The organism is Streptomyces sp. BK208, from assembly GCF_004364245.1.
In the GTDB taxonomy this organism is placed as follows: domain Bacteria; phylum Actinomycetota; class Actinomycetes; order Streptomycetales; family Streptomycetaceae; genus Streptomyces.
Genome location: NZ_SOAV01000005.1, coordinates 284,310 through 397,681 on the forward strand (window position 1 = coordinate 284,310; position 113,372 = coordinate 397,681).

General features: G+C 71.3%; 103 protein-coding genes, 2 pseudogenes and 1 riboswitch (2 of these 106 cut by a window edge). Of the genes and pseudogenes, 48 read left to right on the forward strand and 57 right to left on the reverse strand.

All coding sequences use genetic code 11. From position 1 onward, the window contains the following. From EV562_RS14905 to EV562_RS14920, 4 genes are all read left to right on the forward strand, one after another. A protein-coding gene (locus tag EV562_RS14905; RefSeq protein ID WP_133887276.1) for a hypothetical protein crosses the window boundary here: on the forward strand, positions 1-408 show its 3' end. It extends 573 nt beyond the left edge of the window; 408 of the gene's 981 nt are visible here — the last part of the coding sequence; the start codon falls outside the window, past its left edge; the stop codon is at positions 406-408. A gap of 194 nt (positions 409-602) precedes the next feature. Continuing rightward, on the forward strand, positions 603-1,253 hold the full coding sequence (def, locus tag EV562_RS14910) for a peptide deformylase (RefSeq protein WP_133887277.1): 651 nt from the start codon (positions 603-605) through the stop codon (positions 1,251-1,253). Positions 1,254-1,549: 296 nt separating this feature from the next. Beyond that, positions 1,550-2,635, forward strand: a complete 1,086-nt coding sequence (cyc1, locus tag EV562_RS14915; protein ID WP_133887278.1) for an epi-isozizaene synthase — start codon at positions 1,550-1,552, stop codon at positions 2,633-2,635. Further along, positions 2,632-4,008: a cytochrome P450 gene (locus tag EV562_RS14920; protein ID WP_133887279.1), complete on the forward strand. Its 1,377-nt coding sequence runs from the start codon at positions 2,632-2,634 to the stop codon at positions 4,006-4,008. Before cyc1 ends, EV562_RS14920 begins: the two co-directional genes overlap by 4 nt. Positions 4,009-4,023: 15 nt before the next feature. On the opposite strand, the gene EV562_RS14925 is transcribed toward EV562_RS14920, so the two are convergent. Further along, on the reverse strand, positions 4,024-4,992 hold the full coding sequence (locus EV562_RS14925) for a helix-turn-helix domain-containing protein (protein WP_133887280.1): 969 nt from the start codon (positions 4,990-4,992) through the stop codon (positions 4,024-4,026). A 92-nt stretch (positions 4,993-5,084) separates the two neighbouring features. On the opposite strand from EV562_RS14925, the gene EV562_RS14930 reads away from it, so the two are divergent. Continuing rightward, positions 5,085-5,366 (forward strand): hypothetical protein, encoded by a 282-nt coding sequence (locus tag EV562_RS14930; protein ID WP_133887281.1) that lies wholly within the window; start codon positions 5,085-5,087, stop codon positions 5,364-5,366. Here EV562_RS14930 and EV562_RS14935 read toward each other — a convergent pair. The 6 genes from EV562_RS14935 to EV562_RS14960 form a co-directional block, all read right to left on the reverse strand. Continuing rightward, a complete protein-coding gene (locus tag EV562_RS14935) occupies positions 5,279-6,328 on the reverse strand; it encodes a ribonucleotide-diphosphate reductase subunit beta (RefSeq protein ID WP_133887282.1) in 1,050 nt (349 codons plus the stop codon). The genes EV562_RS14930 and EV562_RS14935 overlap by 88 nt on opposite strands. Beyond that, positions 6,328-8,703, reverse strand: coding sequence for a ribonucleoside-diphosphate reductase subunit alpha (locus tag EV562_RS14940; RefSeq protein ID WP_133887283.1), 2,376 nt, complete (start codon positions 8,701-8,703; stop codon positions 6,328-6,330). Before EV562_RS14940 ends, EV562_RS14935 begins: the two co-directional genes overlap by 1 nt. Before the next feature lie 121 nt (positions 8,704-8,824). After that, positions 8,825-8,986, reverse strand: a riboswitch (cobalamin riboswitch). Positions 8,987-9,047: 61 nt separating this feature from the next. After that, positions 9,048-9,554, reverse strand: coding sequence for a GNAT family N-acetyltransferase (locus EV562_RS14945; protein WP_133887284.1), 507 nt, complete (start codon positions 9,552-9,554; stop codon positions 9,048-9,050). Positions 9,555-9,637: 83 nt separating this feature from the next. Next, positions 9,638-11,248 carry a sodium:solute symporter family protein gene (locus EV562_RS14950; protein WP_133887285.1) on the reverse strand — a complete coding sequence of 537 codons (1,611 nt, stop codon included), beginning with the start codon at positions 11,246-11,248 and terminating at the stop codon, positions 9,638-9,640. Next, entirely contained in the window at positions 11,245-11,532 is a 288-nt protein-coding gene (locus tag EV562_RS14955; RefSeq protein WP_166661796.1) for a DUF3311 domain-containing protein, read from the reverse strand. The genes EV562_RS14950 and EV562_RS14955 overlap by 4 nt, the downstream gene beginning before the upstream one ends. Before the next feature lie 145 nt (positions 11,533-11,677). After that, positions 11,678-12,442: a GntR family transcriptional regulator gene (locus tag EV562_RS14960; protein WP_003973740.1), complete on the reverse strand. Its 765-nt coding sequence runs from the start codon at positions 12,440-12,442 to the stop codon at positions 11,678-11,680. 453 nt (positions 12,443-12,895) lie between these two features. Here EV562_RS14960 and dasA point away from each other — a divergent pair, with 453 nt between their 5' ends. The 4 genes from dasA (at position 12,896) to EV562_RS14980 (ending at position 17,574) form a co-directional block, all read left to right on the forward strand. Continuing rightward, complete coding sequence (gene dasA, locus EV562_RS14965) at positions 12,896-14,173, forward strand: N,N'-diacetylchitobiose ABC transporter substrate-binding protein DasA (protein WP_133887287.1); 1,278 nt, start codon at positions 12,896-12,898, stop codon at positions 14,171-14,173. An 88-nt stretch (positions 14,174-14,261) separates the two neighbouring features. Further along, complete coding sequence (locus EV562_RS14970) at positions 14,262-15,248, forward strand: sugar ABC transporter permease (protein ID WP_133887288.1); 987 nt, start codon at positions 14,262-14,264, stop codon at positions 15,246-15,248. Beyond that, positions 15,245-16,075, forward strand: a complete 831-nt coding sequence (locus EV562_RS14975) for a carbohydrate ABC transporter permease (protein WP_133887289.1) — start codon at positions 15,245-15,247, stop codon at positions 16,073-16,075. Before EV562_RS14970 ends, EV562_RS14975 begins: the two co-directional genes overlap by 4 nt. Positions 16,076-16,083: 8 nt before the next feature. Next, complete coding sequence (locus tag EV562_RS14980) at positions 16,084-17,574, forward strand: glycoside hydrolase family 3 protein (RefSeq protein ID WP_133887290.1); 1,491 nt, start codon at positions 16,084-16,086, stop codon at positions 17,572-17,574. Positions 17,575-17,761: 187 nt separating this feature from the next. On the opposite strand, the gene nagB is transcribed toward EV562_RS14980, so the two are convergent. Both nagB and EV562_RS14990 read right to left on the reverse strand, forming a co-directional pair. Then, entirely contained in the window at positions 17,762-18,547 is a 786-nt protein-coding gene (gene nagB, locus EV562_RS14985; protein WP_133887291.1) for a glucosamine-6-phosphate deaminase, read from the reverse strand. A 271-nt stretch (positions 18,548-18,818) separates the two neighbouring features. Continuing rightward, a complete protein-coding gene (locus EV562_RS14990; protein WP_133887292.1) occupies positions 18,819-19,571 on the reverse strand; it encodes an SDR family oxidoreductase in 753 nt (250 codons plus the stop codon). A gap of 95 nt (positions 19,572-19,666) precedes the next feature. On the opposite strand from EV562_RS14990, the gene EV562_RS14995 reads away from it, so the two are divergent. Together EV562_RS14995 and EV562_RS15000 are read left to right on the forward strand one after the other, a co-directional pair. Further along, entirely contained in the window at positions 19,667-20,356 is a 690-nt protein-coding gene (locus tag EV562_RS14995; RefSeq protein ID WP_133887293.1) for a TetR/AcrR family transcriptional regulator, read from the forward strand. 436 nt (positions 20,357-20,792) lie between these two features. Further along, the gene (locus EV562_RS15000; protein WP_208298361.1) at positions 20,793-22,259 is read left to right on the forward strand and encodes a PAS domain-containing sensor histidine kinase; all 1,467 of its coding nucleotides are present in this window, start codon (positions 20,793-20,795) and stop codon (positions 22,257-22,259) included. 207 nt (positions 22,260-22,466) lie between these two features. Here the strand turns inward: EV562_RS15000 and EV562_RS15005 are convergent, their stop codons facing one another. Both EV562_RS15005 and EV562_RS15010 read right to left on the reverse strand, forming a co-directional pair. Then, positions 22,467-22,724, reverse strand: coding sequence for a WhiB family transcriptional regulator (locus EV562_RS15005; RefSeq protein ID WP_003973730.1), 258 nt, complete (start codon positions 22,722-22,724; stop codon positions 22,467-22,469). Positions 22,725-23,043: 319 nt separating this feature from the next. Next, a complete protein-coding gene (locus tag EV562_RS15010) occupies positions 23,044-24,012 on the reverse strand; it encodes a diacylglycerol kinase family protein (RefSeq protein WP_133887295.1) in 969 nt (322 codons plus the stop codon). A gap of 133 nt (positions 24,013-24,145) precedes the next feature. On the opposite strand from EV562_RS15010, the gene EV562_RS15015 reads away from it, so the two are divergent. Beyond that, a complete protein-coding gene (locus EV562_RS15015; RefSeq protein WP_133887296.1) occupies positions 24,146-24,604 on the forward strand; it encodes a hypothetical protein in 459 nt (152 codons plus the stop codon). Between the two features lie 121 nt (positions 24,605-24,725). Here the strand turns inward: EV562_RS15015 and EV562_RS15020 are convergent, their stop codons facing one another. The 3 genes from EV562_RS15020 to EV562_RS15030 form a co-directional block, all read right to left on the reverse strand. Further along, the gene (locus tag EV562_RS15020; protein ID WP_166661797.1) at positions 24,726-25,790 is read right to left on the reverse strand and encodes an RNA polymerase sigma factor SigF; all 1,065 of its coding nucleotides are present in this window, start codon (positions 25,788-25,790) and stop codon (positions 24,726-24,728) included. Between the two features lie 17 nt (positions 25,791-25,807). Beyond that, positions 25,808-26,221: an anti-sigma regulatory factor gene (locus EV562_RS15025; RefSeq protein WP_003973726.1), complete on the reverse strand. Its 414-nt coding sequence runs from the start codon at positions 26,219-26,221 to the stop codon at positions 25,808-25,810. Positions 26,222-26,471: 250 nt separating this feature from the next. After that, positions 26,472-26,732 (reverse strand): UBP-type zinc finger domain-containing protein, encoded by a 261-nt coding sequence (locus EV562_RS15030; protein WP_104633712.1) that lies wholly within the window; start codon positions 26,730-26,732, stop codon positions 26,472-26,474. A 61-nt stretch (positions 26,733-26,793) separates the two neighbouring features. On the opposite strand from EV562_RS15030, the gene EV562_RS15035 reads away from it, so the two are divergent. Further along, a complete protein-coding gene (locus tag EV562_RS15035) occupies positions 26,794-28,386 on the forward strand; it encodes a Na+/H+ antiporter (protein WP_133887298.1) in 1,593 nt (530 codons plus the stop codon). Between the two features lie 28 nt (positions 28,387-28,414). On the opposite strand, the gene EV562_RS15040 is transcribed toward EV562_RS15035, so the two are convergent. Together EV562_RS15040 and EV562_RS15045 are read right to left on the reverse strand one after the other, a co-directional pair. Then, complete coding sequence (locus EV562_RS15040; protein ID WP_133887299.1) at positions 28,415-29,323, reverse strand: pyridoxal-phosphate dependent enzyme; 909 nt, start codon at positions 29,321-29,323, stop codon at positions 28,415-28,417. A 94-nt stretch (positions 29,324-29,417) separates the two neighbouring features. Next, entirely contained in the window at positions 29,418-29,996 is a 579-nt protein-coding gene (locus tag EV562_RS15045) for an N-acetylmuramoyl-L-alanine amidase (RefSeq protein ID WP_133887473.1), read from the reverse strand. Between the two features lie 340 nt (positions 29,997-30,336). Between EV562_RS15045 and EV562_RS15050 the strand changes: the two genes are divergently transcribed. The 5 genes from EV562_RS15050 (at position 30,337) to EV562_RS15070 (ending at position 34,790) form a co-directional block, all read left to right on the forward strand. Next, complete coding sequence (locus tag EV562_RS15050) at positions 30,337-31,743, forward strand: family 2B encapsulin nanocompartment shell protein (RefSeq protein WP_133887300.1); 1,407 nt, start codon at positions 30,337-30,339, stop codon at positions 31,741-31,743. 85 nt (positions 31,744-31,828) lie between these two features. Next, entirely contained in the window at positions 31,829-32,986 is a 1,158-nt protein-coding gene (locus EV562_RS15055; protein ID WP_133887301.1) for a family 2 encapsulin nanocompartment cargo protein polyprenyl transferase, read from the forward strand. 253 nt (positions 32,987-33,239) lie between these two features. Further along, positions 33,240-33,866 carry a GNAT family N-acetyltransferase gene (locus EV562_RS15060; protein ID WP_133887302.1) on the forward strand — a complete coding sequence of 209 codons (627 nt, stop codon included), beginning with the start codon at positions 33,240-33,242 and terminating at the stop codon, positions 33,864-33,866. Positions 33,867-33,963: 97 nt separating this feature from the next. Next, entirely contained in the window at positions 33,964-34,548 is a 585-nt protein-coding gene (locus tag EV562_RS15065; protein ID WP_133887303.1) for a dihydrofolate reductase family protein, read from the forward strand. Between the two features lie 26 nt (positions 34,549-34,574). Continuing rightward, positions 34,575-34,790 carry a hypothetical protein gene (locus EV562_RS15070; protein WP_133887304.1) on the forward strand — a complete coding sequence of 72 codons (216 nt, stop codon included), beginning with the start codon at positions 34,575-34,577 and terminating at the stop codon, positions 34,788-34,790. A gap of 111 nt (positions 34,791-34,901) precedes the next feature. Here EV562_RS15070 and sodN read toward each other — a convergent pair whose 3' ends face one another. Continuing rightward, a complete protein-coding gene (sodN, locus tag EV562_RS15075; protein ID WP_003973716.1) occupies positions 34,902-35,297 on the reverse strand; it encodes a superoxide dismutase, Ni in 396 nt (131 codons plus the stop codon). Positions 35,298-35,442: 145 nt separating this feature from the next. On the opposite strand from sodN, the gene sodX reads away from it, so the two are divergent. Then, the gene (gene sodX, locus EV562_RS15080) at positions 35,443-35,877 is read left to right on the forward strand and encodes a nickel-type superoxide dismutase maturation protease (protein WP_166661798.1); all 435 of its coding nucleotides are present in this window, start codon (positions 35,443-35,445) and stop codon (positions 35,875-35,877) included. Here the strand turns inward: sodX and EV562_RS15085 are convergent. Further along, complete coding sequence (locus EV562_RS15085) at positions 35,781-36,410, reverse strand: CGNR zinc finger domain-containing protein (protein ID WP_133887306.1); 630 nt, start codon at positions 36,408-36,410, stop codon at positions 35,781-35,783. The genes sodX and EV562_RS15085 overlap by 97 nt on opposite strands. A gap of 99 nt (positions 36,411-36,509) precedes the next feature. Here EV562_RS15085 and EV562_RS15090 point away from each other — a divergent pair, with 99 nt between their 5' ends. After that, a complete protein-coding gene (locus EV562_RS15090; RefSeq protein ID WP_133887307.1) occupies positions 36,510-37,316 on the forward strand; it encodes a class I SAM-dependent methyltransferase in 807 nt (268 codons plus the stop codon). A gap of 80 nt (positions 37,317-37,396) precedes the next feature. Here the strand turns inward: EV562_RS15090 and EV562_RS15095 are convergent, their stop codons facing one another. The 3 genes from EV562_RS15095 to EV562_RS15105 are packed head-to-tail and all read right to left on the reverse strand — an operon-like array spanning position 37,397 to position 40,108. After that, positions 37,397-38,173, reverse strand: coding sequence for an amino acid ABC transporter ATP-binding protein (locus EV562_RS15095; RefSeq protein ID WP_133887308.1), 777 nt, complete (start codon positions 38,171-38,173; stop codon positions 37,397-37,399). Further along, positions 38,170-39,108, reverse strand: a complete 939-nt coding sequence (locus tag EV562_RS15100; protein WP_133887309.1) for an amino acid ABC transporter permease — start codon at positions 39,106-39,108, stop codon at positions 38,170-38,172. The genes EV562_RS15095 and EV562_RS15100 overlap by 4 nt, the downstream gene beginning before the upstream one ends. A gap of 37 nt (positions 39,109-39,145) precedes the next feature. Then, positions 39,146-40,108, reverse strand: coding sequence for an ABC transporter substrate-binding protein (locus EV562_RS15105; RefSeq protein ID WP_133887310.1), 963 nt, complete (start codon positions 40,106-40,108; stop codon positions 39,146-39,148). Between the two features lie 620 nt (positions 40,109-40,728). On the opposite strand from EV562_RS15105, the gene EV562_RS15110 reads away from it, so the two are divergent. From EV562_RS15110 to EV562_RS15125, 4 genes are all read left to right on the forward strand, one after another. Next, complete coding sequence (locus EV562_RS15110; protein WP_133887311.1) at positions 40,729-41,958, forward strand: NADP-dependent malic enzyme; 1,230 nt, start codon at positions 40,729-40,731, stop codon at positions 41,956-41,958. A gap of 296 nt (positions 41,959-42,254) precedes the next feature. Next, positions 42,255-43,223 carry a zinc-binding dehydrogenase gene (locus EV562_RS15115; protein ID WP_133887312.1) on the forward strand — a complete coding sequence of 323 codons (969 nt, stop codon included), beginning with the start codon at positions 42,255-42,257 and terminating at the stop codon, positions 43,221-43,223. Positions 43,224-43,372: 149 nt separating this feature from the next. Continuing rightward, entirely contained in the window at positions 43,373-43,582 is a 210-nt protein-coding gene (locus EV562_RS15120) for a helix-turn-helix domain-containing protein (RefSeq protein WP_133887313.1), read from the forward strand. Then, positions 43,582-44,151, forward strand: a complete 570-nt coding sequence (locus tag EV562_RS15125; protein WP_133887314.1) for a Clp protease N-terminal domain-containing protein — start codon at positions 43,582-43,584, stop codon at positions 44,149-44,151. The genes EV562_RS15120 and EV562_RS15125 overlap by 1 nt, the downstream gene beginning before the upstream one ends. A 95-nt stretch (positions 44,152-44,246) precedes the next feature. Here EV562_RS15125 and EV562_RS15130 read toward each other — a convergent pair whose 3' ends face one another. From EV562_RS15130 to EV562_RS15145, 3 genes are all read right to left on the reverse strand, one after another. Beyond that, the gene (locus EV562_RS15130) at positions 44,247-45,332 is read right to left on the reverse strand and encodes a PadR family transcriptional regulator (protein ID WP_133887315.1); all 1,086 of its coding nucleotides are present in this window, start codon (positions 45,330-45,332) and stop codon (positions 44,247-44,249) included. Between the two features lies 1 nt (position 45,333). Further along, the gene (locus EV562_RS15135; protein WP_166661799.1) at positions 45,334-46,281 is read right to left on the reverse strand and encodes a DUF4097 family beta strand repeat-containing protein; all 948 of its coding nucleotides are present in this window, start codon (positions 46,279-46,281) and stop codon (positions 45,334-45,336) included. A gap of 834 nt (positions 46,282-47,115) precedes the next feature. Next, positions 47,116-47,298 (reverse strand): DUF6104 family protein, encoded by a 183-nt coding sequence (locus tag EV562_RS15145; protein ID WP_003961784.1) that lies wholly within the window; start codon positions 47,296-47,298, stop codon positions 47,116-47,118. Between the two features lie 188 nt (positions 47,299-47,486). Here EV562_RS15145 and EV562_RS15150 point away from each other — a divergent pair, with 188 nt between their 5' ends. The 7 genes from EV562_RS15150 (at position 47,487) to fxsT (ending at position 58,801) form a co-directional block, all read left to right on the forward strand. Next, positions 47,487-47,843 carry a CU044_2847 family protein gene (locus EV562_RS15150; protein WP_133887317.1) on the forward strand — a complete coding sequence of 119 codons (357 nt, stop codon included), beginning with the start codon at positions 47,487-47,489 and terminating at the stop codon, positions 47,841-47,843. 5 nt (positions 47,844-47,848) lie between these two features. Next, a complete protein-coding gene (locus tag EV562_RS15155) occupies positions 47,849-49,807 on the forward strand; it encodes a trypsin-like peptidase domain-containing protein (protein ID WP_133887318.1) in 1,959 nt (652 codons plus the stop codon). 178 nt (positions 49,808-49,985) lie between these two features. After that, a complete protein-coding gene (locus tag EV562_RS15160; RefSeq protein ID WP_133887319.1) occupies positions 49,986-50,984 on the forward strand; it encodes a MoxR family ATPase in 999 nt (332 codons plus the stop codon). Positions 50,985-50,987: 3 nt separating this feature from the next. Beyond that, the gene (locus EV562_RS15165; protein WP_133887320.1) at positions 50,988-54,371 is read left to right on the forward strand and encodes a tetratricopeptide repeat protein; all 3,384 of its coding nucleotides are present in this window, start codon (positions 50,988-50,990) and stop codon (positions 54,369-54,371) included. Continuing rightward, positions 54,368-54,520 (forward strand): hypothetical protein, encoded by a 153-nt coding sequence (locus EV562_RS35095; RefSeq protein ID WP_166661800.1) that lies wholly within the window; start codon positions 54,368-54,370, stop codon positions 54,518-54,520. The genes EV562_RS15165 and EV562_RS35095 overlap by 4 nt, the downstream gene beginning before the upstream one ends. Before the next feature lie 68 nt (positions 54,521-54,588). Beyond that, positions 54,589-55,737, forward strand: a complete 1,149-nt coding sequence (locus EV562_RS15170; RefSeq protein WP_133887321.1) for an FxsB family cyclophane-forming radical SAM/SPASM peptide maturase — start codon at positions 54,589-54,591, stop codon at positions 55,735-55,737. 61 nt (positions 55,738-55,798) lie between these two features. Further along, positions 55,799-58,801 carry an FxSxx-COOH system tetratricopeptide repeat protein gene (gene fxsT / locus EV562_RS15175; RefSeq protein WP_133887322.1) on the forward strand — a complete coding sequence of 1,001 codons (3,003 nt, stop codon included), beginning with the start codon at positions 55,799-55,801 and terminating at the stop codon, positions 58,799-58,801. Between the two features lie 82 nt (positions 58,802-58,883). Here fxsT and EV562_RS15180 read toward each other — a convergent pair whose 3' ends face one another. From EV562_RS15180 to EV562_RS15195, 4 genes are all read right to left on the reverse strand, one after another. Next, a complete protein-coding gene (locus EV562_RS15180; protein WP_133887323.1) occupies positions 58,884-62,714 on the reverse strand; it encodes a multifunctional oxoglutarate decarboxylase/oxoglutarate dehydrogenase thiamine pyrophosphate-binding subunit/dihydrolipoyllysine-residue succinyltransferase subunit in 3,831 nt (1,276 codons plus the stop codon). A 280-nt stretch (positions 62,715-62,994) separates the two neighbouring features. After that, positions 62,995-64,119, reverse strand: a complete 1,125-nt coding sequence (locus EV562_RS15185; protein ID WP_133887324.1) for an ATP-binding protein — start codon at positions 64,117-64,119, stop codon at positions 62,995-62,997. Continuing rightward, positions 64,116-64,850: a response regulator transcription factor gene (locus tag EV562_RS15190; protein ID WP_003973686.1), complete on the reverse strand. Its 735-nt coding sequence runs from the start codon at positions 64,848-64,850 to the stop codon at positions 64,116-64,118. The genes EV562_RS15185 and EV562_RS15190 overlap by 4 nt, the downstream gene beginning before the upstream one ends. A 112-nt stretch (positions 64,851-64,962) precedes the next feature. Then, positions 64,963-65,661, reverse strand: a complete 699-nt coding sequence (locus EV562_RS15195) for a spermidine synthase (protein WP_133887325.1) — start codon at positions 65,659-65,661, stop codon at positions 64,963-64,965. Positions 65,662-65,835: 174 nt separating this feature from the next. Between EV562_RS15195 and lon the strand changes: the two genes are divergently transcribed. Next, entirely contained in the window at positions 65,836-68,280 is a 2,445-nt protein-coding gene (gene lon / locus EV562_RS15200; RefSeq protein ID WP_133887326.1) for an endopeptidase La, read from the forward strand. Positions 68,281-68,555: 275 nt separating this feature from the next. On the opposite strand, the gene EV562_RS15205 is transcribed toward lon, so the two are convergent. Continuing rightward, positions 68,556-69,383, reverse strand: a complete 828-nt coding sequence (locus tag EV562_RS15205) for a lysozyme (RefSeq protein ID WP_133887327.1) — start codon at positions 69,381-69,383, stop codon at positions 68,556-68,558. A gap of 239 nt (positions 69,384-69,622) precedes the next feature. Here EV562_RS15205 and EV562_RS15210 point away from each other — a divergent pair, with 239 nt between their 5' ends. Continuing rightward, positions 69,623-70,117, forward strand: coding sequence for a MarR family transcriptional regulator (locus EV562_RS15210; protein WP_133887328.1), 495 nt, complete (start codon positions 69,623-69,625; stop codon positions 70,115-70,117). A 30-nt stretch (positions 70,118-70,147) separates the two neighbouring features. Here EV562_RS15210 and EV562_RS15215 read toward each other — a convergent pair whose 3' ends face one another. Beyond that, positions 70,148-70,939: a protein phosphatase 2C domain-containing protein gene (locus tag EV562_RS15215; RefSeq protein ID WP_133887329.1), complete on the reverse strand. Its 792-nt coding sequence runs from the start codon at positions 70,937-70,939 to the stop codon at positions 70,148-70,150. 443 nt (positions 70,940-71,382) lie between these two features. Between EV562_RS15215 and EV562_RS15220 the strand changes: the two genes are divergently transcribed. The 5 genes from EV562_RS15220 to EV562_RS15240 are packed head-to-tail and all read left to right on the forward strand — an operon-like array spanning position 71,383 to position 77,455. Further along, positions 71,383-74,562 carry a nitrate- and nitrite sensing domain-containing protein gene (locus EV562_RS15220; protein WP_133887330.1) on the forward strand — a complete coding sequence of 1,060 codons (3,180 nt, stop codon included), beginning with the start codon at positions 71,383-71,385 and terminating at the stop codon, positions 74,560-74,562. Continuing rightward, positions 74,559-75,089 (forward strand): roadblock/LC7 domain-containing protein, encoded by a 531-nt coding sequence (locus EV562_RS15225; RefSeq protein ID WP_166661801.1) that lies wholly within the window; start codon positions 74,559-74,561, stop codon positions 75,087-75,089. The genes EV562_RS15220 and EV562_RS15225 overlap by 4 nt, the downstream gene beginning before the upstream one ends. After that, complete coding sequence (locus EV562_RS15230) at positions 75,086-75,538, forward strand: DUF742 domain-containing protein (protein ID WP_133887331.1); 453 nt, start codon at positions 75,086-75,088, stop codon at positions 75,536-75,538. Before EV562_RS15225 ends, EV562_RS15230 begins: the two co-directional genes overlap by 4 nt. Further along, positions 75,519-76,160, forward strand: coding sequence for an ATP/GTP-binding protein (locus EV562_RS15235; protein WP_133887332.1), 642 nt, complete (start codon positions 75,519-75,521; stop codon positions 76,158-76,160). Before EV562_RS15230 ends, EV562_RS15235 begins: the two co-directional genes overlap by 20 nt. A gap of 32 nt (positions 76,161-76,192) precedes the next feature. Then, positions 76,193-77,455 (forward strand): styrene monooxygenase/indole monooxygenase family protein, encoded by a 1,263-nt coding sequence (locus EV562_RS15240; protein ID WP_133887333.1) that lies wholly within the window; start codon positions 76,193-76,195, stop codon positions 77,453-77,455. Here the strand turns inward: EV562_RS15240 and EV562_RS15245 are convergent. The 4 genes from EV562_RS15245 to EV562_RS15260 all read right to left on the reverse strand — a co-directional run bounded on the left by EV562_RS15245 (position 77,419) and on the right by EV562_RS15260 (position 80,744). Beyond that, positions 77,419-78,597 (reverse strand): C40 family peptidase, encoded by a 1,179-nt coding sequence (locus tag EV562_RS15245; RefSeq protein ID WP_133887334.1) that lies wholly within the window; start codon positions 78,595-78,597, stop codon positions 77,419-77,421. The genes EV562_RS15240 and EV562_RS15245 overlap by 37 nt on opposite strands. Before the next feature lie 103 nt (positions 78,598-78,700). Then, positions 78,701-79,024 carry a hypothetical protein gene (locus EV562_RS15250; protein ID WP_133887335.1) on the reverse strand — a complete coding sequence of 108 codons (324 nt, stop codon included), beginning with the start codon at positions 79,022-79,024 and terminating at the stop codon, positions 78,701-78,703. Between the two features lie 65 nt (positions 79,025-79,089). Then, entirely contained in the window at positions 79,090-79,743 is a 654-nt protein-coding gene (locus EV562_RS15255) for a TetR/AcrR family transcriptional regulator (RefSeq protein ID WP_133887336.1), read from the reverse strand. A gap of 62 nt (positions 79,744-79,805) precedes the next feature. Continuing rightward, positions 79,806-80,744 carry a diiron oxygenase gene (locus EV562_RS15260; RefSeq protein WP_133887337.1) on the reverse strand — a complete coding sequence of 313 codons (939 nt, stop codon included), beginning with the start codon at positions 80,742-80,744 and terminating at the stop codon, positions 79,806-79,808. Between the two features lie 224 nt (positions 80,745-80,968). On the opposite strand from EV562_RS15260, the pseudogene EV562_RS15265 reads away from it, so the two are divergent. Further along, positions 80,969-81,419 (forward strand): annotated as a pseudogene (locus tag EV562_RS15265) (Uma2 family endonuclease). Positions 81,420-81,428: 9 nt separating this feature from the next. On the opposite strand, the gene EV562_RS15270 reads toward EV562_RS15265, so the two are convergent. The 5 genes from EV562_RS15270 to EV562_RS15290 form a co-directional block, all read right to left on the reverse strand. Continuing rightward, positions 81,429-82,886, reverse strand: a complete 1,458-nt coding sequence (locus EV562_RS15270; protein ID WP_133887338.1) for a penicillin-binding transpeptidase domain-containing protein — start codon at positions 82,884-82,886, stop codon at positions 81,429-81,431. Then, the gene (locus EV562_RS15275) at positions 82,883-84,244 is read right to left on the reverse strand and encodes an FtsW/RodA/SpoVE family cell cycle protein (protein WP_166661802.1); all 1,362 of its coding nucleotides are present in this window, start codon (positions 84,242-84,244) and stop codon (positions 82,883-82,885) included. Before EV562_RS15275 ends, EV562_RS15270 begins: the two co-directional genes overlap by 4 nt. A 43-nt stretch (positions 84,245-84,287) precedes the next feature. Next, entirely contained in the window at positions 84,288-84,728 is a 441-nt protein-coding gene (locus EV562_RS15280) for an SH3 domain-containing protein (protein ID WP_133887339.1), read from the reverse strand. Between the two features lie 136 nt (positions 84,729-84,864). Next, positions 84,865-86,109, reverse strand: coding sequence for an ATP-binding protein (locus EV562_RS15285; RefSeq protein WP_133887340.1), 1,245 nt, complete (start codon positions 86,107-86,109; stop codon positions 84,865-84,867). Continuing rightward, on the reverse strand, positions 86,106-86,912 hold the full coding sequence (locus EV562_RS15290) for a hypothetical protein (RefSeq protein ID WP_133887341.1): 807 nt from the start codon (positions 86,910-86,912) through the stop codon (positions 86,106-86,108). Before EV562_RS15290 ends, EV562_RS15285 begins: the two co-directional genes overlap by 4 nt. A gap of 447 nt (positions 86,913-87,359) precedes the next feature. Between EV562_RS15290 and EV562_RS15295 the strand changes: the two genes are divergently transcribed. Continuing rightward, the gene (locus tag EV562_RS15295; RefSeq protein WP_133887342.1) at positions 87,360-88,163 is read left to right on the forward strand and encodes a nuclease-related domain-containing protein; all 804 of its coding nucleotides are present in this window, start codon (positions 87,360-87,362) and stop codon (positions 88,161-88,163) included. Positions 88,164-88,230: 67 nt separating this feature from the next. Here the strand turns inward: EV562_RS15295 and ligD are convergent, their stop codons facing one another. After that, positions 88,231-89,112 (reverse strand): non-homologous end-joining DNA ligase, encoded by an 882-nt coding sequence (ligD, locus tag EV562_RS15300; RefSeq protein ID WP_133887343.1) that lies wholly within the window; start codon positions 89,110-89,112, stop codon positions 88,231-88,233. 55 nt (positions 89,113-89,167) lie between these two features. Between ligD and EV562_RS15305 the strand changes: the two genes are divergently transcribed. Further along, entirely contained in the window at positions 89,168-90,247 is a 1,080-nt protein-coding gene (locus tag EV562_RS15305; RefSeq protein ID WP_166661803.1) for a Ku protein, read from the forward strand. Positions 90,248-90,318: 71 nt separating this feature from the next. Here EV562_RS15305 and EV562_RS15310 read toward each other — a convergent pair whose 3' ends face one another. The 11 genes from EV562_RS15310 to EV562_RS15360 form a co-directional block, all read right to left on the reverse strand. Then, the gene (locus tag EV562_RS15310; RefSeq protein WP_133887345.1) at positions 90,319-91,014 is read right to left on the reverse strand and encodes a hypothetical protein; all 696 of its coding nucleotides are present in this window, start codon (positions 91,012-91,014) and stop codon (positions 90,319-90,321) included. Positions 91,015-91,274: 260 nt separating this feature from the next. Next, positions 91,275-92,021 carry a DUF4142 domain-containing protein gene (locus EV562_RS15315; protein ID WP_133887346.1) on the reverse strand — a complete coding sequence of 249 codons (747 nt, stop codon included), beginning with the start codon at positions 92,019-92,021 and terminating at the stop codon, positions 91,275-91,277. Positions 92,022-92,165: 144 nt separating this feature from the next. Then, a complete protein-coding gene (locus tag EV562_RS15320) occupies positions 92,166-92,600 on the reverse strand; it encodes a PPOX class F420-dependent oxidoreductase (RefSeq protein ID WP_133887347.1) in 435 nt (144 codons plus the stop codon). Between the two features lie 92 nt (positions 92,601-92,692). Then, positions 92,693-93,592 (reverse strand): DUF3152 domain-containing protein, encoded by a 900-nt coding sequence (locus tag EV562_RS15325; protein ID WP_133887348.1) that lies wholly within the window; start codon positions 93,590-93,592, stop codon positions 92,693-92,695. Positions 93,593-93,827: 235 nt separating this feature from the next. After that, complete coding sequence (locus EV562_RS15330; protein WP_011030169.1) at positions 93,828-94,163, reverse strand: TcmI family type II polyketide cyclase; 336 nt, start codon at positions 94,161-94,163, stop codon at positions 93,828-93,830. Between the two features lie 45 nt (positions 94,164-94,208). Next, complete coding sequence (locus tag EV562_RS15335) at positions 94,209-94,688, reverse strand: SRPBCC family protein (protein ID WP_133887349.1); 480 nt, start codon at positions 94,686-94,688, stop codon at positions 94,209-94,211. Positions 94,689-94,690: 2 nt separating this feature from the next. Then, on the reverse strand, positions 94,691-94,960 hold the full coding sequence (locus tag EV562_RS15340) for an acyl carrier protein (RefSeq protein WP_133887350.1): 270 nt from the start codon (positions 94,958-94,960) through the stop codon (positions 94,691-94,693). Between the two features lie 118 nt (positions 94,961-95,078). Continuing rightward, complete coding sequence (locus EV562_RS15345; protein WP_133887351.1) at positions 95,079-96,353, reverse strand: ketosynthase chain-length factor; 1,275 nt, start codon at positions 96,351-96,353, stop codon at positions 95,079-95,081. Further along, positions 96,350-97,621 (reverse strand): beta-ketoacyl-[acyl-carrier-protein] synthase family protein, encoded by a 1,272-nt coding sequence (locus EV562_RS15350; protein WP_133887352.1) that lies wholly within the window; start codon positions 97,619-97,621, stop codon positions 96,350-96,352. Before EV562_RS15350 ends, EV562_RS15345 begins: the two co-directional genes overlap by 4 nt. Further along, positions 97,618-98,097 carry a cupin domain-containing protein gene (locus EV562_RS15355; protein WP_133887353.1) on the reverse strand — a complete coding sequence of 160 codons (480 nt, stop codon included), beginning with the start codon at positions 98,095-98,097 and terminating at the stop codon, positions 97,618-97,620. Before EV562_RS15355 ends, EV562_RS15350 begins: the two co-directional genes overlap by 4 nt. A 121-nt stretch (positions 98,098-98,218) precedes the next feature. Next, a complete protein-coding gene (locus tag EV562_RS15360) occupies positions 98,219-99,421 on the reverse strand; it encodes a SchA/CurD-like domain-containing protein (RefSeq protein ID WP_133887354.1) in 1,203 nt (400 codons plus the stop codon). 261 nt (positions 99,422-99,682) lie between these two features. Between EV562_RS15360 and EV562_RS15365 the strand changes: the two genes are divergently transcribed. Beyond that, the gene (locus EV562_RS15365; protein ID WP_133887355.1) at positions 99,683-101,698 is read left to right on the forward strand and encodes an FAD-dependent monooxygenase; all 2,016 of its coding nucleotides are present in this window, start codon (positions 99,683-99,685) and stop codon (positions 101,696-101,698) included. Positions 101,699-101,878: 180 nt separating this feature from the next. Here EV562_RS15365 and EV562_RS15370 read toward each other — a convergent pair whose 3' ends face one another. Beyond that, positions 101,879-102,568: a hypothetical protein gene (locus EV562_RS15370; protein ID WP_133887356.1), complete on the reverse strand. Its 690-nt coding sequence runs from the start codon at positions 102,566-102,568 to the stop codon at positions 101,879-101,881. A 47-nt stretch (positions 102,569-102,615) separates the two neighbouring features. Continuing rightward, positions 102,616-102,765 carry a hypothetical protein gene (locus EV562_RS36005; protein WP_208298355.1) on the reverse strand — a complete coding sequence of 50 codons (150 nt, stop codon included), beginning with the start codon at positions 102,763-102,765 and terminating at the stop codon, positions 102,616-102,618. A 451-nt stretch (positions 102,766-103,216) separates the two neighbouring features. Here EV562_RS36005 and EV562_RS35585 point away from each other — a divergent pair. Next, positions 103,217-103,599, forward strand: a pseudogene (locus EV562_RS35585) (DUF6083 domain-containing protein). A gap of 130 nt (positions 103,600-103,729) precedes the next feature. Here the strand turns inward: EV562_RS35585 and EV562_RS15385 are convergent. Next, positions 103,730-104,761, reverse strand: coding sequence for a pentapeptide repeat-containing protein (locus EV562_RS15385; RefSeq protein ID WP_133887357.1), 1,032 nt, complete (start codon positions 104,759-104,761; stop codon positions 103,730-103,732). Between the two features lie 622 nt (positions 104,762-105,383). Continuing rightward, on the reverse strand, positions 105,384-106,097 hold the full coding sequence (locus EV562_RS15390; protein WP_133887358.1) for a hypothetical protein: 714 nt from the start codon (positions 106,095-106,097) through the stop codon (positions 105,384-105,386). A gap of 457 nt (positions 106,098-106,554) precedes the next feature. On the opposite strand from EV562_RS15390, the gene EV562_RS15395 reads away from it, so the two are divergent. The 3 genes from EV562_RS15395 (at position 106,555) to EV562_RS15405 (ending at position 111,168) form a co-directional block, all read left to right on the forward strand. Further along, positions 106,555-107,607 (forward strand): ATP-binding protein, encoded by a 1,053-nt coding sequence (locus tag EV562_RS15395; RefSeq protein WP_133887359.1) that lies wholly within the window; start codon positions 106,555-106,557, stop codon positions 107,605-107,607. Then, entirely contained in the window at positions 107,604-110,072 is a 2,469-nt protein-coding gene (locus tag EV562_RS15400; RefSeq protein ID WP_133887360.1) for a S8 family peptidase, read from the forward strand. The genes EV562_RS15395 and EV562_RS15400 overlap by 4 nt, the downstream gene beginning before the upstream one ends. A 535-nt stretch (positions 110,073-110,607) precedes the next feature. Beyond that, positions 110,608-111,168: an HDIG domain-containing metalloprotein gene (locus EV562_RS15405; protein ID WP_166661804.1), complete on the forward strand. Its 561-nt coding sequence runs from the start codon at positions 110,608-110,610 to the stop codon at positions 111,166-111,168. On the opposite strand, the gene EV562_RS15410 is transcribed toward EV562_RS15405, so the two are convergent. Beyond that, positions 111,156-111,626, reverse strand: coding sequence for an NUDIX domain-containing protein (locus EV562_RS15410; RefSeq protein WP_133887361.1), 471 nt, complete (start codon positions 111,624-111,626; stop codon positions 111,156-111,158). The two genes, EV562_RS15405 and EV562_RS15410, sit on opposite strands and share 13 nt — an antisense overlap. A 47-nt stretch (positions 111,627-111,673) precedes the next feature. After that, a complete protein-coding gene (locus tag EV562_RS15415) occupies positions 111,674-112,405 on the reverse strand; it encodes an XRE family transcriptional regulator (protein WP_133887362.1) in 732 nt (243 codons plus the stop codon). A gap of 156 nt (positions 112,406-112,561) precedes the next feature. Here EV562_RS15415 and EV562_RS15420 point away from each other — a divergent pair, with 156 nt between their 5' ends. Beyond that, entirely contained in the window at positions 112,562-112,918 is a 357-nt protein-coding gene (locus EV562_RS15420) for a hypothetical protein (RefSeq protein WP_133887363.1), read from the forward strand. Positions 112,919-112,921: 3 nt separating this feature from the next. Continuing rightward, on the forward strand, positions 112,922-113,372 hold the 5' end (the start) of the coding sequence (locus EV562_RS15425) for an FtsK/SpoIIIE domain-containing protein (RefSeq protein ID WP_133887364.1). The gene runs 905 nt beyond the window's last position; only the first 451 of its 1,356 coding nucleotides appear in the window; it begins with the start codon at positions 112,922-112,924; its stop codon lies beyond the right edge, outside the window.

The window sequence follows — 113,372 nt, forward strand, 5'->3', positions numbered from 1 at the left end:
TACCCGGTCTTCGACGAGATCGAGCTGTGGGCGCCGTCACCCGTTCCCACCTGGGTGGTCCTCCTGGAGGCCGCCACCGAGGCCGACCGGGACGCCCTGGAGCAGCTGGCCGCCGACGCCGGGTTCGCCGCCGAGGACTGGTCGTCCTCGGTCCGGCTGCTGTGCCGGACGTGCTCGGAGTCCCGGATGCTGTCCGACGAGGGCGAGGGCGAGCACCTCGATCCGCACGACCACAGCGAACCCGGGCACCCGGGGCCTCTGGGGCACCGCACCGACGGTCAGCAGTGGGTGCCGGAGCGGGAGTGCGGGGTGGCCGCGCCGGCCGGGCTGGTGAAGGGGCTGCTGGACGGGTGGGTGGCCGACAGCCCGGACTCCCGTGACTGGCGGGATCTCGAAGAGGTCTGCTGAGGCCGTTCTGCCGAGGCCGGTCCCCTGCCCCCTTCGCGCCGTCGCCGCGTCGCCCCGTCGTCCGCCGTCGTGGCCGGTCGCGCCCGGGCGGTCCCTCGCATACCGGCACAGACCCGGGCCACCGCGGGGGCCCGCTCCCCGTACCCTGTACCAGGCATCAACCCCTGTTTCATCCAGGAAGGCATACGTCGGTCATGGCCCAGCAGGACACCGATCAGCAGCACCCGGGCGTGCTCCCCGTGGACGACGAGGGGTTCGTCGTCGACACCGAGGACTGCGAGGAGCGCGAGGCCGACTGGCGCGGGCGCGGCACCTCACGTCCGATCACGGTGGTCGGCAACCCGGTGCTGCACAAGGAGTGCGAGGACGTCACCGACTTCGGCGAGGAGTTCCAGCAGCTGGTGGCCGACATGTTCGCCAGCCAGCGCACCGCCGAGGGCGTGGGACTGGCCGCCAACCAGATCGGCGTCGCCAAGAAGGTCTTCGTCTACGACTGCCCCGACGACGAGGGCGTCCGCCACGTCGGCGTGGTCTGCAACCCCCGGCTCGTCGAACTGCCCGCCGACCGGCGCCGCCTGGACGACAGCAACGAGGGCTGCCTGTCCGTGCCGACCGCCTACGCGCCGCTCGCCCGCCCCGACTACGCCGAGGTGACCGGGCAGGACGAGAAGGGCAACCCCGTCAAGGTGCGCGGCACCGGGTACTTCGCACGGTGTTTGCAGCACGAGACGGACCACCTGTACGGGTACCTGTACATCGACCGGCTCTCCAAGCGCGAACGCAAGGACGCCCTGCGGCAGATGGCCGAGAACGAGCCCCGCTACCCCGTGGTCGCGAACGACTGACGCAGCCCCACGGGTCACACATCTCCCGCGCGCACGGCGCCTGTTCGGGTTCCGCCCGAGCGGGCGCCGTTCGTCCGTTCGGGGTGTCCGTGCACACGTCTGTGCGCGCGCCCGTGCGCGTCGAAGGAAAGCCGACACACAACAGGAGGATTCCGGCACCCAGGGGTAGTGAATGGAGCAAATCCGTTCCCAGAACGGTCAGTTGTGGTGCTGAATGGGAAGTGCGGGGATACGCAACGGCGCACGCCCCGCTCGGCGGGAGGGGTGCGCCACCGGCGGCTGAGAGGGGTTTGTTCGTGCATGCTTTCCCACACGGCACCACAACGACACCGACCGCGATCGCAGTACCACCATCGCTCCGTCTTCCGGTGATCGAGGCGGAATTTCCCCGGCAGCTGCACCCGTATTGGCCCAGGCTCCAGGAGGCCACCCGCGCGTGGCTGCTCGAAAAGCGGCTCATGCCGCCGGACAAGGTCGAGGAATATGCCGACGGCCTGTGCTACACGGACCTCATGGCGGGGTACTACCTGGGCGCCCCCGACGAGGTCATGCAGGCGATAGCGGACTACAGCGCGTGGTTCTTCGTCTGGGACGACCGGCACGACCGCGACATCGTCCACGGCCGGTCCGGTGCCTGGCGCCGACTGCGCGGCCGCCTGCACGCGGCACTCGACTCACCGGGGGACCACCTGCACCACGAGGACACGCTGGTGGCCGGGTTCGCCGACAGCGTGCGGCGGCTCTACGCCTTCCTGCCGGCCACCTGGAACGCCCGGTTCGCCCGGCACTTCCACGCGGTGATCGAGGCGTACGACCGCGAATTCCACAACCGCACGCGCGGAATCGTGCCCGGCGTGGAGGAGTACCTCGAGCTGCGCCGGCTCACGTTCGCGCACTGGATCTGGACCGACCTGCTGGAGCCGAGTTCCGGCTGTGAACTCCCGGACGCCGTGCGGAAACACCCGGCATACCGCCGGGCGGCGTTGCTCAGTCAGGAATTCGCCGCCTGGTACAACGACCTCTGCTCACTCCCCAAGGAGATAGCGGGCGATGAGGTCCACAATCTCGGAATCAGTCTCATCACCCATCATTCACTCACGCTGGAGGAATCCGTCGCAGAAGTCCGGCGCCGCGTCGAGGAATGCATCAACGAATTCCTGGACGTGGAACGGGACGCGTTACGGTTCGCCGACCGGCTCGCCGACGGGACCGTGCGCGGAAAGGAACTGAGCGGCGCCGTACGGGCCAACGTCGGCAATATGCGGAACTGGTTCAGTTCCGTCTACTGGTTCCACCACGAGTCCGGCCGGTACATGGTCGACAGCTGGGACGACCGGTCCACGCCCCCGTACGTCAACAACGAAGCGGCAGGTGAGAAATGACCGTCGAATCCGTCCATCCCGAAACCCGCGCACCACAGGCACCCGACCTGCGCGAGCCGCCCGTCGCGGGCGGCGGCGTGCCGCTGCTCGGCCACGGCTGGCGGCTGGCCCGCGATCCGCTGGCCTTCATGTCCCAGCTGCGCGACCACGGCGACGTCGTGCGCATCAAGCTCGGCCCCAAGACCGTCTACGCGGTCACCGACCCGGAGCTGACCGGCGCCCTCGCGCTCAGCCCCGACTACCACATCGCCGGCCCGCTGTGGGAGTCGCTGGAGGGCCTGCTCGGCAAGGAGGGCGTGGCGACCGCCAACGGCCCGCTCCACCGCCGCCAGCGGCGCACCATCCAGCCGGCCTTCCGGCTCGACGCGATTCCCGCGTACGGGCCGATCATGGAGGAGGAGGCGCACGCGCTCACCGAGCGCTGGCGGCCGGGGGAGACCGTCGACGCCACCTCCGAGTCCTTCCGGGTCGCCGTGCGCGTCGCCGCCCGCTGCCTGCTGCGCGGGCAGTACATGGACGAGCGGGCCGAGCGGCTGTGCGTGGCGCTCGCCACCGTCTTCCGGGGCATGTACCGGCGCATGGTGGTGCCGCTCGGACCGCTGTACCGGCTGCCGTTTCCGGCCAACCGCCAATTCAACAACGCTTTGGCCGATCTGCATCTCCTGGTGGACGAGATCATCGCCGAGCGCAGGGCATCCGGTCAAAAGCCGGACGATTTGCTCACGGCATTGCTGGACGCGAAGGACGACAATGGCGACCTCATCGGGGAACAGGAGATCCACGACCAGGTGGTCGCGATACTGACCCCCGGAAGCGAAACCATCGCGTCCACGATCATGTGGTTGCTCCAGGCACTTGCCGACCATCCGGAACATGCCGACCGCATACGCGACGAAGTCGAAGCGGTCACCGGCGGGCGCCCGGTCGCATTCGAGGACGTCCGCAAGCTCACGCACACCGGCAATGTCATAGTCGAGGCCATGCGTTTGCGCCCCGCCGTATGGGTTTTGACGCGGCGTGCGGTGGCCGAGACCGAACTCGGTGGCTATTGCATTCCGGCCGGTGCGGACATCATCTACAGTCCGTACGCAATCCAGCGCGATCCGAAGTCGTACGACGACAACCTGGAGTTCGACCCCGACCGGTGGCTTCCGGAACGCGCGAAGGACGTCCCGAAGTACGCCATGAAGCCGTTCAGCGCGGGCAAGCGGAAGTGCCCCAGCGACCACTTCTCGATGGCTCAGCTCACGCTGATCACGGCCGCGCTCGCCGCGAAGTACCGCTTCGAGCAGGTGACGGGCTCCAGCGACGCGGTCCGTGTCGGCATCACGCTGCGCCCGCACGACCTGCTGGTCAGGCCCCTGGCGCGGTGACCCCTCCGGGGCGGATCAGGCGGCCGCCTCCGGACCCCGGAAGGTGCGCCGGTAGGCGTGCGGCGTGGTGCCCAGGGCCCGGACGAACTGGTGCCTCAGGGCCGCCGCCGTGCCGAACCCGGTGCGCCAGGCGATCGCGTCCATCGTCTCGTCCGTCGCCTCCAGCAGACGCTGGGCCAGCAGCACGCGCTGGCGCAGGATCCAGCGGTAAGGGGTCGTGCCGGTCTCCTGCTGGAAGCGGCGGGCGAAGGTGCGCGGGGACATGTGCGCCCGGGCCGCGAGCTGCTCGACGGTGACCTCCTCGTCGAGGTGCTGCTCCATCCAGGCCAGCACCTCGCCGACGGTGTCGCAGGAGGAGCGCGGCAGCGGCCGCTCGATGTACTGCGCCTGTCCGCCGTCCCGGTGCGGCGGCACCACCATCCGCCGGGCGATGCGGTTGGCGACCTCGGGGCCCTGCTCCTTGCGCACGATGTGCAGGCAGGCGTCGATGCCCGCGGCGGTCCCGGCGGACGTGATCACCGGGTCCTCGTCGACGTAGAGCACGTCCGGCGCGACCTCGGCGCGCGGGTACTGCCGGCGCAGCTCGGCGGCGTGGTGCCAGTGCACCGCGCAGCGCCGCCCGTCCAGCAGGCCGGCGGCGCCCAGCACGAAGACGCCGGAGCACACGCTCAGCACGCGCGTGCCCCGGTCCGTCGCCCTGCGCAGGACCTCCAGCAACTCGGGCGGGTACTCCCGGCGGACGAAGTCGCTGCCCGCCGGCACCGCGATCAGGTCCGCCTCCTCCAGCCGGTCGAGTCCGTACGGCGTGGAGACGGTCAGGCCGCCGACGTGGGTGCCCAGCGTGGGGCCCTCCGCGGAGACCACCGCGAAGTCGTACTCCGGCAGGCCCTCGTCGCTCCGGTCGGTGCCGAAGACCTCGCAGATCACGCCCAGTTCGAAGGGATGCGCGCCGTCCAGCAGGACGGCGGCCACGTTGCGCAGCATGCCGCCAGTGTGCCTCGGAAGTGGCAGGAAATCGAGGCCCTACGGCAGTCCTGCCACTCCCGGTAAGGAGCATCCGGCGCGACAGTGGTGTCATGACCGGAAACCAGATCGAAGGCCTTGTCGGAATGCTCGCGACCGTCGGACTCCTCGTCCTCATGGTCCTTCCCTCGGTGATCGGCGTCGTGCGCGACAAGCGCGTCGACCGGCAGATCAGGGAGGCCCAGGAGAGGAGGAGCCAGAGGAAGGAGACCCAGCAGACCCGGCAGCCCGCGAAGACGCGGAGGACTCAGAAGTCCTCCGACAGGTCGACGGTGCCCTCCACCGCCACCTGGTACGCCGAGGGGCGCCGCTCGAAGAAGTTGGTCAACTCCTGAACCCCCTGCAGCTCCATGAAGGAGAAGGGGTTCTCGGAGCCGTAGACCGGGGCGAAGCCGAGCCGGGTCAGACGCTGGTCGGCCACGCACTCCAGGTACTGCCGCATCGAGTCGGTGTTCATGCCCGGGAGGCCGTCACCGCACAGGTCGCGCGCGAACTGCAGCTCGGCCTCGACGGCCTCCCTGAGCATGTCGGTGACCTGCTCCCCGAGCCGCTCGTCGAACAGCTCCGGCTCCTCCTTGCGGACGGTGTCGACGACGTCGAACGCGAAGGACATGTGCATGGTCTCGTCCCGGAACACCCAGTTGGTGCCGGTGGCCAGACCGTGCAGCAGACCCCGGCTGCGGAACCAGTAGACGTAGGCGAAGGCGCCGTAGAAGAACAGACCCTCGATGCACGCGGCGAAGCAGATCAGGTTCAGCAGGAAACGGCGCCGGTCGGCCCGGGACTCCAGGCGGTCCATCGACTCCACCGAGTCCATCCACCGGAAGCAGAACTCGGCCTTCTCCCGGATGGAGGGGATGTTCTCCACGGCCGCGAACGCGGCGGCACGGTCCTCCGGGTCGGGCAGATAGGTGTCCAGAAGGGTCAGGTAGAACTGGACGTGGACGGCCTCCTCGAAGAGCTGCCGGCTCAGGTACAGCCGCGCCTCGGGGGAGTTGATGTGCTTGTACAGCGTCAGCACCAGGTTGTTCGCCACGATCGAGTCACCGGTGGCGAAGAAGGCCACCAGCCGGCCGATCAGGTGCTGCTCCTCGGGGCTGAGCCTCGCCAGGTCGGCGACGTCCGAGTGGAGGTCGACCTCCTCGACGTGCCAGGTGTTCTTGATGGCGTCCCGGTAGCGCTCGTAGAAGTCCGGGTAGCGCATCGGGCGCAGGGTCAGCTCGAAGCCCGGGTCGAGCAGGTTCTTCGTGACGCGGTTCGAAGCGTTCGCGGGGTTCGCGGGGGTCTCGGTGGTCATTACTGGCAGGCCTCGCAGGACTCGGGGTTCTCCAGGGAGCAGGCGACCGCCTCGGGGTCCGGGGCGGCCTGCACGGGGACGGTGGTGGCGCGGGCCGCGGCGCGGGCGATGCGCGTCGCCGGGCGTGAACGCAGGTAGTACGTGGTCTTCAGGCCCTGCTTCCAGGCGTACGCGTACATCGAGGAGAGCTTCCCGATGGTCGGCGTCTCCAGGAACAGGTTGAGGGACTGCGCCTGGTCGAGGTACGGGGTGCGGGCGGCGGCCATGTCGATCAGGCCGCGCTGCGGGATCTCCCAGGCGGTGCGGTACAGCGCGCGCACGTCCTCGGGGATCCAGGAGAAGCCCTGCACCGATCCGTTCGCCTCGCGCAGCGCCTCACGGGTGCGCGCGTCCCACACGCCGAGCCGCTTGAGGTCGTCCACCAGGTACGAGTTGACCTGGAGGAACTCACCGGACAGCGTCTCGCGCTTGAACAGGTTGGACACCTGCGGCTCGATGCACTCGTAGACACCGGCGATGGAGGCGATGGTCGCGGTCGGCGCGATCGCCAGGAGCAGCGAGTTGCGCAGCCCGGTCGTCGCCATGCGGGCGCGCAGCGCGGCCCAGCGCTCCGGCCAGGCGGGCTCGACGCCGTAGTGGTCCGGGTGCAGCACGCCCTGTGCCGTACGGGTCTTGTCCCAGGCCGGGGCGGGGCCGTCGCGCTCGGCGAGGTCGGCGGAGGTCTCGTACGCGGCGAGCATGATCCGCTCGGCGATGCGGGTGGACAGGGCCTTCGCCTCGGGCGAGTCGAAGGGCAGGCGCAGCTGGAAGAAGACGTCCTGCAGGCCCATCGCGCCGAGCCCGACCGGGCGCCAGCGGGCGTTGGAGCGGCCCGCCTGCTCGGTCGGGTAGAAGTTGACGTCGACGACCCGGTCCAGGAAGGTCACGGCGGTGCGGACGGTGGCGTCCAGGCGCTCCCAGTCGATGTCGCCCGCCGTCCGGTCGACGAGCGCGCCGAGGTTGACCGAGCCGAGGTTGCAGACCGCCGTCTCCCCGTCGTCCGTGACCTCCAGGATCTCCGTGCAGAGGTTGGAGGAGTGGACGACGTGGCCGGGGGTCGCGGTCTGGTTGGCCGTGCGGTTGGCGGTGTCCTTGAAGGTCATCCAGCCGTTGCCGGTCTGCGCCAGGGTGCGCATCATGCGGCCGTACAGCTCACGGGCGGGCAGCGTCCTGCGGGCGAGCCCCGCCTCCTCCGCCCTGCGGTACGCGGCGTCGAACTCCTCGCCCCACAGATCGGTCAGCTCCGGCACGTCGGCGGGGGAGAACAGCGACCAGGACCCGTCGGCGTCCACGCGGCGCATGAACTCGTCCGGGATCCAGTGCGCCAGGTTCAGGTTGTGCGTACGGCGGGCGTCCTCACCGGTGTTGTCCCGCAGCTCCAGGAACTCCTCGACGTCCGCGTGCCAGGTCTCCAGGTAGACCGCCGCGGCGCCCTTGCGCCGGCCGCCCTGGTTCACCGCGGCCACCGAGGCGTCCAGCGTCTTCAGGAACGGGACGATGCCGTTGGAGTGCCCGTTGGTGCCGCGGATCAGCGAACCGCGGGAGCGGACGCGGGAGTAGGCGATGCCGATGCCGCCGGCGTGCTTGGACAGGCGGGCCACCTGGTGCAGGCGGTCGTAGAGGGAGTCCAGTTCGTCCTTGGGGGAGTCCAGGAGGTAGCAGGACGACATCTGGGCGTGCCGGGTGCCGGAGTTGAAGAGGGTGGGGGAGGAGGGCAGGTAGTCGAGGCGGCTCATCAGACCGTAGAGCGCGGCGACCTCGTCCACCGACCGGGCGGTGTCGTCCTCGGCGAGTCCGGCGGCGACCCGCAGCAGGAAGTGCTGGGGCGTCTCGACGGCCTTGCGGGTGATCGGATGGCGCAGCAGGTAGCGGCTGTACACGGTGCGCAGCCCGAAGTAGCCGAAGCGGTCGTCGGCGTCCGGGTCGACCAGCGCGTCCAGGCGGTCGCCGTGCAGCCGGACGAACGCGGCGGTGCGGTCGGCGATCAGGCCCTCGCGGTGCCCGGTGGCGACCGCGTCGGTGAAGGCGACGACACCCTGCGAGGCGGCCTCGTCGCGGATGCCGATGGTCAGCAGCCGGGCGGCCAGCCGGGAGTAGACCGGGTCCTCGGAGATCAGCCCGGCGGCCGCCTCCGTGGCCAGCTCGCGCAGCTCGGCCTCGTCGGCGCGGGCGGACCGGCCGCGCAGCGCGGCGGCGGCCACCCGTCCGGGATCGGCGCTCGGGAGGTCGGCGGTGAGCCCGGTCAGGGTCCGCAGCAGGGCGGCACCGGGTCCGTCGGATTCCCCGGTCGCCGTCACCGGGGTCGCTGAAGCCGGATCGGCTGGCGCGATGGTCACGTGGAGCACTCCCTCGCTCGGCACGGGGCCTGGGGGAGGGCAGGGGGCGGCACGAGCGCGCACGGCGTCGCGTCCACCGGCCCACTCCACGAGGCCCGGACGTCATGGCGCCCGGGCCGGTTCGGCCGGGCGCACCGTCGGCAGGTCCTCGGACTGGACAGGCGTGCGCGCACGTGCGAAGACGTACGGATGCACGCAAGTACACCGTTGCGGGACAGTTCCGGATTCGCACCGGATTCCCCTGCGGCGACAGCGAGCACGAGCATACATCTAGTGCCGGGCTCCGCCGGCACCCCCAGATGTTGTGTCCGGCCGCAGTGCCCGGGCGTCGCGCCGGTTCGGTGTCAGAGCGTCAGCCGGTAGGTGAGCAGCGTCATGCCGTCCAGCTCCGGAAGCGGGTTCCAGTCGCGGTCGGGCGTGCGCACGAAACCCAGGCGCTCGTAGAGGCGGTGGGCGGAGCGCATGGCGAGCTGGGTCGACAGCACGACGCCCGTGCACCCCTCGACGGACCGTGCCCGGTCGAGGCAGGCCCGCACGAGGGCCTCACCGGCCCCGCGGCCGCGTGCCGGGCGGGAGACGGCGAGCATGCGTATCTCGGCCTCGCCGGGCCGCGCGATGTCCGCCATGGGGCCGCCCGAGGGCACGAAGGTGACGCCGCCGAGCACCTGGTCGTCCGCCGCGGCGACCAGCACCTGCGCGGCCGCCGCCCGCTTGCCCACGTTCCTCAGCTCACCGAGGTAGGTGTCGTCATCCCCGAAGTCGAGGAGGCCGTCCCGGAGATAGGCCTGTGCCGTGATCTCGCCGAGGATGTCGTACTCGTCGGCCGCCACCGGCCGGATCGCGAAGTCCATGCGCCCGAGTGTGCCCCACGGACACGACGGCGGGCCGCCGGATTTCTCCGACGGCCCGCCTCGAAGCCGGACTCCGGCCGGGGTCAGTGCGAGCTGCCCGCCGTGGCCGGCGGCAGTTCCACCTGGACACCGGGGTCTCCGGCGTCCGCCGTGTAGTCGGCCGGGCTGGTCTCGTCCACGCCGTCGGGCGCCTTGAGGGCCCTCAGGACGAAGGTCAGGACCACGGCGACCACGACGTTCAGCACGAAGGCGGTGAGACCGATGTAGCCGATCTCGCCGATGCCGGGAATCTCGTCGGAGGAGCCGCCGAAGTGCTTCTGCGTCGGCGAGGCCACGCCGTAGGCGGCGACCGTGCCGTAGACCATGCCGACCGCCCAGCCGCCGAGCAGCGCCCAGCGGTGGAACCAGCGGGTGAACAGGCCGCCGACCAGGGCCGGGAAGGTCTGCAGGATCCAGATGCCGCCCAGCAGCTGGAAGTTGATCGCGACGGTCTTGTCCATGCCCAGGACGAAGATCAGCGCGCCCACCTTCACCAGGAGCGACACCAGCTTGGAGACCTTGGTCTCCTGCTGCGGCGTGGCGTCCGGTTTGATGAAGTCCTTGTAGATGTTGCGGGTGAAGAGGTTCGCGGCCGCGATCGACATGATCGCCGCCGGGACCAGGGCGCCGATGCCGATGGCCGCGAAGGCCACGCCCGCGAACCAGTCCGGGAACATGTTCTCGAACAGCTGCGGGATCGCCAGCTGGCCGTTCTCCACCTTGACCCCGGCCGCGATCGCCATGAAGCCCAGCAGCGCGAGCAGGCCCAGCATCAGCGAGTACAGCGGCAGGATCGTGGTGTTGCGCCGGATCACCTCACGGCTGCGCGAGGACAGCGTGGCGGTGATCGAGTGCGGGTACATGAAGAGCGCGAGGGCCGAGCCGAGCGCCAGGGTCGCGTACGTCCACTGGCCTCCCGCGTCCGGCACCACCCCGCCCTTGCCCGCCGCGGTGAACTTGTCGCTCGCCGACGCGAAGATGTCGTCGAAGCCGCCCAGCTTGATCGGGATGTAGATGATCGCCACCGCGATCACGATGTAGATCAGCGTGTCCTTCACGAACGCGATCAGCGCGGGCGCGCGCAGTCCGGAGGAGTAGGTGTACGCCGCCAGCACGCCGAAGGCGATCAGCAGCGGCAGGTCCTTGACGAACCAGTTGGTGTCCTCGCCGCCGCCGACGCCCATCACGTCCAGGACGGCCTGGATGCCGACCAGCTGGAGCGCGATGTACGGCATCGTCGCCAGGATGCCGGTGACGGCGACCGCCAGCGACAGGCCCTTGGAGCCGAACCGGCCGCGCACGAAGTCCGAGGTCGTCACGTACCCGTGCTTGTGCGAGACCGACCACAGGCGGGGCAGGAAGGTGAAGATCAGCGGGTAGACCAGGATCGTGTACGGCACCGCGAAGAAGCCGGACGCGCCCGCCGCGTAGATCGCCGCCGGGACGGCCACGAAGGTGTACGCGGTGTACAGGTCGCCGCCCAGCAGGAACCAGGTGACCCAGGTGCCGAACGAGCGGCCGCCGAGGCCCCACTCGTCGAGGCTGTGCTCGTTCTCGGCCCGGCGCCAGCGCGCGGCCAGGAAGCCCATGGCGGTGACGAGGACGAAGAAGAAGATGAAGACGGCGAGTGCGACGCCGTTCACGCCGTCGTTCATCGCGGCTCACCGCCCTTCGGGGTGGAGGCGGCGGCGGAGTGGGCGGCACGTCCGCGCTGGTCGCGCTGCCACAGCTGGTACGCGATCACCGTCAGCACCGTGGAGATCAGCACCCAGGCCATCTGGTACCAGTAGAAGAAGGGGATGCCGATGAACGTCGGGTCGGACTTCGCGTACGAACCGACCCACAGCATGGCGACGAACGGTGCGACGAGGCAGAGCCCGATGACGACGCGCACCGGCGTCACCACCGGTTCTCTGCTCGCTCCTGTGTCTTCTGGCATGCGCGGCTCCGTCCCCTCGCTGATCACCTCGTGCAGTGCGCACGAAATGTAGGTGACGGTGTCAAGACAGCGGAAGACCTCGTCCGTATATCGGTCCTCAACTGCAATCTCGCGCCCGCGCGCGGGAGCCTATGCCGGGTATGCCCTAGTCCTGCGGGCGCTTGAGGCGGGCCACGAACTTGTAGCGGTCGCCCCGGTACACCGAGCGCACCCATTCCACCGGCTGACCGGTGCGGTCCTGCGAGTGCCGGGAGAGCATCAGCATCGGCAGGCCGACGTCGGTGCCGAGCAGGCCGGCCTCGCGCGGGGTGGCGAGGGAGGTCTCGATGGTCTCCTCGGCCTCGGCGAGGTGGACGTCGTACACCTCGGCGAGCGCGGTGTAGAGGGACGTGTACTTCACCAGGGAGCGGCGCAGCGCCGGGAAGCGCTTCGCGCTGAGGTGGGTGGTCTCGATCGCCATCGGCTCGCCGTTGGCCATGCGCAGCCGCTCGATGCGCAGCACCCGGCCGCCGGCCGTGATGTCCAGCAGCCCGGCGAGCCGGTCGTCGGCGGTGATGTAGCCGATGTCCAGCAGCTGCGAGGTGGGTTCGAGGCCCTGGGCCCGCATGTCCTCGGTGTACGACGTGAGTTGCAGCGCCTGCGACACCTTGGGCTTGGCGACGAAGGTGCCCTTGCCCTGGATGCGCTCCAGGCGGCCCTCGACGACCAGCTCCTGCAGGGCCTGGCGCACGGTCGTGCGCGAGGTGTCGAACTCGGCGGCCAGGGTGCGCTCGGGCGGGACCGGCGTGCCCGGCGTCTGGGTCCGGGTCATGTCGAGCAGATGCTTCTTCAGACGGTAGTACTTGGGCACGCGCGCGGTACGGACGGTCGCCCCACCCTCGTTCTCCGCACTGCTGACGTCGGTGCTCATGCTCTGCCTTCCCGGCTCCGGGTGCCGAAGCGACCGCTATCCCTGTCGGCCACGGCTCACATCGTGGCACGGCTTCGTGCCGGGATGGCCCCGCACGCTCCGTGATCCCTTCTGTATACCCGGGGGAACACCCTTGGTCTAGTCCACAGGTGCGCCGGACACCGCTGGTACGCGCGTGCGAAGCCCTGTCGGCGCGCCCTTCGACGGCCGGTGGTACACCCGGTCCCGGTCCGCCCGATCTGTCGCTTGCGCAATGAAAGGTCCCTGCATATCTCGGTCCCATCACGGACGGACTGACGGAGTTTGAACACCCTTGACAGTCCTATTGGTCTGGGCCAAGCTCCCGGTACTGGTCTACACCATTGGTCCAGGTCCCGGCCCCATGGGCGGTCCGCGTCGACGAGCAACCGCGGGGAGGCAGGGGGGTTGTGTGGCATCCCTGAGGAGGATGGCGTGAAGCGCAAGCTTATAGCCGCGATCGGTATCGCGGGCATGATGGTCTCGATCGCCGCATGCGGGGGCGACAGCGACGACGGTGACAAGAAGGCCGGGGCCGACGGGTACGCCGGTGAGACGCTCACCGTGTGGGTGATGGACGGTTCCTCGCCGGACGACTGGCAGGCGGACCTCACCAAGGAGTTCGAGGCGAAGACCAAGGCCAAGGTCAAGTTCGAGATCCAGAAGTGGAACGGCATCCAGCAGAAGCTGACCACCGCCCTGTCCGAGGAGAACCCGCCCGACGTCTTCGAGATCGGCAACACCCAGACCCCGGCCTACGCCAAGACCGGCGGCCTCGCCGACCTGAGCGACCTCAAGGGCGAGATCGGCACCGACTGGTCCGAGTCCCTCAACAAGTCCGCCGTCTTCGAGGGCAAGCAGTACGCGGCCCCGTGGTTCGTGGTCAACCGCGTCGTCGTCTACAACAAGAAGGTCTGGGCGGACGCGGGCATCAAGGAACTGCCCAAGACCCGCGACGAGTTCTACAACGACCTCAAGACCATCGGCGACAAGACCGACGCCGAGCCGATCTACCTGCCCGGCCAGAACTGGTACCACTTCGTGGGCCTGGTCATCGGCGAGGGCGGCGAACTGGTCAAGAAGGACGGCGACAAGTACGTCTCCAACCTGTCCGACCCGAAGGTCGCCGCGGCCACCGAGACCTACAAGAAGTTCCAGGCCCTCTCCAAGGCCCCCAAGGACAAGGACGAGGCCACCCCGCAGCAGGGTGAGATCTTCGCCAAGGGCAAGACCGGCGCGTTCATCGGCATGGGCTGGGAAGGTGCCACCGCGATCGCCACCAACCCGGCGATCGAGAAGGACCTCGGCTACTTCACCATCCCGGGCCCCGCGGCCGACAAGCCCGAGGGCGTCTTCCTCGGCGGCTCCAACCTGGCCGTCGCCGCGGGCAGCAAGAAGCAGGACCTCGCCAAGGAGTTCCTGAAGCTCGCGCTCTCCGACAAGTACGAGGGCGGCCTGGCCAAGGCCAACGGCGTCATCCCGAACAAGGAGGCGCTGCAGAGCAACCTGAAGGGCAACGCCGCCGCCGAGGCCGCCGCGCCGGCCGCCGGAACCGGTGACACCACGCCGCTCATCCCGGAGTGGGCCGCGGTCGAGAACGACCCGAACCCGATCAAGACGTACCTGACGGCCGTCATGAAGGGGAAGTCCCCGGCCGAGGCCGCCAAGCAGGTCGAGGGCGAGTTCAACAAGCGCCTGGCACAGCAGCAGTAGCACCGGGTGGACCGGGGCGGGGACCGGCACAGGACGGTCCCCGCCCCGGCGTCGAGGTGAACAGGTCGAGAAGAGAGAGACCGCGAGCATGACCGTGCAGACCGAACGGCCGCCCTCAGGCCCGTCGGACGTCCGCAAGGCGGACGGTGGGGGAACCGGCGGGCCGAGAGCGGGAGCCGCGTCGCGCGCCGGCGCACTGGCCCCGTATCTGCTGTTGCTGCCCGCCGCCGCGGCCACCGTGCTGCTGCTCGGCTGGCCGCTGGTGAAGGACGGCCTGCTGTCCTTCCAGAACCTCAACATGGCGCAGCTGATCCAGCACGTCACCGAGTGGACCGGCTTCGACAACTACAAGGAAGTCCTCACCGGCGAGGAATTCTGGCGCGTCACCCTCCGCTCCATCGTCTTCACCGCGGTCAACGTCGTCCTCACCATGGTGGTGGGCGGCCTGATCGGTCTGCTGCTCGCCCGTCTGGGCAGGGTGATGCGGTTCGTGCTGATGATCGGCCTGGTCCTGGCCTGGGCCATGCCGGTGGTCGCCGCGACCACCGTCTACCAGTGGCTCTTCGCCCAGCGCTTCGGCGTCGTCAACTGGGTGCTCGACAAGCTCGGCTGGCACTCCATGGCCGACTTCAGCTGGACCGGCAGCCAGTTCTCGACCTTCTTCGTCGTCACCGTGCTGATCGTCTGGATGTCCGTCCCCTTCGTCGCGATCAACCTGTACGCGGCGACCACCACCATCCCCGGCGAGCTGTACGAGGCCGCCGCACTCGACGGGGCCGGCGTCTGGCGCAGCTTCACCTCGGTCACCCTGCCGTTCCTGCGCCCGTTCCTCTACGCGACGACGTTCCTGGAGATCATCTGGATCTTCAAGGCGTTCGTGCAGGTGTACACGTTCAACGGCGGCGGTCCCGACCGCCTCACCGAGATCCTGCCCGTCTACGCCTACATCGAGGGCGTCGGCAACCAGCACTACGGCATGGGCGCGGCGATCGCGGTCCTGACCATCCTGATCCTGCTCGGCCTGACCGCGTACTACCTCAGGATCGTGCTCAAGCAAGAGGAGGACGAGCTGTGAAGCGCTCGCTCTTCGGCCGCGCGTGGCCCAACGTCACGGCCGTCGTCCTGTTCATCGGCCTCGTCTTCCCCGTCTACTGGATGTTCGCCACGGCCTTCAAGCCGACCGGCGACATCATCTCGGAGGACCCGGTCTGGTTCCCGACCGACGTCACCTTCGCGCACTTCAAGACCGCGACCCAGGCCGACCACTTCTGGACCTACGTCGGCAACTCGTTCATCGTCACCGTCTGCGCGGTCGTCTTCTCGCTGATCATCGCGCTGGCCGGGTCCTTCGCCCTGGCGCGGATGCGGTTCAAGGGGCGGCGCGGCTTCATCGTCGGCTTCATGCTCGCCCAGATGGCGCCCTGGGAAGTCATGGTCATCGCGATCTACATGATCGTGCGCGACGCGTCGATGCTGAACAGCCTGGTGCCGCTCACCCTCTTCTACATGATGATGATCCTGCCCTTCACCATCCTGACGCTGCGCGGCTTCGTCGCCGCCGTGCCGAAGGAGCTGGAGGAGTCGGCGATGGTCGACGGCTGCACCCGGTTCCAGGCCTTCCGCCGCGTCATCCTGCCGCTGCTCGCCCCGGGCCTGATGTCCACCTCGATGTTCGGCTTCATCACCGCCTGGAACGAACTGCCCCTCGTCCTGGTCGTCAACAAGGAGGCAGAGTCCCAGACCCTGCCGCTGTGGCTGACCAGCTTCCAGACCGTCTTCGGCGACGACTGGGGTGCGACCATGGCCGCCTCCTCGCTCTTCGCCGTCCCGATCCTGATCCTCTTCGTCTACCTCCAGCGCAGGGCCGTCAGCGGCCTGACCGCCGGCGCCGTGAAGGGATAGCACCACCGATGACGACCCTCGCCAGGGCCACCGACACCCTCACACGCGACGCCCTCGCCGTCCTCCAGCCCGGCTTCGCCGGCACCACCGCCCCCGACTGGCTGCTGCGCCGCATCGGCGAGGGGCTGGCGGCCGTCGCCCTGTTCGGACGGAACGTCACCTCGCCCGAGCAGGTGGCCGCCCTGACCGCCCGACTGCGCGCCGAGCGCGAGGACGTGCTGGTCGCGATCGACGAGGAGGGCGGTGACGTCACCCGTCTCGAGGTGCGCACCGGTTCCTCCTTCCCCGGCAACCACGCCCTCGGTGCCGTGGACGACGTCGGGCTCACCCGGGCCGTGGCCGCGGAACTGGGCCGCCGGCTCGCCGCCGCGGGTGTCAACTTCAACTGGGCGCCGTCCGCCGACGTGAACTCCAACCCGGACAACCCGGTCATCGGTGTCCGCGCCTTCGGGTCCGACACCGACCTGGTCGCCCGGCACACGGCCGCCTACATCACCGGGATGCAGTCCGCGGGCGTGGCCACGTCCGCCAAGCACTTCCCGGGCCACGGCGACACCGGCATCGACTCCCACCACGCCATGCCGCGCATCGACGTGGGCGCCGATGTGCTGGCCGAGCGCGACCTGGTCCCCTTCCGCGCCGCCATCGCCGCCGGCAGCCGTGCGGTGATGAGCGCCCACATCCTGGTCCCGGCCCTGGACCCGGAACTTCCGGCAACGTTGTCCCGGCGCATCCTGACCGACCTGCTCCGCGGTGAACTGGGCTACGACGGTCTCATCGTCACCGACGGCATCGAGATGAAGGCCGTCGCCGGCACCTACGGCATCGAACGCGGCACCGTCATGGCCATCGCCGCCGGGGCCGACGCGATCTGCGTGGGCGGCGGGCTGCACGACGAGGGCACGGTACGGCGGCTGAGCGACGCGCTGGTCGAGGCCGTCCGTGCGGGCGAACTCTCCGAGGAGCGCCTGGCCGACGCGGCGGAACGGGTCAGGGCCCTGGCCCGCTGGACCGCGGCGAACCGCCCCGCCGACGGGGCCTCGGACACCGCCGACGGCGACGTGGGGCTGCGTGCGGCCCGCCGCGCCCTGCGCGTCACCGTCGCCGACGACCCGGGCCCGCTCGCCGAGGCGCCGTACGTCGCCGCGTTCACCCCCGTGGCGAACATCGCGGTCGGTGACGAGACGCCCTGGGGCGTCGCCGCCGAGCTGGCCCGTCTGCTGCCGGGCACCGGGACGGGGAGCTTCAACGGCGCCGACGCGGGGACCGAGGCGCTGGCCGCGGCGGGCTCCCGCCGCATCGTCGCCGTCGTCCGCGACGAGCACCGCCACCCGTGGATGGCGGCGGCCCTCGACGTCCTGCTGGCGGCCCGGCCGGACACGATCGTCGTCGAGATGGGCGTCCCGCGCGCCGCACCGCGCGGCGCCCGCCACCTGGCCACCCACGGCGCGGCCCGCGTCTGCGGCCGGGCGGCCGCGGAGGCCATCGCGGGCGTCTGACCCGCACCCGTCACCGCACGGAAGGCGCCGTCCCGCAGGGGGCGGCGCCTTCGCTGTCCTGTCCGCCGACGCGGACGGGCGACCGGGGTACGAGGAAGGCGCCGGCCCCCGTGACGGGATCCGGCGCCTTTCGCGCGGGTGTGTCCGGGCCGCCCGCGGGCCCCGCGACGGGCGGGAGCGGGGCAGGTCAGATGCCCTGCCAGTCCGGCTTGTGGGCGTAGGTGTGCCGGAAGTAGTCGGCGAGCTTCAGCTTGGACGCGGCGGCCTCGTCGACGACGACCGTGGCGTGCGGGTGCAGCTGCAGCGCGGAGGCCGGACACACGGCCGCGACCGGTCCCTCGACGCTCGCGGCGACCGCGTCGGCCTTGCCCTCGCCGGTGGCGAGCAGGACCAGGTGCCGCGCCTCCAGGATGGTGCCGATGCCCTGCGTGATCACGTGGTGCGGCACCTGCTCGATGTCGCCGTCGAAGAAGCGCGCGTTGTCGACGCGGGTCTGCTCGGTCAGCGTCTTGATCCGCGTCCGCGAGGCGAGCGAGGAGCACGGCTCGTTGAAACCGATGTGCCCGTCGGTGCCGATCCCCAGCAGCTGCAGATCGACCCCGCCGGCCTCGCTCAGCGCCCGGTCGTACGCCTCGCACGCGGCCTGCACGTCCGGGGCCGTCCCGTCCGGGCCGATGAACGCGTCCATGCCGATGCCCAGCGGTTCGAGCACCTCGCGGCGCAGCACGGAGCGGTACGACTCCGGATGCTCCGCGGGCAGCTCCACGTACTCGTCGAGCTGGGCGATCCGCGCCCGCGCGGTGTCCACGGCACCCGAACGCACCTTGGCCGCCAGCGCCTCGTACACGGGCAGCGGCGTCGATCCGGTGGCCACCCCGAGCAGGGCGTCGGGCTTGCGCCGGAGCAGCTGTGCCATGGCCTCGGCTATGAGTGCGCCGCCCGCCTTGGCATCGGGAACGATGACAACTTCCACGCTGGCCTGCCGTTTCGAAGAGAGGACTCACCCGGGGCCCGGGACTGGCTATGTGGTTTAGACCAATCTAACAGAGCGGAGCCGCGCGGTCGCGCCGAAACGGTCAGGCGGGTGGAGGGCGCGACGGCGTGTGCCGGGCACCGGGCGTGGGGCCCGATCCGCCGTCGAACGCCGGGGGCGGGGTCGGGGTCGGGGTCGGGCCGGGGCCGGATGCCGGGCGTCCGGGCGTCCGGGTGGCAGCCGGCGCGGTGCCGGGGCCCGGGTGCCGGCGTCAGGTCAAGGAGCCTCCCGTGGCGTCCACCCAGCTGCCTGTGACCCACCGGCTCTCGTGCGAGGCGAGGAAGGCGACCACGTCGGCCACCTCGGCCGGTGCGCCCACCCCGCCCAGGGCCGAGAGTGCCGCGGCCCCCGCCCAGCCGTCCGGGCTCCCGTGCAGCAGCTCGGCCGTGTTGTCCGTGTCGATGATGCCGGGCGCCACCGAGTTCACCGTGATGCCGCGGGCGCCCAGGATCTTGGAGAGGTCGCGTGTGAACACGTCCAGTGCGCCCTTCGTCATCGAGTACGCCATGTTGCCCGGCATCACCGCCGTGCGGGCCAGGCCCGACGAGATGTTGATGACCCGGCCGCCGTCGCGCAGCCGCCCCATGCCGTGCTTGAGGATGAAGAACGGCGCCTTCACATTGACCGTGAAGACCGCGTCGTAGTCCGCCTCCTCTATCTCGCCGATGGGGCGCGTGCTGCCGATCCCCGCGTTGTTCACCAGCACGTCCAGACCGTCGGCGTGCCTGTCGAACTCCTCCCACAGGGCCTCGGCGGCACCTGGAGCGGCCAGGTCGGCCCCGATCGCGAACGCCGAGCCGCCCGCCGCCTCGATCGCGGTGACCGTCTCCTTCGCCGCCGCCTCGTTCCTCCCGTAGTGCACCGCGACCCGTGCGCCGTCGCGGCCGAGCCGCTCCGCGATGCCCCGCCCGATGCCCCTGCTCGCCCCGGTGACGAGTGCCGTCCTGCCCGTGAGCACGCCCATCTCGGCTCCCCCTTCTCATTCACTAGTGGTCGCTACAGAAATGAACGTACACGGGGGCGGAGCCTTTTTCTAGTGCCCGCTATAAAATGCACTCCATGGTGAGCGGCGAGCAGAGCGGTGGGACGGGCACAGAGGGCGGCACGCTGAGCGCCGCGGGGAAGAGCGGGCGGTCGGCACCGGCCCGCGGGGGCGCGGCCAGGACCCGTGGCCGTCCGCGCTCCTTCGACCGGGCGACGGCACTGGAGGCGGCGCTGCTGGCCTTCTGGGAGCACGGCTACGAGGCCACGTCCGTCTCCGACCTGACCCGGGTCATGGACATCGGCGCCCCGAGCCTCTACGCCGCCTTCGGGGACAAGCGCTCGCTGTTCGAGGAGGTCGTCCAGGAGTACGGGGTGCGCTACGGCGCGTTCGGCGACCGCGCCCTCGCCGAGGAGCCGACCGCGCGGGCGGGCATAGAACGGATGCTGCGCGAGGCCGCCGCCGAGTACACGGCCCCGGGCCGCCCGCACGGCTGCCTCGTCATCCACGCGGCCGCCAACTGCTCGACCGCCGAGGTCGAGGAGTCCCTGCGGGAACGGCGCAACGCCAACATCGCCGCGATCGAGCGCCGGATCGCGGCGGACGTGGAGCGCGGCGTGCTGCCGCCGGACACCGACGCCGCCGGCCTCGCCCGCTACACCGGCGCGATGATCCAGGGCATGTCCCAGCAGGCCCGCGACGGCGCGAGCCGCACCGAGCTGGAGGCGCTCGCGGAAATTGCCCTGGCGGTCTGGCCCCGCGGGTAGGCCAACAGGGTTAGGCTTCTGGCGGCGGCGCCGGACGTCGGCACGGCCGCCGAAAGCCGACAACGACAAACAACGTCCACCGCATGGACACGGTCAGTGGTCTAGTCCACAATGTCATTGAGTCACTGACCGTGCAGCTCACGCGAAGTGAACGTCAGGCTTCCGTCCTCCCCGCACAGGAGGACGGACCGAGGAACCGGAGCTCTCTGCCCTGACTGCCCCGGCTCCTCATCCTTCGGCCGACCGGGACCGCACACCCCACGGCCGATGTTGCTCCGGGCTGCGGTGCCGGGAGGGTTGAGGGTCCCTCCCAGGCGCCGCGGCCCGCGGGTGTTTCCGGGGGCTCCGGACGGTGCCGGACGCGGGGGAGCGGTGGACCGCGGCTGGGTTTCGGTCGCCGTACGTACCGCCAGGTACGCTCAGCCCCGTGCCCTCCATGAACGAACTCGTACGCCAGCACACAGCGCTCGACGCCTCCGACCTCGAGTGGCTCCATCTGCTGGTCTCGGAGTGGCAGCTCCTGTCCGACCTCTCCTTCGCCGACCTGGTCCTGTGGGTCCCCACCCGCGACGGCACCCGCTACGTCTCCGTCGCCCAGATGCGGCCCAACACCGGCCCCACCTCCTACCAGGACGACATGGTCGGCCACCTCGTCCCGCGCGGCCGGCGCCCCATGCTGGACGCCGCCCTGGACGAGGGCCGCATCGTGCGCGAGGGCGACCCCGAGTGGCGCGAGGAGGTGCCGGTCCGCGTCGAGTCCATCCCCGTGCGCCGCCAGGGACGCGTCCTGGGGGTCATCGCCCGCAACACCAACCTGCTCACCGTGCGTACGCCGAGCCGCCTGGAACTCACCTACCTGCAGAGCGCCTCCGACCTCGCCCAGATGATCGCGGCCGGCGCCTTCCCGTTCGAGAACCAGCAGGTCGACATGGACGCGTCGCCGCGCGTCGGCGACGGCCTGGTCAGGGTCGACGCCGACGGCATCGTCCAGTACGCCTCCCCCAACGCGCTGTCGGCCTACCACCGCATGGGCCTGGCCGCCGACCTGGTGGGCCAGCACCTGGGCCGGACCACCGCCGAACTCGCCCCGTCCCGCGGGCCGGTGGACGAGGCGCTCGCCAAGGTGGCCAGCGGCTGGGCGCCGCGCGAGTTCGAGATCGAGGCGCACGACGGGGTGATCCAGTTCCGCGCGATCCCGCTCAAACCCAAGGGCACCCGCATCGGTTCGCTGGTGCTCCTGCGCGACGTGACGGAACTGCGCCGCCGCGAACGCGAGTTGATCACCAAGGACGCCACCATCCGGGAGATCCACCACCGGGTGAAGAACAACCTCCAGACGGTGGCGGCCCTGTTGCGCCTGCAGGCCCGGCGCATCGGCTCCGAGCGGGGCCGCGAGGCACTGGAGGAGGCCGTCCGCCGGGTCGGGTCGATCGCGATCGTGCACGAGACGCTCTCGCAGAACCTGGACGAGCGGGTGGAGTTCGACGAGATCGCCGACCGCGTGCTGGCGATGGTGGCGGAGATCTCACCGGGCAAGGTCACCGGCCGGCGCACCGGCCGCTTCGGCATCCTCGACGCCGAGGTCGCCACCCCGCTGTCCATGGTGCTGACCGAGGTGCTGCAGAACGCCCTGGAGCACGGCTTCCGCGACGGCGACACCGGCTCGGTCGAGGTCTCGGCGGTCCGCGGCGGTACCGCCAAGGAGGCCCGGCTCCTGGTCACCGTCCAGGACGACGGAGTGGGTCTGCCCGAGGACTTCGACCCGCACCGCTCCGGCAACCTCGGCCTGCAGATCGTCCGCACCCTGGTGGAGGGCGAGCTGGGCGGCACCTTCGACATGGTCCCGGCCCCGGAGCGCGGTACCCGGGTGATCCTCGACCTCCCGGTGCCCACCGGCAAGTAGGCGGAACCGGCAGGAGCCGCCGGTGCCGGCGCCCGGCGCGGTGCCGGGCACAGCAAAAAGCCCCGGACCGGTGAAGGTCCGAGGCCAGTGCTCGTGCGATACATCGTCCGATGCGCATCGGGGGTACTGCGCGCTGCGGCTCGGGAGCGGGGGATGCGTACTCGCTGTACGCGCCGCCAAGCTGAGGCTGTCAGTAGGGGTGGGTTGTCAGGCGGAGGCCTGACGGGCCCGGTTGCGGGCGGCACGGCGCTTCATCGCGCGGCGCTCGTCCTCGCTGAGACCACCCCAGACGCCGGAGTCCTGGCCGGACTCGAGCGCCCACTGCAGGCACTGCTCCATGACGGGGCAGCGACGGCAGACGGCCTTGGCTTCCTCGATCTGCAGCAGCGCAGGACCGGTGTTGCCGATGGGGAAGAAGAGCTCGGGGTCTTCCTCGCGGCAAACGGCGCGGTGACGCCAGTCCATGGCTGCTACCTCTCCTTGGTATTACATGCTGGGATGCTTGTGAATGTGAACGCTTTCACGAATCCCTCAACAAGGGAAGGGCCTACAGCCAGGTTCCCTGGCGTGGTCCTTGGTTTGAAGAGGGGTTCCGGTGATCTGTGGATGCCGGTCCTGCGGGCTGTCCCGATCGCCAAGAAGAGACTCGCAAACCTCGGCGGCGGATACAACCCCTTCCGGAAAGTTTTTTTTGATTCTTCGGTGTCGACTAGGTCACAGCCGTACTTCCATGGGGTGGACCCTGGTCTAAACGTTCGAGTGAAAGGACTTTCGCCCCTTCTGCTCACACAATCACACGCAGTGCACGGCGTACGCCTGTGAACGTCACGCTGGTGCGCAACCCCAGGTGGTCACCGTCCATCTGAAGGGGCAGCGGCACCTTCGAATGCAAGGTGAACTCGGTCTGGTCGTGCAGCGAGACCGCGTGCCGGCCCCGGGGGCCGCGCTCCGGGGACGAAGTGAGCAACTGGGTGCCATACCGGGCAACCGCGGCGGTGGACAGTCTGCTCAGTCCGAACACGTCGAGCCCGGTGTCGAACGACGCCTCCGGGGAGGCGTAGATCGGCCGGTTGCCGAGGAACGTCCAGGGGCAGGTGTTCGAGACTATGGACAGCACCAGATCGGTGACCGGGTCCTCGCCCGCCCGCTCCAGAGTGATGGTCCCGCTGCGGCGGTGCGGCTCGCCGATGAGCTGGCGCACCACCTGGCGGACGTAGAGGGCGTGCGTCGACTTCCTGCCGCGCTCCCGGTGCTGCTCCACGCGGCCGACCACCCCGGCGTCGAACCCCAGTCCCGCGTTGAAGGTGAACCAGCGGGCCGGGACCGACTCGTCCTCCGAGCCCGGCGTACCCGACGCCAGACCGAGGCCGACGGTCCGCTCACGTCCCTCGCGCAGGGCGTCCAGCAGTGCTCCGGTGGCCTCCACCGCGTGGTTGGGCAGGCCGAGGGCGCGGGCGAAGACGTTGGTGGAGCCACCGGGGACCACCGCGAGGCCGGGCAGGCTCTCCGGCATCGGACCCGCGTGCAGGAGACCGTTGACGACCTCGTTCACCGTGCCGTCGCCGCCGAGGGCGACCACCAGGTCGATGTCGTCGCTCTGTGCCGCCTGCCGGCCGAGGTCGCGCGCGTGGCCGCGGTACTCGGTGGTGACCGCCTCCAGCTTCATCTCGCTCGCGAGGGCGTGGATCAGCACGTCGCGCGTACGCGCACTCGTGGTGGTTGCCGCCGGGTTGACCACGAGAAGTGCACGCATGCTGTGCAGGGTACCTACTGGGTGGTACTCGGCCCAGACCGATGTGAAGATCCCCACCGGGCCCCGCGCCGCGTGATACGCCCGACACCCGGGCGGCCGGGGACGCGGGCGCGCCGAGGGCTACCCTGCAGGGGTGAGCAGCGAGCAGACCCCCGACCCCACCCTCTCGGCCGCCGAAGAGGCGGAGCCCCGCCCCGCCCGAGTGACGGCCGCGGCCGCGATCGCCGCGGTGGAGGGCCTGGCGCTCGTCGTCGGCGGCGCCTGGATGCTCGTGGGGGGCCTCACCGGGCACCCCGCCGACCGGACCGCCGCGGTCACCGGCGGCGTCACCCTGCTCGTTCTCGCCCTGCTGCCGCTGCTCGCCGCCCGCGGACTGCTCCGCTTGCGGGGATGGAGCCGCGGACCCGCCGTGATCACGCAGGTCATGGCGCTGCCCGTCGCCTACAACATGCTGGGGGCGGACGGCGTGGCCGTCCCCGCGGGCATCGTGCTCGGCGTCGTGGCCTTCGCCGCGCTGTACATGCTCATCAATCCCGAGACCACCCTGGCCCTCGGCATCAGGGGCCCGGGCAACGCCGGCAGACGTTCGTAAGCCGCCCGCCACCTGCCGCCCGACCGGCGGCCCACGGCCCGCACCCCGTCCCGTGTCCGGGCCGCAGCCGGTCCCGCGACCGGCCGCGATCGGCTTCGGCCGGCTCGCGCCGTGACCGGCGCTACTCCTCCACCAGCAGCTTCTCCCGCAGCTGCGCCAGTGTGCGGGCCAGCAGCCGCGACACGTGCATCTGCGAGATCCCGACCTCCTGCGCGATCTGGGACTGCGTCATGTTGCCGAAGAAGCGCAGCAGCAGGATGCGCTTCTCCCGCGGCGGCAGGTCCTCCAGCAGCGGCTTGAGCGACTCCCGGTACTCGACCCCCTCAAGGGCCTCGTCCTCGGCGCCGAGGGTGTCGGCGACCGCAGGGGACTCGTCGTCGGTGTCCGGGACGTCCAGGGACAGCGTGGAGTACGCGTTGGCCGACTCCAGGCCCTCCAGGACCTCTTCCTCCGAGATCGACAGCTTCTCGGCGAGCTCGTGGACCGTGGGGGAGCGGCCGTGCAGCTGGGACAGCTCCGCCGTGGCCGTCGTCAGGGCCAGCCGCAGCTCCTGGAGCCTGCGCGGGACGCGCACCGCCCAGCCCTTGTCCCGGAAGTGCCGCTTGATCTCGCCGACGACCGTGGGGGTCGCGTACGTGGAGAACTCCACCCCGCGGTCCGGGTCGAAGCGGTCGACCGACTTGATCAGGCCGATGGTGGCGACCTGGGTCAGGTCGTCCAGCGGCTCCCCGCGGTTGCGGAAGCGGCGCGCGAGGTGCTCGACGAGCGGCAGGTGCATGCGGACCAGCCGGTTGCGCAGCTCCGCGTACTCCGGGCTGTCCTTCGTCAGGGTGCGCAGCTCGGCGAAGAGGAGGCGCGCACCGCTGCGGTCCTGCGGATCGTGCCGTGTGCCCTGCGTGCCCCGGGCACCCGCCGCGTGGCCGTCGGAGTGTCGCTCGTGCTCGCTCATCGTCCCGCCCGTTGCCCTTTCCCGAGCCCTCGCCTCCGCTCGGACGGGCCGGACGGGGGTGTCCCCGGTCCGCTGCCCGTCGCCCGGAACGACGGCCTCGGGCGAGGTCTCGTCCTCCGGATGCGGCCGGGCCTGCTCGGGGATGCCGTCGATGCCTTCCGCCGTGCGTCGTGCCTCGTCCGGAGAACGTGTGCCCTCGGCCGGCCGCTCCCGTGTACCGCGCTCTTCGTCCCGCACCGGCCCGTCCCCCTCCCTCACGTCGGCCCGGGTCCCGCGCCGCGCTGTTTGTAGAGGCTGATCGAAACGGTCTTGTCCTCGTCCACGGCGGAGGAGACCTTGCCCGCGAGGGCGGAGAGCACCGTCCAGGCGAAGGTGTCCCGCGAGGGGGCGTGGCCGTCCGTTGTCGGGGCCGAGACGGTGACCTCGAGCGAGTCGTCGACGAGGCGGAAGACGCAACTGAGCACCGAGCCGGGCACGGCCTGCTGCAGCAGGATCGCGCAGGCCTCGTCGACTGCGATGCGCAGGTCCTCGATCTCGTCGAGGGTGAAGTCCAAACGAGCTGCGAGGCCGGCCGTCGCCGTACGCAGCACCGACAGGTAGGCACCCGCGGCCGGCAGCCGGACTTCGACGAAGTCCTGGGTCGCGGGCTCGCCTGCGATCTGGGACACCCTCACCTCCAAGGTGGTACAAGCGTTACAGGGCCGAGGGACGCCCCCCGGGATAACGCGATACGTGGTTCAGCGGTGACGTTATCGCGCTCCGAAGTTTCCTGTCCCCGAGACCCCAACCCCGTGCTGTCACTCATAGTAAACACGCGAACACGCACAGTGGCTAGAGGGTGGGCGGCCTCAAATCGGAAGAGCGCGCGCCGGGTTGACGTACCCAGACGTCAGACGGTCGAACCGTCCCCGGCGGAGGTCACACCAGGACGTGATCGACGAAGCACCAGCGCCAGCTCTCGCCGGGCTCGAAGGTCCGCATCACCGGATGACCGGTCTCCTTGTAGTGCGCCGTGGCGTGCTGCCTCGGCGAGGAGTCGCAGCAGCCGACATGGCCGCAGATGAGGCACAGCCTCAGCTGCACCGGGTCCGTGCCTTCGGCCAGGCACTCCGGACAGGTCTCGCCGCACGGCTCGGGTTCCGGGTGCGGCAGCGCGTCGGCGTGCGTGCACTGTTTCATGATTGCCAGGTTACGACGGGCGTGCGGATGACCGCGCGGAAAAAGAGGGCGGGCGAGGACGATGGACGTGATGCCGCTGCTGTTGCTGGTGGCGGGCAGTGCCGCGGTCGCCGCGGCGGGACGGCGCGTGCCGGTACCGGTGCCGCTGCTGCTGGTCGCGGCGGGTCTGGCGGTGAGCTACGTGCCCGGTGTGCCGGACTACACCCTCGACCCGCACGTCGTCCTGCCGCTGCTGCTGCCCCCGCTGCTCTACACGGCGGCCACCGACAGCTCCTACCTGGACCTGCGGGCGCAGGCCCGTCCCGTGGCGCTGCTGTCCGTGGGCTACGTCCTGTTCGCCACGTTCGTCGTCGGCTGTGCGGCGTACCTGATCGTGCCCGGGCTGCCGCTGACCGCGGCCCTGGTGCTCGGCGCGGTGGTGGCGCCCCCGGACGCCGTGGCGGCGACGGCGGTGGCCCGCCGCGTGGGGCTCCCCTCCAGGATCACCACGATCCTGCAGGGCGAGTCCCTGGTGAACGACGCCACCGCCATCACCGCCTTCAAGGTGGCCCTCGCCGCGGCCGTCGGCGAGGGCGCCACCTGGGCCGGCGGGATCGGCGAGTTCCTGATCGCGGCGGTGGGCGGCGTCGGCGTCGGACTGGTCCTGATGGTGCCGCTGCACTGGCTGCGCACCCACCTGAGGGAGGCGCTGCTGCAGAACACGCTCTCGCTGCTCATCCCGTTCGCCGCCTACGCGGTCGCCGAGCAGGTGCACGCCTCGGGGGTGCTCGCGGTGGTAGTCGTCGCCCTCTACCTCGGCCACCGCGCGTGGGAGGTCGACTTCGCCACCCGGCTGCAGGAGGAGGCGGTGTGGAAGATGGTCGCGTTCGTCCTGGAGTCGGCCGTGTTCGCCCTCATCGGACTCCAGCTGCCCGTCGTCCTCAAGGGCCTGGGGGAGTACGAGGGTGCCGAAGCCGCCTGGTACGCCCTCGCCGTCTTCCTGGTGGTCGCCGTGGCCAGGTTCGTGTGGGTGTACCCGGCGACCTTCCTGCCCCGGCTGTCGGCACGCGTACGCGCGCGTGAGGAGGACCTCTCCTGGAAGGGGCCGTTCGTGATCGGCTGGGCCGGGATGCGCGGCGTGGTCAGTCTGGCCATCGCCTTCTCCATCCCGCTCACCGTGCACGGCGGCGAGCCCTTTCCCGAGCGCAACCTGATCCTGTTCCTCACCTTCACCACGGTCATCGGCACGCTGGTCGTGCAGGGTGTCAGCCTGCCGCCGCTGATCCGGCTGCTGAAGTTCCCCGCGCACGACGTGCAGGCCGAGACCCTGGCGGAGGCCAACGCACAGGCCCAGGCCTCGCGGGCCGCGGAGCAGCGCCTGGACGATCTGCTCGCCGACGAGCGCAACGCCCTGCCGGCCCCGCTCGCCGACCGTCTCCGCACGGTTCTGGAGCGCCGCCGCAACGCCGTCTGGGAACGGCTCGGCCAGGTCAACTCCGTCACCGGTGAGACCGTCGACGACACCTACCGGCGACTGTCCCGGGCGATGATCAGCGCCGAGCGCGAGGTCTTCGTCCGGTTGCGGGACGGCCGCTACATCGACGACGAGATGCTGCGGACGCTGCTGCGCCGACTGGACCTGGAGGAGGCGGCGGCCTACCGGGAGACCACGTAGCGCCCCCGGGTGCGCCGGCAGGGCCCGCTCAGGGGAAGGGCCGTCCGGTGACGACCGCCGCCAGCGTCGTCCCGCGCGGGAAGGCGCCCTCCTGGACGAGCGCGAGCAGGGCGTACAGCATCTTGGCCACGTAGACGCGCTCCACGGGCAGGCCGTGGCGGTGCTCGAAGTCCTCGGCGAAGGCGTCCAGCGCGGGCGTCGTACGGGCGTAGCCGCCGTGGTGGAAGCGGTCGTCGAGGCTCCAGGCGCCGCGCGGCCCACCGAACGCGCGCTCCTGGAGCCGCCGTACGTCGCCGTCCAGGAAGCCGCCCTTGAGCACGGGTATGCCGAGGGCCCGCCGTCCCCGGGGGAGTCCCGCGGCCAGCCCGGCGAGCGTGCCACCGGTGCCGCAGGCGACGGCGGCCACGTCGGCGTGTTCGCCCAGTTCCGCACCCAGGGCGAGGCAGCCGCGGACGGCCTCCGCGTTGCTGCCTCCCTCGGGAACGACGACGGCGTCCGCCACGTCCACCGCACGCAGCAGGGCCGCCAGGGTCTCCGGGTCCGCCTTGCGGCGGTATGTCGAGCGGTCGACGAAGTGCAGCCGCATCCCGTCGGCGACGCACCGGGCCAGCGAGGGGTTGAGGGGCAGGTCCGCCAGTTCCTGACCGCGCACCACGCCCACCGTGGGCAGCCCGAGCAGCCGGCCCGCGGCGGCCGCGGCCCGCAGGTGGTTGGAGTAGGCGCCACCGAACGTGACCACCGGGCGGCCGCCCGCGGTGGCGAGGCTGGGCACCAGCTTCCGCCATTTGTTGCCGACCAGCTCGGGGTGGATCAGATCGTCCCGCTTGAGCAGCAACCGGACGCCGTGCCGCTCGAAACGCCCGTCGGCCACCTCCTGCAGCGGGGAGGGCAGACGGGGTTCCAGAGCGGTGAGGTCTCGGGTGTCGGTGCCGGTCACTGCGCCATTGTCGCGCCACCCCGCGCGGGGGACACCTCGCTCCTGCCGGTGCCTGTGCCTGTGCCGGTGCCGGACCGCGCGGGGCGGTCGTGGGTCACTTGAGCCGGTCGCGGATCCGCTCGCGCATCGAGGTCATCGTGAAGCCGCGCGGATCCACCTTCCCCGGCTGCCACTCCAGATGGCCGATGACGGACCGCTCGCTCCAGCCGTGGTGGCGGCACACGGCCGCGGCGGCCCGCTCGATGGCGTCCAGTTGTGCGGCCGGCCACGGGTCGTCGCCGTCACCGAGGTTCTCGCACTCGAAGCCGTAGAAGTACCGGTTGCCGTCGACGCCGGCCTCGTTGTCCGGGGGCGGCGCCTTCTCAGCGATCACCGCGCGCAGGACGTCGTCGTCGCCGAGCCCGGCGTGGTTGGTCCGGCCGTAGCCGACCAGATGCACCCGGCCGTCCTTGGTGATGACGCCGTGGCACAGCGGGCCGGGCAGGTCCTCGTGGCCCGTGCGGCAGATCTCCACGGTGGCGGCGCTGCCCCGGGTGACGGTGTGGTGGATCATCACTCCGTGCACCGGGCCCCAGGGGCCCTTGTGGTTGCGGTTGTGCTCCCGCCAGTCACCGGTCTCCACGACGGTGAGGCCCTCCGCCTTCAGCGCCTCGAGGAAACTGCTGGCGGACATCGGTGCGGCCACGGCCGGCTCCTTCACGCTGGGTGACGACCGCCCGACGCGACCGCCTCGTACGGAGCTTGTACCGAAGCGGAGCACCTCCTATTACTTGTTCGTCCCGTGTGCGAGCCGTTTCGGCCAATCCCGCCCAGGCCGCCGGCGCCGAACCGGGAGGGCGAACCAGCCGGACACGTCGCCTCGACGCCGGACAAGCCCTCATATCTGCCCCGGCCGCGCGTGATCCATTCCCGCTCTTTCGTGTAATAGCACCGGCACGCTCCGTGAGGAAGGCTGGTGCCCGCACATCGATGCCGGGCGCAGCCGTCCGGCACGACCGGGAGGGCAATTCCTTATGTCGGTAGGCGAAGAGGTCCGCACCGAGCAGACCAGGCCGCAGCAGAGCCTCGGCACGGCGGCCGCGCGGAACCTGGCCACCACGACCAAGTCCGTTCCTCAGATGCAGGAGATCAGCTCGCGCTGGCTGCTGCGCTCGCTCCCCTGGGTGGACATCCAGGGCGGCACGTACCGGGTGAACCGGCGCCTGACCTTCGCCGTCGGCGACGGCCGCGTGACCTTCGTGAAGACCGGCGACCGCGTCGAGGTCATCCCCGCCGAACTGGGCGAGCTGCCGGCCCTGCGGTCGTACGAGGACGACGCGGTCCTGTCAGCGCTCGCGCAGCGCTGTGAGCAGCGGGAGTTCGGACCCGGTGAGGTGATCGCCTCGTTCGGCGGCCGGGCCGACGAGGTCTACCTGCTGGCTCACGGCAAGGTCGAGAAGATCGGCACCGGCCCGTACGGCGACGACGCGGTGCTCGGCGTCCTCGCCGACGGCGCCTACTTCGGCGACCAGGCACTCCTCGACGGCGACGCCATCTGGGAGTACACCGCCCGCACGGTGACCGCCTGCACGGTGCTGGTGCTGCCCCGCCAGGAGGTGGAACAGGTCGCGGAGCGGGCCGACTCCCTGCGCGAGCACCTGGAGCACCGGCGCTCCCTCCCGGAGCAGCGCACCAACAAGCACGGTGAGAAGGCGATCGACCTCGCGGCCGGTCACAGCGGCGAGCCGGATCTCCCGCACACCTTCGTCGACTACGAGGCCCGGCCCCGCGAGTACGAACTGAGCGTCGCCCAGACGGTGCTGCGCATCCACTCGCGCGTGGCCGACCTGTACAACCAGCCGATGAACCAGACCGAGCAGCAGATCCGGCTGACGGTCGAGGCGCTGAAGGAGCGCCAGGAGCACGAGCTCATCAACAACCGCGAGTTCGGCCTGCTGCACAACTGCGAGTACGACCAGCGCATCCAGCCGCACGACGGCGTGCCGAGCCCGGACGACCTCGACGAGCTGCTGAGCCGCCGGCGCGGCACCAAGCTGCTCCTCGCCCACCCGCGCGCCATCGCCGCGATCGGCCGCGAGCTCAACAAGCGAGGCCTCGTCCCCGAGACCATCGACGTCGCCGGGAACCGCATTCCGACCTGGCGCGGTGTGCCGATCTACCCGTGCAACAAGATCCCGGTCACCGAGGCCCGCACGTCGTCGATCATCGCGATGCGTACCGGCGAGCAGGACCAGGGCGTCATCGGTCTGCGGGCCACCGGCATCCCCGACGAGATCGAGCCGAGTCTGTCGGTGCGCTTCATGGGCATCAACGAGCAGGCCGTCATCAATTACCTGGTCACGGCCTACTACTCGGCCGCGGTCCTCGTGCCGGACGCGCTGGGCGTCCTGGAGAACGTCGAGATCGGCCGCTGGCGGTGACGTCAGCGTCCCGGACGTCGTGTCCCCGCCCTCCCGGGCGGGTACACCCCCGGGGTACGGACGGGCCCGGGGGGAAGGTGAGTCCATGACGGAGATCCGGCGCGGTGCCGCCGTGACGCGTCGTCCCACCGTGACGCCTGAAAGGCACGGGCTCATCGGCACACAACGGGAGGAGCGTCCGGGGGAGTCGTCGGGGGGACACGGGCCGATGGCCGAAGCTCACGAGTCGGCCGCGCTCCTGAGGGAGTCGAGGGAGTCGGTCGACCCCGAACTGCGTTCCGCCATCGCGACGTTGCCCGAATCGATGCGCCGGGTCGCCCTCTACCACTTCGGTTGGCAGCAGGCGGACGGCACCCCCGCGGCGGACAACGCGGGCAAGGCGATCCGCCCCGCCCTGGTCCTCACCGCGGCGGCCGCGCTCGGCGGCCCGGCGGCCCGTGCGGCGGCCGGACGGGCCGCGGCGGCGGTGGAACTGGTCCACAACTTCACCCTGCTGCACGACGACGTGATGGACCGGGACGTCACCCGCAGGCACCGCCCGACCGTGTGGACGGTGTTCGGCGAGGCCGACGCGATCCTCGCCGGGGACGCCCTGCAGGCGCTCGCCCTGCGGCTGCTCGCCGCCGATCCGCACCCGGCGTCCGCGGCGGCGGCCGTCCGGCTCGCCGACTGCGTCATGGAGTTGTGCGAGGGCCAGCACGTGGACACGGCCATGGAGCGGCGCCCGCCGGGAGAGGTCACCCTCGAAGAGACGCTCGCCATGGCAGAGGCCAAGACGGGCGCTCTGCTGGGCGGCGCCTGTGCCCTCGGCGCGCTGTACGCGGGTGCCGCCGTCGAGGACGTCGAGGCGCTGGACGCCTTCGGTCGCGAAGCGGGGCTGGCCTTCCAGCTCATCGACGACGTCATCGGCATATGGGGCGACCCGCGCCACACCGGGAAGCCGGCCGGTGCGGATCTGGCCGCCCGCAAGAAGTCACTGCCGGTGGTCGCGGCCCTCACCTCGGGCACCCCGGCCGCCGCCGAACTCGCCGCGCTGTACGCGGCACCGTACGACGAGAGCGAGGAGGACCTGGAGCGCACCGCCCTGATCGTGGAGCAGGCCGGCGGCCGGGACTGGGCGCAGGCCCAGGCGGCCGACCGGATGGCGAGAGCCATGCAGGAACTGGCCCGAGCCGTGCCGGACCCGGAGGCGGCGGGCGGCCTGCTCGCGCTGGCCGAGTTCGTGACCCGGCGCAGCACCTGACGGCCGCGCCGGCCGCGCAAGACCCCGGAGCCCGTGCAGGGCCGTACGGCACCTGACCGACGTACGGCCGCACCGCCGACGGCTCCGGACCGGCGGGTCCCGCACTTCCCCACGGTGTGCGGGGCCCGCCACCCTGCTCCCGGGCGCGCGACCGCGGGGAGCGCCCCGCCCCCGCTGCCGCTCACCGACTAGGCTCAACGGCCGTGAAGACGACCGGTGTTGAGCCGGTGAGGTCGATTCGAAGGGGCGCGGCATGGGTGTGGTGATCCGCACGGCGGGGGCGGACGACCGGGAGTTGGTCGTCCGGCTGCTGGACGAGGCCTTCCAGGACGATCCGGTGAGCGGCTGGGTCTTCCCCGGGGAGGAGTACCGCCGTCGGACGCACCACCGGCTCATGGCCGCGTTCGCCGACGCCGTCTTCGCCGACGGCCGCATCGACCTCACCGAGGACGGTGCCGCCTGTGCCCTGTGGCTGCCCGTCCTCGCCGGCGAGCCCGTCGGCACCGAGCCGGAAGACGGGGCCGGGGGAAGTGCCGAGGACGCCCCGGCCCGGGTCCGCGAGGCCGTCGACCCGGGGAACGAGCGCGTGGAACTGATAGCCCGCCTCACGGACGGCATCCACCCCATCGACCGGGCCCACGCGTACCTGTGGATGATCGGCGTGGCTCCCGGACGCCAGGGCGAGGGGCTGGGCACCGCGCTGATCGAGAGCGAGCTCGACCGGTGCGACCGCGCGGGCCTGCCCGCCTATCTGGAGGCGAGCAGCGCCCGCGGCAAGGTGCTGTACGAACGCCTCGGTTTCGAGTTCACCGGCCGGGCCCTGGATCTGCCCGGCGGCCCCCGTATGTGGCCGATGTGGCGCGAGCCGCGCCTCCCGTGACCGTGCGGACCGCCGCGCCAATCCACTCCCCAAACAACTACGTATGGAGTACTGTGGCCGTAGTGGTCAACGCGGCCAACGCGAAGGGGAGACCGGTTTGCGCAAGCTCACGTACTTCATCGCCTGTTCGATCGACGGTTTCATCGGCGGTCCGGACGGCGACGCGACGTTCATGGTCCGGTTCGCCGACGAGGAGTTCTTCGAGTTCCTGAAGGCGGAGTATCCGGAGACGCTGCCCACCCACGGGCGTCGGCCGCTCGGCATCGACGACCTGCCCAACAAGCGGTTCGACACGGTCGTCCAGGGGAGGGCCAGCTACGACTTGGCCCTCAAGGAGGGCATCACCAGCCCGTACGCTCATCTGCGCGAGTACGTCGCCTCGCGCACGCTCACCGAGTCGCCCGATCCGAACGTCGAGATCGTCTCGACGGACCTGGTCGGCAAGGTCCGGGAGCTGAAGGCCGAAGACAGCGCCCTCGGCATCTACCTGTGCGGCGGCTCGGTCGTCGCCGGGGAGCTGGTCGACGAGATCGACGAACTGGTCATCAAGACCTACCCGGTGATCCTCGGCACCGGCATGCCGATGTTCGCCTCCGGGTTCGAGCTGAACGAGTTCGTGACGGACTCGGTGCGGACCTTCGGCAACGGCACCGTGGTGCGGACGTATCACCGCAAGCGCTAGACCGCCGTCCGCCCTAACCTGGAGGCATGGACAGCGACACCTACGTCTGTCCGGTCTGCGGACAGCCAGTCGAAGCAGTCGTCCGGCGGCACAAGACGCTGGGCGCGTGGGTCCCGGTCCGGGCCCCGGGCCCGTGCCGCAACCCGGAGTGCGCGGCGGATTCCGGGGCGGACGCGCGGGCCGCCGGGGCGCGGCCCGACGCGGCGCGCCACTCCCGAGGGGCGACCATGGAGAACCCCTGACCACGGCAACGCCGAAGGGGCCCGGCCGGGAAATATCCCGGCCGGGCCCCTTCGGGTTCTCCTGCGGTCTGCGATGGTGCACCGATCGCGGGCCCGGGAGACCGACGTGCGTCAGGCCTTCTTGGTCTCCCAGAAGATCTTGTCGATCTGGGCGATGTAGTCCAGGGCCTTCTGACCGGTCGCCGGGTCCTTCGAGCCCTTGGCGGCCGACAGGGCCTTCAGGGTGTCGTTGACCAGCTGGTGCAGCTCCGGGTACTTCTCGAAGTGCGGGGGCTTGAAGTAGTCGCTCCACAGCACGGAGACGTGGTGCTTCGCCAGCTCGGCGCGCTGCTCCTTGATGACCGTGGCACGCGTCTGGAAGTGCGGGTCGTCGTTGCCGGCCATCTTTTCCTGGACGGCCTTCACCGACTCCGCCTCGATGCGGGCCTGGGCCGGGTCGTACACGCCGCAGGGCAGGTCGCAGTGGGCGCTGACCGTGACCTTGGGGGCAAACAGGCGGGAAAGCATGAAGCGTTCCTTCCTCGTGATCGTCTTCTCAGGGGGGACATTACTCCCTGGGAGGCGTGATTTCGCGGGTGCCCCCTTGGGCTTAGGACAAAAGTCCGGGGTGAGACTGAGACTGGTGGAGGAAAGACCGGGGAGGTGCCGGGTGATGCCGGAGCAACTGTCGCAGGACACCGAGCGCGCGAGAGGTGCGCTGCCCTTCGGGCCGGCCGAGGTGACCGGACCGTCGATGGTGCCCACGCTGCACCACGGTGACGTGCTGCTCGTGCACTGGGGAGCGCGGATCCGGCCGGGCGACGTGGTTGTGCTGCGGCATCCCTTCCAGCAGGACCTGCTCGTGGTCAAGCGGGCGGCCGAACGGCGCGGGGCCGGCTGGTGGGTGCTCGGGGACAACGCGTTCGCGGGTGGGGACAGCACCGACTACGGAGTGGTCCCGCGGGAACTGGTCCTCGGCAGGGTCCGCTTCCGGTACCGGCCGAGGACGGGTCAGCGCTCCCCGTTCGCCGTGGCCCGCTGGGCGCTCTCGGCGGTCAGGCCCGTGCCGGCCGAGCGGTCCGCCTCCAGGCGCTTGCGGGCACGGTAGGCCGCCACGTTGGCGCGGGTGGCGCAGCGGTCGGAGCAGTAGCGCCGGGAGCGGTTGGTGGAGGTGTCCAGGTAGGCGTTGCGGCAGGGGGGCGCCTCGCACAGGCCCAGCCGGTCCACGCCGTACTCGGTGAGGTGGAAGGCCAGGCCCATCGCCGCGATGGCGGCGAAGCCGGCGGTCGCGTTGGAGGGATGGTCGGCCAGGTGCATGTGCCACAGCGGGCTGCCGTCCTCCGCCCGGTGGTCGTGGCCGGAGATCTGCGGGCTCACCGGGAACTCCAGGAGCAGTGAGTTCAGCAGGTCCACGGCGAGGGTCGCGTCGCCGCCGTCGGCCGCCTCGAAGACCGCACGCAGCCTGGCCCGGACCGAGCGGAACCGTGTCACGTCGGCCTCGGACGCGCGCCGCGCCGCCGACCGGTTGGCGCCGAACAGCTCCCGGACGGCCTCCACCGAGGTCAGGGAGTCCTGTCCCCGCGACGGTTCCTCGGTGTTGACGAGACGTACGGCGTAATCCGAGTAATAGGCCAGTTCCACTTGTAGTCCTTACGAAGGGGCTCTATGGTCGTGCCTGCGGTCAGGTAACAGCTGATCGTGCTCCCAGGGTATTACGCGATGCAGGCATGGAGGGGCTCGATGACCCACGTGGACGCCACCAGGACCACCACGACCGCCACGACCACGACGACCGCCGGTGCGGGGGCCGACTGGCAGGCCTGGCAGCGGAGCTGGGACCGGCAGCAGGAGTGGTACATGCCGGACCGCGAGGAACGGTTCCGGATCATGCTCGACATGGTCGAGGCGCTCGTCGGACCGGCCCCGCGCGTACTCGACCTGGCCTGCGGCACCGGCACCATCACGGCCCGGCTGCTCGCCCGGTTCCCGGAGGCCACGAGCACCGGGGTGGACCTCGACCCCGCGCTCCTCGCCATCGCCGAGGGCACCTTCGCGGGCGACGACCGGGTCTCCTTCGTCACCGCCGACCTCAAGGACCCCGACTGGCCGTCGACGCTGCCGTACGACACGTACGACGCCGTGCTGACCGCGACGGCCCTGCACTGGTTCCACGCCGAACCCCTCGCGGATCTCTACGGCCGGGTCGCGGGCCTGGTCCGCGACGGTGGTGTCTTCATGAACGCGGACCACATGATCGACGACACGACGCCCAGGATCAACGCGGCCGAGCGCGCACAGCGGCACGCGCGGATGGACGCCGCCAAGGGCGAGGGCGCGCTGGACTGGTCCGAATGGTGGCAGCTCGCCGCCCGGGACCCGCTGCTCGCCGGGCCTACCGCCCGCCGCTTCGAGATCTACGGCGAGCACGCCGACGGCGACATGCCCTCGGTGGCGTGGCACGCGCGCGTCCTGCGCGAGAAGGGCTTCGGCGAGGCGCGTCCGGTGTGGTGCTCGCCGTCGGACACGCTGCTGCTCGCCGTCAAGTGAGACGGTGACAGCGCGGAGGAGCGGCACGGGAAACCCCGTACCGCCCCTCCGCGCTGTCCCGCCGGGGACCCGTGCCGGCCTCAGAGGACCTTGGACAGGAACGCCTTCGTCCGCTCGTGCTGCGGGTCGGTCAGGACGTCGCGCGGATTGCCCGACTCGACCACCACGCCGTCGTCCATGAAGACCAGGCTGTCGCCGACCTCGCGGGCGAAGCCCATCTCGTGGGTGACCACGACCATCGTCATGCCGGACTCGGCGAGGTCGCGCATGACGTCGAGGACGTCGCCGACCAGCTCGGGGTCGAGCGCCGAGGTCGGCTCGTCGAACAGCATCAGCTTCGGGTCCATGGCCAGCGCCCGGGCGATGGCCACGCGCTGCTGCTGGCCGCCGGAGAGCTGCGAGGGGTAGTTGCCGGCCTTGTCGCTCAGGCCCACGCGCTCCAGGAGCTCGCGCGCGCGGTCCCTGGCCTGGGCCCTGCTCACGCCCTTGACCTGGACCGGCGCCTCCATGACGTTCTCCATGGCCGTCATGTGCGGGAACAGGTTGAAGCGCTGGAAGACCATGCCGATGTCCCGGCGCTTGAGGGCGACCTCGCTGTCCTTCAGCTCGTAGAGCTTGTCGCCCTTCTGGCGGTAGCCGACCAGCTCGCCGTCGACGTACAGGCGCCCGGCGTTGACCTTCTCCAGGTGGTTGATGCACCGCAGGAACGTCGACTTGCCGGAGCCGGAGGGGCCGATGAGGCAGAACACCTCACCCTGCTTCACCTCCAGGTCGATGCCCTTGAGGACCTCGACCGCGCCGAAGGACTTGTGCACGCCCTCGGCCTTCACCATGGCGTGCGAGGAGGACTGCTTCATGCCGCGGCTCCCTTCGGACGGCGCGTGGGCAGAACCGCACCCCTGAGGCGCTGCAGCGGCGTCGGCGGCAGGGACCGGCTCGAACCGCGGGCGTAGTAGCGCTCGACGTAGTACTGTCCGACGCTCAGGATCGAGGTCATGATCAGGTACCAGGCGGCGGCCAGGAAGTACATCTCGACCGTGGAGCCCGCGTTCTGGCCGATGTCCTGAGCCTGTTTGAACAGGTCGTAGAACTGCACCGCCGAGACGAGCGAGGTCGTCTTCAGCATGTTGATGACCTCGTTGCCCGTGGGCGGCACGATGACCCGCATCGCCTGCGGGATCACGATCCGGCGGAGCGTCTTCGGGTGGCTCATGCCCAGGGCGTGCGACGCCTCGGTCTGCCCCTCGTCGACCGAGAGCAGACCGGCGCGGCAGATCTCGGCCATGTAGGCGGCCTCGTTGAGGCCCAGCCCGAGCAGCGCCGTGAGCAGCGGCGTCATGAAGGACGACCAGTAGTCCTTGTAGAGCGGACCCAGGTTGATGTACTCGAAGACCAGGCCCAGGTTGAACCAGACGAAGAGCTGGACCAGGACCGGGGTGCCGCGGAAGAACCAGATGTAGAACCACGCCACCGACGAGGTCACCGGGTTCTTCGACAGCCTCATCACGGCGAGCAGGATGCCGCCGGCGATGCCGATCACCATCGAGAGCACCGTGAGGACCAGGGTGTTCCAGACGCCGTCGAGAATGCGGTCGTCGAAGAAGTAGTCGGGGATCGCTCCCCAGTTGATCTTGCCTTGCGCGAAGGCGTAGACGACCGCGCCCAGGAGAGCGAGCGCGACGACCGCGGACACGTACCGTCCCGGGTGCCGGACCGGAATGGCCTTGATGGCCTCCGGCCCGGCGGGGGGCCTCGCGTCGGGACCGGTCGTCTTGTTGACGTCAACAGTCACGGATGGAGCCTTTCAGAGCCGCGTCGAACGGGACGGTTCAGGAGCCGCCGTTGATCTTGGCCTCGGTGATCGCGCCGTCCGCGACACCCCACTTCTCGACGATCTTCTTGTACTCGCCGCTGTCGATGACGGCCTGCACGGCCGCCTGCAGCGCGTCGCGGAGCTGGGTGTTGTCCTTGGCGACGGCGATGCCGTAGGGGCCCGCCTCGACCTGGTCACCGACGATCTCGAAGTAGTTGCCGCCGCCGGAGTTCTTCACGGAGTACGCGGCGATCGGGAAGTCGGCGGAGACGACGTTCGCGCCCTTGGAGCGCATCCGGGTCTCGGCCTCGGGGTTGGTCGAGAAGTCTTCGATCTTCAGGGTCTTCTTGCCGGCCTTCTCGCACTTCTCCGCCTGTTCCTTGGCCAGGTCGTGGGAGAAGGTGTTGCGCTGGACGGCCATGGTCTTGCCGCACAGGTCGTCCCAGGTCTTGATGCCCTGGTCGTCGCCCTTGTTGGTGTAGAGGGAGACACCCGCGGTGAAGTAGTCGACGAAGTCGACGCCGGCACCGACCTTCTTGCCGGTGTCGCCGTCGATGCCCTCCTGCCGGTCCTTGGTGTCGGTCATGGCCGACATGGCGACGTCGTAGCGCTTGGAGGCGAGACCGCCGACGAGGGTGTCGAACGTGGCGTTCTGGAACTCGAACTTCACGCCGAGCTGCTTGCCCAGGGCCGCCGCGAGGTCGGGGTCGATGCCGGCCGTCTTGCCGGAGTCGTCCTTGAACTCGACCGGAGCGTAGGCGATGTCGGATCCGACCTTGATGGCGCCCTTGTCACGTATCGCCTGCGGCAGCTTTTCGGCCAGCGGGGCTCCCGAGGCGGACTGGCTGTCGCCGCCGTCGTTCTTCTTGGTCTGGTCGCCGCATCCGGTGAGCAGCAGAGCGCCTGCGACCGCGATCGCACCGACCGCTGCTAGCCGGGACTGCGCGGCGGTCGTACGACGGGTGGAGCGTGCGGTCATGGTGGTTCCTCCGGCGGATGATGGAGTTGCCGATGGGACGGGACGCCGGCCGGGGGACCGACAGGCGCGGTGGGTCGACGAGAGCACACACCTTCGAGTGCCGCGACCTCGTGTGATTACGGCATCTTGCCATTCGGACTCGGCCGTTCAGGGGGGCCGTCATGTCAAAATCGGATAACGGGTCACCCCCCGAACCGCACCAGGTCGGTACATCACGACCGAACCTTTGCGGGAATCTGCCCTTCCGGCCGGAAGATCTGCGGAATTTCTCGTTATCCGACCATGGATCGCGGGTGAGCGGGGCCGTCGAGGGCTGCGTTTGCAGGTCTGTCAAGGGGGGCCGGGAGGTTGTCCGGAACCGCGGCTATGAGCCATGTCACCGACATGCGGCGTTCGGGGTCCGGCATGTGAGCTTGCGCTTATCGGACTCGTCGCGGGGGTGGTCCGTCGGGTAAGAAGGTTCTTTACACCCCTCATCAGGGGCTCAGGGCGCGTGTGCGGCGCGCCCGTCGCGCAGGGGCCTCGTGGCCCAGACAGCCATCTCCCTGTGCGGTGCCCGCCCATTCCTCACCAGGAGTGGACAAACCCTCAATCCATGAACTCTTAAGGGGTAAGACAAAGTGGCAGCGGAGATCGTCAATCCTCGCAGCGACAGTGACGCGGGTGCGGAGCAGGAGGCGGGCGCCGAGCCGTTCGACTCCTTCGACCCCGCGTTCGCACTGCACCGCGGCGGCAAGATGGCTGTGCAGGCCACCGTGCCGATCCGTGACAAGGACGACCTGTCCCTGGCGTACACGCCCGGCGTCGCGAAAGTGTGCAGCGCGATCGCCGAGCAGCCGGACCTCGTCCACGACTACACCTGGAAGTCGTCGGTCGTCGCGGTCGTGACGGACGGTACGGCGGTTCTGGGACTCGGGGACATCGGCCCCGAGGCCTCTCTTCCGGTGATGGAAGGGAAGGCGATCCTTTTCAAGCAGTTCGGCGGTGTGGACGCGGTTCCGATCGCGCTGGACTGCACGGATGCCGACGAGATCGTCGAGACGGTGGTGCGCCTCGCGCCCTCGTTCGGCGGAGTCAACCTGGAGGACATCTCGGCGCCGCGGTGCTTCGAGATCGAGCGCAAGCTCCAGGAGCGCCTCGACATCCCGATCTTCCACGACGACCAGCACGGTACGGCGGTCGTGACGCTGGCGGCGCTGCGGAACGCGGCGCGGCTGAGCAAGCGGACGCTGGGTGAGCTGCGGGCGGTGATCTCGGGCGCGGGCGCGGCCGGTGTCGCCATCGCCAAGATGCTGGTCGAGGCCGGCATCGGGGACGTCGCGGTCGCCGACCGCAAGGGCGTCGTCTCGGCCGACCGGGACGACCTGACGCCGGTGAAGCAGGAGTTGGCCTCCTTCACCAACAGGGCGGGGCTGACCGGTTCGCTGGAGGAGGCCCTCGCGGGCGCCGACGTCTTCATCGGCGTCTCCGGCGGTACGGTGCCGGAGCCGGCGGTGGCCTCGATGGCCGAGGGCGCGTTCGTCTTCGCCATGGCCAACCCGAACCCCGAGGTGCACCCCGAGATCGCGCACAAGTACGCGGCGGTCGTGGCGACGGGGCGGTCGGACTTCCCGAACCAGATCAACAACGTGCTGGCGTTCCCGGGCATCTTCGCGGGCGCGCTCCAGGTGCGGGCGTCGCGGATCACCGAGGGCATGAAGCTCGCGGCGGCGGAGGCGCTGGCCTCCGTCGTGGGCGACGACCTCGCGGCGGACTACGTCATCCCGTCCCCGTTCGACGAGCGCGTCGCGCCGGCCGTCACGGCGGCGGTGGCGGCGGCCGCTCGGGCGGAGGGGGTCGCGCGCCGGTGACGGTGTGAACCTTTGCGGTGTGGTGAGCGGTCTCGTCCCTGGTGGACGGGGCCGCTTGTCGTTGCGGGTGCCGGTGCCGGTGGCGGTGTGGGGCGGCTGGGTGCGGGGTGGGTTGCTGACCGGCGACGGCCGGGTGCCGCCTGCGCCCAGCCGTTCCGCCCTGGGGGTACCTCCCAGGGCGTTCAGGCACTGGGGGAGGTGTGGCTCTGCCCGCAGCTACGGGGCGGGCGCAAGAGGGGGTGTGTCACACGGTGCCGTGGTTCCGGTCGGGCGGTGGGGAACCTATCGTCAAGGTCATGTTCGCTGTCTACGCCGCCCGTATCGACCGTGACCAGCCATTGGCCGGCCTGGAGTCGGGAGAGCTTCCGGCTCCCGAGGTCCGGCCCGGATGGAGTGTCGTCGACGTCAGGGCCGCCTCCCTCAACCACCACGACCTCTGGTCCCTGCGCGGCGTCGGCCTCCCCGAGGAACGGCTGCCGATGATCCTCGGCTGCGACGCCGCCGGGGTCGACGCGGACGGCAACGAGGTCGTCCTGCACTCCGTGATCGGCCAGACCGGGCACGGGGTCGGCCCCAAGGAGCCCCGCTCCATCCTGACCGAGCGCTACCCGGGGACGTTCGCCGAGCAGGTCGCGGTGCCGACCTGGAACATCCTGCCCAAGCCCAAGGAGCTCTCCTTCGAGGAGGCCGCCTGTCTGCCGACCGCCTGGCTCACGGCGTACCGCATGCTGTTCACCAACGCCGGGGTCCGCCCCGGTGACTCGGTGCTGGTGCAGGGCGCCGGCGGCGGTGTCGCCACGGCCGCGATCGTGCTCGGCAAGGCGGCCGGGCTGCGGGTCTTCGCGACCAGCCGGGACGAGGCCAAGCGCAAGCGGGCGCTGGAGCTCGGCGCCGTGGAGGCCGTCGAGAGCGGGGCCCGACTGCCGCAGCGGGTCGACGCCGTCATCGAGACCGTGGGCGCCGCCACCTGGTCGCACTCCATCAAGTCGCTGCGGCCCGGCGGCACGCTGGTCATCTCCGGCGCCACCAGTGGCGACCGGCCCTCGCACGCGGAGCTGACCCGCATCTTCTTCCTGGAGCTCAAGGTCGTCGGCTCCACCATGGGTTCCAAGGACGAGCTGGAGGACCTGCTGTCCTTCTGCGCCGCCACCGGTGTGCGTCCCGTGATCGACGAGGTGCTGCCGATGGACCGGGCCCGTGAGGGGTTCGAGCGGATGGCCTCCGGAGACCAGTTCGGCAAGATCGTGCTCAGCAACCACTCCTGACGTCCCGACTCCTCAGGCCTCTCCCGAGGCACGGCGGCGGGTCCGGTTTCTCCGGGCCCGCCGTTCGCGTGCGCGCGCCCGTGCGCTGCCGCCACACAGTGATGTCAACCATGGTTGACATGGCGTGACTGTCAACCTAAATTGACAGCATGAGTGAAGCAACGGATCTCGCCATGCGTGCGGGTGACCGTGATCCCCGGATCGGCCTGCGGGCCGTCGCCGCTCTGCGAAGGCTGGTGGAGCAGCTGGAGGCCGTACAGGTGCGCAGCGCGCGTCAGCAGGGCTGGTCGTGGCAGGAGGTCGCCACGGAACTCGGGGTCAGCAGGCAGGCCGTGCACAAGAAGTACGGGAGGCATTGATGTTCGAGCGATTCACGAAGGACGCCCGGGCGGTGGTGCGGGGGGCGGTCGGCCATGCCGAAGAGGCGGGTGCGGGCACCGTCGGCCCCGAGCACCTGCTGCTCGCCCTGCTGGACCGCGAAGGCAGCCGAGCCTCCTTCGCGCTGGCGGCCCTCGGTGCAGGCGAGCGGCGGGACGCCGTGCGGCAGGCGTTGGAGAGCGCTCGGCGGCGAGCTGGTCTGTCGCGGGCCGAGACGGAAGCCCTGGCCGGTCTGGGGGTCGACGTCTCCGAGATCGTCGCCCGGGTGGAGGAGGCCCACGGAGTGGGTGCCATGTCCGCGGACGACCGGGAGGGCGACAGGCGGCGGTGGTCCGGGCACCGCGGCTTCAACCGGGGCGCCAAGGAGGTCCTGGAGAAGGCGCTGCGCGTCGCCGTCTCCCGGCGCGACCGGCACATCGGGGACGAGCACCTCCTCCTTGCCCTGGTCCTCCGCCCCGGGGTGCCGGCGGAGGTCCTCGCCGACCACGGGGTGACCCACGAGTCGCTCACCAGGGTGCTGGGCGACGGAGCCGGGGCGGCCTGCGCCTGACCGGAGGGCCGGTCCACGCGTGCCGCCGGTCGCCCCCCCCCCGTACGGCGTGGCGGTCCCGAGATCGGGGGCGGGCGCGCCGCGCCGTGCCGGGCTCAAACCTTCGGTGTCCGCAGGATCGATCCGATGTGCACCGCGGCCTCCGCCAGCCGGCGGCGGGTGTCGCGCAGTTGGTCCTCCGTCACGCCGTGGTCCCTGGCGGCGTCGCGGATGTCGTCCCGGAAACGGTCGAGCAGCCGGTCCAGGTCGCGGCCCGGATCACCGGTGGATTCGGCGGCGTCCTCGTGGGCCCAGCCCGGCGCGTAACCGGCGGGGAAGTCCTCGGGAGTGACCGAGTAGTCGGGGCCGGGGGAGGCGTCGGTGCGCGGGGCCGCGCTCCCGGAGGCGGGGCGGCCGAAGCCCCAGTCCTTGCCGAACTCCTTCCCGAAGTCCTTTCCGAAGTCGCCGACCTCCTTGGCCAGCTCGCTCAGGCCCTCCCGCAGCCCCGTCGGCCAGTCACCGCGCGAGAAGTGTGTCTGCACCTGCTCCTGTACGCGCTGGGCGATGCGCTGGACCTCCTCCTGCGCCTGTGCCCGGGCCCGCTCCTGGGCCTCCTTGGCCTGGCGCCGGGCTCGCTGCGCCTCGTCACGGGCGCGGCGGCTCTCGTCCTTGGCGCGGCGCGCCTGCTCCTTCCACTCCTGCTTGACCCGCCGCATCTCCTCCTTGGCGGCCCGCCAGGCCTCCTTCTCGTCGGCGTCGCCGGTGCCGCCCGCGAAGCCGCCCCCCTCGTCCTGCGCCCCGGAGCCGGTGCCCCGGCGGGCCGCGGTGGCCGCCGCTCGCATCTCCCGCCGCAGATCACCGGCCGCGCCCCGCACGTCGGCCCGGATCTCGGCGGCCAGCTCGGCGACCGACTCCCGGATCTCCAGCTCCAGGTCGGCCAGCTCCCCGCTGCGGTCGGACAGCTCGGCGCGCCCGGCGTCCGTGATGGCGTACACCTTGCGGCCGCCCTCGGTGGTGTGGGTGACCAGGCCCTCCGTCTCCAGCTTCGCCAGGCGCGGGTAGACCGTGCCCGCGGAGGGGGCGTAGAGGCCCTGGAAGCGCTCTTCGAGGAGCCGGATCACCTCGTAACCGTGGCGCGGGGCCTCGTCCAGGAGCTTGAGGAGGTAGAGGCGGAGGCGGCCGTGGGCGAAGACGGGGGGCATGTCAGAGCACCTTCTTGTCGGTCGTGCCGTCGGAAGGGGCGCCGGTGGCGTCCTGGTCCCGGACGGAAGCGGAATTGTCCCCCGAGTCGCGCTGTGCGTGCTCCGCCGGGCCGGTGTCCCGCGGCTCCCGCTCCCACGTGTCCTGCGGCGCCGGATGGCGGAGCAGGGCGATCGAGCCGGAGACCGTGGTGGCCTTCAGCCGGCCGTTGCCCGCGCCGAGCCTCCCGGTGATGCGCTTGGCGCCCCACTGACCGCCCACCCGGAGGTCCTCGAAGGCGCTGCTGACCGAGCCGCTGGCCGTGTTCGCCTCGACCTGGGCGTCGGCGGGCTGGGGCAGCCGGATGGCGATCTCGCCCGAAACGCTGGTCAGGCTGATGTCGGTGGGGCCGCCGGCCGGGTCCAGGTCGACGATCATCGACCCGCTCACCGACTCGGCCCGCACGGAGGAGCCCGCCTCCACCACCGTCAGGTCGCCGGAGACCGAGTTGAAGCGCAGGTCGCCGGTGAGGGCCTGCGCCTCCACGCTCCCCGAGACGGTGTCCGTGCGGACGGGGCCCGCGAGGCTCACCAGGGTGGTGTCCCCGGAGACGCCCTTGACCTCGGCGGATCCGTCGAGGCCCGAGATCACGGCCGCGGCGCTGACCGCGCCCACCTCCACCCGGGTGCCGGTCGGCACCGCGAGGGAGACCACCGCGCTGCGGCGCCAGCCCTTGCGGTCCAGCCACTTGAGGAACCCCTTCCAGGGCAGGTCCTCGTAGGCGACGGTGAGCACACCGTCCCGGTGGGTCACGACGAGAGGCGGGCCCTCGATCTCGGAGACCTCCAGGCGGGCGGAACCTTCGTCCGTGCCCACCACGTTCACCGTCCCACTGACGATGCGTACATGGAGCCGGCTCACGGACTCGTCGAAGGTGAGCTTCTTGGGCTCCGCGACGGACCACTCGGACATGGGGCAGACCTCCTCGACCGAACGCGCCATATCGCGTCCCTGCCCATTCACGATATATCGTGGTCGCGGAAAGTCAAGATGCCCGTTCTAGTGATCGATGGGCGGCCGTTCCGACCGCTCTGTCCTGACTTGTCACCGCGCCCTGGACGCCAGTCACTGGACCGGCTGACCCGGCCCGGGCAACCGGACGCAGGTCACGGTCCCGGTGCCGGGGCGCGCGCCAGGCTGCGCGGGCTGCTGGCGGTGCTCACGCGCGCGGGGATCGCCCTCCCGGCCGGACCGGCCCCCGGGGGAGGAGGCCGACCGCCTCGGCACGGCCGCGCGGGCCCAGCCCGGCGTGCGGTGGGCCGAGGGAGCCGGACGCCGCACGGCCGCCGACGAGAGCCGCATCGCCGCCCGGATTACCGTCCGCTCGTGCTGTCCGCTCCGCTCGGTGTCCTGCGCGTACCGTCCGCTCGTGCTGCGCGCCCCGGTCGGTGTCCTGCGCGTATCGCCCGGCTGCGCTGCCCGCCCCCGGCGGCGAGCTGCCCGACCCCGGCGGCGAGCTGACCGTCCCGGTCGTACCCGCCCTTCCCCGGCGACGCGCTGCCCGGCGCGCCAGGCGGTGTCCGTGCGTACCCTCCGGCCGTCCTGCCCGCACCAGGGCTGCCGCTGCCCGTCCCGGACTGCGCACCCTCGCGTCCTCGGCGGCGCACCCCCGCCTCCCGGACAGCGCACCCCCGCGTCCTCCGCGGCGCACCCCCGCGTCCTCGACGGCCCGCCCCCGCGTCGTCGGCGGTGAGCCACCCGTCCGGCCGCGCTGCCCGCCCCGGTCGGCGCGTCGGCTGTCCCGCCCTACTCGTCCTCGTCCTCGTCGTCCAGCCGCGCCAGCCACGTCGCCAGGCGCTCCACCGGGACCTCGAAGTCAGGGTTCAGGTCGACGAAGGTCCGCAGCTGTTCGGCGAGCCACTCGAAGGTGACCTCCTCCTCGCCGCGCCGCTTCTCCAGTTCCTCGATGCCTCGGTCGGTGAAGTACAACTCATGCTCCTGATGCGGGTGGGACGGGCCCCACGGCGTACCCGTCCAGCGTAGTCCGTGCGCCCCGTGTGCTCCTCCCGCCCGCCGGTGGGGGTCGCGGCCCGCCGGGCTGGGTATTAGCCTCGTCTGGGTCAAGTGACCGGTGCTCGCGCCCGGTTGGGGCGGGGCGGGCTCGACGGGGGAGCGGAATGAGCCACATCCAGGACGTGCTGCTGCCGGACGGGACGGTGATCACCGCCCGGATCGGCGAGGCGGGCGGGTACGACGACCAGGAGGACGTCGGTTTCACCGAGGCGGCCGTCGCCAAGATCGAGCGGCTCCAGGAGCTGATCACCGGGGTCGGATCCTCCGTGCTGAGCGCGGCCCGCGCGGCCGGGCCCAGCGAGGCCGCCATCACCTTCGGCGTGGAGCTGACCGCCAAGGAGGGACTGGCCGTGGCGGTGCTCGCCCGGGGCGAGACCAAGGCGTCGCTCCAGGTGACGCTCACCTGGCGGTTCGACCGGCCCGACGGGCAGGCGGGCGGGCCGCCGGCCACGCACGAGTGAGCCGCATGAGCGAGGGGAGCGACCGCCTCTACGAACTCGCCCGCGCCGCCACCGTGCATCTGCTGCCCGTCAAGGGCGACGGCGCGCCGCTGTGGGGGAGCGGCTTCTTCGTCGCGCCGGGCCGGGTGCTCACCGCCGCCCATGTGCTGCGCCCGCACCTCGCGGCGGACCCCGGCACCGTCTTCCGGGTGCGCGGCGAGGGGATCGACGCCGAGGCGCGGCTGGAGCAGTGGCTGCTGACCGACCCGCGCCGCCCGACCGTCCCGCTGGAGGAGGACCTGGCCCTGGTGCGGCTGGCCGGGGAGCCCGAGGAGCACCAGCACGAGTGCGTGTGGCTCGCCGACCGGGCCGTGCTCCACTCCGGTGCCCTCAAGGTGTGCGGTTACCACCCGGGGCCGCCCGAGACGCACTTCCGGATCGTCGACGCCGAGATCAACGGGCACGAGGACCGGCACGGACTGATCATCAAGCCCGACATCGACTTCCCCAGCGGGGTCTCCGGCGGCCCGCTCCTCGACCCGGAGACGGGAGCCGTGATCGGGCTGGTCAAGTCGCGGCGCAAGCAGCAGGACGGCGGCAAGGCCGTCGCCGTCTCCGCCCTGCGGCGCTTCGGTCCGACGTACCGCACGCTGCTGGCCGCGCACGACCGCTGGCACGGCGACGAGCCGCAGTCCCCCGCCGGGGACAACTGGATCGACCTCCAGGGCGGCCCCCCGGTCGCCGCCGGCGAGCAGTGGACCCCCGCCGACCGCCGGGAGGCACTGCGCCTGCTCGCCGAACTGCCCCCGCCGCCGGACGCGCCCACCGTCGAACTGCTCGCGAAGAAGGCGCGCAGCCGCAACACCTGGCCGGGCGCCACCCCCGAACTGCTCACCTGGCGGGACGGCACGGGACTGCTCTACGAGGGCGCCCGGCCGCTGCAGGCCCTGACCTTCCTGCGCTACCTGAGGTTCGTCGAGCTGTACACGGAATCCCGGGGCGGCGACGCGTCCGCCCTCGGACGGTGGATCGAGCGGCGGCTGCGCCGCGAACCGAGCCGTCCCCTGCACGACCTCGTCCACGACGCCACCCTCCCGGAAGGGCTGCGCCCGGCCCCCGGCACCGCGCCGGAACGCGTCGTGATCCCCTACCCGGGGCCCGGCGAGGGGGCGACCGTGGCCGTCCTGCTCGACCCGGTGATCGGCGCGCGGCCCACCCGGTTCTTCTGGCAGATCTGGTACGACGACGGCCACGGCGAGCCCGAACTCCACGAGGTGGACGGCTCCGTCCACGGGCACGACCCCGCCGACCTCGTCCAGGCACTGCGCGCGCCGCTGGGCCGGCTGCTGCGGGCCAGGGACCAGGAGGGCCGGCCGGTGCCCCTCGAAGTCGCCCTTCCGGTCGAGCACTTCGACACCGCCGTGCACCGCTGGCGGTTCGACGACATAGCCGAGCTCAACGACGCCGGCCACCTGGGGGCGCGTCGCCGGGTGGTGCTGCGCGCCCTCGAGCGCCGGGGAGATCCGGACAAACTCTGGACCGAGCGGTGGCAGGCGATGGCCGCCCGGCGGCGCTTCAGCGGCTGGCGCACCCCGGGGCAGGGCGGCTTCCCCGGCGCCCACGACTACCGCGACGCCGCCTTCGACCTGATACCGGTCATGTGCCGCCCGGCCGGCCGCGACCCCGGACGCACCGCCATGAGGCTCGCCCTGGAGGGCGGGCACGGCATCGCGCTGTGGCACGTCGACGGCCACTCCTCCCGGGTCTGCCCCGAGTCCTGCGACACCCTCTACGCCAAGGCGGAGGAACTCCTCGCCACGCTCGGCTCCCTGGCCGAACTGCCGGACCGGATACGCCACGTCCGCCAGGAGATCAGCGAACTGCGGGACGACCGCGCCTGGGCCGAGCCGATGGCCCTCCTGTACGACGACCCGCGCCGCCCCCTGCCCTCCGAAGAGGGCGGGACGCTGGACGCGCCCCTGTGACGGCCGCACGCGCACCCCGGCACCCGCCCGGCAGGCGCCGCGCGGGAGGTCGCGACTGGCCGGAACACGCCGGATCCGGGGTGGGTTCCGGGTACATTCCCAGGGGCCCGTTGCGGGTGCACGACGCCCTCGTCGGCCAGGCCGTGGACAACCACCGACCGTCGACGAGGAGCACCGCATGAGCGAGTGGTTCATCTACCGGGGCACCGGGCAGCCGGATCCCGAGCGGATCGGGCAGTTGCCCGCCCCGCCCCCGTGGCGGGCCTTCGACACCCCGGCCGTGGACTACGACGTACCGGGACCCGGCTCCTCCACCCGGCGCAGGCTCGGCGCGCGCACCGTCCCGCTGCCCATCCAGGACCCCGGCACCCTCGAACTGGTCAACGCCTCCCTCTACCTGCGCCGCCCGCTGCTCGTCACCGGTGAGCCGGGCGTCGGCAAGTCGACGCTCGCCCACTCCGTCGCCTACGAACTCGGCCTCGGCCGGGTCCTGGAGTGGCCGGTCGTCAGCCGCAGCGAACTGCGGGACGGCCTCTACACGTACGACGCCATCGGCCGCCTCCAGGACGCCCAGCTGCCCGACGGCCGGGGCGCCCCGGACATCGGCAGGTACATCAAGCTCGGCCCGCTCGGCACCGCGCTGCTCGCCGCCGACCGGCCCCGCGTCCTGCTCATCGACGAGCTGGACAAGAGCGACATCGACCTGCCCAACGACCTGCTGAACGTGCTGGAGGAAGGCTCGTTCGCCATTCCCGAGCTGGAGCGGATCGCCGACCGCACCCCGGTCGTCGAGGTCCTCACCGACGACGGCAGGCGGGTCGCGGTCACGGAGGGCAGGGTGCAGTGCCGGGCCTTTCCCTTCGTGGTGATGACCAGCAACCGCGAGCGCGAGTTCCCCGCCCCGCTGCTGCGCCGCTGCATCCCGCTCGACCTCAGGGCCCCGCGCGACGAACGCCTCGCCGCCCTGGTGCAGGCCCATTTCGGCCAGGGGGCGTACGACGACAACCGCGACATCGTGGACCAGTTCGCCCGCGCCGAGACGGACGGGGCGCTGCGGCCCACCGACCAGTTGCTCAACGCGATCTTCCTTGCCCAGTACGCCGCCCGTGACGCCGCGCACCGGCGCGAGGAGATCTCGGACCTCCTGATGCAGCCCCTGGACCGCGGGCCGCGGTAGCCGATGGCCGCCCAGGACTCCCCGATCCCGGCCGACGGCGCGGCGCCCGTGCTCGCCGCGCTGGTCGCGCGTATGCGCGACGCCGGGATCGGACCGGGCGTCGAGGAACTCGCCGACGCGCTGTGGCTGGCCCGCTGGCTGCCCGCCCCCTCCGCCGCGGCGGCCGGAAGACCCGCGCGCCCGGAGGGCCCGGCCGGAGCCCCGCCCGGCGGGCCGTCCGCATCGGCCCCGCAGTCCCCGGGAGCCGGGCAGTCCGTGAGCCCCGGTGAGACCGCCGCCGTCGAGGGCGCCTGGCTGTTCGCCCCCGGCGGGGACGGCCCCCCGGGCGGCGCGGGCGGTGCCGGTGCCGGGCCGGCGCCCGTACGGGTCCCGGCCGCCCCCGTGCTGCCCGAACCCCTCGCCCTGCAGCGCGGCCTGCGCCCGCTGCAGCGGTACCGCGCCCCCGTACGTCCGGTCCCGCGCACCCTGGACGAACGGGCCACCGTCGAACGGGCCGCGGAGTCCGGTCTGGTCCTGCCGGTACTGCGTACCGACCGGCGCCGCGAGGCCCGGCTGCTGCTCCTGATGGACGTGTCGACCTCCACCGTGGTCTGGCAGCAGGCCCTGGACGAACTGCGCCAGGTCTGCGCGCGGGCCGGCGCCTTCCGCGAGCTGCAGGTGCAGTACCTGCACGAAGGCTCCGGCGGCCGGCCCGGCTGCTCCTCCCGCCCGGGACCGGACGGGCCGCTGCACGCGCCCGAGCAGCTCAGCGATCCGACCGGCCGCCGGGTGACCCTGGTGCTCAGCGACTGCGCCGGACCGATGTGGCGCAGCGGCCGCATGCAGCGTCTGCTGCACCGCTGGGCGGCGACGGCCCCCGTCGCGGTCGCCCAGCCGCTGCCGCAGCGGATGTGGGCCCGTACCCATCTGCCGGCCCGGCGCGGGACGCTGCACCGGCGCGAAGGCCCGGCCGGCGCGCTGGAGTTCCGCCCCGACCGGGCGGTGGCCGAGCAGGGCGCGCTGCCCGTGCCCGTGCTGGCGCTGCGCCGTCCGTCGGTGGAGGGCTGGGCACGGCTGGTGTCCGGTGCCACCGGGCAGTCCCTGGCCGCCGCCGCGGGCTGGGTGCGCGCCGACCACCCCGCCTCCTCGGCGCCCGTGCGCGCGGCCGAGGACGTCGGTGGCGCCGAGCGGGTCGGGGCCTTCCTGCGCACCGCCTCCCCGGAGGCGCGCCGCCTGGCCGTGTACCTGTCGGCGGTGCCGCTCCAGCTGCCGGTGATGCAGCTGGTCCAGCACGCCATGCTCGCCGGGAGCGGGCCCGACGTCCTGTCCGAGGTGCTCCTCGGCGGGCTGCTGCGCCGCGAGTCGGACACGGACGACCCGCAGGCGGTGCGGTACCGCTTCCTGCCCGGCGTCGCCACGGAACTGCGGGCCCGGCTGACCGTCGAGGACGCGGAGCTGCTGTTCAAGCACTGCTCCGAGTACGTCGAGCGCCGGTTCGGCCGCAGCGTGCGCAACTTCCCCGCCCTGGCGGGGGCGTTCCTGCGCGGCGCGGTCACTCCGGGCGAGCAGCTCGTCCCCGCGACCGACCCCCTGGCGGTCCCCGGCACCGGTCCGGCGACCGGTGCCGGCCCGGCGGAGCCACCCGGACTGCGGGCGTTCGCCGAGGTGTCGGCGGAGGTGCTGCGCGAACTCGGCGCCCGGCTGCCGAGGACGGTCGTCGCCCCCGGGACCGACGCGGGGGTGCTGCTGGAGCGGGCCCGTGACGCCCACGTCCGTTTCCGGGCGGAGGGGCAGACCCGCGATCTCGACGCCGCCGTCGGCGGGCTGCGCCGGGTGCTCACGGTGGCCCGCGCGGGTGAGCGGCGCGTGGCGGCCGCCGAACTGCTGGCGGAGTGCCTGATGGACCGGTGGCGGGTGGGCGCGCGCGGCGACGATCTGCGTGAGGCCTGGGAGGTGGTCGCGGACCTGCGGGGCATCACGGGGCACGGGAGGTTCGTCCGCGCCATGATCTGCTCGGACCAGGCTTCCGCGCTGCAGGACGAGGGCATCGGCTTCCCGGGCATCCCCGACGACCTGCGGGACTGGGCGGTCGGCGCCGCCCCGCAGAGTCCGCGCGCCGCCGTGGAGTTCGCCCGGGCGGTCCTGCTGTACCTGGCCGAGGGCGACTTCGCCGCCGTCCTGGCCACGGAGACCGAGAGCGACCGCCTACGGCACTTCGCCGCCGGCGCCCTGCTGCACCTGCGCCGCCTCGTCGGACTGGTGGGCGCGAGCCGGCCCGGACCCGACGGACCCTATCCGGCCGCCGCGCGCCCCGAGGAGTGGTACGTCGCCCACCTGTACCGCGCCGTCGACGCCGCCACCACCGCCATCGAGGTGCAGGGATCCGACCGCGTCCGCGTCGAACGGGGACGGCTCTGGCTGGACCTGGCGCGGCAGTTCGCCGGGCAGGGCGCCGTCGCCGCCACCGCCCCCGAGACGGACCGGAGCTCCGACGCGGCCGCTGCGGCCACCGAGGACTTCATGGCGGTGCTGCGGGAGGAGAACGGCCTTCCGGACGGCGAGCGCTGCCGGGCCTGGCTCGACGTCGCCTCCGCCGTGGACCTCGCCGGGACCGGGGGAGACGGTGACCGCTCGCTGCTCTTCCACGCGCTGGCACGGGCCGAGGAAGCCGCCGGTGACGACGAGGACCTGCGCGTCGAGTGCCGCGCCCGCGCCGCGAACGCCCACTGGGAGAGCTACGAACGCACCGGCGACCCCGCCTCCGTCGACCTGGCCGTCGACACGTGGGAGGCGGCCCTGCGACTGCTGCGCGAGGACGACCCACGGCTGCCCGCCGTGCTGACCGACTGCGGCACCGCTCTGCGCGAGCGGGCCGGCCGCCACGACAGCCCGCAGGACGTCCACCGGGCCGTGGACCTGCTCCGGCGGGCCGTCGAAGGGACCCTTCCCGACGACCGCGAACTGCCCCACCGCCGGTATCAGCTCGCCGACGCCCACGTCGCGCGCTACGAGATCGCGCACGTGCTGTCCGACCTGTACGAGGCGGACTGGCTGCTCGGCGAGGCGGTCCGCGACTCCGAAGAACCGCAGTTCCAGGCGCTTTTCCTGCTGCACCGCGGCATCGTCGCCGAGCTCCTGCACGCACGGTTCGGCACCGTCGACCACGCCGAGAAGGCCGTGGAGCACTACACGCGCAGCGGCGAGCACGCCCGGGAGGAGGGCCAGGGCGGCCGGGAGGCCCTGGCCCTGGCCCTGCAGGGCCGCGGCCGCGTCCGGGAACTGCTCGGCCGCTCCCGCACCGCCCTGGCCGACTACCGCGAGGCCCTCCGGCTGACCCCCGACCCCGGGCTCGCCGAGCAGCTCCGCGCGGACATCGCCCGCCTCACCTCCGGAACGGCCGACGCGTGACCCACCCCACCGACGAGACGGAGACACCCCTGCCCGAACTCCACCGGCCCGTCCGCTCCGACCACCCGGTGCTCGCCGCGGTCCTCGCCGAACTGAGCGCCCGCGACGGCGAGACCACCGTCGTCGCCTACTACGAGGACGCCCCGTGACGGCCCGGCCCCGGCCGCCCGCCTGCCGGTCCGCGACGCGGCCCGACGCGCCGGAGCCCCGGGGACACGTGCCGACGCCCCTGCGGCAGTTCGTCCTCAAGGTCCACGGCCGCTGCAACCTCGACTGCACCTACTGCTACCTCTACCGCGGCCAGGACGACGGCTGGCGGGACCGCCCGTCCCGTGTCGGCGCCCGCGTCATGGAGCACACCGCGGCCCGTGTCGCCGAGCACGTCACCGCCCACGGCCTCGACCACATCCGCGTCGAACTGCACGGCGGGGAACCCCTCCTGGCCGGCCCCGAGCCCGTGCGGAAGTACGTCCGCGCCGTCCGCCGGGCCGTCCCCGACGGTTGCCGGATCACCGCCACCGTGCAGACCAACGGCACCCGCCTCACCGACCGCGGCCTGGAACAGCTCACCGAGGACGGCATCCGGGTGGGCCTCAGCCTCGACGGCGGACGTGCCGCCCACAACGCGCGCCGGGTCGACCACGCGGGCCGGCCCGCCTGGCCCGCCGCCCTCGCGGCCGCCCGCCGGCTCGCCGCGCACCCGCAGGCGTACGCCGGGATCCTGTGCACCGTCGACCTCGCCGCCGAACCGCTGGACGTCTACCACTCCCTGCTGGAGCTGGCCCCGCCCCGCCTGGACCTCCTGCTGCCGCACGCCAACTGGGGAAACCCGCCGCCGGGTCTGGACGGCGGCCCGCCCGGCCGGCACCGGCCCCGGACCACGCCGTACGGGGACTGGCTGGTCACGGTCTTCGACGCCTGGTGGGACGCGGGACGGCTGCGCACCCGGGTGCGGCTCTTCCAGGAGATCGTCGCCCTGCTCCTCGGGGCGCCCAGCCGGGCCGAGGCGGTGGGGCTGTCACCGGTGGCCGCCGTGGTGGTCGAGACGGACGGCGCGATCGAGCAGGTCGACTCGCTCAGAACCGCCTACCGGGGCGCCGCCGAGACCGGGCTGGACGTGTTCCGGCACTCCTTCGACACGGCCCTGCGCCACCCCGGCATCGCGGCGCGCCAGCTGGGCGAGCGGGCCCTGGGCGAGGAGTGCCGTGCCTGCCCGGTCGGCCGGGTCTGCGGGGGCGGCAACTACGTGCACCGGTACGTGCCCGGCTCGGGATTCGGTCACCCGAGCGTGTACTGCGCGGACCTGGAGCGGCTGATCCGGCATGTCGCGCACCGCCTCGAGGACACCGTCCGTGTCGCCACATGAGCCGGACGTCACGTCCAACTCGGCGCGAACCAGGCCGCTTTGACGCACAATTGACTAACCTGTGCTCAGTCGTGACCAGGTCGGGCGAGGGGACAGCGAGATGGTGGCGGAGCCGGTACACGTCACGGTGGTCTTCGCCGGGCAGAGCGAGTCCTGGGCCAAGTGGATCGACCACCAGGTCCGCGCCGCCGGCCGCACCACCACGCTGGTGCGGTGGAACCCGCTGCGCCGGCCGCCCGCCGCGCACGCCCTGACCGACCTGCTCGGCGCGCCGGGCCGCATCCTGCTCGTCATCGACGACTGGTACGAGCGGCTGGGAGCCGAGCGGTTCGAGGCCTGGGCGGCGGTGCTGCGCGAGGTGCTGCCCGGGTTCCGCGAACGCGTCGCCGCCGTGAGCGTCACCGCGCAGCCGATGCCCGAGGAGGTGGCCCCCCTCGCGCCGGTCGAACTGCGCGGCCTGCGCCCCGAGGTGGCCCGCGCCCGCGTCCTGGAGTGCGCGGCGGTCCCGGCCCCCGGCGTCCTGGTCGACCTGCGCCGCGGTCCGCGCTTTCCCGACGACCCCCCGGAGGTCTGGCGCGTCCCGCGCCGCAACCGCCGGTTCATCGGCCGCACCGAGCTCCTCGAGCAGATGTACGCGGCACTCGCCGGCGCCGGAGCCGAGGGGGCCACCCTGGCCCTGCGGGGGCCCGGCGGCGTGGGCAAGACACAGCTGGCGCTGGAGTACGCCCACCGGTTCGCCGGCGAGTACGACGTCGTCTGGTGGATCACCGCCGCGCAGCGCGTCACCGCCCGTCAGCAGTTCGCCGACCTGGCGCCCGAGCTGGGCGTCGGGGACGGCGGGGACCTGGCGGCCACCATCAAGGCCGTGCGCCGGGAGCTCGGCAGCACGGTCCGTCCCTGGCTGCTGGTGCTGGACGGCGCAGGCGACCCGGACCGGGTGATCGACCTGATCCCCGAGGAGGGACGCGGACACGTCCTGGTCACCACGCACCGCGGCGAATGGGCGGCGCAGGGGGAGACCCTCCCGGTCGCGGGCTTCGCCCGCCGGGAAAGCGTGGCGTTCGTGGGCCGGCGCACCGAGCGGCTCGACGCCGGCCAGGCCGACCGGCTCGCCGACGCCGTCGAGGACGTACCGCTGCTGCTCGACCAGACCGCCGCGTGGCTCGACACCAACCCGGCCATGTCCGTCGACGAGTACGTGCGGGACATCCGCGACGGCCGTCCCGACCGCTTCGGCGTGATGCCGTCCCGGGAGTACCCGGAGAGCTTCCAGGTCGCCTGGGCCAAGCTCCTCAACACCCTGCGCGAAGGCTCCGAGTCCGCCTGGCACCTGCTCAACCTGCTGGTCTGCTTCTCGCCCGAGGTGGTCCCCGTACGGCTGCTGCAGACCGCCCGGCACACCGACCTGCCGCCCGAGCTGGCGGACCTGGTCGCCGAGCCCAGCAGCTGGAACTCCGCACTGCGCAAGCTCTCCGAGATCACCTCGATGCGCATCGAGTACGAACAGGGTCCCCGGCTGGACACCCAGACCGTCGGCACGCTGCGCATGCACCGGCTCTTCCACCGCTTCGTGCGCTACGTCCAGTCGCCCGAGGACGCCGCCCGCCACTCCGCCGCCGCCCGGCGGCTCCTGGTCTCCGCCGACCCCCGCGACTCCTCCACGCCGGGCAACTGGGCCCGCTACGCCGCGCTCATCCCGCACCTGGAACCCTCCGGCGCCCTCGACTCGGACGACGAGGACGTCCGGGACCTCGTCCTCAACTGCATCGAGTACCTGCGGATGCGCGGCGAGTACGACGAGGGACGGCGGCTGAGCCGGCACGCCGTGGACCGCTGGCGCCGGACCTCCGAGGACACCGACCGGGCCGTCCTGGTCGCCGTCCACCAGCTCGCCAACATGCAGCGCAGGCTGGGCCGGTACACCGAGGCGGAGGCGACCGGACGCGAGACGGTCCGGCGGCTGAAGGCCGCCGGCCGTGTACGTCCCATCGAGATGATCCGCGCCAAGGACGGCCTGGGCGGCACGCTCATGGCCCTCGGCAGGTACGCGGAGGCCCGCGCCCTGTTCGAGGAGGCGGCCGAGACCGCGGCCGTCGAGCTGGGCGGCGAGCAGGTCCCGCGCACCCTCACCGTCCGCAGCAACCTGGCCATGGCCCTCGGCCTCCAGGGCCACTACACGGAGTCGCTCGCCCTGCACCGCAGGATCTTCGAGGCCCGGGTGGAACTCCTCGGCGGCAAGGACGCGCTCACTCTCAACTCCGCCCTGCGCACCGCCTGGATGCTGCGCCTGCTCGGCAACTACCGCGAGGCGCTGGAGATCCAGGGCCACAACTCCCGGCTGCACAGCCAGGTCCTCGACCGCAACCACAGCCAGACCCTGCACGCGGAGCACAATCTCGCCCTGTGCTCCCGGCGGGTCGGCGACCTGCAGTTCGCCCACGCCCTGATGCGCGGCGTGCGGCGCAAGCTGCTGCGCCGCCGCGGCACCCTGCACCCCGAGACGCTCCTGGTCTCCTGCGACTACGCGATGCTGCTGCGGCAGCTGGGGGAGACGGACGAGGCCCGCGGCCTGGCCGAGACCACCGCCGCGCACTACGCGGCGCAGCTCGGCGAGGACCACCCGTACACCGTGGGAGCCCGGGACAACGTAGCGGTGATCATGCGCGAGACGGGTGATGTGCGCGGCGCCCTGGAGCTGTCCCGGCAGTGCACGGCCCACATGGAGAAGGCGGTGGGCCGGGACCATCCGTGGTCCGTCGGCTCTGCCAAGAACGAGGTGGCCGCGCTGGTCGGCGCCGGTGAGAAGGAGGCCGCGGCTGCCCTGGGCCGGGACGCCTGCGCCCGCTCCGTCCGCGCCCTGGGCGAGAACCACATCCTGACCGTCAGCCTCCGCGCCGGGCTCGCCCTCGACCTCGCCGACACCGGCGAGCGCGACGAGGCCGAGGCCCTGCGGCGGGACGTGGCCGCCCGGCTCACCACGCTGCTCGGCCCGGGTCATCCGCAGATCCGGGAGATCCAGGAGCGCCGGCACCCCTACTGGGACTTCGAACCCCAGCCGATCTGACCCGAGACAGGCCGCGGGGGCCGGCCCCGTTTCCGGGACCGGCCCCTGCGGTCAGACCTGTGCGGTCGGGTCGTCCGAGGCCTCAGGCCTCGAACACCTCACGCACCAGCTGCTCCTGCTCGGCCTGGTGCCGCTTGGCGGAACCCACGGCCGGGGACGAGCCGTGCGGCCGCGAGATGCGGCGCAGGCGCTCGCCGTGCGGGACGTCGGCGCCGACCGCCAGGTCCAGGTGGTCGATCAGGTTGAGCGCGATGAACGGCCAGGCACCCTGGTTCGCCGGCTCCTCCTGGGCCCACAGGTACTTCTCGGCGTTCGGGTACTTGGCGATCTCCGCCTGGAGCTCGGCACCCGGCAGCGGGTACAGGCGCTCGATGCGGATGATGGCCGTGTCCGTCAGGCCGCGCTTCTTCCGCTCGGCGTCCAGGTCGTAGTAGACCTTGCCCGCGCAGAAGACGACCTTCTTGACGGCGGCCGCGTCGACCGAGTCGTCGCCGATGACCGGGCGGAACTGGCCCGTCGTGAACTCCTCCGCCTTCGACGCCGCGGCCTTCAGGCGCAGCATCGACTTCGGGGTGAAGACCACCAGCGGCTTGTGGTGCGGGTTGTGCACCTGCCACCGCAGGAGGTGGAAGTAGTTCGACGGCAGGGTCGGCATCGCGACCGTCATGTTGTTCTGCGCGCACAGCTGCAGGAACCGCTCCGGGCGGGCCGAGGAGTGGTCCGGGCCCTGGCCCTCGTAGCCGTGCGGGAGCAGGAGCGTCACGCCGCTCGTCTGGTTCCACTTCTGCTCGGCCGACGAGATGAACTCGTCCACGACCGTCTGCGCGCCGTTGACGAAGTCGCCGAACTGCGCCTCCCACATCACCAGCGCGTCCGGGCGGGCCAGCGAGTAGCCGTACTCGAAGCCCATCACCGCGTACTCGGAGAGCAGCGAGTTGTAGACGTTGTACCGGGCCTGGTCCTCGGACAGGTACAGCAGCGGCGTGAACTCGTCGCCCGTCTCACGGTCGATGACGACCGCGTGGCGCTGGCCGAAGGTGCCGCGCTGCGAGTCCTGGCCGGTGAGCCGGACCGGGACGCCCTCCAGGAGGAGGGAGCCGACGGCGAGGGTCTCGCCCATGCCCCAGTCGATCGTGCCGTCCTCGACCATCGCCGCGCGGCGCTGCAGCTGCGGCAGCAGACGCGGGTGGATGGTGACGTGGTCGGGGATGTTGACCTGGGACTCGGCGATCCGCTTGACGGTCTCGGCGCTCACCGCGGTGTTCACGGCGACCGGGAACTCGGCCTGCGGGTCCGACGGCTCGGCGGCGGCCGGCTGCGAGACGGCCTCGCGGACCTCGGTGAAGACCTTCTCCAGCTGCCCCTGGTAGTCCTGGAGCGCCTGCTCGGCCTCCTCCAGGGTGATGTCGCCGCGACCGATGAGGGACTCGGTGTACAGCTTGCGCACCGAGCGCTTCTTGTCGATCAGGTCGTACATCAGCGGCTGGGTGAAGGCCGGGTTGTCCGACTCGTTGTGACCGCGGCGGCGGTAGCAGATGAGGTCGATCACCACGTCCTTGTTGAACGCCTGGCGGAACTCGAAGGCGAGCCGCGCGACGCGGACCACGGCCTCCGGGTCGTCGCCGTTCACGTGGAAGATCGGGGCCTCGATCATGCGGGCCACGTCGGTGGCGTACATGGACGAGCGGGAGGACTCAGGGGCGGCGGTGAAGCCGACCTGGTTGTTGATGACGACGTGGACCGTGCCGCCGGTGCGGTAGCCCCGCAGCTGCGACATGTTCAGGGTCTCGGCCACCACGCCCTGGCCCGCGAAGGCCGCGTCGCCGTGGATCGCCACCGGCAGGACGGTGAAGTCCGTGCCGCCCTTGTTGATGATGTCCTGCTTGGCGCGCGAGACGCCCTCCAGGACCGGGTCCACCGCCTCCAGGTGCGAGGGGTTGGCGACCAGCGAGACGGCGATCTGCTCGCCGTCCAGGCCGGTGAAGGTGCCCTCGGCGCCCAGGTGGTACTTCACGTCGCCGGAGCCGTGCATCGACTTCGGGTCGAGGTTGCCCTCGAACTCCCGGAAGATCTGCGCGTACGACTTGCCGACCACGTTGGCCAGCACGTTCAGCCGGCCGCGGTGGGCCATGCCGATGACGACCTCGTCCAGGCGGGACTCGGCCGCCGAGTCGATGACCGCGTCGAGCAGCGGGATGACGGACTCGCCGCCCTCCAGCGAGAACCGCTTCTGGCCGACGTACTTGGTCTGCAGGAACGTCTCGAACGCCTCGGCGGCGTTGAGGCGGCGCAGGATGCGCAGCTGCTCCTCGCGCTCCGGCTTGGTGTGCGAGCGCTCGATGCGGTCCTGGATCCACTTGCGCTGCTTCGGGTCCTGGATGTGCATGAACTCGACGCCGGTGGTGCGGCAGTACGAGTCGCGCAGCACGCCGAGGATGTCGCGCAGCTTCATCAGGGACTTGCCGGCGAAGCCGCCGACCGCGAACTCGCGCTCCAGGTCCCACAGGGTGAGCCCGTGCTCGGTGATGTCCAGGTCGGGGTGCTTGCGCTGCTGGTACTCCAGCGGGTCGGTGTCGGCCATGACGTGACCGCGGACCCGGTAGGAGTGGATCAGTTCGAAGACGCGGGCGGCCTTGGTGACGTCGTCGTCGTGCGAGGCGTCGATGTCCTTGAGCCAGCGGACCGGCTCGTAGGGGATGCGCAGCGCCTTGAAGATCTCGTCGTAGAAGCCGTTCTCACCGAGCAGCAGGTTGGCGACCTGGCGCAGGAACTCGCCGGAGGCGGCGCCCTGGATGACCCGGTGGTCGTAGGTCGACGTGAGCGTCATGACCTTCGAGATGCCGAGCTTGTTCAGGGTGTCCTGGCTGGTGCCCTGGAACTCCGCCGGGTAGTCCATGGAGCCGACGCCCAGGATGACCGACTGGCCGGGCATCAGGCGCGGCACGGAGTGGACGGTGCCGAGGCCGCCGGGGTTGGTCAGGGAGACGGTGACGCCGGTGAAGTCGTCCATCGTCAGCTTGTTGTCGCGGGCGCGACGGACGATGTCCTCGTAGGCCTGCCAGAACTCGAAGAAGTTCAGCGTCTCGGCCTTCTTGATCGCCGCGACGACCAGCTGGCGGTCGCCGTTGGGCTTGACCAGGTCGATGGCGAGACCGAGGTTGATGTGGGCCGGCTTGACCAGGGTCGGCTTGCCGTCCTTCTCGCCGAACGAGTGGTTCATCGCCGGCATGGCCTTGATGGCCTGCACCATCGCGTAGCCGATCAGGTGCGTGAAGGAGATCTTCCCGCCCCGGGCGCGCTTGAGGTGGTTGTTGATGACGATGCGGTTGTCGAACAGCAGCTTCACCGGGACCGCGCGCACGGACGTGGCCGTGGGCAGCTCCAGCGAGGCGTTCATGTTCTTCGCGACCGCGGCGGCGGGACCGCGCAGGGTCACCATCTCCGGGCCCTCGGGCGCGGAGTCGGCGTCCTTGGCGGGCGCGGCGGCCTTCGCCTGCGGCTTGGCGGCCGGCTTGGCCGGTGCGGCGGCGGGCTTCGCGGCCGGGGCGGCGGGCGCGGCAGCGGCGGGCTGCGGGGCCGGCTTCGCGGGGGCGGGCGCCGGGGCGGCCGCCTTCGGCTGGGCCGGGGCGGCGGCCTGCGCCTGCGGGGCGGGGGCGGCCTGCGGCGCGCTGCCGGAGTCCGTGGTCACGGTGGCGGGGGCGGCGGGCTGGGCCGCCGCCGCTCCGGGCTTGTAGTCGGCGAAGAAGTCCCACCAGGCTCGGTCCACGGAGTTCGGGTCCTGGAGGTACTGCTGATAGATCTCGTCGACGAGCCACTCATTGGCACCGAACGCGGCCGCGGGGTTCTTTCCCGCGGTGCCCGCTTGGTCGGTGTCGGTCGAGATGCTCGAGTTACTGGGGGACTGTGGCGACACGGCGAGAACCGCCCTCTTCCGCTTCACAAGATGGTGGACAGCGGGAATCAAGGCTACGCCTTGCCGACCCCGAAGGTCAGACCGGGCCCGTCCATCGTCGCGTAAGTCACATCGCGGACTGTGTTTCGGCGCTGGAAATGGCGGGAAACAAGCGAGGTTCTGCGGCGTGAGGGATCGGGAGAGCGGGACCCGGCGCCTCGAAAACGCGGGTCCGTGCCCGATCACACGTGTCCGCCTGGGCGGATGCAGTGGATCTTGACGCTCCGCTTCGCACCCTACGTCAACCGGATGTCGACGGCAGGCCCGGAAGAGTGATGAGGATCCGGCAGCCCCGCTCGGATTCGGCCACCCCGATCCGGCCGCCGTGCAGATCGACCGCCCAGCGCGCGATCGCCAGGCCGAGACCGGTGCCGCCGTCGCTGCCCGGACCGTGCGGCCGCGACACCGAACCCCGGTTGAACCGCTCGAAGACCCGGCGCCACTCCGAACGCGGGATGCCGGGGCCCTCGTCCAGCACCTCGAGCTCCAGGGACTCGGGCAGCTCCCCGCGCCGCGCCCGGACCGTCACCCGGCCGTGCGGCGGACTGTGCTTGACGGCGTTGTCGATGAGGTTGGCGACGACCTGGTGGATGCGCTCGGGGTCGGCGTGCGCGGTCAGCTCCGGCGGGAAGACGTCCAGGGCCAGGTGCACGTCGGTGCGGGTGTGGCTGCCGGAGCCTGAGGCGATGCCAGCGCGGGCGGAGGCGACCATGTTGGCCTCCTTGAGCACGCCCGACAGGTAGGGCCACACCTCGAAGCGCCGCTTGCGCAGCGGTATCACGCCGTTGTCCAGGCGGGAGAGGTCGAGGAGCGTCTCCACCAGCCGGCCGAGCCGCTCGGTCTGCCCGAGGGCCGTGCGCATGGTCTCCGGGTCGGCCTCGGTGACGCCGTCGACGATGTTCTCCAGCACCGCGCGCAGCCCCGCGATCGGGGTGCGCAGCTCGTGCGAGACGTTCGCCACCAGCTCCTTGCGCTGGAGGTCCTGCGCCTCCAGGTCGTCGGCCATGCGGTTGATGGTGACGGCCAGGTCGCCCAGCTCGTCGCGGCGGTTCTCCCGCACCCGGCGGGTGTAGTCGCCGTGCGAGATGGACCGGGCGACGGCGTTCATCTCGTCCAGCGGCGCGGTCAGCGAGTGCGCAACGAACTGCGTGATCAGCAGCGTGGCGATCATCGAGAACACCGTGATGAAGCGCAGCTCCGTCTTGGTGTGCACCGCGATCACCGAGAGACCGGTGGTGATCAGCACCGACGTGACGACGAGGGCGCCCAGCTTGGTCTTGATCGAGAACGGGCGTACGCCGCCCCAGGGGTCCCCGGCGGTCCGGCGGCCGGGGTTCCTGCGTGCGGCTTCCCGTCCCCGGCTCATGGCGTCGGCGTCTCCAGCGCGTAGCCCACGCCGTGCACGGTGCGGATGCGCTCGGCGCCGATCTTCCGGCGCAGCGCCTTGATGTGGCTGTCCACGGTCCGGGTGCCGGAGGCGTCCGCCCAGTCCCACACCTCGGCGAGCAGCTGCTCGCGGGAGAGCACCGCGCGCGGGGTGTTCGCCAGGCAGACCAGCAGGTCGAACTCGGTCGGCGTGAGGTGGACGTCCTCGCTGCGCACCCGTACCCGGCGCTGCGCGTGGTCGATCTCCAGCTCGCCCAGGCGCAGGATGCCGCTGCGCGGCGTCGAGGCGGCCACCACGGCCCGCTCCACCCGCCGCAGCAGCACGTGCACACGGGCGGCCAGCTCGCGCATCGAGAACGGCTTGGTCATGTAGTCGTCGGCGCCCACGCCGAGACCCACCAGCATGTCCGTCTCGTCGTCGCGCGCGGTGAGCATCAGCACCGGCACCGGCCGCTGGGCCTGCACGCGGCGGCAGACCTCCAGGCCGTCGAAGCCGGGCAGCATGATGTCGAGGATCAGCAGGTCGGGCTGCCAGGCCTCGGCCGTGTCGACGGCGGACGGACCGTCGCCCGCCGTCTGCACCAGGAATCCCTCGGCGCGCAGGCGTGTCGCGATGGCGTCCACGATCGTCTGATCGTCCTCGACCACCAGCACCCGGCGCTGTGCGCCCTGCGTGGCCGTGCCGTTGTGGGAGGTCTGTGTCTGCTCCATCGCCCGCCCCTGAGGTGTGCTCTCGGAATCCGTGGGGTGATCCCATGACTGCGCTTGACGCTTGAATGATCTGCGTCAGGGCAGCAGCGTACGGGGAGTCACCGCGCCTTTGCTATCCAGGCCCGACGCCGATGTGGATGACGTCCGGAACGCCCCGGGCAACGGGGATCTCTTCGGTACGCACCTGCTGGAAACCGGCATTACGCAAGGTTTCTTCGAATTCCGGAGAGGGCTGTGCGGACCACACGGCGAGCACCCCGCCGGGCCTCAACAGCCGTGCGCAGTCCGCAAGTCCGGACGGTCCGTACAGCCCGTCGTTGCCCTCGGTGACGGTCCAGCCGGGGCCGTTGTCGATGTCCAGACACAGGGCGTCGTACGTGTCGGATGTCTCATGGACGTACGCGACCAGGTCCGCCTCGACGATCTCCGTGCGCGGGTCGGCCAGCGCGCCGGCGGACAGCGCGGCCAGCGGCCCGGTGCGGTGCCAGCCGATGATCGCGCGCTCGCGTTCGACGACCGCGATCCGGCCCCAGCGGGGATCGGCGGCCGCGTGGACGAGGGAGAAGCCGACGCCGAGCCCGCCGATGAGCAGGCGGGGCGCGGTCCGCCCGCCGGAGGCGGCCAGCGCGTCGGCCGCCGCGTCGATCAGGCGCCGCTCCGAGCGCCCGTCGGAGGTGTCCATCAGGAAGCAACCGTTCGCGATGATCTGCAGCAGCCCCCCGTGCCGGCGCAGGACCACCTCGCCGTACGGGCCGTCACGGCGGTCCAGCACCTCGGGGGCTTCGGGGGAGTCGTGTGGAGTCAGGGGCATCGGCCCATCCTGGCACCCGCCCGGCGGGGAATGGCGGTCGGTTTCGCGGTGCTCTCCCGGGAGCCGGGACGCCCGCCCGCTGTGATCGCTCAGAGCGAACACCCCTGGGGGAACATTCGAGGGCTCCCTTTCATTGAGTCCATGTAACTCAACTTGACTGCCGAAGGGGAGATCATGGCTGCTGAGTCCGCCGCCTTCACACCGCTCACCCTGCCCGTGCTGCCGCTCGACGACGAAGTGGTCCTGCCCGGCATGGTCGTCCCCCTGGACCTGAGCGACGCCGAGGTACGGGCCGCGGTGGAGGCCGCCCAGGCCGCCGCCAGGTCCGAACCCGGCAAGCCCAGGGTCCTTCTCGTTCCGCGCATCGACGGCACCCACGCCGCCACCGGCGTGCTCGGCACCGTCGAGCAGGTCGGCCGCCTGGCCGACGGCGATCCCGGCGCCCTCATCCGCGGCCGGGGCCGGGTGCGCATCGGCGCCGGCACCACCGGCCCGGGCGCCGCGCTGTGGGTCGAGGGCACCCGGGTCGACGAGACCGTCCCCGACCCGCTGCCCGGCCAGGTCGCCGAGCTGGTGACGGAGTACAAGGCGCTCGCCACCGCCTGGCTGCGCAAGCGCGGCGCCTGGCAGGTCGTCGACCGGGTCCAGGCCATCGACGACGTGTCCGCGCTCGCCGACAACTCCGGCTACTCGCCCTTCCTCACCACCGAGCAGAAGGTCGAGCTGCTGGAGACCACCGACCCGGTCGCCCGGCTGAAGCTCGCCACGCAGCAGCTGCGCGACCACCTGGCCGAGCAGGACGTGGCCGAGACCATCGCGAAGGACGTCCAGGAGGGCGTCGACAAGCAGCAGCGCGAGTTCCTGCTGCGCCGCCAGCTGGAAGCCGTGCGCAAGGAACTGCGCGAGCTGAACGGCGAACGGGACGGCGAGGAGAACGACGACTACCGCGCCCGGGTCGAGGCCGCCGACCTGCCCGAGAAGGTCCGCGAGGCCGCCCTCAAGGAGGTCGACAAGCTGGAGCGCTCCTCCGACCAGTCGCCCGAGGGCTCCTGGATCCGCACCTGGCTCGACACGGTCCTGGAGATGCCGTGGAGCGAGCGCACCGAGGACGCCTACGACATCCAGGGCGCCCAGGCCGTGCTCGACGCCGAGCACGCGGGCCTGGAGGACGTGAAGGAGCGCATCACCGAGTACCTCGCGGTGCGCAAGCGGCGCGGCGACCGGGGCCTCGGCGTGGTCGGCGGCAGGCGCGGCGGCGCGGTGCTGGCCCTGGTCGGGCCGCCCGGCGTCGGCAAGACCTCGCTCGGCGAGTCCGTCGCCCACGCGATGGGCCGGAAGTTCGTCCGCGTCGCCCTCGGCGGCGTCCGCGACGAGGCCGAGATCCGCGGCCACCGGCGCACGTACGTCGGCGCGCTGCCGGGCCGGATCGTGCGGGCGATCAAGGAGGCGGGCTCCATGAACCCGGTCGTCCTGCTCGACGAGATCGACAAGGTGGGCTCGGACTTCCGGGGCGACCCGGCCGCCGCCCTCCTGGAGGTCCTCGACCCGGCCCAGAACCACACCTTCCGGGACCACTACCTGGAGGTCGAGCTGGACCTGTCCGACGTGGTCTTCCTCGCCACCGCCAACGTCCTGGAGGCCATCCCCGAGGCCCTGCTCGACCGTATGGAGCTGGTCCGCCTCGACGGCTACACCGAGGACGAGAAGGTCGTCATCGCCCGGGACCACCTGCTCCCGCGCCAGCTGGAGCGGGCCGGACTCGACGCCGACGAGGTCACCGTCGACGAGGGCGCGCTGCGCAAGCTGGCGGGCGAGTACACCCGCGAGGCGGGCGTACGCACTCTGGAGCGGTCCATCGCGCGGTTGCTGCGCAAGGTGGCCGCCCAGCACGAACTGGGCGAGCGCAAGCTGCCGTTCACCGTCACCGAAGGCGACCTGCGTGCTCTGATCGGCCGGCCGCACCACGTGCCCGAGTCCGCCCAGGACCCGGCGGAGCGGCGCACCGCGGTGCCCGGCGTGGCCACCGGCCTCGCGGTGACCGGCGCGGGCGGCGACGTGCTGTACGTCGAGGCGTCGCTGGCCGACCCGGAGACGGGCGCGGCGGGTCTGACCCTCACCGGTCAGCTCGGCGACGTGATGAAGGAGTCGGCGCAGATCGCGCTGAGCTTCCTGCGCAGCCACGGCGCCGAGCTGGAGCTGCCGGTCGGCGACCTCAAGGACCGGGGAGCGCACATCCACTTCCCGGCGGGCGCGGTCCCCAAGGACGGCCCGAGCGCCGGCGTCACCATGACCACGGCCCTCGCCTCGCTCCTGTCGGGCCGGCTGGTCCGCACCGACGTGGCGATGACCGGCGAGGTGTCGTTGACCGGGCGGGTGCTGCCGATCGGCGGGGTCAAGCAGAAGCTGCTCGCCGCGCACCGGGCGGGGATCACCACGGTGATCATCCCCAAGCGCAACGAGCCCGACCTGGACGACGTCCCGGCGGAGGTGATGGACAAGCTCGACGTCCACGCCGTCACCGACGTCCGCCAGGTCCTGGAACTGGCGCTCGCACCGGCGACGAACGGTGCGCGGCCCGAGGTTCCGGTCGCGGCGATGGGGGTACCTCCCAGGCTTTGAGCACTGGGGGAGGGCGCGGCCGGATGAGAAAGGGGAAGGCCCGGACTCCGTGTGGGTCCGGGCCTTCGCTCTGCCTTGGCGGCGCCGTCAGCCGTTGGCGAGTGCCTGCACGCGGTCCAGTGCGCCGTTGCTGTGTCTGTCCGGGGGTGACCCCCGGGCCCCCGGCCGGAGGGTGTGCCGCTCAGCCGTTCGCGAGTGCCTGCACGCGGTCCAGTGCGCCGTTGCTGTGTCTGTCCGGGGGCGACCCCCGTACCCCCGGCCGGAGGGTGAGCCGCTCAGCCGTTCGCGAGTGCCTGCACGCGGTCCAGTGCGCCGTTGAACTTGTTGTGGTCGCCGACCGTCGGGCCGGACGACGTGTACTGCCACATCGTCTGGTAGGCCCAGCCGGCCGGCAGCGTCCCCACCGCCGTCGCGTACCGGGCGATCCACAGCGGGTTGTTCGCCGCGAAGCCGCCGTAGTTGCCGGTGCACTGGGTCCACCAGCTGGTGGCCGTGTAGATGACGGCGTCCCGGCCGGTGCGGGCCTTGTACTGGTTCAGGAACTCCTGGATCCAGGTCACCATCGCGCTCTGCGTCTTGCCGTAGCAGGCGGCCCCGTACGGGTTCCACTCGATGTCCAGCGCGCCCGGCAGCGTCCTGCCGTCCCGGGACCAGCCGCCGCCGTGATCGACGAAGTAGTTGGCCTGGGTGGCGCCGTTCGTCGTGTCCGGCGTGGCGAAGTGGTACGCGCCGCGGATCATGCCGACGTTGTAGGAGCCGTTGTACTGCTGGGCGAAGTACGGGTTGGTGTAGTACGTCCCCTCGGTGGCCTTGGCGTAGGCCCACCGGACGCCGCTGTTCCACAGCGTCGACCAGGCGACGTTGCCCTGGTGGCTGGAGACGTCGACGCCCTCGGTCTGAGCCGCGCGGCCCGGGACGGGGGTGCCGTGCTCGCCGTCGTGGGCCGCGACGCCCATGCCCATGTGGGCGGAGCCGCGGGCCGGGACGTCCGCGGACGACGAGGCGTCGGCGGGGAGCGTGAACACGAGGGAGAACGCGGCGAGCAGGATGCCGGTGACGGCGAAGCGCCGTCCGCGGGCCGATCCGGATCTGTGCACGAGCATGACGTGCCCTCCGATGGCTCGGTGGTGCTCGGTGGGGGAAGCGCGAGTGGGGAGAACCCGCGTCTGGCGTGCGCATGCCATCCGGGGGTCCGGTGAAGACGCTACGCACGTAGAACGGGGCGGGGGAAGAGGGGCCGGGAGCCGCCGTTGGTCTAAGCCTGCGAAATACTTGTCGAGCTGCGGCGATGGCGGCGCATGGCGGAAACTTTCAGGACCCGAAAATCGAGGCAGGGGCTGACGTGCACGAAGACGGCAACGGGGGCGGTCGCGGAGTTGGATCCCACCTGTCCGGCAGTGGTGTGAACCAGCCGGAGTTCCTGGCCCTGGAGCGGGAGTTGACCGTCCTGCTGCGGCGGGCCAGGGCCAACCAGGGCGAGATGGCCCGGGAGGTCCACCCCGACCTGGAGCCGTCCGCGTACGGCCTGCTCGTCCGGCTCGGGGAGTGCGGCGGCCAGCGCGCCACCGACCTCGCCGCCTATATCGGCGTCGGGAAGGCGACGATGTCCCGCCAGTTGCGCGCCCTGGAGGAACTCGGGCTCGTCGCCCGCGAGCCGGACCCCGCCGACGGCCGGGCCTGGCTGGTCACCCTGACCCAGGAAGGCCAGGACCGCGTCGGCCGGGTCCGGGAGGCCCGCCGCGCCCGGTACGCCGGCCGGCTCTCCGACTGGGACCCGCGCGAGGTGACGGAGCTGGCCCGGCTGCTGCACGAACTCAACCGGGGCATGGAGAAGTAGCGCCGGACCCCGGCGGCGACGCCGCCCGCCTCACAGCTCGGCGTAGACCACCGTCGCGTCGTCGTGCGCCTTGCCGCGTCCGAGGAAGGCGCGCTGGCCCTCCGCGTCCGCCCGCTCCAGCTCCCGGACCCGGTCCACCAGGGCCTGCGCCCCCTGCTTGCGCACCAGCGCGAGGCAGTCGGCCCAGTCGCCCTCCCCGAACCGCTCCACCCACCGCGCCGCGCCGTCCGTCAGCGCCGCCACCGTCCGCACCGCGCCGCGCGGCAGCGCCCCCGTCACGGCGCGCGCCGCCACCTCCGGGTCGGCCGCGGCCGTGAAGAACCCGCCCTCCTTGTTGCGCAGCTCGGCGTCGATCACCGCGTCGCTCACGAGGGCCGAGCGGGGCAGCCGGGAGAGCCGGTCGTCCAGCACGGCCGTGAGGGCGCCGTCCGGGGCCTCCAGGAGCAGGGCCGAGTCGGACAGGACCAGGTACTCGACCGAGGCCGGGGACCAGCGGGCGAGAACCACGGTTGCCTGCGGGGTACGCGGGTGAGAAAGGTCACAGGTTTCCGCGTGGGCTGCCGCGGTACGAGCGATGGCGCGGGACAGGGTTTCGGTGAGGGGAAGATCCGGGAGTGAAGCGGTCAGTTCGGTCAGTGCTCCACCGAGGCGCGCCGTGAACCAGGGCACGGAATGCAGACAGCCCGTCGGGGTCCGCGGCGGTGTCACACCGTCCAGCACGACCAGCGAGCCGCCCTGCCCCGAGGCGGGCAGCGCGACGCTCGCGAAGTCCTCGTTGGGCTGGTCGGCGAGGCCAGGTTCCGAGGCGAGTTCCGTTCGCATCCGGCCAGTCTGCACGACCCCTTCACAGTGTTCGCAAAAGGCTGGCAACTTCCCCGGGATCACCGCAGTGGCGCAGGTCAGGCGCCGGATTTGGGATGGAATCCCATCCCCGGACGGCGCGTGGCGGCACATAGTGCCACCGCCTGTCGCAGACGTCCAACCGGCTCACCGGACGGCCGTTCGGCACGAGCCAGGGGAACTTGCTCCCCAACTCCCCTCCGGGGTTCACTCCTTCGGGTGGCGGGTCGGATGATGCGCGCTCACCGTCCACCGGCACTGGGAGGGTCGGGAACCGGTGGGGGGCCTGCCCCGCTCACGCGGTCTCCCCGCCCGGCGCGCTGTCGGCGGCCGGGGAACAGCCCAGCGCCCGGCGGCGGGCGTACGCGCCCCCGACCGGCCAGTTGACGGAGCGCCACCCGGGCCCACGGGTACACGAGTCAGGAATGCGAGCACCGGTGCAGAAGACGCGGCCTCGTCGCACAGGCAAGCAGGCGGCCCCCGCGGGGAGCGTGGAGCGCACCCCCGGCACCTCCACCCCTCCGCCGCCACAGGCCCCTGTCGGCAAGGGCCGCCCCACCCACGTACGCAACCGCCTCATCGTCGCCGTGGCGGTCGTGGCGGCCGCCGTCGCCGGGGCCGGAGCGCCCTCGCTGGTGACCGCCTCCGGGCAACTGAACGACTCCCAGGAACTGGTGACGCTCGCCGAGCAGACCCAGGGCGCGCTGACCCTCGCCCACTCCCTCGCCGACGAGCGCGACGAGGTCACGCCGTACATCGCGGCCGGCCGCCCGAAGTCCAAGGCGCCCTCCGAGCAGCGCAGCGCCCGCGTCGACCGCCAGGTCGAGGAACTGCGCGCCGACCCCGACACGCCCGCCTCCCTGCGCGAGGACCTCGACTCCGTCGCGGCGCTGCGCCGGGCCGCGCTCACCGGCAAGAGCACCGCCCTCGAAGCCCACCAGGCGTACGCGAAGGCCATCGCCGAACTCCACGCCCTGGCCGAGGAGCTGGGCGAGAAGATGCCGCCCCGCGCGGGCGCCGGCGCCCACGCGCTCGCCGAGCTGGACACCGCCGTCCAACAGGCCGCCGCCACCCGGGGGTTGCTGCTCGCGGCCCTGTCCGTGCCCAGCACCACCCGGACGGTCATCGACCCGGTCACCGGCCTGCCGACCGAGACGAGCACCACCTCCGACTCCGACGCCGAGCAGCGCGACGCGCTCTCCGCCGCCGCGCAGCAGGCGCGCGTCCGCTCCGACGCCGCCCTCGCCGGCTTCCGCGAGGGCGCTCCCAAGGAGGCCCGGAGCAGCTTCGACGCCACGGTCGCCGGGCCCGAGGTCAACTCGGCCGAGAAGTACCTCGCCGGCCTCACCGACGAACCGACGCTCTCCGACGGCGACCTGGGCACCAGCACCAAGCGGCTGGAGGCCGCCCTCTCCGCCCGCGTCGACGCGATGCGCGGCGCCGAGGCCGCGCTGTACGCGAAGCGCGTCCAGGGCCTGGAGCAGCTGCGCGACGACGACGTCACGGCGCTGGAGATCCGGATCGCCGTCCTCGGCGCCCTGGTCCTGCTCGCCGTCGGTATCGCCACCGCCCTCGCGCGCACCCTCACCCGCCCGCTGTCGGTGCTGCGGCGCGGCTCGGCCCGGCTGGCCGGGGCGGAGGACCCGGCGGCAGAGGAGCCGATCGCCTTCACCGGCCGCAACGACGAGTTCGCGCAGGTCGTCCGCTCCGTCAACGCCCTGCACACGCAGGCCGCCACGCTCGCCGGACGGGTCGCCACGCTGGAGTCCGACCGCAAGCACCTGGTCGGCCAGCGGCAGAAGATGGCCGACGCCCGCGAGGAACTGCGCGCCGAACTCGCCGAGTCCACGGCCCGCCTCGACGTGGTGCGCAAGAGCATCGGCTCCACCTTCGTCAACCTCGCCCTGCGCACCCTCGGCCTGGTCGAGCGGCAACTCGCCGTCATCGAGAGCCTGGAGGAGCGCGAGCAGGACCCGGACCGCCTCGCGACCCTGTTCAAGCTCGACCACTTCGCCACGGTCATGCGCCGGCACAGCGAGAACCTCCTGGTCCTCGCCGGCACCGAACACGTCCAGCACAGCGCCTCACCGGTGCCGCTGGTCGACGTGGTCCGGGCCGCGGTCAGCGAGATCGAGCGGTACGAGCGGGTGCGCATCGCCGCGCTGCCGCCGCACGCGCACGTGGCCGGGTTCGCCGCCGACGACCTCTCCCACCTGCTGGCCGAGCTGATGGAGAACGCCACCTCCTTCTCGCCGCCCGACCTGCCCGTCGAGGTGTCCGGCTGGCTCCTGGAGAACGGCGAGGTGATGCTCTCCGTCCAGGACGAGGGCATCGGCATGGCCACCGAACGCCTCCAGCGGCTCAACGCCCGCCTCACCGCGTTCGACCCCGAGGCGCCCTACGAGCGGGAGGGCGAGTCGGGCGAGGACGGTCTCGGGCTCGGCCTCTACGTCGTCGCCAGGCTCGCCCACCGGCACGGGGCGCGGGTGCGGCTGCGGGAGCAGAAGCAGGGCGGGGTCGCGGCCGTCGTCGTGCTCCCCGGCCCCCTGCTCGCGGCGGCCCCGCCGGCCGCGCTGGCCCCGACCGTGCCGGTCTCCGACGGCACCGGCTCCTTCTCCCTGCCCGGCGCCGACGCGGAGGCCAACTCCAACGTCCTGCACGGGCGGGCGGAGAAGGCCGAGCGGGCGGACTCGGCGGGGCAGGGCGCCGGGCAGGAGGCCGACGGCCCGCGGCCGGCCTCCGGTACCGATCCGCTGGTCGCCTCGGCCGAGGAGGCCGTACGCCGCGCGGAGGCGGAAGCAGCGGCGGAGGCGCAAGCAGGGGCGGAGACGGACGCGTCCAGCACCGACGTCCCCCACGCCGGCACCGCCCCGCCCCGGGCCACGGAGCCGGGCGAGCGCGAGGACCCCACCGGGACGGCCGACCCGGCGCCCGCGCAGCCGGAGGCGAGGCCCTCCTCCGAGGACTTCGAAACCGGTGAGGCCTCCGGAACCGGTGAGGACTGCGAAACCGGCCAGGACTCCGGAACCGGCCAGGACTCCAAGAGCCCCGAGGACGCTCCCGCCCCCGGCCGTGACCTCCCCGACGACGCCACGATGGCCCTCTTCCTGCCCGCCCTCGCGGAACCGGAGACCCGGCCGGCGCCCGCGGCCGACCCGTACGCCATCGGACCCGACGCCCACGACCGCGTGCCGGACCCGGCGGGGACGACCGCCCCGGCCCCGCAGCCGTCCGCACCGGAACCGGACGCACCGCGGCCGGCCGCCGCACCGCGGCCGGAGACCCCGGAACCGGACGCGCCGCAACAGGCGGAGTCAGGACCGGACCGACCCGAACCGCACGACCGCGTCACCGACAAGGGCCTGCCCAAGCGGACCCCGAAGCTCACCACCCCCGCCGCGGTGCCGCGGCCGCGCACCTCGGGGTCCGTCGACGCCGACGCGCTCCGCAGGCGCCTGGGCGGGTTCCGCCGGGGGGCGGAGGCCGGCCGCCGGGACGTCGAGGCGGAGATCGCCGACCGCACCGGGCAGAACCGGGCACCGGACGCGGCGGCGGACACAACCGAAGAAGCCACGGGGGGCACCGTCGAGGAGGCAAGCAGTTGACCGCGCCCAGTACCTTCGGACTGAGCAGTGAAGCCCGCAATCTGCACTGGCTGCTGACCAACCTCGTCGAGGAGGTGCCCGGCATCCGGTCGGTCGCAGTGGTCTCCTCCGACGGGCTCCTGCTCCTGTCCTCCGACCCCGGTCGCAACGAGGAGGCCCGGCAGAGCCGCGAGACGCCCCGGACGGGCCCGCGCGGTTCCGCCGCCGACCTCGCCACCGTCGTCTCCGGCGTCGGCAGCCTGACCGTCGGTGCCGCCCGGCTCATGGACTACGGCACCGTGAAGCACACGATGGTCGCCATGGACGAGGGCAGCCTGTTCGTCATGTCGATCAGCGACGGCTCGCTGCTCGGCGTGCACGGCTCCGCGGAGTGCGACATGAGCGTCGTCGCGTACCACATGGCGCTCTTCGTCGGCCGCGCCGGCCACGTCCTGACCCCCGAACTCCGCAGCGAACTGCGCAAGTCCCTGGAGTCCGAGTCGTCCGAGCCGTCCGAGTCGTCCCAGCCGACGGGGAGCGCCCGATGAGCAGCAGTCCCGGAAAGACCGGACCGATCAGCCGGGGCCACCTCCCGGTGCGCGGCGCCGACCGCAAACCCGCCCGCGTGCGGCCCTACTCGCTCACCGGCGGCCGCACCCGCTTCGGTCACGTCCTGCTCGTCGAGACGTTCGTCGGCGCCACCGCGGGCACCGCCGCCCTCGAAGCCGCCGAGGAGCGCAAGGAACTGACGAACGGAAGCCTCACCTCCCGCGTGATGCCGGAGATGCGGGCCATCGTCGAACTGTGCCGCCGTATGCGTACGGTGGCCGAGATCGCCGCGCTGCTGAAGATGCCGCTCGGCGTGGTCCGGGTGCTCCTCAGCGACCTCGCGGACCAGGGAAAGATCCGTGTGTACGGCACCGGGACCGGCCACGGCACGGGCCGCCCGGACCGCGCACTGCTCGAAAGGGTGCTCAGTGGACTCCGTCGTCTCTGACGCCGCCGCCTCCGGCGTCCCCCCGCTCGTCGACACCGACGGGCCCGTACAGCCCTGGCAGACGGACCCCACCCGCGCGCCGGTCGCCACGAAGATCGTCGTCGCGGGAGGGTTCGGCGTCGGCAAGACCACGCTGGTCACCGCCGTCTCGGAGATCACGCCCCTGCAGACCGAGGCGCTGATGACCGAGGCGAGCGAGGAGACCGACGACCTCACCGCCACGCCGGGCAAGCTCACCACCACCGTGGCCATGGACTTCGGCCGCATCACGCTCGACGACGACCTGGTGCTCTACCTGTTCGGCACACCGGGCCAGCAGCGGTTCTGGTTCATGTGGGACGACCTGGTCCGCGGCGCGATCGGCGCCGTCGTCCTGGCCGACACCCGCCGCCTGAAGGACTGCTGGCCGGCCCTGGACTACTTCGAGAGCTGCGGACTGCCGTACGTCGTCGCGGTCAACCACTTCGACGGCAGCGAGCTGTTCGAGGCGGAGGACGTGCGGGAGGCGTTGACGATCCCGGCGCACATACCTGTCATGATCATGGATGCGCGCCGTCGGATCTCGGCCATCGAGACCCTCTTGTCCCTCGTGGGCCACGCGCTCGACGAAACACCCGAGTAGACGAACCCCGAGCAGGAGAAGGAAAGAACCGCATGCGGAAGATACTCGTCGTGGGAGCCGGCCAGTCCGGTCTCCAGCTCGCCCTCGGCCTGCAGGCGCACGGCTACGAGGTCACCCTGATGTCCAACCGCACCGCGGACGAGATCCGCACCGGCCGGGTCATGTCGACGCAGTGCATGTTCCACACGGCGCTCCAGCACGAGCGCGACCTCCAGCTGAACTTCTGGGAGTCCCAGGCCCCGAAGATCGAGGGACTCGGCGTCTCGGTGGCGGCCCCCGGCTCCTTCGACCCGGGCCCCTCGCAGCGCGCGATCGACTGGCTGGGGCGCCTCGACGGCTACGCGCAGTCCGTCGACCAGCGGGTGAAGATGGCCGGCTGGATGGAGACCTTCGCCCAGCGCGGCGGCCAACTGGTCATCCACGGCGCGGCCGTCGGCGACCTGGACTACTTCTCCCGCGCCTACGACCTCGTCCTCGTCTCGGCCGGCAAGGGCGAGCTGGTCCAGATGTTCGGCCGCGACGCCTCGCGCTCCCCGTACACCGAGCCGCAGCGCGCCCTCGCCGTCGCCTACGTGCACGGGATGGCACCGCGCCCCGAGCACCCGGAGACGGAGGCCGTGCGCTGCAACCTGGTGCCGGGCGTCGGCGAGATGTTCATCATGCCGACGTTCACCACCTCGGGCCGCGCCGACATCCTCTTCTGGGAGGGCATACCCGGCGGCCCGCTGGACGCCTTCAAGGACGTCAAGGACCCGGCGGAGCACCTCTCGCTGACCCTGGAACTCATGGAGAAGTTCCTCCCCTGGGAGTACGCGCGGGCCACCAAGGTCGAACTGACCGACGCCGGCGGCACCCTGGCCGGCCGCTACGCGCCCACCGTCCGCAACCCGATCGGCCGCCTCCCCGGCGGCGGTCTCGTCCTCGGCGTGGCCGACGTGGTCGTCGCCAACGACCCGATCACCGGCCAGGGCTCCAACTCCGCCTCCAAGTGCGCCGCCTCCTACCTCGCCTCGATCGTGGAGCAGGGCGACAAGGAGTTCGACGAGGCCTGGATGCAGCAGACCTTCGACCGCTACTGGGAGACGGCGCAGCACGTCACCAAGTGGACGAACACCATGCTCGCCCCGCCGCCGGAGCACATCCTCAACCTGTTCGGCGCCGCGGGACAGCTCCAGCCCATCGCCGACCGCTTCGCCAACGGCTTCAACGACCCGTCCGACTTCGAGAACTTCTTCTACGACCCGGCGAAGACCGAGGGTTACCTGATGGAGGTCTCGGGCGCGGCCGGCGCGTAAGGGGCCGCGTACCCCTCGTCCGCCCCGTCCGCCGCCCCCGCCGGGAGCGCCGGCGGGGTGTACCGCGACACCGGAACCCCGCCCGGGTCGGGGCGTACGGCGCCGAGCACCGGGTTCGCGGCGATCGGCGAGACCTTGACGTCGGCGCCGGGGCGGGGCGCCTGGACGACCATGCCGTCCCCGAGGTACAGCGCGACATGCGTGGCCTCGGGGAAGTACACGACCAGGTCGCCGGGGCGCAGCTCGTCCATCGGGACGTGGTCCAGGCGGGCCCACTGCTCCTGGCTGGTGCGCGGGATGGGCGTCCCGGCCCGCTGCCAGGCCACGGAGGTGAGCCCCGAGCAGTCGTACGACGCCGGACCCTCGGCGCCCCACTCGTACGGCTTGCCGAGCTGCTCCACCGCGAAGCGCACCGCCCGGTCGCCCTCGGCGGACGGCTTGGCGTCGTCGCCGAGCGCCCCGGACGCCAGGAACCGCTCCTGCTCCTCGGCGGCCCCGCTCTTCTCCAGCTCCGCGAGCGCCGCCAGTTGCTCGGGGGTGAGGGAGGCGAGCATCTCCTCGACGGCGTGCAGGCGCTCGCGCACGGCGTCCCGTTCCCTCTCCTGACGGGCGGCGAGAGCCACCTGCCGGTCCAGGGCGGCACGGGCCCGTCCGGCCAGCTCGTCGGCCTTCCTGGTGTCGCCGGTCAGGCGGCCCACGGTCTTGGCCCGCTCCTCGGACAGCCGGCCGATCACATGCCCCTGCTCCAGGGCGTGCTGCGGATCGCGGGCCAGCAGCAGCCGCAGGTAGGGGGAGAGGTCGCTGCTGCTCTGGTACTGCTGGCGGGCCAGCCGCCCGGCCGCGACCCGGCTGTCGCTCAGGGACATCCGGGTCCGGGTCAGCTCGGCGTTCAGCCGCAGCACCCGCGCGCGCTGCGCCTTCAGCCGCTCCTCGGTGCCGTTGTAGGTCTCGGTGGCGTTCTCCGCCTCGCGGTACAGCCGCTGAAGGTCCGTCAGCAGTCCGGCCACGGAACGCCCGCCGCCGGCCGGCTCGGGTCCGCCCGTTCCGCCGGGTCCCGGTTCGGCCGCGGCGGGCACGGGTGCGAGGACGATCCCGGCCGCGAGCGCCGCCGTGCACACCAGACGCAGAAGCCTTCCTGACACGCCATCACCTCCGGTGCGGGGCGGCGGGTCCGCTCCGCACGGCGAGCATGGGGCGCCTTCCGGGGCTCCGCGCGCCGAGTGTGCGCGGTTCGGCGCAACCGGGTCACCCGTGGGCGTCGTCCGGCTTGCCACCCGGCGTGGCGTCTGGATCGGTGCCCGCCGGACGGTCCGGCTTCGACCACGGCCACTTCCGGTCGGAGCCCGGCCGGCCCGAGGGGTCGTACGTGTACTTCCAGCGGGCGAACCGCAGCCCGCCGCGCGCGTCCCGGGGCTGCCGCCGGTACACCAGCACGGTGGGCGGGCCGCCGGCCGGGTCCGGCACGGGGATGCGGTACGTCTTCGGCGGGTGGCCGGTCATCCCGACCAGCACGGGCAGCACGCGCCCGTCCATGGGGCCGCCCTCGAAGGGGGTGTCTTCGCTCTTCACGGCACCAGTGTCGGTGATCGGCGCGCACCGGGTCACAGGCCGGGGCGAGAGGCCGGCGCCCGGTGTCAGAGGTCGGCGGCCAGCGCCTCGACCAGCGCCGCGGTCTGCGGGTCCCGGCGGGCGGTGACCGTCAGCACGGCGAGGAACTGCTCCACCAGCCAGTCCCGCAGCTCGTCGAAGGGCGGCTGCTTGTCCTCGTCCAGCCAGATCAGGGAGGCCGCCTCCACCGCCGTGATCCACATCCGGACGGTCATCCGCAGCCGCGGGCCGGGCTCGGTGACGGCCAGGTGGCTCATGATGTGGTCGGCGGCGGCCCGGCGTACTCCGTCCACGATGCCCGAGGTCTGCGAGGTCTCGACCACGCTGCCGCCGCGCAGCAGGGCGCTGAACCCGGTGTCGTGCTCGTCGACGAAGGTCAGATAGCGGTCCAGGGCGCGGGTGAGCCGGGGCAGCAGCGGGCCCTCGCGGGGTTCGTCGAAGCAGTGCCGCAGCTCGTCGGCTGCGGACCTGAGCGCGGCCTCGTACAGCTGCTGCTTGCCGCCGGGGAAGTACCGGTACACCAGCGGCCGGGAGACCCCCGCCCGCTCGGCCACGTCGTCCAGGGAGACCTCCTCCGGCGGCCGGTGCGCGAAGAGGGCGAGCGCCGCCTCCAGCAACTGGACGCGGCGCTCCTCCACGCTGAGGCGGCGGTAGGCGGGGGTGGAGGCCTGCGGGGTCATGAACCGCAGCGTAACCCGCACGGCCGGGCGACCACCCGTGTCCATGGAGCGGACCGGCCGGACTACGCCAGCAGCCCCGACGACCGCCACAGCTTCCGGCCGACGCCGCGCAGTACGCCGATGTCGTCCAGGAAGTCGGTCAGGCGCTTCGCGCCGGTCTGCATGATCTCCTTGCGGTGGCCGCTGGCCTTGACCTGGGCCAGGGCCTCGCGCTTGTCGAGGCCGACGTTCGTGTACACGTCGGGGTTGATGAAGGCGATGGAGAAGACCCGGGCGAACTCGCCGGAGGTGACCCGGGTGAACTCCTGGGACCACTTCGGGGCCGTCACCATCTGCCGGCGCAGCTCCTCACGGGCGTACCGCACGTGCCGCGCCTCCTCCACCACGTGGATGCGCGTGACGCCCCGGATCAGCGGCTGCACCCGCTCGTCCGGGAAGGTCAGCCGCTGCATCCAGTCCAGGACCTCCTCGCCGAGCAGGGTGGCGGTGAAGGAGCCGGGCGTGGTGGAGATCGTCTTGAAGAGGCGGCCGAGGTGTTGGTGCATCGGGCTTACCGGGTACCAGGGGGTCTCGCCGCGGGATATCAGCCGGGCGAACATCTTGGAGTGCCGGCACTCGTCCTCGATCTCGGTGAGGGCGTAGCGCACGTGGGCGCTCGTCGCCGCCTTGTCGTAGATGTGCCGGACCAGGAGCTGCATCAGGATCAGCTCGAACCAGATGCCGAGCGAGGCGAGCGCGGCGGCCTCGTGCTGGGAGAGCAGGATGCGCTGCTCCTCGCCCATGCGCTTCCACAGCGGCGTGTCGTACAGCGACACCAGCTCCGGCGGCCAGAACCACTTGCCGTCCTCGAACGGCGCGTCCCAGTCCAGCTCCTTGTCCGGGTCGAAGGAGTGCTTGGCGGACGAGTCGAGCAGCCGTTCGGCCACCTGCTCCCGGTCCTTCAGCAGGCCGAGCGCGTCGCGCAGGCCCTCGAGCGCGTCGGCTTCCGTCAGGGTCGTCATGGCTGTGTCCCACCTCGTCGAACAGATCGTGTTACCCGCGGTCACTCCAGCTTGCTCCGTCTTATGAGACTGCGTGTCAGCAAGCTCGTCAATCCCCCGGACGGAACTTGTTGACCGCGAGTAAAGATGGTGCGCCGTCAAAGCCTCCGCGCGGGACCACTCGATGGAGCACTCCGCCGGCGTTCGTGCTGGGTACGCTGGCCATGTCCGTCAGACTCCGGTACATGGGAGCGATCATGAGCGCCGCACGTGACTACGGGCTGGACGACGACTACGAGTGGCCCCGTCCGCCGGAGGGCGGCTGGACGGCGGACGACCTCGACGAGCTTCCCAACCTGCCTCCGCACACGGAGCTGATCGACGGGAGCCTCGTCTTCGCGAGTCCGGCCCAAGCAGACCCGGCTCCTGCACGGAGATGTCATCCTGGCCGCCGAAGTGGTCTCTGAGGATTCAGTTGACCGGGACCGGGAGACCAAGCCGCGCAAGTACGCAGCCGCGGGCATCACTCACTACTGGCGGGTCGAGCAGAACAACGGGCTTCCCGTTGTCTACGTCTATGAGCTGGAGTCGACGACGAAGACCTACGTGCCCACCGGCATCTTCCACAACCGCCTCAAACTCACCGTGCCTTTCCTCATCGACATCGACCTCACCGCCGTGAACCGGCGTCGATAGCACTCGCCCTCAACCCCCCAGCACCGCCTCCATCACCCCCCGTGCGATCGGTGCCGCCAGCCCGCCGCCGCTGACACCCCCGCGGTCCGCCGCCGAGCCCTCCACCACCACCGCGACCGCGACCTTCGGCTCCACGTCCCCGTCGCCCCGCGCCCAGGAGATGAACCACGCGTACGGCGTGCCCGAGTTGCCGACGCCGTGCTGGGCCGTACCGGTCTTGCCGCCGACCGTGGCACCCGGGATCGCCGCGTTCGCGCCGGTGCCCTTGTCCACCACGCCGGTCATCAGCTCCTTGAGCCGCGCCGCCGTGGAGGGGCGCATCACCTCCCGGGAGGGACGCGACCCGGCCGCCGCCACCAGGCTGCCGCCCGCCCGCAGCGTCCGCTCCACCAGGTACGGCGCGCGCACCTGGCCGCCGCCCGCCACCGCCGCCGCGACCATCGCCATCTGCAGGGGCGTCGCCCGGGTGTTGTACTGCCCGATCGACGACAGGCCCAGCTGCGCCCGGTCCACCGAGGTGTCGAAGGTGCTCCGCGCCACGGGGAAGGGCACCCGCAGCCCGTCGTCGTTGAAGCCGAAGGCCTCCGCCGTCGCCGTCATGCCGCGCACGCCCACGTCCACCCCGAGCTTGGCGAACACCGTGTTGCAGGACCACTCGAACGCCTCCCGCAGCGAGGCGTCGCGGCAGCCGTCGGCCTCGTTCGTGAGCCTGGTCCGCGTCCCGGGCAGGAGGTACGGGTCGGGGGAGCGGGTCGGCGCGTCCAGGTCGCGGATCAGACCCGCGTCCAGCGCCGCCGCCGCGGTGACCACCTTGAAGGTCGAACCCGGCGGGTAGGTCCGGCTCACCGCCCGGTTGAGCATCGGCTTGTCCGGATCGCCGTTCAGCCGGCGCCAGGTGCGGGTGGCGGCCGCGCTGTTGCCGGACAGCAGCTGGGGGTCGTAGGAGGGGGCGGAGACCAGGGCCAGGACACGGCCCGTGGCCGGCTCGATCGCGGCCACCGCGCCCTTGCGTCCGCCCAGCCCCTCGAACGCCGCCCGCTGCGCGGCCCCGTCGATCGTCGTCACCACGTCACCGCCCGGATTGTGGGCCCCGGTGACGTCGTTCCACAGCGGCAGCGGCGCCAGCATCGGGTCGGCGCCGGACAGCAGGCCGTCCTCGGCGTGCTCCAGCAGCGTCGTCCCGTACGCCTGCGAGGCGAAGCCCGTGATCGGCGCGTACATCGGCCCGTTCGCGTAGGTCCGCTCGAAGCGCAGGTGCTCACCGGTGTCCCGGGAACCGGTGACCGGCTCGCCGCCGACCAGGATGTCGCCGCGCGGCTGCTGGTAGCGGGCGATGTCGGGGCGGCGGTTGGCCGGGCTGTCGTCGTACTCCGGTTTCTGGACGATCTGCACCCGGGCCGCGTTGACCACCAGGGCGACCAGCAGCAGGGCGCAGAAGACGGCCGCGTGCCGGATGTTCCGGGTCACGACGGCGCTCCGCGCCGGGCCGCGTGGCTCACCCGGATCAGCAGCGCCACGATGGCCCAGTTGGTGACGACCGAGGAGCCGCCCTGGGCCAGGAACGGCATCGCCATGCCGGTCAGCGGGATCAGCCCGGTCACCCCGCCCGCGATGACGAACACCTGGAGCGCCACGATCGAGGAGAGGCCGACCGCCAGCAGCCGGCCGAAGGGGTCGCGGGCGCCGAGGCCCGCCCGGTAGCCGCGCTCCACCAGCAGCCCGTACAGCAGGAAGACGGCCGTCAGCCCCAGGAAGCCCAGCTCCTCACCGGCCGTCGCCAGGATGAAGTCCGACTTCACGGCGAAGCCGATCAGGACGGAGTGGCCGAGGCCGAGGCCCGTGCCGGTCACCCCGCCCGCCGCGAACGCGAAGAGGGACTGGGCCAGCTGGTTCGGGCCGTGCCCCGCCTCGATCGACGCGAAGGGGTGCAGCCAGTCCTCCACCCTGCCGTGCACGTGCGGCTCCAGCCAGCCCACGGCGACCGCGCCCAGCGAGGCCAGCACCAGGCCGACGGCGATCCAGCCGGTCCGGCCGGTTGCGACGTACAGGAGGACCACGAACAGGCCGAAGAAGAGCAGCGAGGTGCCCAGGTCCCGCTCCAGGACCAGGACCCCCACGCTCACCAGCCACACCGCCACGATCGGGCCGAGAACGCGTCCGGTGGGCAGCTGCAGCCGCCACACCCGGCGGCCGGCGTACGCCAGCGCGCTGCGGTTGGCGGCCAGGTAGGCGGCGAAGAACACCGCGAGCAGCACCTTCGCGAACTCGCCGGGCTGGATGGAGAAGCCCTCGACCCGGATCCAGATGCGGGCGCCGTTCACCGCCGGGAAGAAGATCGGCAGGGTGAGCAGGGCGAGCGCGGCGGCCACGCAGACGTACGCGTAGCGCTGCAGGACCCGGTGGTCGCGCAGGAGCAGGACGACCACGATGAACAGGGCGACGCCCAGCGTCGACCACACCAGCTGGGTCGGGGCCGCCCGGTCGCCCGGCGTCTCCAGGTCGAGCCGGTAGATCAGCACCAGACCGAGGCCGTTGAGCAGCACGCCGATCGGCAGCAGCAGCGGATCGGCGTACGGGGCACGCAGCCGCACCGCCAGATGGGCGAGGAGCGCGAGCACACCGAGCCCGGCGCCGTAGCCGGCGGCACCGGGCGGGAGGGTGCCGTGCCGGGCGAGACCGACGTTGCAGTAGCCGAAGACCGACAGCAGCACGGCCATCACGATGAGCGCGAGTTCGACCCCCCGGCGCCGGGGGAGCCGGGCGACGGGAGCGGGGGTGTCCGCCGGGGCCACGGTGATTCCGGTTCCGGTTCCGGCCTTGGTCATGTCCGGAACTTACCCAGATGGTGTGGTCTGCGCGTCGTCCGGCTCAGCACCAGCGCGGCGCGGGGCCGATGTTGTCGATGTAACGGGCCGCGCCCCACGCCCAGGTGCCGTCCGTGAGGAGGTACCACAGGGGGTTGCCCCGCACCGTGTCGCCGGGCGTCTTGCAGTAGATGGAGACGACCTCGCCCCGGTGGGCGTACCGGATGACGTCCGCACCGCGGGTCGGCGAGGTGCGCAGGGCGAGCCGGTCGGCCGTCACGACACCCCGGTAGCGGCCCTGCTCCCGGCGGCCGTCGCCCCCCGCGCCGCCGCCCGTTCCTCCCGCGGCGGCACCGGCCGTGGGGTTCGTGTCGCCACCCCGCCCGTCGTCCGCGACGGCCGGGGCGACGGCGACGGCGGTGGCGAGCGCGCCGGCCGCGATCACGGTGGCGAGGGCGCGGACCAGGGGTGAGCGCGAGGTGGTCGGTACGGACAGGAGCGACATGGGAGTACCTCCCGGGAGCGAACGGTTCCTCAGGTGACTGACCGCCACATTAGGAGCGCACCGCACGGACCGCCCGCCGCGCTGCGCCATCGGGGAAGACCCGAGGTCGGGACGCCACCGGCCGCGCCGGGCCGGATCAGGGCTGCTGAGGCAGCGTCAGCCGGGCCAGCGCCCCGCCGTCCGGCGGGTTGGTGAACTCCAGCCGGGCCCCGAGCACCTCGGCCTGCCCCAGCGCGATCGTCAGCCCGAGGCCGTGCCCCTTCGTCCCGCCCTCGGTGCGGAAACGCTGCGGCCCGTGCGCGAGGAGGTACTCCGGATAGCCGTCCCCGTGGTCCCGTACGGTGATCACCGCACCGTCCACGGTCAGCACCACCGGCGCCCGCCCGTGCCGGTGCGCGTTCGCGACCAGGTTGCCCAGCACCCGTTCCAGGCGCCGCCGGTCGGTCTCCACCCGCGCGTCCCGTACGACGTCCACGCGCGTGCCGGTGCCCGAGCCCCGCACCACCCGCCCGGCCAGCGCGCCCAGCGCCTCCGGTTCCGTCGTCGGCGTCTCCCGCCCGCTCTCCAGCCGGGAGATCTCCAGCAGGTCCTCGGTGAGGGTACGCAGCGCCGCCACCCGGTCCCGCACCAGCTCGGTGGGGCGGCCCGGCGGCAGCAGCTCCGCCGCCGCGTGCAGACCGGTGAGCGGAGTGCGCAGCTCGTGCGCCACGTCGGCGGTGAAACGCTGCTCGGCGAGCAGCTTGCCCTGCAGCGACGACGCCATCGAGTCCAGCGCCGCGGCGACCGACGCCACCTCGTCCTGCGGACGGGTCGGGTCCTGCGCGCGCGGATCACCGACCCGCGCGTCGAGGTCACCGGCGCTGATCCGCCGGGCCACCCGCGCCGTCGTGTGCAGCCGCCGCGTCACCCGCGTCACCGCGAACGCGCCGACCAGCAGCGTCGCCCCGATCGCCAGCGCCGACGACCACACGATGGCGCGGTCCAGCCCCTCGATGGTGGCCCGGCCCTGGGAGTGGTCGACCCGCACGGCCAGCACCCGGCCGCCGTCGGCGGGGCCCGCCGCCCACATCGTCGGCCGTCCGGCGTACTCGGCGACCATCGTGCCGCGCCGCCCCGACACGGCCAGCTCGCGCAGCCGCCGGGGCAGCCCCGACGGGTCGACGCCGGCCCCGCGCCGCAGCGGGTCACCCGCCTCGTACGCCTCCGTCGCCTCCCGCAGCCGGGACAGGGCCACGTCACGTGCCTGGCCGACGGTCTGATCGGTCACCGAGACGTGCACCAGGACGCCGAGCAGCGCGGCGAGCGCGCAGCACATCACCGTGATGAACACGGCCGCCTTCACCGCGAGCGGTCCGGCCCACCGGGGAAGGGCCAGCCTCACCGGGCGCTCGCCGAGGACGAGGGGGACGACCCCGGCGGGGAGGACGCGGCGGACGGAGCGGGCGACGGGGGAACGGACGGGCGTTTCGTGTGCTGACCGCCGTCGTCGGTGCGCAGCATCTCGTCGCTGGTCAGCAGCATGGCCCCCTGGTCGGCGTCCCAGGTCCACTGCAGCCGGTACTCGTAGCCGGCCACCTCCGAGGGGGAGCGGACGATCACCGTCCGTCCGGCCAGCTCCACCGCGCTCACGGCGTCCTCGTAGGACATGATCCGCACGAGCCGGTCCTTCTCCACGGTGTAGACGCGCACCGCGGTCAGCTTCTCCGGCAGCAGCCGGAAGCCCAGCGTCATCTCCGGCCGCCCGTCCCCGGTGAGGTCGCGGTAGTACGGCCGCAGCACCGGGCACCCGCTCGCCTCGTCACCGGCACCGTCCGCGCCGCAGTCCGCCATCCGCACGGACGTCTCGTGGTACGGCGCCTTCGCGCCCGCGTAGTCGCCCGGGTGCGCGGCGATCTCGGCGCGCACCGCGGCCACCGGGTCCGCCCTGCGGATGTCGCCGCCGGGCACGGCCACGCCCTCGACCACCGCGTGCTCCACCTCGCCGATGTCGTAGGCGGGACTGGAGGCCGGGGTCAGACCGGGCCACAGCCGGGCCGGGTTCCGAGCGGCGGGCGTCGCACCGGCGGCGCGCAGCCCGCCGGTGTCCCCGCAGCCCGCCAGCGCACCGGTCGCCGCCGCCGTCGCCAGGAGCAGCGCGAGGGCGGCGGGGACGCGGGCCGGACGGCCGCGGCGGCTCGGGAGCACTGCACTCCTGGGTTCGGTGATCGGTGCCGGTGGTCCCGCACGGCTGCGGACGGCGTCGTACGCGTCTTCGTACGGAAGGCCATTTTGCGTGCGCCCCGGCCCGCCGGGCTACTCGGCCCGCTCCGCGGGGGAGCCGCACGGTGGGCAGACCGGCCCGCGGGTACACAAGGCCCCGGCAGCCGCGGCAGCGTCCGCACCGGGCCGAACCCGTCCCGCACCACGGCGAACTCCAGCCGTCCCACCGCCCGCCGGAACTCCCGCCCGCCCGTCCGGAGCCCGGCACGATCCCGTCCCACGGCCGGTGCGGAGCCGCTGCGCCCGGACCGTTCCCACGGATACGCACAGGCGCCTCCCCGGTCCCGCCCAGGCTGCCCCGCTCCACCCCCATTCGACCGGGTTCTTGCCCCCGAGGCGCCCCGCCTGGTCCCATGGAGGGGGGTGTTGTGCGTGGACGGACTGCGCGTCGTACCGACCTGGCGGCACGGCAGGGAACAGCTGTGCGTCTGCCTCCCGGACGGCGGGAACCTCGCCTGGTACGACCGTGAGGCGGCCCGCGTCAGCCTGCTGAACGACGACCGCCGCGAGGACGTCCTGCGGGCCCTGGCCCCCTTCCTCACCGGCCGGGTGGCCATCGGTCCGCCCCCGGTCCCGACCCGGGCCGAGCTGGCCCGGCTCACCCTCCACCCGGACGACGACCTCGCCCCCAACCGGCCCGGCGAGGCCCTCCTGGTCGCCCTGGAGCGCGACCCCGGTCCCGCGCACCGGCTGCGCCCCGATCCGCGCCGCCGGGCGCTGGCCGCCGAGCAGACCACGGGGAGCGCCCTCGACCGTCTCGACGGCGCGGGCCACCACGTCCTGCACTCCCTCCCGCTGCCCGGCGGCGACCGCGTCCACCACCTGCTGATCGGACCCGGCGGCCTCTTCGCCCTCCACGTGCTGCCCGCCCGCAGGCAGCGGGTACGGGTCGCCGACCCCCTGGTGGCGCTCGGCCGCGGGGCGCCGTTCCCGCTGCTGCGCCGGGTCCGCGCCGACGCCGACCGGGCCTCGTACGCCCTGACGGCGCAGGTCCGCCCCGTCCTCGTCCTCGTCGGACCGGCGCGGGTGACCGTCGCCGCACCGCCCCGCTCCGTGCGCCTGCTCACCGACCGGGAGCTGCCGGAGCTGGCCCGGGCGGGCGGGACGCTGAAGCCGGCGGACGTGGAGGCCCTGCACGCCCTGGCCCGCGACCGCGCCACCTGGACCCGCCTCTGAGCTGCGCCCGGTCCGCACCCGCCTCTTCGGCGCCCGGTCCGCACCCGCCTCCGAGCGGCGCCCGGCGTCAGGGCAGCGCCGCCGCCCGGCGCCGGTCGAACAGCGGCGCCAGCAGGTCGCCGTAGTCCCGCACCCGGGGCCCGACGTCCCCGGCCAGGAAGACGAGCTGCTCCGCCCGTCCGCACCCGGCGACCTCCTCCCACGTCACCGGCGTGGAGACCGCGGGCACGTCCCGGGACCGCACGGTGTACGGGGTGGCCGTGGTCTTGCGCGCGGCGTTCTGGCTCCAGTCCACGAATACCTTCCCCGGCCGCAGGCTGCGCGTCATCCGGTGCACCACCAGCTTCGGCAGCGCCCGCTCCGCCTCCACCGCCAGCGCCTTCGCGTAGTCGGACACGCGCTCGGAGGACGCCCCCCGCACCCCCGCCAGCAGGTGCAGCCCCTTGGCGCCGGAGGTCTTGGCGTACGCCTCGACCCCGTCCGCCGCCAGCCGCTCCCGCAGCCACAGCGCGACCTCGCAGCACTGCACCACGGTCGCGGGCGGTCCGGGGTCCAGGTCGAACACCAGCCGGTCGGCCTCGCCCGGGTCGTCCGCGGTCCACTGGTGGGTGTGGAACTCGGTGACCAGGTTCGCCGCCCACATCAGGCTCGCCAGGTCCTGCACCAGCACCATCCGGGATGGGCCCTCCGAGCGGGGCACCTCGGCCGTGGTGACCCAGTCGGGCGTACCCGGCGGCACGTTCTTGGTGAAGAACACCTGGCCGTCGGGACCGTCCGGATACCGCAGGAAGGACACCGGACGGTCCCGCAGGTGCGGCAGCAGCACCTCCGCGGCCGTCGCGTAGTAGTGCAGCAACTCCCCTTTGGTGAAGCCGGCCGCGGGATACAGCACCTTGTCCAGGTTGCTGAGAGCCACCCGCCGCCCCTCCACTTCCGTCATCGGCGCCATACCATGAGAATCTCACGAAACATGAACAAAACGCCCGAAAGGAACGGTGCTGCACGTGCGCTCCATCTGGAACGGCGCCATCTCCTTCGGCCTGGTCACCATCCCGATCAAGCTGGTGAACGCGACCGAGAGCCACGCGGTGTCCTTCCGCCAGATCCACACGGAGGACGGCGGCCGGATCCGCTACCGCAAGGTGTGCGAGCTGGAGGACCGCGAGGTCACCCAGGCCGAGATCGGCAAGGCCTACGAGGACGCCGACGGCTCGATGATCCCGATCACCGACGAGGACCTGTCCCAGCTGCCGATCCCGACGGCCCGCACCATCGAGATCGTCGCCTTCGTGCCCGAGGACCGCATCGACCCGCTCCAGATGGGCTCGGCCTACTACCTCGCGGCGAGCGGCGCCCCCGCCGCCAAGCCGTACACGCTGCTGCGCGAGGCGCTCAAGCGCAGCAACCGGGTGGCCATCGCCAAGTTCGCGCTGCGCGGCCGGGAGCGTCTCGGCATGCTCCGCGTCGTCGGCGACGCCATCGCGATGCACGGCCTGCTGTGGCCGGACGAGGTGCGGGCCCCCGAGGGCGTCGCACCGGAGGGCGGCGTCACCGTGCGCGACCAGGAACTGGACCTCGCCGACGCCCTCATGGACACCCTCGGCGAGATCGACCTGGACGACCTGCACGACGAGTACCGGGAGGCCGTCGAGGAGGTCGTCGCCGCCAAGGCCGCCGGCGAGCGGCCCCCGGAGGCCCGCGAGGAGGCGGCGCCGGGGAAGGTGCTGGACCTGATGGCGGCCCTGGAGAGCAGCGTGCGCGCGGCCCGGGAGTCCCGGGACGGCGAGGAGACCGCACCGCCCGAGAAGGCCGAGGTCAGGTCCCTGCCGCAGCGCAAGACCTCGTCCCGGCGGGCCCCCAAGGAGACCGGCGGCAAGAAGTCGACGTCGACGGCCGCGAAGAAGACGGCGGCGAAGAAGGCGGAGCCGAAGAAGTCGACGGCGAAGTCCGCCGCGCCCGCGAAGAAGACGGCGGCCAAGGGCACCGCCAAGAAGGCCGCCGGGCGCGGCACGGCCAAGGAGGCCGCGAAGAGCACGGGCAGGAGCACCGCCAAGAAGACGGCCTCCCGCCGGCGCAGCGCCTGACGGGCGCCCCGGAACACGGGGCGGCCTCCCGGCGTGACCGCCGTGAGCCGACCATCGTCAGCCGATCGCCGTCAGCCGACCGTCCCGGGGGAGCCGGTCGCCCCGGGTGTCGCGGACGGAGCGGGGTCGAAGGCGGCCGGGCTCGCGGCGCCGGACACCGTCGGCGCGAGGGAGTCCGCGCCGGAGCCGAGGGAAGCGCGGGGGACGACGGAGCCGGGCGTGGGCAGCGCGGGGCTCTCCTCCAGACGCTGGCCAATCGTTTCTGCCGGGCCGCCGCCCGGCGTGGCCGGGCCGGTGGACAGCTGCGACCAGGCACCCAGGACGACGGCGAGCGCCGCGGCCGTGCCGAACACCCGGGCGATCCGCCGCCCCCTGGCCCGGCCGTCCAGCTCGCGCCAGCCCGGCCCCGCCCACGCGTCCTCCGGGCGCCACGCCTCACCGACCGTCTCGGCGGGACCGGGACGGTCGCAGGGCTCGGGGCAGCCGGGGGGATCAGGGCGGTCGGCGAGCCCAGGGCGGTCCGACGGCCCAGGGCGGTCGTGGGTTCCGGGTCGCCCGGGACGTTCGGCGGACGGCTCCGGCAGCCGGCCGGAGAAGCTCTCCCGGTCGGGAAAGCGGTCCCGGGCGGCGGGCTCCCTCGGGGCGGAGGCGCGGATGGCGCGTTCGTCGTCCTCCAGGAACAGCCGCCAGACGTGGTCGGGCACGGACGGCGTACCGTCCGGCTCGCACCGGTCGTCGTCGCCGCTGCCCGGTCCGGTGGCGGTCATGGTCCCGCTCTTCTCGTCGTCGGCCCCGGGCGGACGCGGTCGGGAAGAAGGGGAGGGCCCGCCCGCCACCGGGCCCGGCGCCGGATGGTCGTGGGTCGGCGGACTCGGTGGCCGCCACCCCGTGAGACGGCCGGGACCGACGGCCCGTTCCCCGGGCGGCCGGTCGTGACGCGGTCGTGATGGTCACTTCGCCGCGCCGCCCGGCCCCCGGGGCTCAGGCCCACCCGGGTCAGGCCCGCCCGGGTCAGGCCCGCCCGGGCTCAGGGCGCCGTGGCGGACGGAGAAGGGGCCGGGGCGGCGGTGTTCACGTTCAGGTCGGGGCGCGGCTTGAGCACCAGCACTCGCTCGCCCGGCTGCGGCGGGGGCGGGGTCACCCTGTCGCGCGGGAGCTTCGGCGGGCCGGTCTGCTTGAAGGTGACGTCGTCGTACTCGACGAGACCGGTCCTCTCCAGCACCGTGATGTGGTCCAGGACGGTGTCGTTGGCCAGGTCCGCCAGCTGCCGCACCAGCGTGTTCTTGGTGCTGGCCCGGATCTTGGCGATCGCCGGGAAGATCTGGCCGTGGGTCACCCGCATGATGTTGACCGCCGCCGAGTCGAACTCCGTACCGCTCTTGGCGTCCACCGTCGCCACGAAGCCCTCCTGCTGCGGCGAGGCCCGGTTGGGCAGCGTGATGCCCAACTCCGGGGAGATCTCACGGCACATCGCGTCCAGACCGGCGTGCCCGACGACCAGGTGCTCACCGGCCGTCTTCATCGCCTTCGTCGTACCGCGCTCCATCACGATCTCGCCCAGCGGGTACTCCCACAGCCCGGCGGCGCGGACCTTGACCACGAAGTCGCGGTCCGCCTCGGTGAGCGGACCGAACTTCGTACTGGCCACCACCCGGCTCTGGTTGCCGTCGGCCTTGTCCAGACCGAGCACGGCCGGGAAGGCCAGCGCGGTGAGGGTCAGGGTCATCGCAGCGAACAGGACGACGACTCCGATCCTGCTGCGGGACGGGCGCATGGTGCCTCCAGGGGCGACGCGAAAGACGCACACGCGGACGCGTGCTCGTACCGATACGCCAGGAGGTACGCAAACGGCGGGCGGATCCTTCACCGCCGGGGCACAGAACTTGCCGAACCCGGCAGGGCGGCGCCCCGCGCCCGTTCAGCCGATGTCGGCGCCGTACACGCGCTCGACGGTGATCGTGAGCAGCACCCGGCGGTCGGACACCATCGTCGCCCGGTACTCGTCCCAGTCCGGGTGCTCCCCGGCCGCGGCGCGGTAGTACTCCACCAGCGCCTCGACCTCGGGCCCGTGCGGGTCGGTGCCCGGTCCGGTGAGGGTGGCGACGCCCTCGGCGGTGGCCCAGGACCTGCCGTCCGGAGCGGTCACCTCCAGGGCGGCCCGCGGGTCCCGGCGCAGGTTCGCCGTCTTGGCGAGGCCTTCGCGCGTCGACACGCGGACGACGTCCGCCTCCGCGTCGTAGGCGGGCATCACCGGCGAGAGCTGAGGGCGGCCGTCGGACTTGATCGTCGCCAGTACGCCGAGGCGGCTCTCGGCCAGCAGGGCACGGGGGTCGAAGCGCGATGCGGTGGTCATGGTCCGATCATCGCCCCCGGCGCCGCGCCCTGTCCCGCGAACCGTCCGCCGGACGCGCCGCGTCGGCCGCGGGCCGCGGGACGCCCAGGGGCTCAGGCCACCGAGGGGCCGCCCAGGTAGCCGCCGTCCGCGTCGTAGGGCCAGGCGTTGGCCACGCACCCCTTCAGGCCCTTGATCTGCTGCATCATCGCCGGCGCGGGCCGCCCGGCGCCGGGACACGTCTCGTGACCGTGGCCGATACGGTGGCCGACCTCGTGGTTGACGATCAGCGCCCGGTACTCATGGATCGGGCCGTCGAACTCCGGCGAACCCCGCACCCAGCGCTTGAGGTTCACCACCACGTCGGTGCCGACGCTGCAGTTGACCTCGCCCCGGGTGAGCAGCCCCGCGGCGCCGCAGATCCGGTCGACGGTGCCCGGCGTGGCGATCTTCACCACGAAGTCGTACGACCCGCCGCTGACCAGCCGGAAGGAGTTCGTCCCGTCCCGGGTCCAGCCGCGCCGGTCGGCGAGCACATCGGATATCTCGGCGGCGGCGGCGCTCGGCCGGACGTCGAGTCCCTCCTCGACCAGGACCTTGTAGCGGCGCACCCGGCTGCCGGTGCCCACGGTCGAACCGTCGGCCCGGGCCGTGACGAAGGTGCCGGGACCGGTCGCCGGGACGGCGATCGTGCCGGGGGAGGGGGAGGCCGGCGGCGACTGGGAGGTTTTCACCGACGGTGAGGTCCTCACCGAGGGGGACGGGGACGGCGCCCGGGTCGAGGCGCCCAGGGCGTCCGTGACGTCGGCGACCTGGTCGCCCGTCACCGGCGACCGCGTCTCGCGCCAGTACGCGACGGCGCCACCGGCGGTGAGCAGGACGGCTCCCAGGGCGACGCAGGCCGTCACCGCGCGGGCGGGCCCGCGGCGTCCACCTCGGCGGAGACGGGATCCGCCTCCGGCGCCGTCCGGCCCGGTTCTTCGGCTGGCCCGGCGGGCGGTGGATCGTCCCACGGTGTGCGTCCTCTCTGCCGGTCGTCGGCGGCACGCACAGCGGACTCCGGTGCGCTGTCGTGCCCCCAAGATCCAAGCGGACGCACGTGCGAAAACCACACTCCTACTCAAGTGTCCCTTCTCACGGGGATCTTGGGCTCCGCAAACGCAACCGACCGGTCCCCCGGAACGTCTTCGTGGGAGTCACCCGGTCCGCCGACCGGGTGACTCCCACGTGCGCGGGGGCGGTCCGCCGTCAGCCGGCGGGAGTCCGCTCCCAGCGGTAGAAGCAGCGCGCCATCGCGTCCTTCGGACCGCGCCAGGTCGCCGGGTCGTACGCCGAGACGTACGGCTCCAGCCGCTCGCTGACCTGGCGGAACTCCGGATGCCCGGTCAGCCTGCCGATGGTGGGGGCCGGGTCCTCGTCGCTCTCGATGAGGTGCAGGTACACGCCGTCACCGAACTCGAAGAGGCTGCGCCGGTTGACGCCCACCAGGTGCGGCAGTTCGCCGCTGTCGGACTCCGCGAACACCTTCGCGATGTCCGGTGCCGCGCCGGGTGCCATCCGGGCGACGATCAGTGTGTGGTGCATGGGTGCTGCCTTCCGCGGGTGTCGGTCGGTGTCGGGATGCCGGTGTCAGTCGGCGAGCACCGACGCGGTCCGCCGCTCGCCCGCCGCCTGCTCGATCCGGTCCCGGATCAGCGCCATCTGCGTACGGGAGTTGCGGTTGATGTTGTCCGTCATCCACGCGTCGTCCACGGGCGCGTCCGGCTTCATCGCGAAGTCCTGCGTCCAGCGCATGACGACGCCCTCGGCGGTCTCCGCGTACTCCCAGACGATGTTCATGAACTGGAAGGGGCCGGTCTCGACGCGCTGGGCGCGGACCGTGCGGGTGACGGGGTCGGCGACCCGCTCGGAGACCCAGCTCCACACCTTGCCGTCGGCGTCCGGGTGCATGGTGAGCCGGAACGTCACGCGGTCCTCGTCGCGGTCGAGCACCTCCACGGAGGCGTACTCGCTGAACAGCCGGGGCCAGTTCTCGATGTCGTTGGTCATCTCCCAGACCAGCTCCATCGGCGCGGCGATGGTGATCTCGTTGTCGGTGTGCCCTGCCATGCTCACACTCCCGTCTTCAGGGCGCCGTTGACCAGCGCCAGGAAATCCGCGGGCGTCTTGCAGCGCTCGGCCTGCTCGGGCAGGCCCAGGCCGTACCGCTTCTCCAGCTCGGCCACGATGCCCAGCAGGCCGAGGGAGTCCAGGCCGAAGGTGTCGAAGCCGTCGCCGGCCTGCTGCCGGAGGGTGACCGGGTCGACGTGCACGCCGGCGGTGCGCTTCATCAGCTCCGACAGCTCCTCGACGGTCACCTGGTAGTCCAGCTGGTCGGTCATGGGTGTCCTCCTTGACTCGGGTTGGCCGGCCACGGGTGTTCCGCCGTGGCCGTCGGTCTCGTGCGTCGTTCGTCGGTGGTCGTTCGTCGGTGGTCGTCCGCGGGTGGTCGTTCGCCGGTCAGCGGCCCGCGGTCGGCACGGCACCCCGTCGCAGGACGAGTGCCGAGTTGGACCCCATGAGCCCGCGGGCGAGGACCAGGGCGGTGCGCGGCTCGGCGGGGCGGGCCCGGCCGGTCACCACGTCCAGGTCGTGGCACACGTCGGCCACGTGCGGGGTCGGCGGGATCAGCCCGTGCTCCATCGCGAGCACCGCCGTCGCCACGTCCAGCACCGGCGCCGCGCAGTACGCCCGCCCGGTCCCGGTCTTGGGCGCGGTCACCGGCACCCGCGCGGCGTGCGGGCCCAGCGCGTCGGCCAGGGCCAGCGCCTCGGCCCGGTCGGCCTCCGGGACACCGAGGGCGTCCGCGAAGACCACGTCGACCTCCTCGGGCCGGCAGCCCGCCTCGGCCAACGCACCCTGGATCGCACGGGCCAGCCCCTCCCGGGACTCCTCCCAGCGGCCGGGCCCGGTGAAGGTCGCCGCGTGCCCGGCCACCGTCGCCCGCACGTCCGCCCCGCGCTCCAGGGCCGCCCCCTCCGCCTCGACGAGGAGCACGGCGCCCCCCTCGGCCGGTGCGAACCCGCAGGCCGCATCGGTGAACGGACGGTAGGCGCGGTCCGGTTCGGCGACCCGGCTCAGCTCGGGGTAGCCGAGCTGGCAGACGATCGAGTACGGAGCCAGCGGCGCCTCCGTCGCGCCGCAGACCACCGTGTCGGTGCCGTTCCGCACGGCCAGGGCCGCGTGCGCCAGGGCGTCGAGGCCGCCCGCCTCGTCGGCGGCCACGACTCCGCAGGGGCCCTTGAAGTCGTTGCGTATGGAGACCTGGCCGGTGCTGGCCGCGTAGAACCAGGCGATCGACTGGTACGGGCCGACGTGCCGCGAACCCTGGCCCCACAGGTTCTGCAGCTCCCGCTGCCCGAACTCGCCGCCGCCCGAACCCGCCGCCGTGACCACACCCACCGAGAACGGCGAGGCGACGTCGCCCCGGCCGAACCGGGCGTCGGCCAGCGCGTGCTGGGTGGCGCTCAGCGCGAAGTGCGTGAACCGGTCGGTCTGGACGAGGAAGCGGTCCTCGACCGTCTCGGTCGCGTCGAAGCCCTGCACCTCGCCGGCCACCCGCAACGGCAGGTCCGCGCAGCCCTCCCGGGTGACGGGACCGAGACTGCTGGCGCCGTCGGCGACCGCCTTCCAGTGCGCCTCGACACCGGTGCCGTGCGGGGACACCACGCCGAGGCCGGTGACGACCGCGCGCCTGTTCCCACCGCCGGTGCCGGTCCGCTGTGGTCCGCTCATCGCAGCCCTCCTTCACTGCCGCTCAGTACGACCGCGGACTGGAACCCGCCGAAGCCGCTGCCCACGGAGAGCACGTTCCGCAGCGTCCGCTCCCGTGCCTCACGCGGCACGTAGTCCAGGTCGCACTCGGGGTCGGGGGTCGTGTAGTTGGCCGTGGGCGGCACGACCTGGTGAGCCATCGCCAGCACGCACGCGGCCAGTTCGATCGAGCCGATCGCGCCGAGCGAGTGGCCCACCATCGACTTGATGGAGCTCATCGGCGTCGCATACGCGTGCTCGCCCAGCGAGCGCTTGACCGCCGCGGTCTCGTGCCGGTCGTTCTGCAGGGTGCCGGAGCCGTGCGCGTTGACGTAGTCGATCGCCGAGCCGTCCAGCTCGGCCATCTCCAGCGCCGTGTCGATGGCCCGCGCCATCTCCAGTCCCTCCTTGGTGAGCCCGGTCATGTGATAGGCGTTGCCGAAGGTGGCGTAGCCCGAGACCTCGCAGTACACGTTCGCGCCGCGGGCCCGGGCGTGCTCCAGGTCCTCCAGGACGAGCACCGCCGCGCCCTCGCCCATCACGAAGCCGTTGCGGTCGGCGTCGAAGGGCCGGGAGGCGTGCGCCGGGTCGTCGTTGTTCGGCGAGGTCGCCTTGATGGCGTCGAAGCAGGCCATCGTGATCGGCGATATCGGAGAGTCCGCCGCGCCCGCCAGGCACACGTCCACGCGCCCCTCGGCGACCGCGTGATAGGCGTACCCGACCGCGTCGAGACCGGACGTGCACCCGGTGGACACGGTCTGCACCGGACCGCGCACCCCGAACTCCTCGGCGACCGCGGAGGAGAGGGTGGCGGGGGTGAACGCGCGCTCCAGGTGCGGCTCGGCCCGCCGGTCGTCGACGTCCCAGCGCGTACCGCGCTCGCTGACCAGGACGTAGTCGTGTTCGAGCCGGGTGGTGCCGCCGACCGCCGTGCCGAGCGTGGCACCGGCCCGCCAGGGGTCCTCACGGCTCATGTCCAGCCGCGCGTCCCGGACCGCCTCCGCGGCCGCGACGAGCGCGAACTGAACGTACCGGTCGCAGCGTTGGGCCGTGGCCAGGTCGAGGCCGTGCGCGGACGGATCGAAGTCGCACTCGGCGGCGATCTGCGAACGCAGACCGGCCGGGTCGAACAGGGAGATGCGGCGCGTCGCCGTACGGCCTTCGGACAGCAGGCTCCAGAACTGGGGCACGCCGATCCCGCCCGGGGCGACGACGCCTATGCCCGTGACGGCGACCCGGCGCCGGTTCACGACACCACCTCGGCCGCGGCGGCGGGCCGCTCGTGCCCGGCGTGGCCCGCGTGGCCCGCGTGCGCCCCGTCGCAGGCGAGCGGGTTGCCCTCCGCGTCCTCCGTGTCGACGTGGCCCAGCTCCGGACGCGGGGCCAGCGGCCCCAGGTGGAACACGAGCCGCGCCTCGACGTCGCCCGCGTTGCGGAACCGGTGGCGCATGTCCTGCGGGATCAGCAGTCCCTGGCCGGTGGCGAGCGAGTGCGGTACCCCGTCCAGGTCCACCTCCAGGGCGCCCTCCGTGACGTACACGAACTCCTCGGAGTACGGGTGGTAGTGCTCGGCGATGCGGTCGCCGGGCTGCACGATGGCCACGCCCATGAAGCCGCTGGTCGCCCCGGCGGTGGTGGGCGTGAGAAGCGCGCGGAGGTCTCCGCCGCGACGGCGGTTCGGGGCGATGTCGCCGAGGGAGACGATGCGTACCTGCTGATCTGTCATGTCGTTCACTCCGGGGAGACGGGAGGAAGGGGGAAGTGGCGGGGAAAAGCAGGGAGCGTTCCACGCGGACCGACGACCGGGTACACCGTCGGACCCGGCCGCCCGCGCGGGGGGCGTTGGTTCAGGAACCGGCCGAGCGCCGGTCGGTCAGGGGAGTCATACGGAGCGCGGCCAGCAGCCGCGCCTGCGTGCCCTCCTCGGCCGGTGACCCGTCGACGCCGATCGCGGCGCCGTCCAGCAGCCGCTCGGCGGCCGCGGCGCTCTCGGAGTCGTCGAGACCCAGGACCGCGGCGGGCGCGGCCTCGGGGTCGCCGGCCACGTCGACGAGCCGCACGACGAGGTCGTCGCGGTGGAAGACGGTGGCGGCCAGCACCGGGCTGCCCGGGGCCTGCGCGGCGGACGCGTCCCGGCGGGCCAGCAGCCGGGCCAGCTCCCCACCGGCGCCGGCGCGTACCGGATAGAGCAGCGCGACCCGCTCGGTGTGCGTGGCGGACCGGTCCTGGTCGAGGGCGGTCGCGTGATGGACGGCCGGCATGGCGGCCCGGGTGAAGAACCGCCGGGCCGAACGCGGGTCTGCGAGGTCCCGGTCCTGCTCCAGGTGCGGGTTCAGCGCCTCCTCGACGGCCCGCACCCCGGGCTGCCGCGCCACGTGGCGCAGCGCCCGCTGCAGGTCGCCGCGCACCTCCACGGCCCGCACGATCCGGTTGCCCTGCATGAAGAGCGAGGTGCGCAGCAGCCGGGTGGAACCGTCCACGTGGGCGTCGGGCGACACGTACTCGGACAGCAGCCGGGCCGCCTCGGTCTCACTGCCCGGCTTCACGGTGAACGTCAGCGCGTGCCGTACGACGTTCCCGCCGATCCGGGGCGCCGAGCGCGGCTCACCGGGCGCGGGACGCGCGCCGTCGGTCTCCCTCAGGACGCTGTAGCGCAGCGAGTGGGTGTCGCGGACGCAGTCCTGCAACGGCTCGACGGTGTCCAGGTGCTCGTCGCTGTTGACCCAGGCCAGGAAGGGCGCGGCGCTCTCCCACTCACTGGTCAGCAGCCACTGGGCCGGGTTCTCCAGGGACTGGCACAGCTGGTCGCTGACATGTCCAGGAACGGCGGCGACCCGGTCGCGGATGCGCTCGTAGGCGTCCAGGAACTCCTGCTGCATACCGTCGTGGACGTCCAGCATCAGGACGACCCGCACACGGGAACCGTCGAACGCGGATATCGACACGCCACCCGCTTCGGCCGCCACGGCAGCCGATGCCGTCGCGGCATCCGTCGCGTCCTTCACGTCCGTGGTCGGGACATCCGTCGCTACGACGGGAGAGACCGTCATCCGGCCCACCTCTTCTCCGGGTCTTCCTCGTGGACTGGGGCGATCGTCGACGGCGCGCGCCAGGCAGGCGGGGTGCGACGGTCGCGTAAGCACGATCGTGGGCCGTGCCCGCGAGGTCCGCGAACCGTGAGGGTTAAGCGGGTGAAGCCTGCGTCGCCGCGGGCCTCCACGGGCCGCACGGGGCATGCATGAAGGCCCCGGCGCACACCTGTCGCGGGGCGCGCCTGTCACTCACGCCTGTCGCAACGGAGGACGAGCACCATGAAGGAAAGAGCCGACCGGTCCGGCGGGGCCGCCCCCGTGGGCGAGCGCATCCACCGCGTCCCGGTCCTCGTCGTCGGCGGGTCCCTGGTGGGCCTGTCGACCTCGCTGTTCCTGGGGCGGCTGGGCGTCCGGCACACCCTGGTGGAGCGCCACGCCGGCACCTCCATCCACCCCCGGGGGCGCGGCAACAACGTCCGCACGATGGAGCTCTTCCGGGTGGCCGGCGCCGAGCCGGACATCCGCAGGGCCGCCGCCACCCTGGCCGACAACCACGGCATCCTCCAGGCACCCACCCTGGCCGGGGACGCGGGGGAGTGGCTGTTCAAGCAGATCGACCCGGGCAACGGGCTGGCCCGCTTCAGCCCCAGCTCCTGGTGCCTGTGCAGCCAGAACGACCTGGAACCCGAACTCCTCACCCACGCCGCCGGCCTGGGCGGCGACCTGCGCTTCGGCACCGAGATGCTGTCGTTCGAGGCCGACAACGACGGCGTCACGGCGATCGTCAAGAGCCGGGAGACCGGCGAGCACACCACCATCCGCGCGGACTACCTGGTCGCCGCCGACGGCCCCCGCAGCCCCGTCCGCGAACAACTCGGCATCGGCCAGAGCGGCCCCGGCGACCTCTTCCACAACGTCAGCATCACCTTCCGCTCCCGGCGCCTCGCCGACGTCGTGGGGGACCGCCGCTTCATCGTCTGCTACCTGACGGACGAGAACGCCGACGGCGCCCTGCTGCCCGTCGACAACCGCGAGAACTGGGTCTTCCACGCCCCCTGGCACCCCGAGCAGGGCGAGACGGTCGAGGACTTCACCGACGAGCGCTGCGCCGCCCACATCCGCCGCGCCATCGGCGACCCCGACCTCGACGTGGAGATCACCGGCAAGGCCCCCTGGCACGCCGCCCAGCGCGTCGCCCGCAGCTACCGCTCCGGCCGCGTCCTGCTGGCCGGCGACTCGGCCCACGAGATGTCCCCCACCGGCGCCTTCGGCTCCAACACCGGCATCCAGGACGCCCACAACCTCGCCTGGAAACTCGCCGCGGTACTGGAGGGCTGGGCGGGCGAGGCCCTCCTGGACACCTACGACATGGAACGCCGCCCTGTGGCCGAGGCGACCAGCGCCCGGGCGGCCCACCGCTCGGTGGAACACAGCCACCCGGGCTTCGCACCGCCGCCGGTCATGGGGGGCGGGGGGCCGGGGGGTCTCGGCGGTCCCGGAGGGGCCGGGGGTCCGGGCGGTCCTGGCGGTCCCGGGGGGCCTGGGGCGCTCGGCGGTCCCGGGGGGCCTGGTGCGGGGAGTGGCGCGGGTGGGGTGTCCGGGGTGTCCGGGGCGCCCGGTGGTGGGTTCGAGGGTGGCCCCGGTGGCGCGGCCCGTGGTGGTCCGGGTGGCGCGGCCCGTGGTGGCCTCGCGGCTGACCGCGGGGAGACGGCCCGCGGGGAGGCAACCCGCGGTGGCACCGGGGCCGGCCCGGGTGACGTGGCCGGTGGTGGTTCCGGAGGCGCGCCTCGCGGCGGCCCCGGTGGCGGCGGTCCGCAGCGCGGCATCCTCAACGTCGCCCTCGGCTACCGCTACCCCCAGGGCGCGGTGGTCGGCGCGGACCCGGCGACGCCGGTCGTACCGGAGGGCCTCGACCTCACCGGCGCACCCGGCAGCAGGGCCCCCCACCTCTGGCTCCGCCGGGGCGAGGCCCGCCTCTCCACCCTGGACCTCTACGAGGACTCCCTCGTCCTGCTCAGCGACGCGGCCCAGTCCACCGGCTGGCACGAGGCGGCGACCGCGGTGGCCGCCGCGATGCGTATCCCGCTGAAGTCGTACCGCGTGGGCGGCACCCCCCAGGCCGACCTGATCCCGGACGACGAGGAGACCGACTGGGCACGGGCCCACGGGGTGACCCGCGACGGCGCGGTCCTGATCCGCCCCGACGCCTTCGTGGCCTGGCGCTCCCCGGGCCCCGTCCCCGACCCGGAATCGATGCTGCGCCAGGTGGTTGGGACGGTACTGTCCCGCGCCTGAAGCGCTTCTGTCGCGGCCGACTCACCGCTTGACCAGCGCCCGGGATGCCTCTGCATCCCGGGCGCTGCCATCTGGGTCCGGGTTCGGGTCTGGACCTGGATCTGGACCTGGTGAAGCCGAGGTAGGCGAACCCCTCACCCTCACGGGGCGCCCGGTGGGGAAGCCTCCCGTCCCCTATGGTCAAGAATCGTGCGTCGCCAAGCCACCCTCGGGGCTGTACCAGTCGGGAAGTGTTGGAGTGGTTCCCACTTCGAAGCGCATGAGTGCCCGTACGTGTCCCTGCTGAGGGATGATTGAGTCCAGGAGGCCGATGACCTGGTTGAGTCTCGTTCGACGAGCGGGTGAGTCCGAGTCGTCTGCGGCTTTCATGAGGTACCTGTAGGCGGTCGTGAGCCGGTCATTCACTCGGCTCTCAAGCTCAAGTACTTCATCGCTCGCCACCAGCTGGGCTTCCGCGCGCGTGTCTCGTTGGGCCCGCCGAGCGTTACCTACTTCCGCCGCTTCCGCGTCGGCGGAACCCGACTTGAGCGCATAGGCGTACGCCAGCATTACGTCTCTGTAATGACGGTCGTGCGCGTTCAACTGGACGTAGCAGTTCCGGAGCTGATCGATCTTGTGCTGATCCGCAGAAGCCTGCTCCTCTGCGAGGCGGATCCCTCTCTCTTCCGCCAGTCTCCGTAACTCAGCACGATGCGCTAATACTTGCGTGACCACTGCCGACGCCAGCGTGCCGCCCACGCCTACGACCGCGATGATCACAGAGATGATTGCGCCGGACATCCCCACCCCCTGGCATTTCACATAGGTTCCCCTGATGCGCAGACCGTAGCGAACGCTCCCCCACGACTCACGCCATACCGCGGCGATCATCAGCTCCAGTTAGTGGTCGGCTCCCCAACCGCCACTGCCTGATGGCCTCACGGGCAGAAAGTCCCCTGATAGCGCACGTCGGCCACGAGGCCGCCGTACCCCTCAGTCCCGCGCGGAGCCGACAGGTGCCGTTTCTGTTGCAACAACACGGCACTGTGCGGCCGTCCGAAGGCGAACGCCTCCTTCAGCAGCGGCACCGCCTCCTCGTACCGCCCCCGTAGAGCCGGCAGCCGCGCCCGCTCCACCGCGCGTCCTGCTCACGCGTGGTCGCGTTCACGAAGTCGGCACGCCCATGCGCGGCACGCACATCAGCCCCACTCACCGGCACTCCCGGCTCCGGAACGAGTACCGCCCCTTCGGCCACCGCCTAGGCCCCGTCCTCCAAGCCCTGTGGGACTGGGGCGCACACCTCCCGTCCCCTGATGCCGAAGGCGCGAACCAGTCCGATGAATCACCGGGACGCACAAGAGACACGCACGCGCGCACCATTGGCCGGGCCTTCACCACTTCCCGGCCGTGTGCCGTTGGTCGGTCGTTGCCCGCCGCACCTGCCGCATCGCCATGCGTACCACCGACGGACCGCCGCCCCAACAGTTCCGTCCGATTCGCGCTCTACGCCCGGATTCACGGACTGGCGACCCTCACGGTATGGAGCGATGGGAGAAGCAACCGAGGCGGCTGAGGGGCGGGCAGTCCCCGTGCCCTGTCTGCGGACTACCGCAGGACCGGGTACCGACGCTCGAACAGGATTGGGTGCTCCTGGAGCCGGACATGAGACCTCTGGCTCACACGGTCCGGCGGAGCACCGCTGGATCGAACTGTCCGACGGTCGCGTAACGGTCTACGGCGTGTGCCCACCGGACCAGTCCCAACGCTGCCGCGTCGGCCACCGCCTCGCTTGCCCCGCCCAGCCCTTGCCGGACCTCTGGCCGTGGCTGACCTCCCTACGGGAGGAGAACGCACGGCAGGCGGAACGGAAGAACAGTCCGGAGCCGCCCCCACCCCCTGAGGAGTGGCCGGACGCCGGCTGACACCCGCTCCCGGCGGGCACCTACGCGAATTTCGCCGTCAGCGCCTCCGCCGGCGACGAGGGGCCTGATCACCTCTGGGACAAGCACTGGGTAAGTCGCAAATGGCGACGCTTCCTGGGGGCGAGAAGGGCTACTCCGCGAAAGGACGCCACCCTTGTTCGCAGTCTTCCACATGCTGCTGGAGAGCCACATCGGTTTCCAGCTCCCGAGGTAGTCTGGTTCTACGAGTGATTACGGAGTTCAACAGTTGCCCTTTGGTCAGCCCGATAATCCCGCTCAGATCAGCTCCACTCAGGTCCGATCCGTGCAGTATGGCGTCCGTGAGGTCGGTCGAGCTGGTGAGCTTCCATTTCTTGACGCTCAACGTCCGAGTATCGGGTGTCAAATCTGCCTGCGCCAGACAAGCCCCGGTTAAATCCGCTCCGCGGAGCCGAGCTCCGTTCAGATGGGCGTTGGTGAGATCGGCATCACGCAGCACGGCCTCGTTCAGCTCAGGGCGAGACCAGTTGACGTCGCAGAGTCGGGCTTTGCTGAGGTCGGCGCGGTCCAGCTTCAGATCCTCGCCGTCCGTGGTACTCAGTGGGGCACCTCGCAAGCGCAGCACCAAGCCACGAGGATCATGGCTGAGATCTCTACGCCCAAGGACTCGGAGCGCGGCATTCACGTCATCTCTCCCGGCTGCCTTTTCGGGAACGGGAGGATTCCGAATGAAGGCAGCTAAAACCTCCGTGACAGTCGGATGATCCCTTGAGCTGTCACGCGCGATCCTTTCCAGGCTGTAAATCCCCCCGAGGCGCTCGTGCAATCGCTCGGACGCGAGGAGTTTGATGGCTGCAGTGTAACGATCGGTGACTTGTCCTTCTCGCGCAAGTGCAGCCTGTTCGATGTCCTTGTCTTGAGTGTGTTTGAACAACTTCTCAGTATGCCGATGGTTTTGATGGCTGTAGTAGAGGCCCATCGCCGCGATGGCGCCCGCTCCGAGTGCAACGAGAGCAGTGCGCACGCCGGTGATCACTACCCCGTCGGCGGGTTCGAGGTTCTTACTCCTCAGATGGTCGCCGTCAAGCCACCATGGACCCTTCCATATGAGCAGGCCGAAACCGATGACGAGAAGGATCAGTGCTGCGGTGAAACCGAGTCTTTTCAGTGTGCGACGCGTCATTGCCAACACCTAGTCCAGGAGCCGCTTTGGCTCTCCCCTGTGCCGATGGTTCGCAGAAGCGGAGAAGGAGAACAATCTGTTTCCAGGGAGCATGTGCCGGGCACCGCTTCGGCTGCGCATCGCCGGCACATCGCAGCACTTGTGTGGCTGAATTTCGAGTTGCCTCTCGTCGCGCCAAGCTTGCGAGCAGCAACGGGGAGCTTAGAGCTTTGAGGCCGCCATGGACCCGCGTTCCGCCGAACTGCCCCACAGACGGGGGCGAGGGCGTGATCAGCACGCGCCTCATCAAGGTGCCTGGGAGCGGTGAGGACCCGCCCGCCGCGGGGAGGCCCTGGAACGGAACCGGGGAGGTCCGGTTCCGCTCCGAGCGGCATACGGCTGCACATACGCGAAGACCCCGGCCTCAGCGTTTCCGCTGGTGACGGGGTCTTTGGGCACCTCAAACAGGGTGCCCCCGGCAGGATTCGAACCTGCGCACACGGCTCCGGAGGGCGCGTGAAACGGCGGTATATGACCAGCTCGGAGCGACTGTGCGCGCGGCGGGGTGTGTGGCGCGTCCACGGGTCGTCCATGAAGTCACTCGATGGAGGCGAGGTCTCGCTACCCGCCGTCTATCTGGGGGTTATTTAGCGGCGCCGCTCTTTCCGCAACCTCCCGAGCTAGAGACGGAAGCGATTTCTGCAGGTTTCAGGCGAATGGCTGGCTTGTCCTCTCGTTGTAGCAAAAATTCACCTTTCGATCTCTTAATGCCTGTCCCGCAGAAACTGGAGCCGTTTGAATCCTTGACGATCACGACAGGCGGCTTTTGGCTTGCCTGTGGCGCGTAAGACAAGAATCCGATTGCTCCTAGGTAGAAGGGAATTACAGCGACGGCTAGGCGGCGACTACAGATTAGGTAACTGTTTGCCGTGGAAGCAGCCTTGAGTGATTCCTCTTTGTAGCGTGGACCGCTTGCAATCATCTTGACCGCAGAACCTTGCGCCGCCATTGCTGCAAGGATGACGCTTGCCAAAGCGAAAAGCAGGGACAGGGCGGCCAAGATCCCAACGAGCAATTTGTCCGGCCAGAAGTTCTCTAGAGCTGCTAGATCGCTGGGGCCACGCACTACTGTCAAGGTCGTCAAGGTACCGGTGATGACCAGAATCGTTGCACCCCAGCGCTCTGCCGAGCGCTGTACGTCTGTTAGGCCGCTAAACCTTGCCTCCTCGGCAAGCCGGGCCCAACGAAGATCCTCTGGCGTGGCTGGCGTTGGCGCCGGCCCTAGCTCCAGATCTTCAACATCGTAGTCACTAAGGTCTAGCTCGCCGCCTCGCTCGGCTCGACCAAAGAATTTCATCGCCTGACCTTGAGATTCAGAACAACGTTAGTGACTGCACCACACCCATGCTCTCCGTCAGGGCGCCCCTCATGTTCCTGCTGACATGCGCAATAAACAGTATGCTGCACAGGGGCAGCTGTCATGGAATTACCGGAAGATTGACCAGTGACAGCGCGTCCTGGCGTGACTGTGGACGGAGTGAGTGGAATCGTTGCAGCGAACTCATGCCTGCACCGGGGACAGTCACCTGTGAGGATCAGCACACCGTCCCCTTTTGACTTCTTGAAGATCCCGATCAGGGCCGCATTCAGCTGTTCAGAGTCAGCAATAACGTAGGGCACCGCTTGCTCGTTCATGCAGATGCGGCCTCTCGATAGATGGGTGAGCAGTGTGCTATGTGTACGCGCGGGGTAGGGTACCGCCGGGGAGGGGCATGTCCACAGGTCGACGGCGGTGATCCGCTTGGAGGAACGTGGTGGCAGCCAGCGAGCAGGCGGAGAAGCTGTGGATGGAAGAGGGCGACGAGTTGACGTCTAGCCTGGCGAGGCGGGTGGAGCAGTCTCGCCGTGAGCGCGAGGACGCAAGCCATGTGCTGGATGAGGCTCGGCGGACGCGAGAGAGGCTGAGCCGTGAAGTCGACGAGGTCAGGGACAGCCTCGCATCGGCTCTGGAGCGGGCCGCCACGGGTGGCCGCGGGCGGTCCCAACGGCCACTGTCTGCGAAGGTCGTCGGACCGGTGCCAGTCAGTGACGAAGACGTCCCGCTCCTGGACGTCCGTGAGCCGGAGACGAGTTTCGATGAACTTGTGCTCGCCACGGAGACGCGAAGCCTCTGTGAAGAGATCGTGCATGAGCACAGGAACAAGGGCCGTTTGGCTAGCTATGGCCTTCGCCCACGCCGCCGACTGTTGTTGGCCGGCCCGAGCGGGACGGGGAAGACGCGGACGGCCGAGGCATTGGCTCACGCGCTCGGCGTACCGGTCATCAGGGTCAAGCTCTCCGCGGTAGTTTCGTCATACCTGGGACAAACGGCTCGTCATATTGAACGAATCCTAGAGTTTTCTTCGAGGGGCTCATGGGTTGTAAGTTTCGATGAGTTCGACATGCTGGCGTCAGGCAGAGAGGACTCTGACCACGGTGAAATGCGCCGTGTGGCGACAGTTCTGCTGCAACAGCTCGAGACGTATGCGTCGGATAATCTGGTAGTCGCCACGACCAATCACGCAGATCTACTCGATAGCGCAATTTGGCGTCGATTCGATGAGGTGTTGGTTTATCGTAGGCCTAACCAGAAGCAGATTACGCACCTTCTTAAACTCAAGCTTAGGCGTATCGAATATCAGATAAACCAAGAACAAGCAGCTAAGGCTTTGTCCGGTTTGAGTCACGCGCAGGTGGAAGCGATTTGCCTGGACGCGATGAGAGCGGCTGTGCTTGACGGTGACAAATCGGTGTCAACCGAAGACCTGCTACGAAGTGCTTCATCGCGTAAGCGGAGATTTAAGGAGGCTGGACAATCTCTGGGGTGATTCCGCTCCCGGGATTCGACGAGGGGGGACAGCCACATGTCGTTGTGGAACGGGTCCAGCTTGACGGATCTCGGCGCAAAGTGCGAAGAGGTTTTGGCGGAGGTCGCAACTTCGGTGACCGCAAGAAGCATGCCAATGACCTAAGTGACGACGTCGATTTCGTCCTTAGCGATGTGGCAACGCGTACGCCCACGCTCGGCATTGATCCGAGACTGATCCTCGTTGTCGAGACCATGACTTCTGGACAGTCTGTAGCGGAGGAGGCGAATTGGCAGCGATCCGGGCTTCGTATCGTGGACACAAGCACCACAAAGCGAGTTGTCGCATTTAGTGACGATCCGGCGATGTCGCTCTTCTTGGCGCGCCTAGAAGACTATTCTTCTGGCCCGAAAAAGGGGCAAGCCTCCGCGACGCATGAGGCGTTTTTCGATAATATCGATAACGTGCGGCCATATGGTTCTCAGGATCGCGTAGGCGTGGAGTTGCAAACAGTTCTACGACAAGTAGGTCGAGACGATGACCTTACTGTCGACGTAGAGGTTTGGTACCCGGGGGACGTCACTACTGCTGAGTCTTGGCTGACGCTGATCAGTGACGCAATTGGTGGTGCCGGCGGCGTGGTGCACGACGCCTTTTCGAGTGAGGCTTCCGGCCTAGCGCTGATGCGAGTCTCTGCCAGCGCGAGTATCGTCAGGCAGCTGCTGGACGTAGACCTTGTCGCTAAGGTTGAGGTACTCCCCGAAGCGTTGACCATCAACGCTAGCCCCAGCGAAGTTAGCGCCGATACCGTTTCTGACCTTCCACTTCCAAATAATTCCTCGCCGCTCGTGGGAATTATTGACAGCGGTGTGGTGTCGAATCATCCCTTGCTCCGTGGGTGCATCGTTGAAGCAGTGTCAACCAGCGCTTGGATTGAGGATGGCGCTGATAGGCATGGCCATGGAACAGCGGTGGCAAGTATCCTTGCACGTGGTTCCTTGGATGGTCAGATTTCATCGAATGATTGGGACGCTCCTCCTTTCCGCGTTGTGTCGGTGAGGGTCCTGGATGAAAATGCCCAGATTCCTCCCTACCGTCTAGCGGAACGAGAGTTGACAGACGCGGCAATTTACCTTGCCCAGCAAGGCGTCAGGGTAATTAATCTGAGTCTTGGCGATCTCAACGGCATGATTGTTGGTAATCGTGCCCCGTCGATTGCTGCACTGCTCGATGCGCTATCTCGCAGTCTTAATGTTGTGTTTGTGGTTCCCACTGGGAATGTAGCACCTCGTGAATACGCTGGGCAATTCGATGAAAGCCTTGCGGTCGACTACCCATTGCGTATGTTGGAGAGCCCGAACGCGCGCCTTCTCGATCCGGCTCCGGCAGCTACTGCCCTGACGGTGAGCAGTCTGGTATCCCCCCTCGGTCCTCTGCCGTTGGGAACCGTTTCGCTGGGGAGAGCAGGGTGGCCGTCTCCGGTGTCTCGCATCGGTCCTGGTATCGGTGATGCCATCAAACCTGAACTTTGCGCGCCAGCAGGAACGATGGGGCAGGAACAGGAGTCTTACGCTCTTGTAGAACCTGATGCGTTGCAAGTTGCTGTGGCGGATGGTCGTGTGAATAGCACTGGAGTGATCACGCACGATTTTGGGTCGAGCCTTGCAGCCCCACATGTGTCGCGCGTCGCTGCTTTAGTCGCCTCGAAGTACCCGGAGAATTCTGCTAATCTCATTCGAGCATTGACTTTGCAGTCTGCTGAACCGGTTTCGAGTGATTTCTTGTCCGCTTCCACAGAGTATGTCGAAGGCGCTCCCTCGGCCGAGGGCCGAAGATTTGTCGGCTACGGTCAGGCGTCTTCATTGCGAAGCGCGGAGAGTGCCATCCGGGATACTGTGCTGATCGCGGAGTCAAACATCCCTGTTGATGGAGTTCACCTCTACGCGGTTCCGGTACCGGAAGCATTCTTCACCCGTAAACGGGCGTCAAGAGGAATGACGGTGACCCTAAGTTTCGACCCGCTGGTTCGGGCTCGGAGAATGGACTACCTTTCCACGCGCCTTAAGTTTGAGGTCGTGCGAGGCCTGCCGGCGGACGAAGTTATTGAGTTGTTCCTTTCGGAAGCGGATGACGCTGCTGCGGGAACGAGAGTGAAGATTCCCAACCGGCGTGGACTTAAGGTCTCTGGTATCCCTACGCAGAAGCGCATCGCTATGGAACCAGCTCAAACTGTGCGCAGTCTTGGTGCTAACCAACTTGCTCGGAAGACCTGGCAGAACTCCTTGCCTCGCTTCAATGACTTCCCCAACGATTTCTTTGTTGTGGTGCAAAGTCTGAATCGGTGGGCTCCGCCAACGTCGATGCAGCCTTATGCGCTGACAGTTCGGCTGTGGGTCGATGAGAAGCTGCCGCCCATTTACGAGGAAGTCCGCACTAAAGTGAGCTCCGCTCGTATTCGGGCTCGTGGCCGTGCGCAAACGCGTTGAGTCTTGGCCCTGGACCATTGGGACTGTTGCCGTTTCGAGCGGCCGGTGGAGCGGCTTTGGGCTGGAGCTGCTTTGGGGCGAGTGATCTTGGCCCCGTAAGCTGATGGCGAGTCGGGCAGTCTGTGGACCTGCCCGTTAAAGCACGACGTTGGGGCCAAGATCTTAGAGGCTCGCCCCAAAGTGGCTGCCTAAAGCCGTGGAGCCGGCCGCCCCAGCCACGACGTGGTTCTGACCTCGGCACTGCCCTCTCGCCCCCGCCCCGGCCTGGTTTTCGCCCCCTTGTGGGCGCGGGCGGGCGTCGACGCGCGGCCCCGGTGACGAAGGCAAGGAGGGGCGGCGCGGCGGCGACCGACCGGCGCCGCCGCGCTGTGCGCGGCACCTTCGATCTTTGATCGGACTGCTTGCAGCTTCAGGAGGCCGGGCACACGGCGAGCGCAGCGAGCCTTGATGATGTAGGGAAACTCTTACCGCGCCATGCCTGAGCGGCTGATCCCGGGGTGTCGGCAACGCGTTGATCTGGGCTACCGTGCGGTCTATGCCCTCTGGACTGGACACGCCTCACGGCGCGGCTGAACTGGCTGAGTCGCTCTTGCCGCCGCTTGGGAACCGCTGGCTGCACACTCAGGCGGTGGCGGCCAGGGCAAGCGAGGCATCCGCGGCTGTGTCCCAAGAGGACCGTGATCTGCTGGTCGCCGCTGCCTGGCTGCACGACATCGGCTACGCCCCGGAGCTGCGGGACACGGGATTCCACCCGCTCGATGGTGCTCGTCACCTGGAAGCCCTCGGGGCGCCCTCTCGGCTCGTCCGCCTCGTTGCCCATCACTCTGGGGCCGTGTACGAGGCTGAACAGCGCGGCCTGTCTGCTGAGCTTGACGCGTATGAGCGAGAGGACTCTCCCGTCCTCGACGCGCTGATCTACGCGGACATGACGACTGGGCCGGCCGGACAGTCCTTCGACTTCGATCACCGGATTGACGAGATCCTGGTGCGGTACGAGCCGGGCAGTGAAGTGCACAACGCGATTAGCAAGGCGCGTCCGTACCTCGGGGCTGCCGTTGAGCGGACGCGCTCTCGCCTCGCTGGTCAGCCGACGTAGGGATCGGGGTTATCGGTCAGCCCGCGGTCGATCCGCATCCGCATCGACGGGTGGATGTTGAGGCCGTCCAGTTGGCTGGGGTGGACGAACGCCACTTCCTTGCTCTCGCTGCTCGTACGCAGTTCGCCGCCCACGATGCGGGCGCGGAAGCAGATCGAGAACTGTTGGCGCACCTCGCCATCGTCGTACGCCATGACGTGCGCCGGGTTGGTGTAGATGCCGACCAGTCCCGTCACCTCGACGTCGAAGCCGGTCTCTTCCTTGGTTTCGCGCACGGCAGCATCGGGCGCTGACTCGCCGACGTCCACGCCACCGCCGGGGAGCGCCCACAGGTTGTTGTCCGTCTTGTGGATCAGCAAGACTTCGCCGGCATCGTTGAGCGCCACTGCGGTGACGGACGGAACGATGCTGTTCGCCTTCGGGGCGTTCGGATCGTTGAAGTAGTCGACTCGGGTCATGTCCCAAGCCTTGCACGCTCCGTGAGGTGGTCGCGTGCCGTGGCTGCCTACTCGGGCCGGCCGCGTTCCCATGCGTAGTCGAAACTCCGCAAGTAGTGCCGAAAGGTCCGGGCTCCCGGGATGTAGCGGAAGTGCAGCACCGGGTTCTGCCCCGCGGGCGCTCCGAGTACGTGCGGGTTCACCAACACGTCGTCGTCGAACCGGTAGATCGAGTTGTAGAGGATCGTGTCGTGAAGCCGGACGTCGACGCCCGGCGTCGTCAGTGCCGGTTCGAGGTATCGCCGGGTGATCCTGGCGCGGGCGGCGAGATCGTCACCGATGCCCTCCTCCTCGCCGCGTTGGCGGACCATCTCCGAGTTCGGGTCACCGAGCAGGATGCGAACCTGCCCGCCGGCCTTCGCTTTCTCTGCCAACAGGTCTGGGAGGTCCGGGTGGCTGTCGAAGAGGAACAGTCCCGCGTACACGAGGATGTCTACGTGGTCCCGCGCCTTCTCGATCAGCGATGACCACAGTGTGGCTGGCACTGCCCCACGATGCGGGTAGTACGTGATCAGCTCGGAAGTGCTCGCCGACTCGGCTTGCTTCTGAACGCCGGGCCAGATGTAGACCTCGTCGACGCCCAGGAAACTCGCGGCCTTCCAACGATGTCCCCGGTGCGGCGTGCGGTCCGTTGTGATCCACCGTTCCACGCTCTTGGGGTCCACCCCGACGTGCTGTGCCACGGACTGGATCGTCTCGCCCTTCGCTGAAATCGCCGCGCGCAGACGCTCGTTCGCCATGACGTGTCCTTCCATGGACGCCGTAGGGACGTTTTGACGATAGCTCAGACGTCCCCAAACGTCCATACGGACCGTGATGCGTCCACCACCTCTCGCGGTCTCCTGATCTCACCGCCGGATGGCGGCTCAACTCTCGCTAGATCAGGAGAACAGACGATGCGTCAGATTCCCGTCGACACCTCCACCGCCACCGTGATGGTGGCCCAGTCCCCCCAGCCGAAGGTGAAGGACCGCCGTACCGGCGAGCGTGCGATGGACGCCGAGACCGGCGCCGCGCTGTCGACCGTGGACGTGATGTTCGCGGCCAACGGTGAGGTCGAGATCCTGTCCGTGACCGTCCCCGAGTCCGGCATCTCCGGTGACTTGATGATGGGCACCCCGGTCGCGCTGACGGGGCTCATCGCCCGGCCGTGGGAGAACGAGTTCAACGGCCAGAAGCGCCACGGCATCGCCTTCCGCGCGGTCGCCGTGACCTCCCTCGCCGCCGGCGCCTCGTCCTCGAAGGCGGCCTGAGCCATGACGTGGCTGATCGTCGCTCTAGCGCTGGTCGTCGCCGCTGCGGGTCTCCTGCGGTGGCGGCGCCCCGCCTGGTACTGGATGACCTTCGGCGTCACCCTCGCCGCTCTGCGGGTCCTGGCCCGCTACGGCTCGGTCATGGACGCCTGCGGGCTCACGGTCCCGGCCCCGCGCTGGCGCCTGACCCTGGCCCGGATGACCAACCGTCCGATTCCCGGCCCTCGTGCCCCGCGCATCCTGCGGCTGCGGGTGACCCGTACCGGCCTGGTGCTGCGGCTCAAGCTCCGTCCCGGGCAGGACGCCTTCGACGTGGCGGCCTCGTGCGACCGGCTGCGGCACTCGTTCGCCCTCTACGGCGTCACCTCCCGTGAGCTGCGCTCGGGTGTCGTGGAGCTGCGGATGACCGGCTACGACGTGCTCAAGCGGGTGCAGATGCCGGCGCACGTCGACA

Bases quoted from the DNA above. Each gene is read 5' to 3' on its own strand.
- def (WP_133887277.1), top strand. From the start codon at position 603: ATGGCCCAGCAGGACACCGATCAGCAGCACCCGGGCGTGCTCCCCGTG.
- EV562_RS14920 (WP_133887279.1), top strand. From the start codon at position 2,632: ATGACCGTCGAATCCGTCCATCCCGAAACCCGCGCACCACAGGCACCC.
- EV562_RS14925 (WP_133887280.1), bottom strand. From the start codon at position 4,992: ATGCTGCGCAACGTGGCCGCCGTCCTGCTGGACGGCGCGCATCCCTTC.
- EV562_RS14930 (WP_133887281.1), top strand. From the start codon at position 5,085: ATGACCGGAAACCAGATCGAAGGCCTTGTCGGAATGCTCGCGACCGTC.
- EV562_RS14935 (WP_133887282.1), bottom strand. From the start codon at position 6,328: ATGACCACCGAGACCCCCGCGAACCCCGCGAACGCTTCGAACCGCGTC.
- EV562_RS14945 (WP_133887284.1), bottom strand. From the start codon at position 9,554: ATGGACTTCGCGATCCGGCCGGTGGCGGCCGACGAGTACGACATCCTC.
- EV562_RS14950 (WP_133887285.1), bottom strand. From the start codon at position 11,248: ATGAACGACGGCGTGAACGGCGTCGCACTCGCCGTCTTCATCTTCTTC.
- EV562_RS14955 (WP_166661796.1), bottom strand. From the start codon at position 11,532: ATGCCAGAAGACACAGGAGCGAGCAGAGAACCGGTGGTGACGCCGGTG.
- EV562_RS14960 (WP_003973740.1), bottom strand. From the start codon at position 12,442: ATGAGCACCGACGTCAGCAGTGCGGAGAACGAGGGTGGGGCGACCGTC.
- EV562_RS14970 (WP_133887288.1), top strand. From the start codon at position 14,262: ATGACCGTGCAGACCGAACGGCCGCCCTCAGGCCCGTCGGACGTCCGC.
- EV562_RS14980 (WP_133887290.1), top strand. From the start codon at position 16,084: ATGACGACCCTCGCCAGGGCCACCGACACCCTCACACGCGACGCCCTC.
- EV562_RS14990 (WP_133887292.1), bottom strand. From the start codon at position 19,571: ATGGGCGTGCTCACGGGCAGGACGGCACTCGTCACCGGGGCGAGCAGG.
- EV562_RS14995 (WP_133887293.1), top strand. From the start codon at position 19,667: ATGGTGAGCGGCGAGCAGAGCGGTGGGACGGGCACAGAGGGCGGCACG.
- EV562_RS15000 (WP_208298361.1), top strand. From the start codon at position 20,793: ATGAACGAACTCGTACGCCAGCACACAGCGCTCGACGCCTCCGACCTC.
- EV562_RS15005 (WP_003973730.1), bottom strand. From the start codon at position 22,724: ATGGACTGGCGTCACCGCGCCGTTTGCCGCGAGGAAGACCCCGAGCTC.
- EV562_RS15010 (WP_133887295.1), bottom strand. From the start codon at position 24,012: ATGCGTGCACTTCTCGTGGTCAACCCGGCGGCAACCACCACGAGTGCG.
- EV562_RS15030 (WP_104633712.1), bottom strand. From the start codon at position 26,732: ATGAAACAGTGCACGCACGCCGACGCGCTGCCGCACCCGGAACCCGAG.
- EV562_RS15035 (WP_133887298.1), top strand. From the start codon at position 26,794: ATGGACGTGATGCCGCTGCTGTTGCTGGTGGCGGGCAGTGCCGCGGTC.
- EV562_RS15045 (WP_133887473.1), bottom strand. From the start codon at position 29,996: ATGTCCGCCAGCAGTTTCCTCGAGGCGCTGAAGGCGGAGGGCCTCACC.
- EV562_RS15050 (WP_133887300.1), top strand. From the start codon at position 30,337: ATGTCGGTAGGCGAAGAGGTCCGCACCGAGCAGACCAGGCCGCAGCAG.
- EV562_RS15055 (WP_133887301.1), top strand. From the start codon at position 31,829: ATGACGGAGATCCGGCGCGGTGCCGCCGTGACGCGTCGTCCCACCGTG.
- EV562_RS15060 (WP_133887302.1), top strand. From the start codon at position 33,240: ATGGGTGTGGTGATCCGCACGGCGGGGGCGGACGACCGGGAGTTGGTC.
- EV562_RS15070 (WP_133887304.1), top strand. From the start codon at position 34,575: ATGGACAGCGACACCTACGTCTGTCCGGTCTGCGGACAGCCAGTCGAA.
- sodN (WP_003973716.1), bottom strand. From the start codon at position 35,297: ATGCTTTCCCGCCTGTTTGCCCCCAAGGTCACGGTCAGCGCCCACTGC.
- sodX (WP_166661798.1), top strand. From the start codon at position 35,443: ATGCCGGAGCAACTGTCGCAGGACACCGAGCGCGCGAGAGGTGCGCTG.
- EV562_RS15090 (WP_133887307.1), top strand. From the start codon at position 36,510: ATGACCCACGTGGACGCCACCAGGACCACCACGACCGCCACGACCACG.
- EV562_RS15095 (WP_133887308.1), bottom strand. From the start codon at position 38,173: ATGAAGCAGTCCTCCTCGCACGCCATGGTGAAGGCCGAGGGCGTGCAC.
- EV562_RS15105 (WP_133887310.1), bottom strand. From the start codon at position 40,108: ATGACCGCACGCTCCACCCGTCGTACGACCGCCGCGCAGTCCCGGCTA.
- EV562_RS15115 (WP_133887312.1), top strand. From the start codon at position 42,255: ATGTTCGCTGTCTACGCCGCCCGTATCGACCGTGACCAGCCATTGGCC.
- EV562_RS15120 (WP_133887313.1), top strand. From the start codon at position 43,373: ATGAGTGAAGCAACGGATCTCGCCATGCGTGCGGGTGACCGTGATCCC.
- EV562_RS15125 (WP_133887314.1), top strand. From the start codon at position 43,582: ATGTTCGAGCGATTCACGAAGGACGCCCGGGCGGTGGTGCGGGGGGCG.
- EV562_RS15130 (WP_133887315.1), bottom strand. From the start codon at position 45,332: ATGCCCCCCGTCTTCGCCCACGGCCGCCTCCGCCTCTACCTCCTCAAG.
- EV562_RS15135 (WP_166661799.1), bottom strand. From the start codon at position 46,281: ATGTCCGAGTGGTCCGTCGCGGAGCCCAAGAAGCTCACCTTCGACGAG.
- EV562_RS15150 (WP_133887317.1), top strand. From the start codon at position 47,487: ATGAGCCACATCCAGGACGTGCTGCTGCCGGACGGGACGGTGATCACC.
- EV562_RS15155 (WP_133887318.1), top strand. From the start codon at position 47,849: ATGAGCGAGGGGAGCGACCGCCTCTACGAACTCGCCCGCGCCGCCACC.
- EV562_RS15160 (WP_133887319.1), top strand. From the start codon at position 49,986: ATGAGCGAGTGGTTCATCTACCGGGGCACCGGGCAGCCGGATCCCGAG.
- EV562_RS15165 (WP_133887320.1), top strand. From the start codon at position 50,988: ATGGCCGCCCAGGACTCCCCGATCCCGGCCGACGGCGCGGCGCCCGTG.
- EV562_RS15185 (WP_133887324.1), bottom strand. From the start codon at position 64,119: ATGAGCCGGGGACGGGAAGCCGCACGCAGGAACCCCGGCCGCCGGACC.
- EV562_RS15190 (WP_003973686.1), bottom strand. From the start codon at position 64,850: ATGGAGCAGACACAGACCTCCCACAACGGCACGGCCACGCAGGGCGCA.
- EV562_RS15195 (WP_133887325.1), bottom strand. From the start codon at position 65,661: ATGCCCCTGACTCCACACGACTCCCCCGAAGCCCCCGAGGTGCTGGAC.
- lon (WP_133887326.1), top strand. From the start codon at position 65,836: ATGGCTGCTGAGTCCGCCGCCTTCACACCGCTCACCCTGCCCGTGCTG.
- EV562_RS15205 (WP_133887327.1), bottom strand. From the start codon at position 69,383: ATGCTCGTGCACAGATCCGGATCGGCCCGCGGACGGCGCTTCGCCGTC.
- EV562_RS15215 (WP_133887329.1), bottom strand. From the start codon at position 70,939: ATGCGAACGGAACTCGCCTCGGAACCTGGCCTCGCCGACCAGCCCAAC.
- EV562_RS15220 (WP_133887330.1), top strand. From the start codon at position 71,383: ATGCGAGCACCGGTGCAGAAGACGCGGCCTCGTCGCACAGGCAAGCAG.
- EV562_RS15230 (WP_133887331.1), top strand. From the start codon at position 75,086: ATGAGCAGCAGTCCCGGAAAGACCGGACCGATCAGCCGGGGCCACCTC.
- EV562_RS15240 (WP_133887333.1), top strand. From the start codon at position 76,193: ATGCGGAAGATACTCGTCGTGGGAGCCGGCCAGTCCGGTCTCCAGCTC.
- EV562_RS15255 (WP_133887336.1), bottom strand. From the start codon at position 79,743: ATGACCCCGCAGGCCTCCACCCCCGCCTACCGCCGCCTCAGCGTGGAG.
- EV562_RS15260 (WP_133887337.1), bottom strand. From the start codon at position 80,744: ATGACGACCCTGACGGAAGCCGACGCGCTCGAGGGCCTGCGCGACGCG.
- EV562_RS15275 (WP_166661802.1), bottom strand. From the start codon at position 84,244: ATGACCAAGGCCGGAACCGGAACCGGAATCACCGTGGCCCCGGCGGAC.
- EV562_RS15280 (WP_133887339.1), bottom strand. From the start codon at position 84,728: ATGTCGCTCCTGTCCGTACCGACCACCTCGCGCTCACCCCTGGTCCGC.
- ligD (WP_133887343.1), bottom strand. From the start codon at position 89,112: ATGGCGCCGATGACGGAAGTGGAGGGGCGGCGGGTGGCTCTCAGCAAC.
- EV562_RS15310 (WP_133887345.1), bottom strand. From the start codon at position 91,014: ATGACCGCCACCGGACCGGGCAGCGGCGACGACGACCGGTGCGAGCCG.
- EV562_RS15315 (WP_133887346.1), bottom strand. From the start codon at position 92,021: ATGCGCCCGTCCCGCAGCAGGATCGGAGTCGTCGTCCTGTTCGCTGCG.
- EV562_RS15320 (WP_133887347.1), bottom strand. From the start codon at position 92,600: ATGACCACCGCATCGCGCTTCGACCCCCGTGCCCTGCTGGCCGAGAGC.
- EV562_RS15330 (WP_011030169.1), bottom strand. From the start codon at position 94,163: ATGCACCACACACTGATCGTCGCCCGGATGGCACCCGGCGCGGCACCG.
- EV562_RS15335 (WP_133887349.1), bottom strand. From the start codon at position 94,688: ATGGCAGGGCACACCGACAACGAGATCACCATCGCCGCGCCGATGGAG.
- EV562_RS15340 (WP_133887350.1), bottom strand. From the start codon at position 94,960: ATGACCGACCAGCTGGACTACCAGGTGACCGTCGAGGAGCTGTCGGAG.
- EV562_RS15345 (WP_133887351.1), bottom strand. From the start codon at position 96,353: ATGAGCGGACCACAGCGGACCGGCACCGGCGGTGGGAACAGGCGCGCG.
- EV562_RS15355 (WP_133887353.1), bottom strand. From the start codon at position 98,097: ATGACAGATCAGCAGGTACGCATCGTCTCCCTCGGCGACATCGCCCCG.
- EV562_RS15360 (WP_133887354.1), bottom strand. From the start codon at position 99,421: ATGACGGTCTCTCCCGTCGTAGCGACGGATGTCCCGACCACGGACGTG.
- EV562_RS15365 (WP_133887355.1), top strand. From the start codon at position 99,683: ATGAAGGAAAGAGCCGACCGGTCCGGCGGGGCCGCCCCCGTGGGCGAG.
- EV562_RS15370 (WP_133887356.1), bottom strand. From the start codon at position 102,568: ATGATCGCCGCGGTATGGCGTGAGTCGTGGGGGAGCGTTCGCTACGGT.
- EV562_RS15385 (WP_133887357.1), bottom strand. From the start codon at position 104,761: ATGACGCGTCGCACACTGAAAAGACTCGGTTTCACCGCAGCACTGATC.
- EV562_RS15390 (WP_133887358.1), bottom strand. From the start codon at position 106,097: ATGAAATTCTTTGGTCGAGCCGAGCGAGGCGGCGAGCTAGACCTTAGT.
- EV562_RS15405 (WP_166661804.1), top strand. From the start codon at position 110,608: ATGCCCTCTGGACTGGACACGCCTCACGGCGCGGCTGAACTGGCTGAG.
- EV562_RS15410 (WP_133887361.1), bottom strand. From the start codon at position 111,626: ATGACCCGAGTCGACTACTTCAACGATCCGAACGCCCCGAAGGCGAAC.
- EV562_RS15415 (WP_133887362.1), bottom strand. From the start codon at position 112,405: ATGGCGAACGAGCGTCTGCGCGCGGCGATTTCAGCGAAGGGCGAGACG.
- EV562_RS15420 (WP_133887363.1), top strand. From the start codon at position 112,562: ATGCGTCAGATTCCCGTCGACACCTCCACCGCCACCGTGATGGTGGCC.